This is a genomic window from Myxococcales bacterium, from assembly GCA_016703425.1.
Taxonomy (GTDB): Bacteria; Myxococcota_A; Polyangia; order Polyangiales; family Polyangiaceae; genus JADJCA01.
This window is the reverse complement of sequence record JADJCA010000008.1, coordinates 530,373-611,236: the sequence shown is the minus strand read 5'-3', so window position 1 is coordinate 611,236 and position 80,864 is coordinate 530,373. Positions and strand designations below refer to the sequence as shown.

68 protein-coding genes, 2 tRNA genes and 3 pseudogenes (1 of these 73 only partly in view) are annotated in these 80,864 nt (G+C 68.7%); 42 read left to right on the top strand and 31 right to left on the bottom strand.

Going from position 1 to position 80,864, the window contains the following annotated elements; all coding sequences use genetic code 11:
- The first annotated feature begins 139 nt into the window (after positions 1–139).
- From IPG50_17670 to IPG50_17660, 3 genes and pseudogenes are all read left to right on the top strand, one after another.
- Positions 140–1,849 carry a hypothetical protein gene (locus tag IPG50_17670; protein ID MBK6694011.1) on the top strand — a complete coding sequence of 570 codons (1,710 nt, stop codon included), beginning with the start codon at positions 140–142 and terminating at the stop codon, positions 1,847–1,849.
- 165 nt (positions 1,850–2,014) lie between these two features.
- Positions 2,015–2,833 (top strand): hypothetical protein, encoded by an 819-nt coding sequence (locus IPG50_17665; protein MBK6694010.1) that lies wholly within the window; start codon positions 2,015–2,017, stop codon positions 2,831–2,833.
- A gap of 6 nt (positions 2,834–2,839) precedes the next feature.
- Positions 2,840–4,045 (top strand): annotated as a pseudogene (locus IPG50_17660) (AAA family ATPase).
- 740 nt (positions 4,046–4,785) lie between these two features.
- Here the strand turns inward: IPG50_17660 and dnaA are convergent.
- The gene (gene dnaA / locus IPG50_17655; protein MBK6694009.1) at positions 4,786–6,195 is read right to left on the bottom strand and encodes a chromosomal replication initiator protein DnaA; all 1,410 of its coding nucleotides are present in this window, start codon (positions 6,193–6,195) and stop codon (positions 4,786–4,788) included.
- 802 nt (positions 6,196–6,997) lie between these two features.
- On the opposite strand from dnaA, the gene IPG50_17650 reads away from it, so the two are divergent.
- Positions 6,998–8,005 carry a hypothetical protein gene (locus tag IPG50_17650; GenBank protein ID MBK6694008.1) on the top strand — a complete coding sequence of 336 codons (1,008 nt, stop codon included), beginning with the start codon at positions 6,998–7,000 and terminating at the stop codon, positions 8,003–8,005.
- Between the two features lie 32 nt (positions 8,006–8,037).
- Here the strand turns inward: IPG50_17650 and IPG50_17645 are convergent, their stop codons facing one another.
- The 3 genes from IPG50_17645 to IPG50_17635 form a co-directional block, all read right to left on the bottom strand.
- A complete protein-coding gene (locus tag IPG50_17645) occupies positions 8,038–8,616 on the bottom strand; it encodes a hypothetical protein (GenBank protein ID MBK6694007.1) in 579 nt (192 codons plus the stop codon).
- 760 nt (positions 8,617–9,376) lie between these two features.
- Positions 9,377–9,997 carry a tRNA-(ms[2]io[6]A)-hydroxylase gene (locus IPG50_17640; protein ID MBK6694006.1) on the bottom strand — a complete coding sequence of 207 codons (621 nt, stop codon included), beginning with the start codon at positions 9,995–9,997 and terminating at the stop codon, positions 9,377–9,379.
- A 70-nt stretch (positions 9,998–10,067) separates the two neighbouring features.
- Entirely contained in the window at positions 10,068–10,556 is a 489-nt protein-coding gene (locus IPG50_17635) for a hypothetical protein (GenBank protein MBK6694005.1), read from the bottom strand.
- Between the two features lie 190 nt (positions 10,557–10,746).
- Here IPG50_17635 and IPG50_17630 point away from each other — a divergent pair, with 190 nt between their 5' ends.
- Entirely contained in the window at positions 10,747–11,136 is a 390-nt protein-coding gene (locus IPG50_17630; GenBank protein ID MBK6694004.1) for an acyl-CoA thioesterase, read from the top strand.
- A 74-nt stretch (positions 11,137–11,210) separates the two neighbouring features.
- A complete protein-coding gene (locus IPG50_17625) occupies positions 11,211–11,672 on the top strand; it encodes a hypothetical protein (protein ID MBK6694003.1) in 462 nt (153 codons plus the stop codon).
- Here the strand turns inward: IPG50_17625 and IPG50_17620 are convergent.
- The 3 genes and pseudogenes from IPG50_17620 to IPG50_17610 all read right to left on the bottom strand — a co-directional run bounded on the left by IPG50_17620 (position 11,661) and on the right by IPG50_17610 (position 14,650).
- A complete protein-coding gene (locus IPG50_17620) occupies positions 11,661–12,074 on the bottom strand; it encodes a PDZ domain-containing protein (GenBank protein MBK6694002.1) in 414 nt (137 codons plus the stop codon). The two genes, IPG50_17625 and IPG50_17620, sit on opposite strands and share 12 nt — an antisense overlap.
- Positions 12,075–12,272: 198 nt before the next feature.
- Positions 12,273–12,836 (bottom strand): annotated as a pseudogene (locus tag IPG50_17615) (carboxypeptidase regulatory-like domain-containing protein).
- 878 nt (positions 12,837–13,714) lie between these two features.
- Entirely contained in the window at positions 13,715–14,650 is a 936-nt protein-coding gene (locus IPG50_17610) for a carboxypeptidase regulatory-like domain-containing protein (protein MBK6694001.1), read from the bottom strand.
- Positions 14,651–14,713: 63 nt separating this feature from the next.
- On the opposite strand from IPG50_17610, the gene IPG50_17605 reads away from it, so the two are divergent.
- A complete protein-coding gene (locus IPG50_17605; GenBank protein ID MBK6694000.1) occupies positions 14,714–15,886 on the top strand; it encodes a VWA domain-containing protein in 1,173 nt (390 codons plus the stop codon).
- 33 nt (positions 15,887–15,919) lie between these two features.
- Here IPG50_17605 and IPG50_17600 read toward each other — a convergent pair whose 3' ends face one another.
- The 3 genes from IPG50_17600 to IPG50_17590 all read right to left on the bottom strand — a co-directional run bounded on the left by IPG50_17600 (position 15,920) and on the right by IPG50_17590 (position 19,368).
- Complete coding sequence (locus IPG50_17600; GenBank protein ID MBK6693999.1) at positions 15,920–17,101, bottom strand: hypothetical protein; 1,182 nt, start codon at positions 17,099–17,101, stop codon at positions 15,920–15,922.
- A 305-nt stretch (positions 17,102–17,406) separates the two neighbouring features.
- Positions 17,407–18,168, bottom strand: a complete 762-nt coding sequence (locus IPG50_17595; protein MBK6693998.1) for a hypothetical protein — start codon at positions 18,166–18,168, stop codon at positions 17,407–17,409.
- 12 nt (positions 18,169–18,180) lie between these two features.
- Complete coding sequence (locus IPG50_17590; protein MBK6693997.1) at positions 18,181–19,368, bottom strand: GNAT family N-acetyltransferase; 1,188 nt, start codon at positions 19,366–19,368, stop codon at positions 18,181–18,183.
- Between the two features lie 76 nt (positions 19,369–19,444).
- Here IPG50_17590 and IPG50_17585 point away from each other — a divergent pair.
- From IPG50_17585 to IPG50_17555, 7 genes and pseudogenes are all read left to right on the top strand, one after another.
- A pseudogene (locus tag IPG50_17585) lies at positions 19,445–20,830 on the top strand (response regulator).
- Positions 20,831–21,976: 1,146 nt separating this feature from the next.
- Complete coding sequence (locus IPG50_17580) at positions 21,977–24,244, top strand: sulfatase-like hydrolase/transferase (protein ID MBK6693996.1); 2,268 nt, start codon at positions 21,977–21,979, stop codon at positions 24,242–24,244.
- A 99-nt stretch (positions 24,245–24,343) separates the two neighbouring features.
- On the top strand, positions 24,344–24,781 hold the full coding sequence (locus tag IPG50_17575) for a hypothetical protein (protein MBK6693995.1): 438 nt from the start codon (positions 24,344–24,346) through the stop codon (positions 24,779–24,781).
- 77 nt (positions 24,782–24,858) lie between these two features.
- Positions 24,859–24,945: transfer RNA gene (locus tag IPG50_17570), tRNA-Ser, on the top strand.
- A gap of 130 nt (positions 24,946–25,075) precedes the next feature.
- Positions 25,076–25,162, top strand: a tRNA-Ser gene (locus tag IPG50_17565).
- 251 nt (positions 25,163–25,413) lie between these two features.
- A complete protein-coding gene (locus IPG50_17560; protein ID MBK6693994.1) occupies positions 25,414–26,460 on the top strand; it encodes a hypothetical protein in 1,047 nt (348 codons plus the stop codon).
- Positions 26,461–26,627: 167 nt separating this feature from the next.
- Positions 26,628–27,311, top strand: coding sequence for a hypothetical protein (locus tag IPG50_17555; protein MBK6693993.1), 684 nt, complete (start codon positions 26,628–26,630; stop codon positions 27,309–27,311).
- A 49-nt stretch (positions 27,312–27,360) separates the two neighbouring features.
- Here the strand turns inward: IPG50_17555 and IPG50_17550 are convergent, their stop codons facing one another.
- Positions 27,361–28,884 (bottom strand): metallophosphoesterase, encoded by a 1,524-nt coding sequence (locus tag IPG50_17550; GenBank protein MBK6693992.1) that lies wholly within the window; start codon positions 28,882–28,884, stop codon positions 27,361–27,363.
- Between the two features lie 133 nt (positions 28,885–29,017).
- Between IPG50_17550 and IPG50_17545 the strand changes: the two genes are divergently transcribed.
- The 7 genes from IPG50_17545 to IPG50_17515 are packed head-to-tail and all read left to right on the top strand — an operon-like array spanning position 29,018 to position 34,842.
- The gene (locus IPG50_17545) at positions 29,018–30,451 is read left to right on the top strand and encodes a serine/threonine protein kinase (GenBank protein ID MBK6693991.1); all 1,434 of its coding nucleotides are present in this window, start codon (positions 29,018–29,020) and stop codon (positions 30,449–30,451) included.
- A gap of 43 nt (positions 30,452–30,494) precedes the next feature.
- Entirely contained in the window at positions 30,495–31,352 is an 858-nt protein-coding gene (locus IPG50_17540; GenBank protein ID MBK6693990.1) for a hypothetical protein, read from the top strand.
- Positions 31,349–31,891 carry a hypothetical protein gene (locus tag IPG50_17535; protein ID MBK6693989.1) on the top strand — a complete coding sequence of 181 codons (543 nt, stop codon included), beginning with the start codon at positions 31,349–31,351 and terminating at the stop codon, positions 31,889–31,891. Before IPG50_17540 ends, IPG50_17535 begins: the two co-directional genes overlap by 4 nt.
- A gap of 6 nt (positions 31,892–31,897) precedes the next feature.
- Positions 31,898–32,269 (top strand): hypothetical protein, encoded by a 372-nt coding sequence (locus tag IPG50_17530; protein ID MBK6693988.1) that lies wholly within the window; start codon positions 31,898–31,900, stop codon positions 32,267–32,269.
- Positions 32,244–32,831, top strand: a complete 588-nt coding sequence (locus IPG50_17525) for a hypothetical protein (GenBank protein MBK6693987.1) — start codon at positions 32,244–32,246, stop codon at positions 32,829–32,831. Before IPG50_17530 ends, IPG50_17525 begins: the two co-directional genes overlap by 26 nt.
- A 14-nt stretch (positions 32,832–32,845) precedes the next feature.
- On the top strand, positions 32,846–33,304 hold the full coding sequence (locus IPG50_17520; GenBank protein ID MBK6693986.1) for a hypothetical protein: 459 nt from the start codon (positions 32,846–32,848) through the stop codon (positions 33,302–33,304).
- Positions 33,301–34,842 carry a GMC family oxidoreductase gene (locus IPG50_17515; protein MBK6693985.1) on the top strand — a complete coding sequence of 514 codons (1,542 nt, stop codon included), beginning with the start codon at positions 33,301–33,303 and terminating at the stop codon, positions 34,840–34,842. The genes IPG50_17520 and IPG50_17515 overlap by 4 nt, the downstream gene beginning before the upstream one ends.
- A 67-nt stretch (positions 34,843–34,909) precedes the next feature.
- On the opposite strand, the gene IPG50_17510 is transcribed toward IPG50_17515, so the two are convergent.
- The 5 genes from IPG50_17510 to IPG50_17490 form a co-directional block, all read right to left on the bottom strand.
- A complete protein-coding gene (locus tag IPG50_17510) occupies positions 34,910–37,120 on the bottom strand; it encodes a hypothetical protein (protein MBK6693984.1) in 2,211 nt (736 codons plus the stop codon).
- Between the two features lie 121 nt (positions 37,121–37,241).
- Positions 37,242–37,922, bottom strand: coding sequence for a hypothetical protein (locus IPG50_17505; GenBank protein MBK6693983.1), 681 nt, complete (start codon positions 37,920–37,922; stop codon positions 37,242–37,244).
- 95 nt (positions 37,923–38,017) lie between these two features.
- Positions 38,018–38,857 (bottom strand): hypothetical protein, encoded by an 840-nt coding sequence (locus tag IPG50_17500; GenBank protein MBK6693982.1) that lies wholly within the window; start codon positions 38,855–38,857, stop codon positions 38,018–38,020.
- A 63-nt stretch (positions 38,858–38,920) separates the two neighbouring features.
- Entirely contained in the window at positions 38,921–39,352 is a 432-nt protein-coding gene (locus IPG50_17495) for a hypothetical protein (protein ID MBK6693981.1), read from the bottom strand.
- On the bottom strand, positions 39,336–40,001 hold the full coding sequence (locus IPG50_17490) for a universal stress protein (protein ID MBK6693980.1): 666 nt from the start codon (positions 39,999–40,001) through the stop codon (positions 39,336–39,338). The genes IPG50_17495 and IPG50_17490 overlap by 17 nt, the downstream gene beginning before the upstream one ends.
- Before the next feature lie 105 nt (positions 40,002–40,106).
- Between IPG50_17490 and nhaR the strand changes: the two genes are divergently transcribed.
- On the top strand, positions 40,107–41,021 hold the full coding sequence (gene nhaR / locus IPG50_17485; protein ID MBK6693979.1) for a transcriptional activator NhaR: 915 nt from the start codon (positions 40,107–40,109) through the stop codon (positions 41,019–41,021).
- A 134-nt stretch (positions 41,022–41,155) separates the two neighbouring features.
- Positions 41,156–41,713, top strand: a complete 558-nt coding sequence (locus tag IPG50_17480; protein ID MBK6693978.1) for a hypothetical protein — start codon at positions 41,156–41,158, stop codon at positions 41,711–41,713.
- Between the two features lie 28 nt (positions 41,714–41,741).
- Here IPG50_17480 and IPG50_17475 read toward each other — a convergent pair whose 3' ends face one another.
- Entirely contained in the window at positions 41,742–43,277 is a 1,536-nt protein-coding gene (locus IPG50_17475; protein ID MBK6693977.1) for a glycosyltransferase family 39 protein, read from the bottom strand.
- 81 nt (positions 43,278–43,358) lie between these two features.
- On the opposite strand from IPG50_17475, the gene IPG50_17470 reads away from it, so the two are divergent.
- Genes IPG50_17470 through IPG50_17445 form a run of 6 tightly spaced genes read left to right on the top strand, consistent with a single transcriptional unit; the run spans position 43,359 to position 50,119 of the window.
- Entirely contained in the window at positions 43,359–43,952 is a 594-nt protein-coding gene (locus IPG50_17470) for a hypothetical protein (GenBank protein ID MBK6693976.1), read from the top strand.
- Positions 43,928–46,141, top strand: coding sequence for a hypothetical protein (locus IPG50_17465; GenBank protein MBK6693975.1), 2,214 nt, complete (start codon positions 43,928–43,930; stop codon positions 46,139–46,141). Before IPG50_17470 ends, IPG50_17465 begins: the two co-directional genes overlap by 25 nt.
- Positions 46,138–46,818, top strand: a complete 681-nt coding sequence (locus IPG50_17460; GenBank protein MBK6693974.1) for an HAD-IA family hydrolase — start codon at positions 46,138–46,140, stop codon at positions 46,816–46,818. Before IPG50_17465 ends, IPG50_17460 begins: the two co-directional genes overlap by 4 nt.
- A complete protein-coding gene (locus tag IPG50_17455) occupies positions 46,815–47,780 on the top strand; it encodes a class II aldolase/adducin family protein (GenBank protein MBK6693973.1) in 966 nt (321 codons plus the stop codon). Before IPG50_17460 ends, IPG50_17455 begins: the two co-directional genes overlap by 4 nt.
- On the top strand, positions 47,780–49,369 hold the full coding sequence (locus IPG50_17450) for an NTP transferase domain-containing protein (GenBank protein MBK6693972.1): 1,590 nt from the start codon (positions 47,780–47,782) through the stop codon (positions 49,367–49,369). Before IPG50_17455 ends, IPG50_17450 begins: the two co-directional genes overlap by 1 nt.
- Before the next feature lie 12 nt (positions 49,370–49,381).
- The gene (locus tag IPG50_17445) at positions 49,382–50,119 is read left to right on the top strand and encodes a glycosyltransferase family 2 protein (protein MBK6693971.1); all 738 of its coding nucleotides are present in this window, start codon (positions 49,382–49,384) and stop codon (positions 50,117–50,119) included.
- Positions 50,120–50,135: 16 nt separating this feature from the next.
- Here IPG50_17445 and IPG50_17440 read toward each other — a convergent pair whose 3' ends face one another.
- Together IPG50_17440 and IPG50_17435 are read right to left on the bottom strand one after the other, a co-directional pair.
- Positions 50,136–51,587 (bottom strand): hypothetical protein, encoded by a 1,452-nt coding sequence (locus tag IPG50_17440; GenBank protein MBK6693970.1) that lies wholly within the window; start codon positions 51,585–51,587, stop codon positions 50,136–50,138.
- 126 nt (positions 51,588–51,713) lie between these two features.
- Entirely contained in the window at positions 51,714–52,808 is a 1,095-nt protein-coding gene (locus tag IPG50_17435) for a hypothetical protein (GenBank protein ID MBK6693969.1), read from the bottom strand.
- 333 nt (positions 52,809–53,141) lie between these two features.
- Here IPG50_17435 and IPG50_17430 point away from each other — a divergent pair, with 333 nt between their 5' ends.
- From IPG50_17430 to IPG50_17420, 3 genes are read left to right on the top strand one after another with little or no spacing between them, the layout of a single operon-like run.
- On the top strand, positions 53,142–53,657 hold the full coding sequence (locus IPG50_17430; GenBank protein MBK6693968.1) for a PAS domain-containing protein: 516 nt from the start codon (positions 53,142–53,144) through the stop codon (positions 53,655–53,657).
- A 31-nt stretch (positions 53,658–53,688) separates the two neighbouring features.
- Positions 53,689–54,897 (top strand): methyl-accepting chemotaxis protein, encoded by a 1,209-nt coding sequence (locus IPG50_17425; protein ID MBK6693967.1) that lies wholly within the window; start codon positions 53,689–53,691, stop codon positions 54,895–54,897.
- Between the two features lie 27 nt (positions 54,898–54,924).
- Positions 54,925–55,683, top strand: a complete 759-nt coding sequence (locus IPG50_17420; GenBank protein MBK6693966.1) for an endonuclease/exonuclease/phosphatase family protein — start codon at positions 54,925–54,927, stop codon at positions 55,681–55,683.
- A 52-nt stretch (positions 55,684–55,735) separates the two neighbouring features.
- Here the strand turns inward: IPG50_17420 and IPG50_17415 are convergent, their stop codons facing one another.
- Genes IPG50_17415 through IPG50_17380 form a run of 8 tightly spaced genes read right to left on the bottom strand, consistent with a single transcriptional unit; the run spans position 55,736 to position 66,144 of the window.
- Positions 55,736–59,047 (bottom strand): serine/threonine protein kinase, encoded by a 3,312-nt coding sequence (locus IPG50_17415; protein ID MBK6693965.1) that lies wholly within the window; start codon positions 59,045–59,047, stop codon positions 55,736–55,738.
- Positions 59,048–59,088: 41 nt separating this feature from the next.
- On the bottom strand, positions 59,089–60,060 hold the full coding sequence (locus IPG50_17410) for a glycosyltransferase (protein ID MBK6693964.1): 972 nt from the start codon (positions 60,058–60,060) through the stop codon (positions 59,089–59,091).
- Positions 60,057–60,815 carry a hypothetical protein gene (locus tag IPG50_17405; protein ID MBK6693963.1) on the bottom strand — a complete coding sequence of 253 codons (759 nt, stop codon included), beginning with the start codon at positions 60,813–60,815 and terminating at the stop codon, positions 60,057–60,059. The genes IPG50_17410 and IPG50_17405 overlap by 4 nt, the downstream gene beginning before the upstream one ends.
- Entirely contained in the window at positions 60,812–63,082 is a 2,271-nt protein-coding gene (locus IPG50_17400; protein ID MBK6693962.1) for a hypothetical protein, read from the bottom strand. The genes IPG50_17405 and IPG50_17400 overlap by 4 nt, the downstream gene beginning before the upstream one ends.
- Complete coding sequence (locus tag IPG50_17395; GenBank protein MBK6693961.1) at positions 63,079–64,005, bottom strand: iron-containing alcohol dehydrogenase; 927 nt, start codon at positions 64,003–64,005, stop codon at positions 63,079–63,081. Before IPG50_17395 ends, IPG50_17400 begins: the two co-directional genes overlap by 4 nt.
- Entirely contained in the window at positions 63,998–64,243 is a 246-nt protein-coding gene (locus IPG50_17390; protein MBK6693960.1) for an acyl carrier protein, read from the bottom strand. The genes IPG50_17395 and IPG50_17390 overlap by 8 nt, the downstream gene beginning before the upstream one ends.
- Positions 64,244–65,374: an acyl--CoA ligase gene (locus IPG50_17385; GenBank protein ID MBK6693959.1), complete on the bottom strand. Its 1,131-nt coding sequence runs from the start codon at positions 65,372–65,374 to the stop codon at positions 64,244–64,246.
- Positions 65,375–65,421: 47 nt separating this feature from the next.
- Positions 65,422–66,144, bottom strand: coding sequence for a hypothetical protein (locus IPG50_17380; protein ID MBK6693958.1), 723 nt, complete (start codon positions 66,142–66,144; stop codon positions 65,422–65,424).
- A gap of 218 nt (positions 66,145–66,362) precedes the next feature.
- On the opposite strand from IPG50_17380, the gene IPG50_17375 reads away from it, so the two are divergent.
- The gene (locus IPG50_17375) at positions 66,363–66,914 is read left to right on the top strand and encodes a hypothetical protein (protein MBK6693957.1); all 552 of its coding nucleotides are present in this window, start codon (positions 66,363–66,365) and stop codon (positions 66,912–66,914) included.
- A 28-nt stretch (positions 66,915–66,942) separates the two neighbouring features.
- Here IPG50_17375 and IPG50_17370 read toward each other — a convergent pair whose 3' ends face one another.
- On the bottom strand, positions 66,943–68,154 hold the full coding sequence (locus tag IPG50_17370) for a hypothetical protein (GenBank protein ID MBK6693956.1): 1,212 nt from the start codon (positions 68,152–68,154) through the stop codon (positions 66,943–66,945).
- A 171-nt stretch (positions 68,155–68,325) separates the two neighbouring features.
- Here IPG50_17370 and IPG50_17365 point away from each other — a divergent pair, with 171 nt between their 5' ends.
- The 4 genes from IPG50_17365 (at position 68,326) to IPG50_17350 (ending at position 71,782) form a co-directional block, all read left to right on the top strand.
- Positions 68,326–69,819, top strand: a complete 1,494-nt coding sequence (locus tag IPG50_17365) for a hypothetical protein (GenBank protein MBK6693955.1) — start codon at positions 68,326–68,328, stop codon at positions 69,817–69,819.
- A gap of 65 nt (positions 69,820–69,884) precedes the next feature.
- Positions 69,885–70,385, top strand: a complete 501-nt coding sequence (locus tag IPG50_17360; protein ID MBK6693954.1) for a hypothetical protein — start codon at positions 69,885–69,887, stop codon at positions 70,383–70,385.
- 82 nt (positions 70,386–70,467) lie between these two features.
- Positions 70,468–71,361, top strand: a complete 894-nt coding sequence (locus IPG50_17355) for a hypothetical protein (GenBank protein MBK6693953.1) — start codon at positions 70,468–70,470, stop codon at positions 71,359–71,361.
- 13 nt (positions 71,362–71,374) lie between these two features.
- The gene (locus IPG50_17350; protein MBK6693952.1) at positions 71,375–71,782 is read left to right on the top strand and encodes a group II truncated hemoglobin; all 408 of its coding nucleotides are present in this window, start codon (positions 71,375–71,377) and stop codon (positions 71,780–71,782) included.
- Positions 71,783–71,804: 22 nt separating this feature from the next.
- On the opposite strand, the gene IPG50_17345 is transcribed toward IPG50_17350, so the two are convergent.
- Together IPG50_17345 and IPG50_17340 are read right to left on the bottom strand one after the other, a co-directional pair.
- Positions 71,805–73,040, bottom strand: coding sequence for a sigma 54-interacting transcriptional regulator (locus IPG50_17345; GenBank protein MBK6693951.1), 1,236 nt, complete (start codon positions 73,038–73,040; stop codon positions 71,805–71,807).
- A gap of 193 nt (positions 73,041–73,233) precedes the next feature.
- A complete protein-coding gene (locus IPG50_17340; GenBank protein ID MBK6693950.1) occupies positions 73,234–74,163 on the bottom strand; it encodes a LamG domain-containing protein in 930 nt (309 codons plus the stop codon).
- Between the two features lie 39 nt (positions 74,164–74,202).
- Here IPG50_17340 and IPG50_17335 point away from each other — a divergent pair, with 39 nt between their 5' ends.
- The 5 genes from IPG50_17335 to IPG50_17315 all read left to right on the top strand — a co-directional run bounded on the left by IPG50_17335 (position 74,203) and on the right by IPG50_17315 (position 79,950).
- On the top strand, positions 74,203–75,093 hold the full coding sequence (locus IPG50_17335) for a hypothetical protein (GenBank protein MBK6693949.1): 891 nt from the start codon (positions 74,203–74,205) through the stop codon (positions 75,091–75,093).
- Between the two features lie 68 nt (positions 75,094–75,161).
- Positions 75,162–76,508, top strand: a complete 1,347-nt coding sequence (locus IPG50_17330; GenBank protein ID MBK6693948.1) for a sigma 54-dependent Fis family transcriptional regulator — start codon at positions 75,162–75,164, stop codon at positions 76,506–76,508.
- A gap of 21 nt (positions 76,509–76,529) precedes the next feature.
- Positions 76,530–77,924, top strand: coding sequence for a serine/threonine protein kinase (locus IPG50_17325; protein MBK6693947.1), 1,395 nt, complete (start codon positions 76,530–76,532; stop codon positions 77,922–77,924).
- A gap of 129 nt (positions 77,925–78,053) precedes the next feature.
- Positions 78,054–78,914: a hypothetical protein gene (locus tag IPG50_17320; protein ID MBK6693946.1), complete on the top strand. Its 861-nt coding sequence runs from the start codon at positions 78,054–78,056 to the stop codon at positions 78,912–78,914.
- Entirely contained in the window at positions 78,895–79,950 is a 1,056-nt protein-coding gene (locus tag IPG50_17315; protein ID MBK6693945.1) for a hypothetical protein, read from the top strand. Before IPG50_17320 ends, IPG50_17315 begins: the two co-directional genes overlap by 20 nt.
- A 31-nt stretch (positions 79,951–79,981) precedes the next feature.
- On the opposite strand, the gene IPG50_17310 is transcribed toward IPG50_17315, so the two are convergent.
- On the bottom strand, positions 79,982–80,864 hold the 3' portion of the coding sequence (locus IPG50_17310) for an SDR family NAD(P)-dependent oxidoreductase (GenBank protein ID MBK6693944.1). Its footprint extends 50 nt past the window's final position; the window shows 883 of its 933 coding nt (coding positions 51–933); its start codon lies beyond the right edge, outside the window; the stop codon is at positions 79,982–79,984.

The following is an 80,864-nucleotide window of genomic DNA, read 5'->3' as shown; positions in this document are numbered from 1 at the left end:
ACCGCAGGCAACGCCGACGGCGCGAAGGTGAACGGAGGGCGACGGCGCCGCCGAGCCGGACGACGCGGCGGCTCCGAACGGCGCGAGCACGACGTTCCATGTTGGAGGTTTCGTCACGGGGCTGACGGGCGTCGGCCTCGTGCTCAGCATCGGCAACGAAGACGTCGTCGTGGCGGCGGCGAACGGGGCCATCGTGCCTTTCACGTTTCCAACGGCCTTGGCGAGCGGCGCGAGCTACGCCGTCGCCGTGAAGTTTCAACCCACGGGCCCGGTCCAGTCGTGTGCCGTCACCGGTGGCAACGGCGTCGTGGCCGGTCGCGACATCAACGACATCGAAGTGGCCTGCGAGACTGTCGCGTACGCGGTCGGCGGCAACGTCCTCGGGCTCGAAGGCTCGGGGCTCGTTCTCAAGAACACGGCGCAAGGCGCGGCTGACCTGTTGCCCATCACCCCCGTCGCGGGAGACGCCGGCGCGCCGGCCGTCAGCTTTCGCTTCAACAAGAAGGTCGAGAGCGGCGCATCCTTCGTCGTCACGGTCGCCACGCAGCCGTCTCAGCCCACGCAGAATTGCGTCCTCTCGGGCGATCAGGGGACCGTCGTGGCCGGTGAGGTCACCACGGTGACCGTGAGCTGCAACACGAACTCGTACACCGTCGGCGGGACCGTGGAAGGGCTGAGCGGCTCGGGGCTTGTCTTGAAGCTCGGGGCCACGGGACCAGAAATCGCCGTCAACACCCTCGAGTTTTCCTTTCCCTCGGTCCTGAAGAGCGGCACGGGGTATTCGGTCCTCGTGGCCGCGAACCCCACGGGGCCGTGGCAGACGTGCGATGTGAGCCAAGGGAGCGGCGTCATCGGTGGTGCGAACGTGACCGATGTGCACGTCAAGTGCTCGACGAATCCGTATTCCGTCGGCGGAGCCGTCTCGGGCCTCGCGGGCACCGGCCTCAAGCTCAAGAACGGCGTCGATGAAATATCCGTCGCGAGCCCGGGAGGCACCTTCACGTTTCCCACGAAGGTCGAGAGCGGGCAGGGGTATGCCCTCTCCGTCACGGGGCAGCCCACGAGCCCATGGCAGAGTTGCGACGTCACCGGCACCGGCAGCGGCGTCGTCCAAGGCGGCGACGTGAAGGACCTGGCGGTGTCGTGCAACACTTCATCGTTCAAGGTCGCGGCCAACGTGACCGGGCCCGTTGGCACCGGGTTGAAGCTGAAGAGCGGCACCGACGAGGTGTCCGTCGCCAGCGCTTCGAGCAGCGTGCCCTTTCCAACCCTCGTGGCCAGCGGGCAGACCTACGGCGTCACCATTTCGTCGCCGCCGCTGGGCGCCATTTGCAGCATCGCCGGCGGCACCGGCACCATGCAGGGCGCCGATGTCTCGGTCCCCGTTTCTTGCTCCGTCGGGACGGTGGCCGGCGGCTCGTCGACCACGAGCTCTCAGCCGGTGCCCCCCAACACGCTGCTCGCTCGTCGGGTGACGTTGCCGGTTGGGCTCAAGGTCGCGTCGCTCGGAGGCTACTGGAGCAACTCGTCGTGCAGTGTAAAGTATGCACTCTACAGTGATTCCGCCGGGGCTCCGGGCGCGCTCGTGGCGTCGACGGGGGTCGTCATCACGACGGGGTCGGGACCGAGCGAAGCGCTGCTCGCATCGGCCACCAACGTGACGGCCGGCGACTATTGGATCGCGCTGGTGCTGCAAACGGCCTGCAACGGCTACTTCGCCCCGACCGGCGGCAGCGGTTACGTGGCGAACGCTCTGCCCTTCGCCAACGGGTTCCCGGTCACGTTCGGAGCGGCGTCGCCGGGCGGAACGGGCCTCGACCTGGCCATGTTCCTTCGCGGGGCCCCGTAAGGGGCGCGCATCGAGCGCGGGGTGCTTTCGTAAAACGCAGTAAAATTCGGGACCTAGAAGGGGCAAGCCGATGTCAGGTCGGGCAAGGTTCCCTCACGGCCGCGCTCCCGCGCGACGAACAATCAACGACTTGCCGATGGCCTGCACCTTGCGTGGCCCCGGGGCATGACCTCGTCGGCGAAAGAGACCGAGCCCCGTGGCGAGAGGGATCCGGTCTTCCAGAGCGGGGTCCAACAGCGCGCTCCCCTCGTCATCGGAGAAGACGCGGACGCCTCGATCCTTGGGCGCCTCCATTCGGCCAAGAGCATCGACGTCGATCTCGGTGGCCTCGCTCGCATCGCGTCGCTCGCCTCGCGCACGATGACGCCTCAGCCGTGGACCGTGGATGGCGATCTCTTCGTCTCGTTTCGCGGCGGCATGAAGCCGCTCTTGCATCACGGCGACTTGCGCGTCCGTGGAAGCTTGCTCATCGACGACCACGCGTGGCTCATCTGCACCGGGAACCTCATCGTTGACGAGATCCTCTCCGACTATCGTCCCAGCGCGCTTGCGGTCGGGGGAAACCTCTCGGTCCCGCGCCTCGTCATGACGGGCGCGGTGACGGCGCTCGGCTCCGTCAAGGTCAAGGACGTCGCCTTCCTCCGTGAGGGGGCGCCGCCGCTGTCGACGGCCGGCGAGTTCGAGACGCGAACGCTGTTGCACTACGGGCCGGGCGCCGTCGACGCGCGCTCGCTCATCGTCTCTCGCTCCATCGACCTCCTGGATCGCGATCAGACGTTGCTTGGCGCCCCGCACCTCTCGGCCGATGCGATGGCGCCGAACGGCGTGCCGAGCGCTGGACCGGTCGCTGGCCTGCCCTTGGCGCTGTGCTTCGTTGCCATTGCCAAGGGGAGCCCTCCGCGCCTGCCGCCCCTGGGGCGGGAGTCGAAGCGCACCGAGACCAAAAAGATGGCTGCTCCTGAAGCCGCGCCCGAGCGACAATAGGCGCCGATGGCACGACTGCTAGGTATTCGCATCAAGAACTACCGCGCCCTGGCGATTTTCGCCCGGGTCAGGCGAGCACAGCAGGGCACCCGCCGCCGCGGCTCGCTGTCCATCGGTCCGAACGGCCCGGGAAGTCGACGGTGCTGGACGCGTTCGGCTTTGTCGCCGACTGCCTACTCGAAGGAGTTGAGGTCGCCTGCGACAAGCCCGCGCGCGGTGGCTTCGATCGGCTTCGAACCCAAGGTGCGAGCGGGCCTCTCGAGTTCGAGCTCTTCTTCGAAGATGACGACCCCGAGCGCCCCATCGTCTACGAACTGCATGTCGACGCCGTGAAGGGCGTCCCAGCGGTTGTCAAAGAGACCCTTCGTCAACGACAACAAGGGCAAGCCGACCACTTCCCTCGAGCTCGAGAGGCAGGGGTAAGGTTTGGGCGGGTCAGTCCGTCCAGTTCAAGGCCCAGAGCAAAGACTCCCTGAAGGTCGAACTGGCGGAACTCGACAAGCTCGGCATCGCGACGCTGGGCAACCTTGCCGAGCATCCACGCATCGTGCGCCTTCGAAGCTACATCGAGCAGTGGTACCTCTCGTACTTCGTGCCAGATGCGGCTCGGATCCTTCCCGCCGCCGGCGCGCAACGCTGGCTCGACCGGACCGGTTCGAACATCGGCAACGTGCTCCAGTACTACCAGCGACAGCACGCCGGCGAGTTCAAGAGCATCTTGCGGAGACTCGCCAAGGCCATCCCTGATTGAAGAAGATCACCCGGAGATCAGGCATAGACAAGCGGCTCCTTCTGAGGTTTGACGAGCGCGGATACCAAGACCCCTTTTACCAACAGAGCATGTCCGACGGCACACTCAAGATGCTCGCGTACGCCGTGCTCCTCGAAGACCCATCGCCACGGCCTTTCATTGGTATCGAGGAGCCCGAGAACGGCCTCTACGTGCGGCTCGTGGAGCGCCTCGCCAGTCAGTTTTCGACACGTGCAAACCGCGACACGCTCGCGACACAAATTCTCGTTACGACCCACTCTCCGTACTTCGTCGACGCGCTCAAGCCCGAGCAAGTGTGGCTGATTCGGAAAGGCGTCGACGGGCGCGCTAGCGCGGTCCGCGCCGCGGACGTGGGGACCATCCAGGCGATGACCGACCAGGGAATCCCGCTTGGCTCGCTCTGGTACAGCAACCACCTCGACGACGGTTCTCCAGAATGACGCTTCACGTGCTTGTGGAGGGCCCTTCGGAGCGTGCATTCATCGAGCGCTGGGGGCCGCGGCTTGTGAGGGACTGGACATCCGAGTGCATCCACCAGGGAAAGGGAACGCTGCCAAGATTCCGGCCCGCGCCCGACCCGAAGCCGTGGGCTGCCCGACCAACTACCGGCGAAGCTAGGGGTTTGCGTCGTCGCTCGAGCGTCCACCGATGCCGTGCTCGTCCTTGTAGACGCCGACAACGATGATCCAGCCGAACTTGTCGAAGCCATTGTCGCGACCGCCGGGAAGTTGCGCCTGAACTCAAGATCGCCGTTCAGCTCGCCATCGAGGAGACGGAGGCGTTCTACCTGGGCGACCTGAATGCCCTTGCCCGCGCATTCCCCGAGGCCGATCTGAGCAAGGCGCGCCGATACCAACCGGATTCGATTTGTGGGACGTGGGAGCTGTTCGGCAGAGTGGTTCGCGACGGTGGCGGGAACAAAGTCGCGTGGGCCGAGGCCATGGGCCCCGTGCTCACGACGCAAGCATCGAAGAGCCGATCGCCATCGTTGCGCGCTCTCATAGCGGCGATCTTGATGCTCGCGCGTCCGCCCCCGAAGAAAAGAGAGCACAGGCGCGGGCATCGCCACTCGCCGAAAGATCGCCGAGATTCAGGGCGGCGACGCTCGCTATGAGCTGACCGCCAGCGTGTCCAATGACCCGTTGACCACGCCAGCAGCTCGTCGTCGTCTGTGGCGACCCTATTCGGAGCCGAGCTTGCGCTCGAGGGCTTCGATGTGGGCGCGCACTTCCGGATCGGCTTGCCGCAGCGACGCCACCTTGCGGACGGCGCTCATGACGGTGGTGTGATCGCGGTTCCCGAAGGCGCGGCCCAACTCCGGCAAGCTGCACTTGAGGCGCTCGCGGCAGAGGTACATCGCCACGTGCCTCGCGAAGGCGATGCTCTTGTGTCGATCTTTCGACAAGAGGTCGCCGCTCTTCAGCTTGAAGTGGTGGCACACGACGCGTTGGACGTCTTCGACGCTGGTCTCGCTGACGCGCGCTGCGCCGCTGGCGGCGAGCTCGGCGCGCGCGAAATCAATGTCGATGGGGTGTTCGACGAGCGCGGCGCGCGCCGCCAAGCGAATGAGCGTGCCCTCGAGCTCGCGGACGTTGCTTCGCACCATTTGCGCGATGAACGACAGGACCTCGTCGCTGACCTCGAGGTTCTCCGTCTGCGCCTTCTTGCGCACGATGGCGACGCGCGTCTCGAGCTCGGGGGCCTGAACGTCGGCCACGAGACCCCACGTGAAGCGCGAGATAAGGCGCTCCTCCATCCGCTCAAGTTGCTGCGGGTATTTGTCGCTCGTGACGATGATCTGCTTGTCGGCCTGATGAAGCGCGTTGAACGCGTGGAAGAACTCTTCTTGCGTCTGCGTCTTGGAGGCGAGGAACTGGATGTCGTCGACGAGGAGGAGATCGCAGCGATCGCGATAACGCGCGCGGAACTCGCTCATGCCGTGGTCTTGAAGCGCTTGCACGAACTCGTTGACGAACTTCTCCGCGGACACGTAGACGATGCGCGCCGAAGGGCGCTCGGCGCGCACGCGGTGGGCGACGGCGTGAACCAGGTGCGTCTTGCCGAGACCGGTTCCGCCGCACAAAAAGAGCGGGTTGTGACGCCGCCCGCCGCCGCCGGCGGCGGCGACCGACGCCGCATGGGCGAGCTGATTCGACGGCCCAATGACGAAGTTCGAGAAGGTGTATTTGGGGTTCAGGCCTTCAATGGGCGGCGGCACGCTCGAGAGCGGCGATTCTTCGCGCTCGCGAACCGCCGGAGCCGCGCCGCTCGGGGCGCGCACCGAGAGAGGCCGCGGACGCACGGGCGATTGTGGTCCAAGCGCGGTGTGGGCGACGACCGGCAAGGGCAAGCTCTCGTCGATGGTCCACGCGATCTGAACGCTCCAGCCGGTCTGGGCGCGAATGTGATCCGTGAGCACCGGCAAGAAGTGATCGTCGACCCACTCGCGCACGAACTCGTCGCGCGCGCGCAGCGACAGCACGCCGTCGCTGAGGCCGTCGAACTGCACGCCGGAGAACCACTGGTCGAAACTCGCCGGCGACTTTGTGCGCGTGAACGCGACCGCGTCGTCCCAGAGCTTCTCATTCATGCTCGGCGTCTGCGTCACGTTCGTCGGCCCGCACTCATCTGATTGAAGCGAAATGAATCCCACCACAGCCCATCCGTGGACCTGCCATCGCCCCGAACGCTGGAGCGATGGGGCGGCGATCCGTTATTGAGTTTGCAGAATGCGTGTCGTCTGCGGCTCTCCCGAGAGCCACGGACATGAAAGCCACAAGTTATCCACAGCCTGTGGACAGCACGCGCCGAGGCTTGATGCTCGGCCCAACACATGGCTGAAGTTGTTCAGAAAAGTCATGCTGGCTGGGCTTCGAACAAAAGCGACCCCGCTCCTCGCCCTGCGAAACAGGGAGGATGGAAAACGCCCCTCGCCAGCCGCGCTTGGTACCGCGGGTCAACCCGGATGTTCGGAAAGCGAACACCATCCAGCAAAGGCGGCTGGCCGGTCGACACCACCAAGAGCGGCGAGGCGAGAAAAGGAGGTAGCACCCCTTTTCCAGACCCGTCACGTCCATAGTTGAGAAAGTGTCTAAAGTTGTGAAATGACGAGGTATTATTGGTTGTAGTCCGCCACTGAATGGTGCCCGGCCGCCCTGCAGCGGTGACGCTTGTGTGACAACTCCGCGACTCCCCTTGTGATTGTGAGCATGGTGCATCCTTCACGCATTCGCGGGGCTGGTTTTGACGCTGGTCGGGGTGTCAAGTCTCGCGATTGCCCTTTTTTTTAGCCGGAATCGTCGTGTCGGGCGGCCGCGCCGTGACGCACCGCGCCTCGATGGGGCCTTGCCGAAAACTGGTCCTTCTCACCGCCTCGTGGCTAGGAGTGGCGGATGCTGGTTGGCGGTCACGTCGTTCCGAAGGCGCGGGGCGAGGTCAGAAGGCTCGGACGGGGACTGCTCGTCCTGGGCGCGTGCCTCTCGCTCTCGCGCGTTGCCGGCGCCGAGCCGAGCACGACGACGCCGGAGCAGGGCTACGATCTCGGCGAAACCCAGGGAAGTCGCGGGCTCGCGCTCGGCGGCGCCCACTACGCGCTCGGGACGTCGACCTCGGCGATCTACGGCAATCCAGCCAATTTGCCCTTGGCGCGCGTCTATCACATCGAAGGCATGGGGGCCCTCTCGCCGGAGGCGCGGCTCCAGAGCGTGGGCGGGGCCATCGCCGATTCGTCAACGTCGAGGCTCGCCGGCGGCCTCGCCGCGAACCTCAACATGCTCGACCCCGACCGGCTTCGCCGCTCCTGGACGGACGTGCGCCTCGCCCTTGGCTTTCCCCTCGCCGACGCGATCTCCGTGGGCGCCACAGGACGCTACCTGCGCGCCACGCAAGCGACGACGCGGGGGCCTTTCGGCCCCAGCTTGGCCTCCGACGGCACCAAGGGCGAGCCGGTCTTCAGCGAGCTGACGTTCGACGCCGGCATCACGGTCGCCGCGACATCAGGCCTCCGTATCGGCGCCGTGGGGAAGAACCTCTCGGCGCCGGGCACGGCCTTCGCGCCGACGACCGTCGGCGGGGGCATCGGCTACCTCGGTCGCAACTTCGCCATCGAGGGAGGTGGGCTCGCGGACTTCACGACCTTCGCGAGCACCACCGGGCGCGTCATGGCGGGCGGCGAATATTTTCTCCTCGATCGTATCCCGCTGCGCGTGGGCTACCGCTTCGATCAGGGCACCAAGACCCACGCGGTCTCGGGCGGCGTCGGCTACGTCGATCGCCGATGGAGCGTCGAGTTTGCCGCGCGCCGCGACGTCGTGGCCGATCAGCCCATGACGAAGCTCCTGCTCGCGCTTCGGTTCTTCTACGACTCCGGCGGCGCGCCGGCCGGTGATCCGGAGCTCTGAGGGCGTTCCCCCTCGCTCCGCCCATCGGCTCGTCAGCCGAAGAGCGCGCGCTCGAAGAACTTCGCGAGCGACCCGGCGCGCCTTTCGCTTCGTCGAAGGTGTCGGCCGCCGACGTGGCTCGCGCGCGTGATCCACTCGAAGGCGCGCGGGTTCTTGAACCAGTCGTCACCGAAGAGCTCGACGAGCTCTTGGTCCAATGGGGGACCGTCGAGGTAGGCCAAGAAGCGCGACTCGTCGCCCGGGCGAGCGAGCGGCCACGCGCCGCGGAGGGCTTCGGGCATGGGCCGCTGAAAGAGGCGACGCGTCACGTCTTCGAGCGCCTCGGGCTCGTGCGCCAAGACAAGCCGCGCCGCCGAGAGGCGCGCCTCGCAGAGAAGCGCGCGCATGACGCATCGCGCGTCGCTTCGGGCGCGGTCGGGGCTCGTGCCCAAGACGCGGCGGTGAAAGGCGGCGCTCGCAGCCAGTGCGCCGAAGAGCGCCGCGAAGCGTTCGCCGTCGAGGTCTTTCGGGCTGCGGCGAACGACGAACGGCAACGTCCGCGGTGCAAGCGCGCGCCGCAGCGCGCGGCCGAAGTTGGCGAGCAAGAGGGCGAACGACGAGGCGCCAGCCACAGCGCGCGGGAGCGCGAAGCGCAGCGTCAGGCCTTTCGTGTGGACTTGAAAGAGCTCCTCGAGCCAGCGATTCGTGAGCCGCGAAGGGAAGCTCGGCGTTGCCTCGCGCGCGAAGCCGTGGACGATGCCCTCTCCAAGGGTCGGCTCGCCGCCCTTGACGAGGCCGCCCCGGCGCGAAGGCTTCGCGGTGCATGCCGTCGGTGCGAGCGAGGAAGTCTTGCGCGAGGGCCCGTGAGCCCGGCGACGGGCGCTCGGTGAAGGTTGGCAGCTTCTCCCGGATTCGGCTCTCGACCTCTCCGAGCCGGCTCTCCACCTCGCGCACGCGATCGGCGAACGGTCGCGCCGCCATGGCGAGGTGATCGAACCACTCGCCCACGCGAGGCGCCGGTTCGGTGAGGGCCGCGTGAAAGGTCTCCTCCCACGAGCAGAGGCGCGCCTCGCCGCCGAGGGGGCGCACGAGCGGGGCCCGCTTCGCCTCGTTGAGGGTGCGCCGCGCCGGATACGAGAGCCGCAGATAGAGCAGCCGCACGAGCCACGGGCTCATGCCGCGCACGAGATCGGCGTCGAGGAGCGAGGCGGGCAGCGTCGCGACGAGCTCGATGGCCCGGAGGCCGCTTACCGTGCGATGCGCCTCGAGGGGCGACTCGGCGTCTTCGAAGGTGCGAGCGGCGCGCTCCTCGGCCACGACGGCCTGCTCCACCATGCGATCGAGCGAGGTGAGGTCGGTGGGGGCGCTCATGAGAGGGGGCAGGGTCGCGCGTTAGCCGTGGATCGTCGCACGAGCCTCGGCGGCAAGCTCTCGTACGATACGACCTTCTTGCACGCTGAGCAGCTCGAGTCGCTCAACCACGCGGCTTCGTTCATGGGTGCCGCCGGCGGCGCGCACCGCCAGGTCGACCATGTCGGTGTAGTGGCGCGCCTCCACGGCGAAGAGCTCTTCGTAGAACGCCGCGAGCGCGGCCTCCCGGGTGCGGTCGAGGCGGTCGAGCAGCAAGCGGAAGCGCTCGCAAGAGCGCGCCTCGATGAGGGCCGCCACGAGCAGTCGGTCGACGAGCCCAGCGTTTCTTGGGAACGGCGAGGGAGGCAGCTTGCCGATCTCGGCACGAAGCTTCGCCGCGTAGGTGTCGACGTCGGGCGGGCCGAGCACGATGCCGCGCGCTTCCAAGAAATCGACGACGCGTGAGAAGTGGTCGAGCTCCTCGCGCGCCAAGTCGACCAGCGCACGCACGATGCCAAGATCTTGCGGGTGCCGCGCCGCGAGCGACAGGGCGTTGGTCGCCGCCTTCATCTCGCAGTGGGCGTGATCGGCCAGGATCGCCGCCAAAGAGCCTTCCGCAAAGGACGCCCAAGTGGGATCGCTCGGCACCTTGAGGCAGAACATGGTGCTCGTGCGATACCACATCCGAGGCGCCCCTCGGTTGGCTCCCCGCGGCGGCGATGCCGGGCCGCGTTCACCGCTTTCTCAGACCTCTGCGTCCGCCAAGGAACGCCGCGCCGGCAAGCAGCGCGACGGCGACGAACGCCCCCAGCGAGAAGCCGTCCTTCTGCCAGGTGAGGCCCGCCGCCAAGACGCCCGCGAGCGCGCCTGCGAGCGCCGCTTCGCGGGCCCTGGCCTCGCCGCCGTATCGGCCCACGAGGAATCCTCCAGCGAATCCTCCGGCTGCCATGGTCAAGAGCGGCAGCGCGACGGTGACGAAAACCACCACGGCGCGCTCGCCGCCGGCGAGCTTCGAGAGGGCCTCGCCGAGCGGCGCTTCGTCGGTCACGGCGCCGACGATGCGGGTGAACGCGGCGCGTTTCAGGGCCTCCGCGAGCCAGGCCAGCGGGAGCCACGCCAAGAAGACGGCGAAGGCGCCGAAGCCGATCCATTGCCACCGGGGGCGTAATTCCGCCTCGTCGGCCTCCTTGAGCACGACAAGGCGTCGCTTCTTGTCGGCCATCTCGTGAGGGAAGAGTACACGCGGCAGACCCGAGGGCGGGCGCCTAGAGTCGCCTGCGCCGCGCGCGGCAGACGTGCAGGAAAGCTCGCGCCCAAAGCGCCTCGAGCGCTATAAGGACGCCGTGTCCGGTGAGGCCGATGCTTCCCTCAGCAAGGTCGAGATTCGCGTCCGCTTTTGCGAGACCGACCTCATGGGCATCGTGCATCACGCAAACCACCTCGTTTACTTCGAGGCGGGGCGGGTCGAGTGGCTTCGGCGTCGCGGCGTCACGTACGCCGAGTGGGCGACGCGAGGGGTCCACTTGCCGGTCGTCGACGCGGGCGTTCGCTACCGCGCGCCGGCCTTCTTCGACGACGTGCTGGTCGTTGAGACACGACTGACGGAGCTCCGCTCGGTCTCGCTTCGCTTCGACTACCGTCTGCTCCGCAACGGTCGGCCAGGAGACGTAGGGCCCTCGGCGCCGGTGCTCCTGGCGGAGGGGTTTACGAAGCTCGCCTCCATCGACCAGTCCCACGCGTTGCGCAAGATCCCCGACGATGTGGCCGCGATTTTGCGCGCCGGCGAGCAAGACAGCTCATGACGCGGTCGGCGCGACGGCCACGAAAAACCAGAGAGTGGCGCGCTTTCTCGGGGGTTGTTAGGATGGGCACCTCCATGCGGAGCGCCCCGCAACCGTCCCGTCGCCCCGAGGCGTTCGCCTTCGCGCTCTTTTGCGCGCTCGCGTTCGCGTGCGGGTGCCAAAAAACCGCGTCGGAGCGCCTCGTCGGAAAATGGCACGGCATCAAAGCCGAGGGCGTCGTGCCGGAGGCGCAGCAAGCGGCCAACGAGGCCGCCACGGGCATCGACGTCGAGTTCAAGAAAGACGTCGTCCTGATCAAGCCGGCGCGCGATCGCGACCCGATGACGTCGCCCTACGTTGTTCTCAAAGAAGACCGACGCTCGGTGATCGTCGTGACCGAGCACGACGGCGCCCGCGACGAGCAGACGCTGACGCTCGACACCGACGACCTCATGCGCTGGCAAGTCCTCCCGGGGAAGACCGTCACCTTCGAGCGCGTCGGTGGCGACAAGGCCAAGGGCGCGGCCTCGGCCTCGGCGTCCGCGTCAACGCCGTGAGGCTTCGCGCGACACGCGGAGCGTGAGCGTTCGGTCGCCACGCGTGACCACCATCACCACGTCGTCCTGCACCGGGCCGGCGAGTCGTGCTCGCGCGTCCTCCATGTTCTTCACTTTGACGCCGTCGATGTCTCTGAGCTGATCACCGGCAAGAAGTCCGGCGCGCTCGGCGGCGCTCCCGTCGGCCACCGAGACGAGGGACACGGCGCCGTCGTCGGTGGTGCCCAGCGTGACGGCGACGTTGCCGCTGGCGTTCGCCTCGGGCGCTTGCGTCCCGTGCTCCTTGGCGAGCACGATGCGGACACCGCTCGTGGGACGACCCGGCGACACGCGGATCGCGGAGGCGCGCCCTCGACCGAGCTCCGCCGCGAAGGCCTCGAGGTCGACGGAGCCTTCGGGCAACTCGCCGAGGCGAAAGGCTCCCCGCGCGTCGCTCACGGCGACCCCGCTGGCCGGCGCGAGCGCACCCGCCGGAACCCAGGTCGGCGCGTGATCGCGCGCGACGCGGGCCCCCGCCACGGGGCGCCCGTTCTCATCGACGACCTCGCCTTCCACGACGCTCTCGGGCTCGAGGACAAGGCGTCCCACGTCGAAGCCCGTGTCGTTCTTTCGTGCGTCGACGTCGAAGGACTGCTCGAGCTTGGCGTGGCCCCGCGCGCGCACCAGAAGCCGCACGCGACCCGGCTTCACGCCGTCGACGCGAAACTCGCCGCGCGCGTTGGTCGCGGTCCTGACGCGCGTCATGTCGGAGAAGGCGACGACCTCCGCGCCGCTGAGCGGACCCTCGCGGCGGCCGCGCACCTCGCCGACCACGGCCTCGCCGCGGGCCATCGTGATGGCCAGGGTGGCGGTGGCAGCCTCGACGCTGAAGGCGTGGGGAGCGAAGCGAGGGTGAGTGGCGGTGACGCGGAGCGGTAGGCCTCGCGTCGCCCCGGCGCGCGCCTCGCCGCGTGCATCGGTGAAGACGGTGGTGCGAAGGGGCGTGGCCGGGTCGAGCGACGCGAGCGTGAGCTCGACGCCATCGACGGGGTAGCCGCGATCGTCCTTCACGCGAAGCTCCACGCCGTCGCGCGGCTCCGGAAGCACGATGCGGACGTTCTTCTTCGCGCCGCTCTCTACATCGACGTTCATGCGTGTCGAGAGGCCCCCTTCGACCTCCGCCATCAACGTGAGGGCGCGAGGCAACGCTGCGAAGGCAAAGCGGCCGTCGTCGCCGGTCCGGACGATGCGCTCGAGCGACCCTTCGCGCGCGAGCGCTGTCACCCGCGCGCGCGGCGCCGGCTGCCCGCTCGCAAAGACAACGGTGCCTTCAAGGAGTCCGCCTTCGCCAAGGACGAGGTCGGCCGTGATCCGCGCGCCGGGCTCCAAGAGCAAGACGAGGCTCGCGGCCTCCACGTATTGCGGGTGCTTCGCCACGACGCGGACGCGGCCCGGCGACACGGGTCTGAGACGGAACGTGCCGTCTTCACGCGTCGTCCACGGCTCCGTTGCCCCGGGGTCCGTTGCACGGGCGCCGGCCGCGGCCACAGGTGTGACGCTCGCGATGATGGCCCGCGGGATCGGAGGGACCGGGCCCGGAACGACGCCCAGCTCGCCGCGCGGAACGAGGGCCCGTGGGCCTGGCAGCGCCGCAGAGAAGAGCGCGTTTCGAAAGTCGGCGCGTCGCGGGTCGTCGTCGATGGGCAGGCCCGCGAGATCGCTTCCAACGACCGTGAGCGATGCGCCGCCAACGGGAAACCCGCGCGCGTCGACGACACGTCCTTCGAGGGTGCCAGCGCGGGGCAGCACCACGCGGACGGGCCCTTTCGCGCCGCTTGGCGCCGGTACACCGGAGCGACTCACGAAGCCGGCAGCGCTCGCGGAGACCGTGGCGACCTCCGCCGCGATGGGGCCAAGCCGGGCGAGCCCGCCTGGTCCCGTGAGCTGCTCCAGCGGGAACGGCGAGAGACCGTCTTCCGCGAGGACGACGTTGGCTCCGCGCACCGGAGGGGCGCCGCGCTCGTCTTCCGCAACGACGAGCACATCGACGTGTCGGCCCGGCGCTAGCCGCAAGAGCACGGTGCGCTCCTCACCGGCGACCAGTCGCACGTCGAGCTCCGTGGGCGCGACGAGGCTTCCCTTGAACGCGCGGAGCGCGTAGCTGCCCGCGGGGAGCGAGCCGATCTCGACGTCACCGCTCGACGTCGTGACGGCGGAGCGCGCTTCGCCGAGGCCCGCTCCGGCGATCTCGACGCGCGCCTCGCCGACCGGCTTGCCGCCTTCGTCGACGGTCCGGATGCGGGCGCGTCCGAGTCGCCGCAACACGATCTCGCAAGGCTTGCCCTCCGAGGGAAGGTGCGGGAGCGCTCCTCGTAGCCGTTGGCCCGTGCGACGACCACGAAGGGGCCACGGCCGAGCTTGCCGACGCGCGCAGCGCCTTCTTCGTCGGTCAACGCGCCCACGGGGACCGGGCTGCCCGCTTGAACCTCGACCTCAGCACCCTTGATGGGTCGGCCCCCTTCGTCCTTCACGCGAACATCGACGGTGTGCTCGGCGTAGAGCACGAGCGTTACCTCGCGAGGGTCGCCGGCGATGGCGAGCATCGTGGCCTCGCGCGCCCGCGAGGCGGCTTCCGCGAGGAGCCAATAGGATCCCTCGGGCAGCTTCGGCAGCGAAAGACGGCCGCTCGCGTCGGTGACGCCCGAGGCGGTCGGCAGGAGGCCTCGCTCACCGTCGCGGAGCGCCCGGACACTCGCACCGGCCAGGCCCTTGCCTTGCTCGTCGGTCACCGTGAGACGAAGCTCCGCGGCACCACGCGCGGCGGGCGCCATGGCGGCGCTTGCCTTTGCCGGGCGCGGCGCGACGCGAAGACGCTCGCCTGGGACTAGCGCGACGGCAAAGAGCGCGAGCCACAAGAGCAGCTTCGCGAGAGCGCGCCGCGCGCTCTCGGGGCCTGCGCCAGGGGTGGCCGCGGCCGGGGATCGGGGAGCGCGCTCCACGAGGCCGATGCTACGCTTACCGGCGGCGAGTCGGTGAGCCTCGCAGCGCCGAAGCCATCCATCATGACTCCCACGCCAAACCGCGCCCCGAGACGACCGACGCGCAGCGCCGTCACCTTGGGCCTCTTCGTGGCGGCGTGTTTTGCCGCCTGTGGGCCCAAGAAGCCATCGCTCGCCGACGAGGACAGCCGGCGGCCGGGTAGCGACGCGGGACCGCAGTTCGTGGTCGACGACAGTGCCCCGCAGTGCGGGGTCTTGGAAGACGGCGGGCCATGCGGCTGCCTTGAGCTTTCCATCTTGACCGATCTACCGAACCTCTACTTCGTCCTCGATCGCTCGGGCAGCATGAGCGAAAACAACAAGTGGCAGACGGTGCGCACGGTTGTCGCGCAGACGCTTGTGAAGCTCGGTCCGCGCGTGAGTTTTGGCGTGACCACTTACCCACGCGCGACCTCCAGTTGCGACGCCGGCGTTGAGGTCATGCCCGTCACGCAGGGGGACGCGCCCGCGGGGCGCTCCGGTCCCGCGGTCCTAAGGTTTCTCAGCGCCACGAGCGGCGCCGCCAACGGCGGCACGCCGACCGCGGGCACGCTGCGCGGCGTCATGCCGTCGCTCGCCGCGCTCTCGGGGCGCACCTACGTCGTTCTCGCCACCGATGGCGGACCCAACTGCAATGACGCGGCGGCCTGTGACGAGTCGACGTGCATTCCGAACATCGAGGCGGCGGCACCCGAGTGTCAGCCGAACAAGGCACCCAACTGCTGCACCGCCGCGCTCCTGGGAGCGACCAACTGCCTCGACGACGCAGAGACTGAGTCGGCCGTGGCGGCCCTCAAGGCCGCCGGCATCGACACCTACGTCATCGGTGTGCCCGGCAGCGGGCCCTACGCGGCGCTCCTCGACAAGCTCGCCGTCGCCGGCGGCGCGGCGCGGCCTACTTCGCCGAGGTACTACCGCGTCGACTCCACCGACGCCGCCGCGCTCGAGGTGGCGCTCCGGGCCATTGCCGCGAAGGTGACGGCGAGCTGCGAACTACCCATCAATCCGCCGCCGGCCGATCCCACGAGGCTCAACGTCTTCTTCGACGACGTCGTCTTGCCCGCCGATCCGGTCAACGGTTGGCGCTACGAGGCCGGCAAGGTGACGCTGCTCGGCGAGGCGTGCCAACGCCTGACGGCTGGCGAGGTCCTTGGGCTGCGGGTCGTTGCCGGGTGCCCGACGGTGGCCCCGCGCTGAGCGCAGGGCGCCGCCAACCATGGCCTCGTCCGTTCAGTGGAGCGTGTACCAGCGACCTTGATGTTCGACCATCGGCAGCGAGGCCTTCGCGATGGCCGCCTCGCCCGCCTCCTCCAAGAGCCGTTGCTCGAGTTGGCCTTCGCGGAGGAGCGCGCGGCGCTCTTCCAGCTCGTCGGCTTCTTCACGCTCCCAGCGCGCCAGCGTGGCCTTCGAACGACGTCGTCGTTTGATGTAGCTTGCACCCAAGAGGCCAATGACAAAGATCCAGAGGAGTGAGCCCCCGGCGAGCACCGGCAGCACGGTGTAGCGTTTCGAGAGCCCCTCGCGCCATTGGAACTCAAGCTTGCGCAAGTCGCTCCCGTAAGCGTCGCCGAGAGCGGCCTCGAAGGCCTGCCCGCCACGAACGCGCTCCACGAGGGCCATGAAGCGCTGCTTGTCGCCTTCACGCAGCAAGAAGCGGACGAAGTCGGCCGATTGCGCGTACGCCGTCTGCACCTCTTGCCGCGACCGCTCTGCGCCGAACTTCTTGTCGACTTCGCTGAGCGGCGCGAGCGTGCCGCCAATGACGCCCGTCCACAACGAGTGGAGTCGCTTGAAGCGATCCTCGCCCGACACGTTGATGGCCAGCCCCTCGTGGAACCAGCGCGGCACGGAGCGCGCATTGAGCGTGGCGTCGTCGAGGGCCACATGGGCCAGCTCATGGCGAAAGACTTCGCTCAGATCTTCTACCTCGCCGGCCGGTTCCGGCGGCTTCAGCGTGAGGAGCACCAGCCCTGCGCCGCGGTAGGCGAGTCCTGATGCGTAGGGCGGCGGCGGCAGCCCCTCGGGCGCCAGTTGAGACATCTCTTCGAAGGTCGGCGCGACGCGGACTTCGACGCGCTCCAAGACCTTGTGACCAAAGGTCGCCGTGAGGTGGGCCTTGACCTCCTCGGCCTCGCGCACCAGCGGTTTGACCAGCTCGCGGGCGCGCGGCGAGTAGCGAAGCTTCATCCACCCGAGGTCTTCCTCGAGGTAGTCCGCCGGTACGGGAGGCACGCGGGCGCTCGCGACGTGGGTGACGAGCGGTGCATCGCCGGGGCTCGGCTCTGCCGGAGCGTCTGCCCTCGCGGGTGCAGCGCCGAAGAGCAGGGCGACCAAGAGCAGCACGCGGAGGAGCACGGCTCGCGCGCGTGCGCCAAAGAAGATCTCGTTCGCTTGTGCGGGTGAGCTTGCCATGCGTCCGTCAGCCGTGAGCGAGCGAGGGGCGAGCGGTCCGCGTGAGGGGCCGGCTCGGGACCGCGAGGTCCGTCCTAACGACCAGGAGGGAGCGTAGCTCGATTGATGTGTCGCGTCGCGGTGCCAGGCGCGCTTGGGCTCGGGTGGGGCATTTCCCCCCAAGGCAGTCAGGCGACGCGTCGGGCATGGGCCTGAAGGTAAGGAGGCGTCGGGCGACGTCAACGGGGCAGGAGCACGTTCACGTCGGCCAAGGCGCGCGCGAGGGCGCTCGGGAGTTCGCTGCCGGGGGCCGGTGGGTCAGGGGCTCAGGGGACTAGTCCGAGCAGCGGAGCGAAGGTGGGCGAGCGGGCGGTCACCAAGGTCCGGGTGTCGCGTGGCGTGGCCACGAGCAGGACGGCGATGACGACCAGGAGCGGCGGCGACAGAACCGCGAGCCGACGCGAGCGGCTGAGCTCGTGACGCGCACCCAAGGCCGATGCGAGCGTAAGCGCCGTCACGTCGATGAACAACGACGCGGCGGTCGCCGAGAGCTTGTCGTGCAGGAGGCGCACGCCTGCGAAGAGGAGCACGAGCGCGACCGCGTGGAGGACCGCGCCGGCGGCGTTGTGGAGCGCGCGAGAGGTGTCGTGCAGTGCAACATGAAATGCAACGAGGCGCCTCGCGACGAGGGCCGCGAACGCGAAGAGCGCCAGGGCCGCGAGCGCGAAGGTAACCCCGCCGAGAGGCCTGTGATGCGTCGTCGCCCCCAAGGTCGCCGCCAAGGCGAAGGCCGCGGGCGCCCAGATCACGAAGACGGCGCTCACGAAGGCGCGCACGCTGGACCAGTTCCCGCCGGTCATCGCGCGCAGGCCTTCGTGGGCTTCGCGCAGGATCAGAATGGCGAGGACTGTGATGGGCGTTGCGATGGCGGCCATGAGCCACCAACCGAGGCGGGCACCCTCGAGGCGAAGCGCGGCGGGGCCGGCGCCGAGGAGCGCCGCGAAGAACCCGCAAGTCAGGGCCGTGCCCAGCTCGATCAGGGGCGCCCGGGCCACTCGCCGCTCTGCGCCGCTGTCTTGCCGGTCCACGGCAGAACGGTATCAGAAAGGATCGAGCACTTCGAAGGAGCGCTTGAGCGTGACCTCCTCGAGGAGCTCGGAGGCGCCGTGCGAGCCCTCGAGCCATCCGAGCCGCGTCGCGGCGCTCGCGTCGAGCCCACCGAAAAGGAGCGACGCGAGCCGCGGCAGCGTGGTGGTCAGGCGAGTCGGCTTCTCGACGCCGTCGGCTCCCCAGCGGTGCGGAGCGCCGACCCCTACGTCGAGCTCGAGGATGCCTGCCGTCGGCGCTCCGGCGGCGTCCAACGCCCGTGGGAGATCCAAGATCTTGATCATCGGGCCGGCGGCGAGCGTTCCGATGGGATGTTCGACGAGCGCCGTGCCCTCGGCGCCCTGGTCGGCATCGACGAGGGCCCAAGCCGTTGGATCGTCGGCGGCGACGGGGAGTGTCATGAGGCGCACCTGATCACGCTGAGACCCGAGGGCGCCCAAGAGCAGCCGCTTGCATTCGTCGTCGATGGCGACGAGCTCTTCGACGTCGAGCCGAACGGCCGCGTGGGGCTCCCTTTGCTCGTGCGTGAAGGCCGCATAACCCCGCACGCCCTCGCCCCCTGGCAGCACCACCACATGCCGGCGCTCGCAGAGGTGCTTCTGCTCCCAGAGGCGCTCCGGTCTCTCGAAGAGCCCTGAGCTTTGATGTGCATACTGCACGTAACACGCCTCGACGGAGGCGCGGTCTCGGCCCGTCGCGGCCCGCAGCGGCGCGCTTCGCGCCGCCGACACCCAGTCTTCGGGGATCGCCGCCGGCGACGTCTCAAGGCGCACCGTCGGCGCGACGGGCGCGTAGCCGAGGCGCCGGTAGAAGCCCTGCCGGAAGGGGTGGAGCAGCGCGAGGACATCGCCCCGCTGACGCGCTTCGTCTTCAAGGGCGCTCATCAAATAGGCTGCCAGGCCGCGCCCGCGGGCGTGCGGCGCGACGCCCAACGAGGCGATGCCGGCGGTCGCGACGGCGCGCCCGCGGAAGAAGGTGACAAGCGAGAAGAGGAACGCGTGGGCCAGCGCCTCGCCCCCAACGTCTAGGACGCGGAGTGACGCCAGCGGACCGAGCGGGTTCTGCTCGAAGTTGCGCTGTCGGGCAGCGACGCTCCGACCGTCGGGAAAAGCGCCGACGTGAATCGCCAGCAGATTGTCGAGGTCGCCTAGGGTTGCGGGGCGGACGCGGGGGGAGATCATTCGTGCGCGAGGCTGCGGGACGCGGGCCCTGCAGAGTAGCCGCCCCGAAGCGGCTCTGGTAGGTCACGTGCTAGCGATGACTGGGGAAAGCACCGAAGGGAAGGGGACCGCCTCGACCGACGCCGTCGGAACGACGGACTCGACGGACGCGATACGGGCCCATGGCAAAAGTGGCCGACTGGGTGGGGCGCGCGCTGATTTCGTCGCGAGCCTCGGTCGAAAGGTCGCCGACGCACGCGTCGTCTTGAGCGGCGTCGAACGGGACCCGGCGGCGCGCGCGCCTCGCGATGACCTTCGGCGCAAGCTCCACGCGCTCGGCGCTGGCTCGCGGCTCCTGCGCTTCGAAGCCCTCGCCAACGCGCTCAGCGAAGCGGAGTCGATTTTGGAGCGGGCCGGGACCGCGGGGCGGGCCACGGCGCCCGACGTCGAAGCACTGGCGAAGCTCTTGGACGACCTCCCGGCGCTGGCATGGGCCGACCCAGCGTCGCGCATGGGTTCGGCGAGCGAGCCGCCGCGCGCCGCGCGCCATACGGCCCTCGTGATAGGCGACGAAGACCTCGCCGCGGCGCTCGCGGAACTGCCGGAAGAGAGCGCCCAGTTCGACTGCGAACGCACCGACGACGAGCAGCTCGCCTTCGAGCTCGCGCGCTCGATCTTGCCCGACGTCATCGTTCTCGATGGTGACAAGGCGGCCGGCGCTGAGCTCGTCGAGGCGCTGCTCGACGATCCGGTGACCGAACCGATTCCTATCGTGGTCCTCGTTGCCCCGGCGAGCGAGCACGCGGGCCGCTACGTCGCCCTCGGCGTCACGCGCGTGTTGTCGAAGCCCGTCGCTCCCTCGGCGGTTGTGCAGGCGTGCACCGAAATCGCCGAGCAACGTAGCGGCGCCCCACCGCGCGTGACGCTCGGGAGCCTCAGCCTGGAGGAGCTCAGTGAGCGCCTCGGCAACGACCTGCGTCGTGCCCTCTTAGATGGCGTCGATGCGGCATCGCTCAAGCGCTCCGTGGCCTTCGGCGATGGCGCCGAGATCTACGGCGCCATGTGGGGCGCCATCGCGAGGATTCGCGAGATCGTTGCCACACGAAGCGACGGCGCCGTGCGGATGACTGCGACGGGGCCCGAAGGCGCGTTGACCTTGGCGCCCTGGCTTCACGCCGAGGTCCCAGCGGCGGAGCGCTCGCGCGGACGCGGCGCCGCCGTCGACGTCCAGCTCGAAGGTCGCAAGGTCATCGTCGCCGACGACGACCCCGGCGTGACCTGGTTCATCTCCGATCTGCTTCGGACGAACGGGTGCATTGTGCATGAAGCTCTCGACGGCCAAACGGCCCTCGACATGGCGTTTCGCATCGCGCCCGATCTCGTCGTGAGCGACATCCTCATGCCTGGCCTCGACGGCTTTGCCCTCTCGCGCGCCTTGAAGCGCGACGTCGCGCTCCGCGACGTGCCGATCATCCTCCTTTCGTGGAAAGAGGATCTGCTCCAGCGTGTGCGCGAGCTCGGCGTGAGCGCCTCCGCCTACCTACGCAAGGAGAGCGACGCGCGAGCTGTCATCGCGCGCGTGCGCGAGGCGCTCTGGGCCAAGTCGCGCGTCGAGCAACGTCTTCGCGGCGGGGCCGAGGTTCGCGGTCGCCTCGACGGCATCACCGTCCGTTCGCTCCTCGAGATCGTCTGCCAGCAGCGACCTCGCTCCCGCGTATCCATACGCGACGCTTGCTTCCTCTACGAGGTCGACATCCACGACGGCGCGCCGCGCCGGGTGACGCGCACCGGCGGCGACGGCAGCTTCGAACGCGGCGAACGCGTCATCGCGTCGATGCTCGGCGCGTCGGCTGGTTGGTTCGTCGTCGCGCCGCATGAGGGGCCGGCCACCGGTGAACTTCAAGGGACGCTCGCGTCGCTCCTGGCGAAGCCCGTCGCGACGGCGCGCGGGGCGGCTCACGCACTCGCCGGCGCGCGGACCATCTTCGTCGATCGGGTGCAGCTCGACCTCACCATGATGGAGGGGTACCTGAGGGTCACGCCGGCCCCAGCCCGTTTGCTCATCGAACGCATCGCGGCCGGTGAGTCACCGCGGGAGCTCTTGTTGGCGGGCGAGATCGACCCGTGGCTCCTCGAGGACGTGCTCGTCGATCTCGCCGTGAGGGGCGTCGTCAAGGGCGTTCGAGGCGTCGAGGGCGAAGACCTCCTCGGGCCGTCGGTGGAGGCCGTTCACGCCGCGTTGCAGGGGCTCCCTCGCCGCTCGCTCGCGCCCAAGGCGCCCTCCATGGCGCCGCCCCGCGCCTCCGTGAGGCCCGAACTCAGGCGGCCCGTCGTCGACGCCGACGACGAGCTGCCGCCGTCACTCGCCGACGCCGTGATGCGCGAGCTTCGCGAGCCCGGTGACCCTGCTGTCTTGCATCGCAAGGAGCCGGCGACCGAGCTTGATACCGTCTACGAGGCGCGCGTCGTGACGCCATCATCGCCAGCGGCCGACGTGCTCCGCGCGAAGCTCGAAGAGGAATCGCGCTCCTTGCCGCTGCCCCTCATCAAACGGAGCGAGCCCCCGGGCGGGGCCGGCAACGCCTCGTAGCGTCTCCGGTCGCGGCCGAATGCTCCCCGTGCCACGCCGATGATGAAGCCCACGAACGCGGCTCTACCGAGCCTCCTCACGGCGTGCGCGCTCGTGGCCTGTCGTGGCGACGCGTTGCCCGACGCGGGCCCCGCTCGTCGCGACGCGGCCGCAAACGTCGGCGCGTCGCCCGCCGAGGCGCCGCGCGTCATCTACGCCGACCTCGTGCGCACGACCGATTGCTCGTTCGGCGATCGCGGTCCCTTGCTGGACTTCGGTGAGCCGGGGCTCACCTTGCGCGGCGCCTTCCTTGAAGACCTTGCGCCGGAGCGCATTGAGCGGGAGGGCGCGACCTTCGCGCGCATCCGCGACAAAGTCATCGTGGCGCAGTTCTTCGTGAGCGCCGACGAAGAGCGCGCGCTCGTGGAGCCGAGCGCCGTGGCGATTCGGTGGCGAGGCGCCGCCGCAAAGAGCGCGAGCGTCTACCTGAACGGCAAGCCGCTCGGTTCCGCAAAGCTGGAGCGCGGAGCGATTCAGGTCGCCGACGTGCGGGGAACATCGACGCTGCTCAACGCCGGTCTCAACGACCTCACCGTGCGCTTTGCCACGCCGCCGAAAGCGGAGCGTGACGCGATGGCGGAGGTCGATTGGATTCACGTGACCGCTGGAGAGGTGGACAAGCACTTCGCTGCCCCTACGGCGCGCGACGTGATCGTGGATCGCTCCTTCGCAGGCACCATGCGAAAGGCCATGGCGCTCAAGAACGGCGGCTACGCCCGGTGCACGGGCTTCCTCCCGGCGGCGAGCCAGATCGAAGTCGAGGTCGCGGCGGAAGGCGGCGGCGACGTAGAGGTCGAGGTTCGTCTCCAGCGCGACCGCGCGTCGCCGGTACTCCTGGGCAAGGTGCAAGGGTCGGCGACCCATCCGAGCCGACAAGCGTTTTCCCTCGACCCTCACGTCGCCGGCGGCACGCTCGGCGCCATCGAGCTCGCCGTCGTCAAGGCGGCCAAGGGCGCGCGCGCTCTCCTCGGCGAGCCGCGCATCACGCTCCGCCCGCGAGAGGCGACGCCGCCGCGCGCCGCTCTGCAAACGGCCGTGCTTGTGGTCTTCGGCACCGTCGACCCCAGAAGCCTCGCGGCCTTTGGCGGCACCCTCGGCACCGAGGGGTTTTCTCAGTTGGCGCGCGAAGGGACGTCCTTCGCGTCGCATCGCGTGGGGAGCACGCTTGCTTCGGCCACGGTGGCGGCGATGCTGACGGGCCGCGGCCCTCGCTCGATTCGCATGGAGGATGGTGATGCGAGATTGCCGGCGTCCGTCACCACGGTGGCCGACGCGGCGCGCCAGGCTGGGGTCGTCACGGCCTTGTTCTCCGGCAACCCGATGACCTCGGCGCCGTTTGGCTTCGACCGCTCCTGGGAGACGTACTCGCCGAGTGCGCCGGAAGCCGACGCCAGCGGCGTCAAGCCCTTCGACGACGCGATTCAGTGGCTGAAGGCTCGAAAGGGAGAGCGAGCGCTCCTCGTCATTCACGCGCGCGGTGGTCATCCTCCTTGGGGCGCGACCGCCGACGAACAGAAGCGCATGCCGCCGGAGGTGTACACCGGCGGTCTCGACCCGAAACACGCGGCCGAGCTCATGTCGAAAGCGCGGCGTGTGCCGCCGCAGCTTCGGTTCAGCGACGCCGATCGCACGCGCGCCTTCGCGCTCCATGCGGCGGCCGTGGTGGAGCAAGATCGCGCCCTCGCCCGGCTTCTCGTGGCCCTTAGAGACACGGGTCGAGGCGATCGCTCGCTCGTGATGGTGACCAGCGACGTGGGCGTCAACAGCGCGGCGCCGGTCCCCTTCGGTGACGGCGAAGCCCCGACCGAGATGCTTCTCACGACGCCGCTCATCGTGCGAGCCCCTGGCCAATTTGCCGCCGGCCAAACCGTGGCGAGCGCGACGGCCGACGTCGACGTGGCCAAGACGCTCTTGGGGGCGCTTGGACTCGCGGCGCCGCGTGCCTTCGAGGGCCACGACCTTTGGGACGTGGCGCAGACACCGCTCACGACGCTCGGGCGCGCGCGGCTCGCGACGGTCTTGGGTCGCCACTCGCTGCGGTGGGGGAGCTTCCTGCTCGACGCAACCGATCGACGGCAGTCGCTATGCGACATCTCGCTCGAACCCCTGTGCACGACCGACGTCCGTCCCACGCATCCGCTGGCGCTCTCGATGATGGAAAAGCGGCTCGCGGCCCTTAAACATTCGGAGAGCGCCGCGGGTGCTCAGCGCGAGCCGGTGGCCGTTGACGCGACGCTCCAAGCGGCCTTGCGGGCGTGGGGGCGATGAGCCGAGACGTCGCCATGTCACGCACATGAGCGGAGCAACCGTCGGGGGCTCGCGGTTTTCGCGGCGGCGCGACGGGCGTTCCCCGCTAACCTGAGGCCCATGACGCTTCCCCTCGTTCCTTGCCCCGCTTGCGCGCGCCACGTGGCCATCGCTGAAACCGCATGTCCGTTTTGCGCGAGCGCCCTCCCCGCCGACCTCGCGAAGCGCGTGATCCCCGGCGCGACGGGCCGCTTGAGTCGCGCGGCCGCCTACGCCTTCACGGCTTCGCTGGCTGTGGCCGCGTGCTCGTCAGACGACACGTCATCTTCCGCCTCGGATGCGGGGAAGACCGACGCAGGCGTCGCCGATGGCGGAAATGCCGTTCCCCTCTACGGCGCTCCGGTGACGGACGCCGGGGGCGGCGGCGACAGCGGCAACGGCGATGGCGGCATCGCGCCGCTCTACGGCGCCCCGGTCGATGCAGGGTCGGACGCGCCCGACTCGGGCGCGAGCGGCGTGCTCTACGGACTGCCGCCGGCCGACGCCGGCAACGGCTGAGCGGTTGAAGTCAGCGCGATCGCGGCGAAAAGATGTGATAAGACCCTCGTCGGCACGCGCGGTTTAGGCCGCGCGTTGGAGAGATGACCGAGTGGCCGAAGGTGCATGATTGGAAATCATGTGTACTCGCAAGGGTACCGAGAGTTCGAATCTCTCTCTCTCCGCTAGACAGGCTCTGCGACCAAGCCTTCGCCCCACGCGCCGAATCGGTCCGTGGGGCGATTCACGTTTGGCGTCCTCCGTTCGCGTCGTAGGCGCTTGACACCGCGACAAAAACTCGGTCAATTCCGCGGCGGAGAGATGACCGAGCGGCCGAAGGTGCCTGATTCGAAATCAGGTGTACCCGCAAGGGTACCAGGGGTTCGAATCCCCTTCTCTCCGCTAGGGCGCCGCTAATGCCTCCGCACTTCGTGCGGACGCGCTCCAAAGGAGCGGCGCCGCGTTCGAGGGGAGCCCGGACGCTCCCCTCGAGCACCCCAGCCAGGCTGGGCCGCTCGACATAGGTCGTTGCCCAAGGCTACGTAGGTTTCGTAGCAAGCAAGGGCGCGCATCGCGAAAAGGCCAGGCGGCCTCCGCGTGCCCAGGCCGCGCGATCTCGACGGTCGCCGGAGCTTGTGCCAAACCTTCGTGCAGTGCGAGGCACAACCCTGCTTTGGTTCACGCTGGTTCTTGCGTGTGGGCGCACCGACGGCGCCTCTCGTGTCGAAGCCAAGTGCCCCGCGTGTTCGCCGAGCCCAAGCGCATCGCCGTGCGATCGCATCGATCAACGTCAGCGCATCGGGGAGCGTCTCTATCGGCGATGCGTCTGGACGGAGGGGGGCGCCGTTGGCGTCGTGCCAGACAAGGACGCGGCGCTGTTTCGCGTCGTGTTTGAGCCGGGCGCTGGCGCTGCCGTTATCTCTGATCCGCTCGCGTTGATGAATGCGCAGCCCGAGGAGCTGTTGGTTTTACCGCCAGCGCCAGGAAAGTCTGTTCCCCTCACGTTCGCCAAGTACGGCGACCGCCTAGAGCCGGCTCCACTTGCAGAGCCAGCGCCCCTTCAGGGGCGTCAGTTCTTCGCCGCCCTCGTCGACCCGACCAAAGAGTCGTGCTCATGGAAGAGTGTCGAGGCGGCTGGCCCGAATCGATACCGGCTCTCGTTTCGTCTCCCGGACCTTCGCTGGCAGGAACAACTTCCCTACGGTGGTCATGGCGCGCGCACGCTGACGGGGCTCGAAGCATCCGTGTTTCTAGACGCACGCTATGAGCTCGAAAGAGGTGCGTCGCTCACCCAAGCGATCGTGGAAGCCTGTTCCGGGGCCCCTACGCTCGAGTGGGCGAAGCCCCACGAGCTGTGGGCCGCGGCCCAGTGTCATCGCGCGCGAGGCGAGGCGGTGTCTGCGGTGCTTGCGCGTGTCGCGGCTCGTTGTGGGGGGCTCGCAGCGCAGGCGTTACCGGCCGTGAAGGCGCTCTCAGAGATTTCCGGGCGCCAGCGGGACGGGCTGCCCGTCCCACGGCGCGACCTTGATAGCGCTCACGAGAAGCTTCGCGCCGTAGATCCCCCGAGCGCTTGCTTCGCGACCGATCCGCTTTGGAGCGTCGATTACACCGCACGCTCGCGCCCCTTCGCCTTGCCCAAGGTCGCCCTCGAGGCCGCGTGGGAGGAGCGGCTCTCGGCCATGGGCTCTTGGCCCCGGTGACCGCGCGCAGCCAAGCCGCCGGGCGCCCCTCGACGGTTGTCTGCGGCTAGCAAGTCAGTCGCCGGTCGTGCCTCGTTCCCCATTGCGCGCCCGAGCGCGCAGCGCATCGCCGAACCCGCCATTGGCTGCCGTTGACGTTGTCCCCAGCGGCCCCGTAGGCTCGCCGCATGCATTCGAAGTTGCGCGCCGCCCTCGCCACGTTCGAGCGTTCGGAGCTCGCGTGGGTTGCGGATGGTTTCGCTGCTGAACGCTACGTTAGTGACCCGTCGGCGCTTGAGAATCTCGTGTCCGAGGTCGAAAAAGCGCAGGCAGGGGATCTCGATGCCGTGCTCCGGGTGGGCGGCGGCAAGGGCCCCTTCGAGTGCTTCGCGCTCGCGTGCCTCGCCCGTCATGCCGGCATTGGCAAAGACCTCATCATCGACGGAATCGCCACAGAGCTTCCCGCGGCGATCGCCGGGAACCTCGTCGTGCGCGGCCCACTCGTCTGCACGATCGAAAACTGGCTCCTTGTGGCCGGTGACGTCCAGGCCGACATGTTGCTCGCGTCGGCCGACGTGATCGTTGGCGGCAACGTGCGCGTTCGCGACGGCGTCTTAGGGGTGAACAACTGGTGCCAATCGATGTGGATCCACGGTTCGCTCGAAACACCGTGTGTCGTCGTCAGCGACTACGCGGCGGAATTCGGCGACGGCCCTGAGCCGGTCGAACTCTCTGACGACGCCGCAAGCGAAGCGCTCGCCGAAGGCTTCTCCGACGAGTTGCGTAAGTGGAGCGAGGACGGCCCCGACGAAACGATCGCTCAGCTGCTCCAGCGCGTCGAACGGGGCCAGCCGCTCTTTCGGAAGACCTGAGGCCGGGCCCGATCTGCGCCTGCTCTCGGGATGGCGGCTCTCGTGCACCTCAGCGTAGGACCGCTTCGACGGTGGCCTCGAAGTACACATCCGGGCTCGCGACGTTCACCTGATGAAGCTCGATGGCCATGACGTTCTCGCCGACGCGAAGTAGCGACGCCGGTGCGGCTACCGGCTCCCAAGCCGTCTCCGCGGCCGCATCGACGCGGTACCGCGCGAGGGTCTGCGGTCCCAGCGCGCCCGATGGGAGATTCGTTCGGTAGATCTCGGTTCCGTTGAGGTAGAGCGCCGCGCCGTCGTCCTTCTTCATCATGATGCGGAGCCACGCGACATCGTCGACGCTCGCGACGTCGAAGGTGCGACGAAGCCACGTGGTGACGTGCTTCTGGCTCGCGTTGCCTCCAAACGAGAGCGTCGTCTTGAGCCCCGGACGGCCGTAGCCGAAGGGCCCCGCTCCCGCCTTCCACGCGCTCGCGTCGAAGCCAACGTTGGTCCATCCGGCGCTTGGCAGCGCGCCATCGTCCTTGAAAGACCAAGACGCGCCTGCCTCCACGAGGGTGCGACGCACCGCGCTCTTGTCCTTCTGCGAGGGGACGAAGAAGAGATCGTCGATGTCCTTACCCGTCGTGATCGATTCGAAGACCACGAAGTGGTCATCGGCCCGGCCGAAGGTGGCGCCGTGCGTCAGATCGTTGGCGTAGACGCTTTGGGGAATCGTCGTAACGATGTCGTAGTTGGCGGCGCCGCCGGTGCCTTGCACGAGGTACGGAATCCCGTCGTGCGACAGTCGCTCGTAGGTGTGATCGTGCCCCGCGAAGACGGCGTCGGCGCCGTAGGATGCGTAGGGCCACTGCATCGTGGTGGTGGAGCCGTGCTCTCCCGAGGAGTAAGGGGGGTGATGCATCACCACGAACTTGAATGGCGCCGTCGACTTCGCCATCTCGCCGGTGAGCCAAGTGCCCTGGACCGACGCGGGCGTCCGACCATCGGGCTCGTGGGGGTCGCTGTCGAGGCAGAAGAAGTGAACCGTGCCGCGCACCAGGTCCCAGTACCGCTCGTTGCCCGGCAGCGCGAAGTAGTCCGCGTAGGGCTGCATCGAGTCGGTGCCCCAGTCGTGGTTGCCGAGGCATGGCCAGAATCGATTCACGGTCGCGCCGGGGCCATAGATGCCCGTGTAGGGTGCAATGAACGAGTGGTAGTACTTGCCGATGTGGGCATCGATGGTCGACGCCTCACCGAGCGGGTAGTTGTTGTCGCCGAGCGTGACGATGAAGTCGGGCGCCTCGGCGATGACCAGCTCCGCGACCGCCTGCTCGTTGGCCGTGTCGACGCCGTAGTCGCCAATCAGCGCGAAGCGCAGGGCCGGCGGGAGCGTCGCCGGGGCAGCGGCCTCGGGCGAAGTGGCTCCGTCAGCCGAGGGGCCCGCGCCGGCGTCGCCCGGCGCATCGCCCACGGGCGTCGCTGTCCCGGCTTCCGCAGCGGTGAGCATCGGCTCGGCCGAGCCGTCGGCGCCGCAAGCCACCACAAGGAACGGTCCGACGACCGAAACTACCGCAACACATAGCGACCGCATGGATGCGGGGTAGCACCCGGCGCGCGGGGCGACAATCGGGGCGCCGGTTCGGCCTGATCCGTGCTCTCCGCGCTTTGAGAACGGTTCGCCGGAGTGCCAGCGCCACGCCTCTTTGGTAGCATCGGCGCTGGCGATGACCGATCCCTCCGCGGAAGCGCGCGTGCCGCTCGGCGTCGGCGACCGCGTGGGCAAATACGTCCTCGAGAGGGAGCTTGGCCGCGGCGGCATGGGAGCTGTCTTTGCGGCGCGGCACGACGTGCTCGGCGAGTTGGTGGCCATCAAGGTGCTCTACGCGGGACACGCGAAAGACCCCGAGATCGTACGCCGCTTCGTGAACGAGGCGCGGGCGGCGGCCAAGATCAAGAGCGAGCACGTCGCTCGAATGATCGACACCGGCGACGTGAACGGCGCGCCCTACATCGTGCTCGAGCTGCTCGAAGGGACCGACCTCGCGACGCTCGTCGAAAGGGGCGGTCCGCTCACGGTGGGGCGTGCCGCTGACTATGTCCTTCAGGCCCTCGATGCGCTTGGCCAAGCACACGCCCTCGGCATCGTTCATCGCGACATCAAGCCGTCGAATGTCTTTCTGGCGAAACGGCCCAGTGGCGCTGAGCAAATCAAGCTCCTCGATTTTGGCATCGCAAAGTTCTCCGAAGAGTCGAGCGGCTCCGGTTCCAGCACCTCCACAGCGGCGGCCTTTGGCTCGCCCGACTACATGTCCCCGGAGCAGATCAAGAGCTCCAAGAACGTCGATGCTCGGGCCGACCTCTGGTCCATCGGCGTCGTCTTGTTTGAGCTGCTCACCGGCGACCGACCTTTTCTTGGCGAGACCCCCGGCGCGACGTTCGCGGCGATCCTCACCGAGCCGCCGCGCTCCCTTCGAAGCCTCAGGCCCGACATCCCGAAGGACTTCGAGGCCATCGTCGAACGATGCCTTCGGCGCGACCTCGACGCGCGAATGCCGGACGTCGCCACGCTGGCGGCGGCACTCCGGCCGTTCGCCATCGACAGCGGGCCCGCCTCGGGGCCCATTTCGAACGCCGGCAGCTCGCCGCGAGGTTTGGGCCACGAGGCCACCTTGGCCGCGTCGTCGTCGTCGTCGTCGTCGTCGTCGTCGTCGGGGCGCGCACACACCGCGTCGCCAACGACGGTGCCGTCGCGTGGCGTCGATGTCGCAAAGCCGCGGGGGCCCGCGGTGCTCGTGGCGGCGTTCGCCGTGGCGACATTGGTCACTGGGGGAACGCTCATGGCCCGACGCACGACGACTGGCGTCGCGGCTCCCTCGCCCAGCGCTCCCTCGTCGCTGCCGCCCGTCGAATCTGCGACACCGCCGTCAACACCGAGCCAAGTCATCGCGCCGCCGAGCGCGACGGAGGTGCAGGCCGCGCCGTCGGCTCCGGCGTCGACGGCTTCGCTCGTGGGGAGGGCTCCATCGCGCACGCGCCCCCAATCGACCGCGTCATCGGCGGCCTCGCCCAGCGCGAAGTCGCCGCCCTTGGCAGCGGCGCCGTCGGGGCCCATCGCGCCTCCATCCGCAAGCGCACCCGCCTTCGATCGCATGCGTTGACGCGCAACTTCTCTCGCCACCACGGCCCGAGTACACTGGCGGGATGGTGAAGATGGGAGCCATCGCGTTCGCGGCGCGCACCGCGCGTCGCGTCGCGGCCCCCGCTGCGGTCGCGGCCGCCATAACGACGTTGCTCCTGGCGAACAGCTGCATCGGGGAAAACCCGCCCTACAGCGACGTTGTTTCGGACGCGCAGGTCTCTGATTCACAGGTCTCCGAAGGAGACGGCAGCAGCGACGGGGGTAGCGCCGTCGACGGCAGCTCAGACAGTGCCGCCCCTGCGAATCCGCGGACGCTGTTTGGTGGGTTCTCCTCCAGCTTCTGCGCCATCAAGAAGGACAAGCGGCTGCGTTGCTGGGGGAGCCGCCTCGGGCTCCACTTGATGCGAGCCGACGGCGGCACGAGCGCCATCCCCGTGGATCTGCCCTTCGATGCGCCGATTGAATCGGTGTCGATGGGCATCCTCCACGCATGCGCGATCTCGGCCGCGGACAAGGGGCTGTATTGCTGGGGGGTCAACGCTGGCTGGGCGGCGCCTCCCGAAGCGGTGCGCGATCGAGCGGAAAGGGTCGCCAGTCCGGAGCAGTTTTCGGCCGTCGCAGCCGGATTTGGCTTCACGTGCGCCATCACGACGCCCAAGCGGAGCGTCCGGTGTTTTGGCACCGACGAGTTTGGCAGGCTCGGACCGGGGCCTGGCCTCGAGGTCGGTGGCTTCGACGACGTGGTCTCCATCGGGGTCGGTCTTCGTCACGCGTGCGCCGTGCGCGCCACGGGCGAGGTGACTTGTTGGGGGGCAACCATCTGGGGCAGCTTGGCCGTGGCAACGCCGATAACGACGCGTCGAGCCCAACGCCGGTGCCCGTCGGGTTTGCAGGCGCCCATGGTGACATCGACCTTGTGACCTCGAGCTACGGCCAAAATTTTGCGCGCGACAAGACCGGGGCGTGGTTCGCCTGGGGCAACAACTTCGCCACGAACTTGGCGATCGCGACCCCGGGCGGCGTGCCGCGCGCGACGCCCACATTCGTGGAGCCCGCCGGCGGGGCCGGTTCGCGAATCGTCGCTGTGGCGCCCTCTGCGTTTACGACATGCGTCCTCACGGCCGCGGGCGGTGTGAAGTGCGTTGGCGCAAACCAGAGCTGGGACAGCTTGCCGATGGGCGCGGGCATGCTCGGGAGCGGCTCGACCGACCCGGCTCTCCAAGTCGCCACGCTCGTCGACGTCGTCGGTCTCGAACGAGGCGTCACGGAGCTGGTTGCTGGGTCCGAGTCCTTCTGCGCGAAGAAGGCCGACGGCGCGATCCTCTGTTGGGGCCAAAACCTTTGGGAGCAAGGCGACGGCGGGGTCGAGTCCGACCTCTTCATCGGCGAGCTCGGTGCCGGCTTGCTGGCCACAACGGGCCTCGCCGTTCCGGTGCCGGTCGTCGGTTTTCCGGAGTAGCGCGCCATGCGGCCTCGCTTTCTCGTTGGCGCCGTTGCGATTGCAGCGCTCACCCTCAGCGCGGAGGCGGCGGCCCAGTCGCCTGCGGCAGAGGCGCTCTTTCGCGAAGGAGTCGCGCTCCTCGACAGCGGCGACTTGAAGGGCGCGTGCGCACGCTTCGCCGAGAGCCACAAGCTCGAACCTTCCGTCGGCGCCGCGATGAACCTCGGTCGCTGCCTCGAGCGTGACGGAAAGAACGCCTCCGCGTGGGCCTCGTATTTGGCGGCCGCCTCAAGCCCACGCCCGCGGCGATCAGGCGCGCGAGACGGAAGCCAACGCCCGCGCGTCCGCGCTCGAGCCCAAGCTCCGCCGCGTGCGATTCGTCACGGAAGAGCCTGACGTAACTGTGACCGTCGACGGTGTCGTCATTCCTTCCGGGGACCGCTCGTTGCCGTTCGATCCGGGAGAGCATCGCATCGAGGCGAGCGCTCCCTCGCGGCAGACGTGGGCGTCGACCTTCGACGTGAAGAGCGAGCCCGGCCAGGGCAGCGTGACCGTTCCGCGGCTTCTGGCGGTCTCGGCGCCGCTTGTCAGCACCACGACCGCGGGCGTCGCCGCGCCGCCGCCTATCTTGGCGTACACGCTCTTCGGTGCCTCCGCCGTAGCGGCCGGTTTCTCCGTCTACTACTGGGTGACGACCGGCGCAAAAGAGTCGAGCCGTGAAGAGGCCGTCGCGTCCAGCAATCCGTCGCACCGCGCGACGGCCGACGAACTGCGCGACCAAGGCCTGAAGGCGCAGACCTTCGCGATCGTCACGACGAGCGTCGCTGCGGCGGCTGCTCTTGGAGGCGTTGCACTCGTCCTCCTCGTTCGGCCCGGCGCTGAGCGAAGCGCCCCCAAGAGCGCAGCGTTCGTTCCCTACGTGGGCCTCACCGGCGGCGGACTCCGCGGTCAGTTCTGACGCTGGCGCTCGTCATGGCTGAGCCTCCCCTCGTGGCCTTCCGCGACGCCCAGTGGCCGGCCCTTCGCGCGCTCACCGAAGGGCTCGTCGGCGCCGAAGCCACGTCGCCCGCTACCGTCCAAAGGACCGTCGTTAACGTCGACGCTCACGTCGCAGCGGCCGCGCCGCTCACACGTCTCGGCCTCGTGCTCCTCGTCGACGTGCTCCGCGTCTTGCCCCTCTTCGTGGTCGGTACCTTCGCGCTCGTCGAGTCGCTGTCGGCGGAGGAGCGCGCGCGCTTCTTGGAGAAGACGGAGCGCTCACCGCGCTGGTCGTTGCTCATCGTCGCCATCAAGACGCTCGTCATCATCACGTTCTATGAGCTCCCCGGCGAGCTCGAGCGCATCGGCTATCGCTCGAGCCGCCTTCGCTACTTGGCGCTCGGCGCAAAGGCGGCACCGCCCGCACCTTCGCGCAAAGAAGGCTCGCCATGAGCTCGGTGGTCCAAGGCCGCCACGTGGGCAAGGCCATCTACGATCACTGCGATGTCCTCGTCATCGGCTCCGGCGCCGGCGGCGCAGTGGCGGCCGCTGAGCTCGCGAAAGCGGGCCTCGACGTCGTCATTCTCGAAGAGGGACCTCACGTGCCAGCGTCCGAATACGGTCGCCTTCCGCCGCTCCAATCCTTTCGGCGCATCGCTCGCGACGCCGGCTTAGCCATCGCCAAGGGCCTCGGCGAGACGCCGCTCATCTCGACGCTCTCGGGGCGCTGCGTCGGCGGCTCGAGCCTCATGACCGGCGGCGTCTGCTTTCGCATCCCCGATGAGGTGACGCACGACTGGCGCACCCGACTCGGGCTGACGGAGCTCACCGAGGCGTCCTTCGACGAGCACTTCTCGTCGGTGGAAGCACGCATTCACGTCGACGAGGTGCCGGCTCACATGAGGCCCCGAGGCACGGAGCTCTTCGTCGAAGGCGCGCGAAGCCTCGGCGTTTTCATGAAGCCGCTTCGCCGCAACACCAGCGGCTGTCGCGGCGAGTCCCGCTGCAACTTTGGTTGCCCGCACGGCGCGAAGCTGAGCGTCGACCTCACCTACCTGCCCGACGCCTTCGAACGCGGCGCGCGCCTCTACGCCGATGCGCTCGTCGACAAGGTGGAGGTCGCCGGTGGCCGCGCCATCGGCGCGCGCGGCCGCTTTCAGAGCGGCGAGCCAGGCCACCCGGCGGTGCCCTTCGTCGTGCGCGCGAAGGTCGTGGTGGTCGCCGCCGGCGCGATGCACACGCCGCCGCTCCTTCGAAACAGCGGCGTCGACTCGAAGCACGTGGGTCGTCACATGACGCTCCACCCCGCGTTTCGCGTGGGCGCGCTTTGGGACGAGCGCATCGAGCACTGGGACGGGGCGCTGCAGAGCGTTTACAGCGATCACTTCGCTAGCGATGGCCTCACCTTCGTCTCGGCGGCGAGCGCGCCGAACATCCTCGCGGCGGCTTTTCCTGGCGTCGGCGCGTCGCATCGCCGCCTCGCGGAGCGTCTTCCGCATCTTGGTGTCTTCGGCGGCATGGTGCACGACGATCCGGGCGGCGCCGTGTTTCGCTTCCTCGGGCGCGAGCCTCTCGTGACCTACCGCATGTCGGCACGCGATCGGGCCCGCCTCTTTCGGGGCATTCGCTTGCTTGCAGAGATCGCTTTCGCCGGCGGCGCCAAGGAGGTGCTGCTCCCGATCTTCGGCATCGAGCCGGTCCGGGATCCGAGGGAGCTGGAGCGTCTCGAGACCCATCCGCCTTCGGCGCGGCTCGTCGAGTGCATGTCGTTTCATCCGCTCGGCTCGGCCAAGATGAGCGCCACCGAGGACCACGGCGTCGTTCGCCCGAGCGGCGAGGCCTGGCAAGTGGACAACCTCTTCGTCGCCGACGGCAGCGTCCTCCCAACAAGCATAGGCGTGAACTCGCAGCTACCGATCATGGCGATGGCCCGGCGCATCGCGCGCGGGATCGGCGCCGACTGGCGAAGGCTTGCGCGGCGGGCGAACTAGGGCTGAGAAAGGGACCGTCTGCCACGAGCCGGCGGGGGCGGTGGCTGCCCGTCGCTGGCCAGCTCGCTCAGCGAGGCACAAGCCCGCACGCGACGCCGCGGTAGATCGCGCTGTTGTTGTTCTCGTGACACTCGCTCGCCAAGCCCTTCGGGTCGACCAGCACGAAGACGTCGACGGTGCGACCGCCGAGGTCGGCCTTGCACGAGACGACCTGGCACTCACCTACGCCCAAGACGCGCGGCACGGGGGTGGTGCAGAGGACCGCGCCTTGGACGCTGCCCTCGTAGAAAGCGACCTCCGTTCCGCTCACCATGGGTAGCGTTCCCCGGTTGCAGACGCGCGCTTCCATCGACGCCACGGTTCCTTCGCAGCGCACCGCGCCCACGTCGCCGCCGGCGGTAAGATCGGGCTGACCGAAAGCGTCGAGCCCGCCCTGCACGTTTTGACGGAAGTTGTTCAGCGAAGGCTCGCGCCAATTGACCTTGACCTGGCTGGTCCTGGGCGTCTCGCCGCGATCGCCGACGTGCGTGACGGCGTAGGCGTGCTGGTTCCACACGGGGCGCGACGGGGCCCATCGGTCCTTCTCATCGCGGAGGACGACGATGCCGTGGCCCGCCGTGAACGTGGCGCTCGGGAAGAGCGGGTCTGTCGCAGGGCAGCTGCGGTCGTTGTAGTCGTTGACGGCGGCGACGATCTCGGTGCGGTAGTCGCCGTCGGCGTCCACGATAACGGGGTTTTCGTAAGTGGTGCCGCTTGAGCGCGCTGCGCTGTAGAGCACCTTGCCGGTCGCACCCTCGTAGATGCGGAGGAAACACTCGTCGGCATAGACGGCCTCAGCAGAGCCGTTCGCGTCGAAGTCGAAGACGCTCGAGCCGGTCACGTTCGAGCTCAGATCCTGCGACGGCTGGGCGAACAGGATTCCGTCGGTCTTCGCCTTGCCGCCGCACTTCGCGGGATCGCCGCCGGCGAGGCAGTCAAAGTCGAAGACCACGTATTGGGCCCCACCGGCCGTGGCAAACTCCCGTCGGCCGTCGCCGTCGAAATCCGCGATGGTCGGCGCGCCGCCGGTGCCGCCACCGGGGATGGCGATGGGGCCGAACACGATCGTGCCCTCGAGCGTTTGGACGCGCATCGCGCCGGAAGACACCACGACGATCTCCGCGCGGTCCTTGCCGCCCTGCGACGCCAGAGGGAAGTTGCCCAGGTCTGCGACAGCCACCTGACCGGCGGGAGGGCTCGCGGTGAAGTAGCTCTCGGCGACCCACGCGCCGCCAACCCACTCGTGGATCGAGCCTCCTTGGACGAGCTCCATCTTCCCGTCTTCGTCGATGTCGGCGATGACCGGCACGTAGCCGGCGCTGTAAGCGGGGAAGCCGAGGGCGTTCGAGCGAATGCATCCGTTGGCGCCGTAGACCGTGGCGCCGAGGATGAGCTCGGGCGTGCCGTCGTCGTCGAGATCGTGGATCGAAGGCCCGCTCCACTTGTTGTCGCCGCCGGTTTGATCGGGCGTCGCCGGGGGCACGCCTCCCGCGCACGTGCCCGAGCGCCAGAGGCGGCGGAACTTCTTCGTGGCGACATCGAGCTTGAAGGCGATGAGGCCTCCGCCGTGAGCCATGGCGACGACCTCCGCGCGGCCGTCGCCGTCGAGGTCGCCGACGGCAACCGAGGAGGGCGCCATCACCGCATCGGCGGGGTCGTCGAGGCTGTCCTGTTGCACGCAGTCGGCGCCGCGCACGATCCGCAAGACGCCGGGACCGTGGTAGGTGCCGGCCGTTGGGAAGGTTGGGAAAGCGATCGACGGGGAGAGGGTCTCGGGGTCGCCGTCGAAGTCGAAGTCGACGACGACCGGCGTCGCCATGGCGTGCACGTGATCGGGATGGGCGTCGCCGGGCGGAGGGCCCGTCCATCGGCACTGCACCGCTGGCACGATGGCCTTGACGTCGATGGTGACCTTGCAGCTTTCATCGTGCGTCTTTGCGGGAGGGAGCTCGTACGGCGTGCAAATGCCACCGGCGCAGTAGCTGTCGAACCAGCAGTCGTCGGCCGTTGAGCACGGCTTCTGGACCGGTGCGCATCGCGCTCCCAGCGCGCAAAACTCATCCTTCGTGCAGCACTCGCCGCCGCAGGTTGCGGCGCAGCTCGAAGCGTCGGCGAACGACGTGCTGGCGTCGCGGTCGGCCGCCGGGTCTGCTTCGGTGCCGCCGTCGGCGCCGCACGCGGCGAAGCACAAGGTCAGCAGCAGTCCAGTGACGCCAAGGCGAACGAGAGGCAGCCGCATAGTCGGACGATAACCGACCGACGCGGGAACGCTAGGAGTTCGCCGGACTGATCAGGTGCGCGCGTGGGTCACATCGCGTGTCGGCCGCGGGACGTGCTGCATGCCCTCGCGAAGGGCGTCGCTACTTCTTGCACATCGCGACGTCGGGGAACGGGCACCCCAAGTCAAACGTGCCGGCCACTTTGATTTTGCCAGGCGTACCCAACTGGCCCGCGGCCTCGAAGCGGAACGAGCCCTTCGCGCCGGTCTTGTCGAACTTCGTAAACTCGAACTCGCCGGTCGTGATCTTGAAGAACGACTTGTCAGCGGTGAGCAGGGCCGTCACCTTGCCGCGCTCGTTGCCCATCTTGTACTTTCCCGGTTTGAAGGGGATGTCCTTGTACGTAGAGCCAGCGCCAGCGCCGAAGTTGATGCTCAAGGGCCCTGCTTTGCAATTCAGGATGAAGATGTAGATGCGCGGGTCCCGCTTCGCGGCAGCGGCGCCCCCCGTGAGCGGCAGGGCTTTGGAGAGCTCTTCTTCGCTCATGAAGTAATCGCTCCCAAAAGTGAAGCGACCGCCCGGCACCTTGCTCGTGCCCGTCAGGCTGCCCTCGACGGTCGCTTCGCAGAAGCCGTCGCGGGCGATGGCGACCGTGTCAACCACGGGCGTTGGCTGGGTGAGCGTCGGCGTGGGCCCCGTGGCAACCGCGGCATCGGCTGCCGCGCCGGCATCGGCGGCGGAAGCGAGGCTCCGGAGCCGGTCGCACCCCGTCGAGATCAGGGCAAGGAGGGCAGACCCAATGAGCAGCGGCGTCCGCGTCATTCGGACGGAAGGTAGCTCAGCTCGCGGCACCGCGCAGCAGCGAAGCGGCCGCGGCGCGTCTCCCGGCGCGCCTTCGTACGCCGCCTCGCCTTCGCTTAGCGCGCCACGGATTCGGCCACGGCGCGAAGCGCGCTCGCATCGGCGGGCGCGACACCAAGAGGAACGGCCGCCGCCCTCGGCACGTCACGTCCCGTGAGCGCCGTGTAGAACGTGTAAACCGCAAGCAACGTCCCCGCCGCGCTCGGGTGCGAGCCGTCGCTTTGGTGGAGCGCGATGCTCGGGTGATCGCGCAGCGCCACGCGCCAGGCCTCGCCGACCTTGACCAAGACGCCTTTGGAGGCCGAGGCCATCTTTTGGTACTCGGATGACAGTCCGTCTTGCATCGCGGAGGGGGTGCCGCCGGACCACTTCTCGGCGTAGACCGCGTCGCCGGGGGCCCGGGCCCAAGTCTGAAAGTAGGCCGGCGCGGCCCCCGCGGCGGTCGCCGCGGCTCCAAACTTGAGCGCGTAGTCCTCGAAGACCGTCGGTTGAAGCAGCGGCTCGACGCTCTGACCTTGCATGACCACGTGAGAGAATCCGCCCTTGGCGATGGCGGCTTGCGCCTCGGCGCCGTTCCAATGGCTGGCGAGCGTGGCGCCGCCCGGCGCGATCATTTGAGTCGTGATGCGGGGTGCCGCGCCGGGCGTAGCCGCCAGAGCAGAGAGCTCCTTCGGCAGGTCGTTCACGAAGGTGTAACTGTTGCCGATGAACAGAACGCGGAGGTCGGGCGGCGGCGGGTTTGCGTCAACGGCTCCGCCCACGTCAGCGCCCCCCTCGGCGCTCGCGCTCGCGCCACCGCCGTCGTCGCTGCCGCCCGCCGCGTTCGGAGACGGCGCCTCGGCGACGCTGGCGGCGCCGCAGCCAAGGCAGAACAACCCGAGGAGCGCCGAGCGCATCCCGGAAGCGTAGTCCGAGGCCTGACCTGCGTCGACCTCGCGGGATCGCGAGGACTCTCCCGCTCAGCCGCTGGATTGGTCGACGAGGACCAAGTCGTCGTGAAGCAAGGCCTCTCTCAGGTTGCCCTCTTCGCCTTGCCGAAAGAGCCCGAGCATGAGCCGATCCGTCTCGACGGTGAGCGCGTGTGCGCTTCCCATGTTCGCGGCCCTGACGAGGATCGACTCCACAAGCCCGCGCTGGACCTCGTGCTGCTCGTGCAGCTCGAGGACCCGCAAAGGGCCCCAATCGTCCAGCCCAAGGAGCACCGGCGCGAGCAGCTCTTCCTCGGCGTCGAGGACGACGCGGAAGTCGAGGAGAAGGGCGCGCAAGCGAGCGCGGAGCTCCGGGACCTCTGCCGGAGCAACGGCCGCGCCCCGCGCCCAACGTTGGACCTCTGCCAACTCGCACCGGAGCTCGCGATGCATGGCGAGGACGCGGTCACGGACCTCGCCCATCGTCGGCAAAGGCGGCGGGCCCGCCTGAGACGAGCTCGCCTCGCACAGGCCCGTCGTGGGCGAGGGGAGAAAGGGCGGCAGCGTCGCCTCGAGAGGGACGGTCTCTTTGTCCAGCGGTTCCATAGAGGGCCTCCTTCGTCGGGCCGTAGCCCACAGCAAGCTCGGTCCAAGGAGCGAAGGGCGCTTCACGAGGCATTGGCCCCGCGAGGTCCCCGCGTACGGTGATGACGGGGCATGTCGCGATGCGCGCCACCTCCCGTGCAACGTCGCCGCCAAAGAAGTGCGCCAGGCGCCCGTTTTCGTGCAGGCCCATGACGATCAGGTCGAAGGCGCCGCTCTCGGCGACGCTTCCGATGGTCGGTGACAGCTCGCCGAACTCGAAGCGACCGCGGAGCTTGACGCCCGCGCGCGCCCCGTCGCGAACGCACGCGGCCATGGCGCGACCGGAGACCGAGTCGCCGGAGAAGATCGCGCGCGCGCCGCGTACGCTCTCGGCGCGCGCGTTCCATACGTAGAGGACGTCGACGGAGGCCCCGAAACGCTCCGCCAGAAACGTCGCGTAGTCGACGGCCGCGTCCGACGACGGGGAGAAGTCCGTCGGGACCAGGATCTTCGAGAGCTGCCGTGGCGTTTTCGGTGCGGGGCTCATGATCGACAATTCCCCTTCATGACCCAAACCGTAGCGACCTGATAAGACGTCGAACAGAAGGAAGAATGCTCGCAACACGTCGAAAAAACCGACATGTTGATGGCCATGGAATGGCTGAACTACCACCACCTGCTCTACTTCTGGGTCGTCGCGAAAGAAGGCAGCGTGACGAAGGCGAGCGTTCGCTTGCGGCTCGCGCACCCGACCGTCAGCGGGCAGATCCATCGACTCGAGGCCACGCTCGGCAAGAAGCTCTTCGCGCGGAAGGGAAGGAACCTCGTCCTCACCGACGACGGGCGCACGGCGTTCCGCTACGCCGAGGAGATCTTCTCGCTCGGCGGGGAGCTCATGGACGAGCTCCAAGGCCGGTCGACGGGCCAGCCGCTGAGGCTCGTCGTCGGCGTGTCGGACGTCCTCGCGAAGTCGCTGGTCCATCGGATCCTCGAGCCAGCCTTTGGTTTGGGCGAGCCGGTGCGCGTCGTCTGCCGTGAGAACCGCCCGACGGCCGCGTTCATCCGCGAACTCGCAGCCCACACAGTCGACGTGGTGCTCGCCGACGCGCCGGCCGGTTCGAGCACGCCGGTACGAACCTTCAGCCACCCGCTCGGCGACTGCGGCGTCGTGTTCCTCGCGTCGCCGAGCGTCGCGAAGGCGCACCGCGCGAGGTTCCCTCGTTCCCTCGATGCGGCGCCGTTCCTCTTGCCCAGCGGGCACTCGACCCTGCGGCGCTCCCTCGACGAGTGGTTCGACACGCAGGCGGTGCGGCCGCGCGTGGTCGCCGAGCTCGACGACGCGGCCTTGGCGATGGTCTTCGCGGAGGCGGGCCTCGGCATTTGCGCGGCGCCCGACGTGGTGGAGCGGGAGTTTCGGCGCCGCTACAACCTCGCCGTCGTGGGACGGACCAAGGCGATTCGTCAGAGCTTCTTCGCGATCTCCATCGAGCGGAAGATCAAGCACCCGGCCGTGGCGGCGATCTGCGAGGTGGCCCGCAACAAAATCTTCGCGGGCCGGCCTGGCTAGGCGGGAGCCTTCGGCGGCGCGCCGCGAAAAGCAGCCTTTTGGGCCTCGGAGTCATTTTCTTTGCGACGGTCGCCGGGGCCAGCCGTCTTCGCGCCAAACCGAAGTCGAAAAACTTCCGCCTCAAGGAGCTTCCTATGCGCGCCATTGTCCCCGCCGTTTTTGCCCTCTCGTCTGCGATCCTCATTGCTTGCAGCGGTGGCGGAGGCGGTACCGGCACCACGACGCAATCGAACACCGGCTGCTCCGACGACACGTCGAACGACAAGAAGCCGGGCACGGCGACTGGCACTGGAACCGGCAAGACGGGGTCCGGGACTGGAACGGGAACCGGCACTGGAACCGGCACCGGGAAGCCCGGCACGGGCACCGGCAACCCGCCCGACGACGACCTCGATACGAGCTCCCTTTCGCCGCTCGCGTCGCCGTGCGGAACGGCAGCGTCGCCCTCCGCGTCGTCGTCGAGCTCGTCCTCCAGCTCGTCGTCGTCTCAGCCGCCCGCGGGGAGCAAGAAGCTTGGCGAGGACTGCTCTTCGAGCGACGAGTGCGTCGACGGCAAGTGCCTCAAGCTCACCGCCAGCAACGGGACGAAGATTGCGTTCTGCACGCGTCAGTGCACCAAGGCCGCCGACTGCCCCGAGAGCGGCTGGGAGTGCAACCTCTCGCCGTACACCGCGTGCGTCCCGGCGCGCTGAGCGTGTAAGGAGGGGGCGATTGAAGCCGCTACTGGCCTCGCCGTCGGAGCAGCGTGAACTCCCCCATCACGACCTCGACGGCGTAGCCAAGGGGAAGGAAATACCCCGGCGAGTCGGGGCCTTCCTTGATCTCCGTGAGCGCGACCACGTATTTGGGCGGGCGTGCTTCGAGCGCTTGCAGGTCTTCCGCGAGCCACTCGGCGCGACGGTAAGCGCGTGCCGGATTGACAAGGAAGGTCGTCCAAAAGAATCGGCCGCCGTGCCGGCGTTGCGCCACGGCGTAGATCTCCGGCTGAAAGCCGCGCACGGCCACGAAGTCGTCGGCGCTTGTGTGCTCTCGCAAATAGTCGCCGACGCGTTGGCTGTGGTCGAACCAGAAGCCGACGGCGGGGCTGGCGAAGGCCGCGCCAAACTCCAGCGCCGTCGACTGGCCGCGGTAACGCTTCAAGGCGGCTTCCGCGCCAGCTCGCCACATGCCGAAGCCGCCGGCCGTGAACGTGCTCCCCCAGTGGAGGATGACCACGGCGGCGAGGCAGGCAGCATGCACCTTGAGCGATGATGGGCGCCTCGCGTCCAGCGCCCATCGGAGCGCCAGCGCGAAGGTGGCCGTGAGTGGGCCGAGGAGGACCGTCCAGTGAAGGAGGTAGAACTTCTTCTGCATCCACACGGCCAAGAGGCCCGCGAGCAGCATGAAGAGCACAAGGCGCAGTTCGTCGCGCTTGGCTGCGTCGCCCCGCGGCCGCTGCGCGACCAGCGCCAGCGCGAGTCCTGCGAAGATCGGGAGGTATACCCACGAGTACTCCGCGATCTTGACGAACACTTCGAGCGGCGAGCGGATCCCCACCTCGTGCGTGACGTAGTAGTTGTTTGCGCCCACCACGATGTCGAGCATCGGGCCGATGGCCGCCTTCGAGGCGAAATAGGCGAGCACCGGCGCTGGCACGAGCATCGCACCGGCGCCAACGCGCAGCGCCCCCATCACGATGCGCTTCGAACGAGCCTCGCGCGTCGCGAGAACATCCCGAAGGAGAACGCCCATGGCAACGACCACGAGCCACATCGCCGGCGGCTTCATCAAGAGGGCCGCGCCAGCGAACGCTCCCGTCAGGAACTGTCCGAGGCCGGCGCGCCGAACGTGGAGGGCGGCCCAGACGGCGCCCACGCCGAGCATCGAATACCAGAGCTCGCTCTGCGCCGTGTTCCAGTAGTCGAGGTGTCCGTAGTAGAGGACGCTGAGGAAGAAGATCGAGGCTCCCACCAGCCCCGGCCGTGTCGCCACGCCGCGCCTCGTCGCCACTCGCGCGGCGAAGAAGCCGAGCAGCGCCACGCACACCAGGTCGAAGACGCGAATCGGCCACATCACCTCGCCAAAGAGGCGAACGCCGAGCGCGTAGAGGAGGTAGATGCCCGGCGTCTTGTGATCGAGGACGTCGCGGTAAGGAATGGAGCCTCGGAGCATCCACTCGCGCGCCACGTAGTAGTAGAGGCCCTGGTCTCGGCCGAAGGGATACAGCAAGGACGCGCACCCCAACGCGACGCCGAGGACGCACCAAATTGCGTCCAAATACCGAGCCTTTAGCCGCGCTAACACCGGACCATCGCTTCGTTGCGCCGCCTACGCGCCGCGGCTATACCACCGGCCCGCATGCTCCGCATTTACAAGCATCGCGTCAACGACGTGGCCGCCTTGGGGGCGCTCGACGCGGACTGGGGCATCGAGTTTGACCTCCGCTCCGACGGCGACCGGGTCATCGTGACCCACGATCCTTTCACCGACGGACCCACGATCGAGGAATTTTTCCCGCGCATCGGTCGCCGGCCGTGCATCTTCAACGTGAAATGCGAAGGCGTCGAAGAGCGCGTGTCACGCCTCGCCGCGGAAAGCGGCATCGACGACTACTTCTTCCTCGACTGCTCGGTGCCGGCCGCCATGAAGCTCGCGCGCGCCGGTGAGCGACGCCTCGCGGTTCGGTACTCGGAGGTGGAGCCGGTCGAAGCCGTGCTCGCGTGGCGCGGCAAGGCCAATTGGGTCTGGGTCGATTGCTTCACGCAATTTCCCACCGCCGCAGGCCCATGGCGCGAGCTCGAAGCTCACTTCCGCATTTGCCTCGTAAGCCCCGAGCTTCAGGGCCACGACGCCGCCACCCACGCTCGCTTGAAGGGCTCGCTCACGGGCCTGCGCTACGACGCCGCGTGCACGAAGAAGCCTGAGCTTTGGACCGGGGACCCGGCGCGCTGATGGTGGCCGCCGACCTCGCTCCTCAGACCGCGGACTCGGCGGCACCGACGTTCGAGCTTGGTGACGTTCCTGGCGTCGACCCGCGAACCGGCGAGATCGGCGGCGCCCTTCGCATGTTGGGCGAGCTGCGCATCTTCTGGGTTGGCGTCGCTCTCAAGGTCTGCCTCGCGACCCTCTTTGGCTCCCACTTCGCGACGCGCTGGTTCGGCCCCTTCGTCTACCACTTCGTGCACGGCCGCTTCGCCAACCCGTGGGAGGCGTCGCTGGCGCGCGGCGAGCCGCTCGCGTTTCCCTACGGCCCAGCCATGTTGGGGATCCTGTCGGTGCCTTACCTGCCGGCCGCGGTCGTTTCCTTCGACCCGAGCGGCCACCTCTCGCTCCTCTTGTTGCGACTGCCGCTCTTGGCCGCCGACGTGGCCATCTGCGTCTTGCTCGTTCGGTGGCTCCGCATCCACGCGCGCGACGTCGTGGTTCTCTACTGGCTGAACCCCATCGTCCTGTACGCGACCTACGTTCACGGCCAGCTCGACCTCATCCCCACGGCGCTGCTCTGCATCGCGCTGTATTTCGCCTTCTCCCTGCGCGTCGTCTGGGCCGGCGTGGTCTTCGGTCTCGCCTTGGCGACGAAGGGACACCTCCTCATCGCGCTGCCGTTCGCGGTCGTCTACCTCTACCGCCAGCGCCACGCGCCAGGAAAGTGGGTGACCTTCGCCGCGCTCACGGTCGTCACGACGGCGCTCCTGTACGCCGCGCCGCTGGCGTCACCGGCGTTTCGAACCATGGTCTTGGGGGGCACCGAGGCGAAGAAGATTTGGGCCGTCTCCGTCGCCTACGGCGTGCCGGGGCTGTCGTTGTATCTTGCACCCAGTGCGATCATGGTCGCGCTCTTTCGGTTCGCGAGCTACCGCAAGGTCAACCGCGAGCTGACCCTGATGTTCGTCGGCGCCCTGTACGTGGCGCTCGTCGCGATGGTGCCGCCGCAGCCCGGCTGGTTCATCTGGTCGATCCCGTTCATCGCCTACTTGGCCGCGCGCTTTGCCCGCACCGGGCGCTACGCGCTCTTGGTGCTCGCCGCGACTTACCTGGTGTACTTCTTCGTCGCCGACACGGCGACGTTCCTTGAGGCCATCGATCCCGTCGCCGGCGAGGGCTTTGGCGGGCGTGCGGCCGCGAGGCTCGCGTCGGCGATGCCGATGCTCGCGACGGGGCATGCGGCGAGCATCGCGTGGACCGGTCTGTTCTCTGCGACGGCGTTGACGGGCCTCGAGATGTACCGAAAAGGCGTGCGCTCGAACGCGATTTACAGCTTCCGCGAAGAGAGCTTCATGATCGGCATTGGTGGCGACAGCGGCGCCGGCAAGCACACGATCGGTGCCGACGTGGTCGCCGTGATGGGACCCCAACTGTCCATCGTCAATGGCGACGACGATCATCGCTGGGAGCGCGGCCACGCGATGTGGCGTCAATACACGCACCTCGACCCGCGAGGAAACCGCCTGCTCCAACAGCGCGAAGCGCTCGCGGCGCTCCGGCGCGGCCACGCCGTTCGCAAGCCGCACTACGACCACGACGCGGGGAAATTTACGGCGCCGATCCTCCTTCATCCGACGGAGTTCGTGGGCATCGTGGGCTTGCACCCGTTCTACCTCGCGTCGCAACGACAGCTCTTGCACCTCAAGATCTTCGTCGACACGGACGAGGCCTTGCGCCGTAGCTGGAAGACGGCGCGGGATGTCGAGAAGCGCGGCTACACCGCGGAGCAGGTGGCCGAGCAGATCGAGCGCCGCATGTCGGACTCGGTGAAATACGTGCAACCGCAGAAGCGCTACGCCGACCTGACCTTGCGACACAAAGGCGCCGCCGCCGACGTCGCCGCCGTCAACCTCGAGATCGAGCTTCAAAACACCCTCGACCCGATGTCGCTCCTCGACGCGCTGTCGGCGGTCCCGACGCTCTCGGTGAAGTGGTCCGCCGACGACGCCCTCCTCCGCGACACCCTCTCCGTCGAAGGAACCGTGTCGGAGGCGGCGCTTGTCCTCCTGGCGACCTCGCTCATTCCCAACCTAGACGAGCTCGTCGCCAACCCCTCGGCGTGGCAACCGGGCGGGCGCGGCGTGGCCCAGCTCGTCGTGCTCCACGCCATCAGCGTTCGCGCGCGTAGCCACGAGTCGCGCGCGGAGGCGGCGTGATCTCACCGGCTCACCTCCTCGTCGATCTCGACGACACGCTGTACGCGTACGCGCCGTCGGCCGAGGCGGCGGAGGCGGCTGCCTTTGCAGAGGCCGCCCGTGAGCTTGATTGGACTCCTTCGAGCGTCGCCAGGGCCTACGCGGACGCGCGCGATGCTGTGAAGGGGCGCCTGGGCCAAAGGGCCGCGGCCCACGCGCGGCTCCTCTACTTCCACGAGCTCGTTCATCGGGCCGGTCGCGTCGACCTTCTGGCGTCGGTGCGCCGCTGGGACCGACGCTATTGGAGCGCGTTTCTCGCCGGGGCGACGCTGCGGCCCTTCGCCCTCGAGCTCTTGTCGGGCGTAGCGAAGCGTGGCGGCAAGGTCGCCGTCGTCACCGACCTGGTGCTCGAGGTGCAGCTTTGGAAGCTCGAGCACTTCGGCCTGATGCCGTACGTGCACGCGCTCGTCGCCAGCGAAGAGGTCCCGGAAGACAAGCCGCGGCCAGAGATCTTTCAGCTCGCGTTGCATCGCATCGGCGACGTGCCCCCGGCGTCGTGCGTCATGGTCGGTGACCACGAGGAGAAGGACGGCGGCGGTGCACGCGCGCTTGGCATTCGATACTTTCGGGTCGATACCGGCAACGGCCAGGGCGAGAGCCTGGAAGCCATCGCCCATCAACTTGGAGTCGCGCCATGAGCGTGGAGCGTGAACTCCACGCGCTAGGGTCTGGCCTCGGCGCCATGCGTTGGGTGCAAGGACCCGGTGGCAACGTTTCCATCAAGGACACGGACACGCTCTTCGTGAAAGCGAGCGGGGTGCGGCTCTGCACCGTCAGGGAGCACCACGCGGCCGTGCCGCTCCCGCTGGCGCGGCGCGCACTCGCCGGCGACGCCGCCGCCGACGCGCTCGTGTTTGGCCTGAGCCCGCGGCCGTCGCTCGAGACGTATTTTCACGTCCTCGGGCCCCGGGTCGTGGCCCACACGCACGCGCTGGGGGCGCTGCTCCTCGCGTGCGCCACGGCTCCGTTCGGGGGCCTCGAAGTCCCGACAATCGCTTACGAGAGGCCGGGTCGAGGCATCGCTTTGGCCGTCGAGCGAACTTTCGGTGAAGAGCCGCCGCGAGGCCTCGTGCTGCTCGCCTCGCACGGTCTCATTGCCTTTGCCGACACCGTCGATGAAGCCATTGAGGCCACCCAGACGTTCGACGAACAGGTGCGACGGGCCATCGGCGGCACACTTCCGGACATCGACGCGCTCCTCGGCGAGAGCCTCGCCATCGGCGAAGTGGCGCCGCTCGCCGGTGGCTTCTCGCGGCGCATCGCTCCAAGGCAACATGACGGACGCGCGCTCTTTCCCGACGCCGTCGTCTACGCGGGGCACCTGCGCACCAGCGACATCGGCGCGGCGACCGCCGAGCGGGCGCTCCGCGAGGTCGCGCGGCCCGTCGTTCTCGTGAGCGACGAGGGCCACCGCCTCGTCGTGGCGCGGCGGCGTGAGCAACTCGACTACGCCGTGGAGGTTGCCGTCGCCCACGATTGGCTCGACGACGCCCTCTCCGCGCGCGGTCTCGCCCATTACCTGCCGGACGACGAGCCGGCGCGCATCCTCGACCTCCCCGCGGAGAAGTACCGCCTGAGTCATTCGTTCAAGGAGAGGTGATGTTGATCTTCGTTCCCATGGCGGGCTTCGGCGACCGCTATCTAAGGGCCGGCTTCAAGGAGCCCAAGCCGCTCATCCCCGTTGACGGTCGCGCGATGATTGAACGGGTCGTCGACTGCTTCCCCGGCGAAGAGCGATTCCTCTTTTGCGTGAACGCCACGCACGCGAAGACGACGAACGTGCTGGATGTGCTCCGGCACCTCAAGCCTAGCGCGCCGGTCGTGATCACCGAGCCGCACAAGGATGGTCCCATTCGCACCCTGCTCGCGTGCGAGGAGCACATCGATCCCGAGGAGGAGGTCGTCCTCAACTACTGCGACTTCGGCGTCGATTGGGACTACCAGGCGTGGAAGAGCTGGCTCGCTAAGGGGTGGGACGGCGCCATGAGCGGGTACCGAGGCTTCCACCCGCACTCGCTGGGGCCCACGCTCTACGCCTACATGCGAAGCGACGGCGACAACGTCCTCGAGATCCGCGAGAAGCACCACTTCACCGACAACAAATTCAACGAATACGCGTCGTCGGGGCTGTACTACTTTCGCCGCGGCCGCGCGCTCCTCGAAGCAGCGAAGAAGCTCGTCCTTCGTGGCGAGCGCGTCAACGACGAGTTCTACGTGAGCATGGCCATGCAGCTGCTCCTCGAGGAGGGTGGCAAGGTCGGCGTGTATCCGCTGAAGCACTTCTACCAGTGGGGGACGCCAGAAGATCTTCGCGACTACGAGGGCTGGGCGCGCGCGATGCGAAGGCTCGACGGCTTCTACGACGCCATGCGCAAGACGCGCTCACCGGCGCTCCACGTGATCCCGATGGCGGGGCGCGGTCAGCGCTTCGCCGAGCGCGGCTACCCCGATCCGAAGCCGCTCATCCCGACCGCCGGCGCGCCGATGATCGCCCAGTCGCTTGCGTGCCTGCCGACCCCTTCGAGGAGGATCCTCGTAGCGCTTCGCGAGCACGCGGAGGACGCGCGCTTCAAGGCCGTCGTCGAGCGGCTTCACGGCGACACCCGCGTCATTCCGTTGGACGGCGTCACGGAAGGGCAGGCGTGCACCGCGGAGCTCGGCCTCGCCGGCGTCGCCGACGACCAGCCGGTGCTCTTCGCACCCTGCGACACAGGCTACGTCTTCGATGAGCAGCGCCTCGCCGCCATGGAGCGAGACTTCGACCTCGTCGTGTTTGCGGCGAAGGGCCACCTGCCGGCGCTGTGGCGCCCGCACATGTACGGCTGGCTAACGGCGGGAGCCGACGGTCGCGTGGAACGCGTCGCGGTGAAGAAGCTTGTCGACGGCGTGCCCGCCATGGAGCAGCAGGTCGTGACGGGCACGTTTTGGTTCAAAGACGTCGCGACGTTCCGCCGCGAGTTCGCGGCCCTCATCGCGGACAACGACCGCGTCAACGGCGAGTTCTACATCGACACCATCGCCCGCCGGATGGTCGAGGCTGGCAAACGCGTCGCCGCCTTCACCGTCGATAAGTACGTGCCTTGGGGCACACCAGAGGAGCTTCAGACCTTTGACTACTGGAACGAGGTCTTCCGGCAGGGGCGCCCCCTGACGTTTGCCGGCGCGGACGCGTCGTCGACCCCGGCGTGAGGAGCGTCGCTCATGAGTGCCTCGATCAACAAATCGATCATCGTGCCTTGCTACAACGAGGCTCCGAACCTCGCCAATCTCATCGCCCGCTTCGAGGCGCTCCATGAGCGAGACGCCGACTGGGAGCTTGTGCTCGTCGACAACGGCAGCACGGACGACAGCGCACAAGTCTTCGAGCGCGAGCTCTCCTCCAAAGACCGCGCCTTTGCCCGCGTCGTGACCGTGCCGTCACCAAACGTCGGCTACGGTCACGGCATCATGACGGGGCTCCGCGCCGCCAAGGGTGAATACCTGGCGTGGACGCACGCAGACGGTCAGACGCCGCCGAGTGACGTGTTTCGAGCCTTCGACCTCCTGCTGGCAGCCAAGGAGCCTCGCCGAACGCTCGTCAAGGGGCGCCGCAAGAGTCGCCCCCTCAAGGACGAGCTGTTCACCCTCGGGATGGAGGTCGTGGCGACGACTGTCCTCGGGCAGCACCTCGCGGACATCAACGGTCAGCCCAAGGCGTTCCACCGGCAGCTGCTCACGCTGGCCACCGCGCCGCCGGTGGACTTGTCGCTCGACCTCTACTTCTTGTTCGTGGCCAAGCAAGCGCGCTTCGACGTTCGCACCTTCGACGTCCACTTTGGCGAGCGCGAGCACGGGGAGTCGAAGTGGGCCTTCAACTGGAGGTCGAAGATGAAGAACATCCGCCGCAGCGTGACCTTCATGAACGCGCTCCGCAGTGGACGCGACTACCCGCGCGCGTGACGCGCCAGCGCGCCCCTCACGGCGCCACGGCCTTCTTCTTGAACACGAGCACGCGGTCGCCCACGAGCGTGGCCGGATCCGGCGCCGTCTTTGACGACGGCTCCAAGTACGTGCGGAAGGTGATGTTGCCGAGGGCGCCGTTTTCGATGCCCGTGGGGCACGCGCCTTTCGGGATCTCCATGCAGAAGGCCTCGCCGTTGCACTTTCGCGCGATCTTCCAGGCGTAGAGCTTGCCCACCTGCGCATCGCTTGGGACGTATTTGGCTGCGCTGCCCGGGTACTCGTTGCTCGCGACGCTCTTGATGCCCACGAGCTTCTCCAAAGCGTAGACGCTGACGTTCGAATAGGCCGTCTTGCCGGTGACTTGGTGATTGGCGCCGAAGACCACGTAGAAGTCGTCGTCGTCCTTGAAGAGGACGCGCGGAGGCGTGCCCGGATAGGTCGTGTCGCGGTTGTCTCCGGCGCACACCGCCGTGCCGTTGATGCACGCGTCGGGGTCGGGGACGCCTTCGTCGACGCGCACGGTCTGCGCGTCGTAGCCCGGGTACGCGGCCTTGATGGCGTCGCCGAGGCGGCTGACGGCAGGGCGGAGCGGCGCCTCGTTCGGGCTCGACGCCTTGGCGCGCGCCGCGGGGCTCGGCAAAGGCGAGCTGCCGGCGTCGGCCGCGTTGGGCGTGATGCGATAGACCGAGCCCGGCGGATGGGCGATGTAAGCGTCCTTCTTCGCGGCGTCTTTCACGACGGCCATGCGAAAGAGCACGCCAAAGGTGTCGCTCGTTTCGTCGAGGCCGAAGTGACCCTTGGTGGGATCGAAGGTCAGCACGTTGATGGCAGCCGCGGGGACGCCGCTCTGCAAGAGCGCTGCGCGGGCGCGATCCGTCGTCGCCGCGTCGGCGGCGGCAATGACCGCTGTGGTCCGCTCAAACGGTCCCCCCGCGTCGGTGCCGATGACGAGGTTGTTCAACGTCTCCGAGAGGCTCGCGAAGGGCGTGCGCACTGCGCCCGACGGATCGGTGCGTTCCATGAGGTACGGCGTGAAGCCGAAGTAGCTGGCTTGCGGCGGCGTCGTGCCGACGTACACAATCGCTTCATCGCTGCGCAATCGGTAGGCCGCCGACATTCCATCGGCGCGCACCTTGGAGTTTGGCGCGCTCTGGCCCGGCCCCGGCGGAACGTAGAACGTCGCGTAGGGACTCGAAGGGTTGTTCCCGGAGCACGAGGTCTGGCAGCACGCCGTCATGTCCATGAACTCGAAGGTCCCGGCTTGCACCGTGAAGCCCGCTTGCGCGAGGGCACTCTCGAGGCCCGTCGCCCCAGCGCCGCCGTCCGCGTTCGCCCCGTCGACGCCGTATTGCCCGGTCTGGGCAGGCAGCCCGTCGCTCGGCGATTCGGCTCCGGCGCCGCAGGCGAGAGCGGTGAGCGTGAGGGTGACGAAGGCGGAGGTGCGGAGGGTCCGTGCGAGGTTCATGAGGTCGTCCCACTGCATCGCGCAGGCCGACCCGGGGACCCCCAAATACTGCGGAAAATATCGCTGTCGAGGCTGGACGCCGCGTCGTTCACCCCGGACGTCTGCGAAGGAAACTGTGAACGTGCGTCAGCGAAGGACGTCGACGCGCACGCTATCGACGCGCAGCCGAACGGTCGACGGCGCTTCCACGAGCGAGCCGATGGTGGCCGCGACACGCTGCTTTGGAAGGTCCACGAAGCTCGCCGAGTTTGCGATGCAGGTGGCCTGGCCTGGCGGCAACGACGCCCACGCGGCGGCGACCGCCGGGGTGTCGGGGCAGGTGACGACTTGGTCGTTCTTCTTCGCGAAAGCCCGCACCGCATCGGGCGTCCCGGCGACCAGAAACACGCGCACCCAGGCGAGGTCGGCGGCTCGCAGGTAGTTCAGCGTCGTGACCCGCACCCGGCGCACAGTGGCGTTGTCGTTGCCCGTCACCAAGTAGAGGCCGGCGCCCGTCGGTGGGTTGGTGAGCGTGAGCTGGGCGCCGCCGACGCCGCTGCCGGGCCCGCCGACGGCGAGGAGTCCCGCCACCGAGACGTGCGGCATGGGGAGCTGCGGATCCTCGGCCACCGCCGCATCGCTCGCCGTTTGCGTCGCGTCGGTGGGCGCATCGTTCGGCGCGTCCGTGGGCGCGTCGCGTGCCGCGTCTTTGCTTGCATCGCTCGCGCTGGCGTCGCCTTGCGCGTCGCCTTGCGCGTCGGCGACCGCGGCGTCGGCGCTGGCGTCACCGAGCTCGGTGAGCTCTTCGAGCAAGAGATCCGCCGAGAGCACCACGGCGCCGCCGTTGACCTCTCCGACCTCGAAGGCTCGCGAGAATGCGACGAGAGGCCTTGGCTCACCCGGCTCGTAGCGCGCGAAGAACGACACCGCGTGTGGCGCGGAGCTGGCGGGGACTCGCCCCACGGAGGCCGAGACGCGCTCGAAGCCGGCGGCGCCTGCCACAGACGGGCTCGGCAGAATCCCCGGCAAGCCCGGCCAGAGGTCGCCCGGTTGCCTCTCCGGCTCGTCGAAGTCGTCGCAGAACAGGGCCCCCGCATCGGGGCCGCAGAAGCGCTCGGCGGCGCCGCCCGCGTCCTTCGGTCGCTCGCCGCCGCTGCCCAGCGCGTCGAGGTCCACGCAAGCGAGGATGGTGACCGCCACCACGGCACCCAAGGTCGCAAGTGTGGCGCGGCGCCGGAGCATCGAGGGGGGCAGACTACACCGTGTGGTCGAGCCACGGAAACGCGGCCCCCCGGCCATGTTTTTGGCTCGTGCCGGCTAACGCTACGCTTCGGTGCGGTCGGCGGCGCACATCTTGAAGGAGTCGGAGCGCAAGGTTTTCGCGAATCGGAGAAAGTCGCAACGAGACGCCGTCGTCGCCGTCAGCGCCCCGACAGAGCGTCAAGTTCCCGTCGCGCGATCGGCCCGACCTCTGACGCGTCGGGCTGCAAGTCTCGAACGCCGCGTGCTCATCGCACTCGGCACGCGAGGTGCTCTCAAAGCCCGAGGAGGCGGGCCCCGCCTCCAAGGAGAACCATGAGAAACGCCCCCACCGGCGTCGAGCGCCGCTTCGGCCCCGACGAGCTCATTGTCAGCAAGACCGACATCGCGGGCCGCATCACCTACGCCAACGAAGTCTTCATGCGCGTCTCCGGCTTCACGGAAGACGAACTCATCGGCGCTCCCCACAGTCTGATTCGTCACCCCGACATGCCGCGATCGGTCTTCCACTTCTTGTGGCAGCGCATTCAAAGCGGAAAGGAGATCTTCGCCTATGTCATCAACCTGGCAAAAGGTGGCGATCACTACTGGGTCTTCGCCCATGTCACGCCGAGCTTCGACGAGCACGCCAAGATCATCGGCTTCCATTCCAACCGGCGCGTCCCTCGCGAAAAGCCGCTCGCCGTCATGAGCGACCTCTACGGCGCGCTCCGTCGAGAAGAGGCGCGCCACAGCGACAAGGCGTCGGCCGTCGCGGCCGGCACCAAGCTCCTCGTGAAGTCGCTCGAGTCGCTCGGCAAGAGCTACGACGAGCTGATGTTCGCCCTCTGAACTCAACCGCCAGCAAGCTCCCGAGGTCTCCATGTCGAACGTGATTTCTCTCCCCTCCCAGCCGCCGCCGCCCACGAGCGCGGCGCTTCGCGCCGTGGTGCGCGACATCTCCGCCGTGTGCCGCCGCGCGGCGGCGGGCGACCTCGAGGCGCGCGTCATCGGTCTGCCCGAGGACCAGGATCTTCTCGAACTCTCGCATGCGGTCAACGGCTTGCTCGACGTGTCCGACGCCTTCGTTCGTGAGGCGACGGCCTCGTTGGAGCACGTCGCCGAGGACAAGTTCTATCGACGCATCATCGAAGGTGGCATGCGCGGAGCCTACCGGCACGCGGCGAAGGTCATGACCGAGGCGACGGAGCGCATGGGGCGCCGCAGCGAAGAGCTCGCAGCGCTCAAAGCGCGCAACCTCATGCTCGCGAAGAGCTTCGAGGATAAGGTGAAACATGTCGCCGAATCGGTCGCCGCGGCGGCCACCGAGATGCGCGCCTCCGTGGGCACCCTCACGGAGACCGCGTCGGTGGGAGAGAGGGCTGCGCGCTCGAGCGCCACGGCAGCGGCAGAGGCGAGCACGAACGTGCAGACCGTGGCCTCCGCCGCCGAAGAGCTGAGCGCGTCGTTTCGCGGCGTGGCGCAGCAAGTGGTCTCGGCCACCGAGAAGACGACCGCCGCCGTGGGACGCGCCGCCGAGGCGTGTCGCAGCATCTCGTTTCTCGCGGAGGCCGCTCGCGGCATCGGGGAAGTGACGAAGCTCATTCAAGACGTAGCGAACCAGACGAAGCTCCTCGCGCTCAACGCCACCATCGAGGCGGCGCACGCCGGTGAAGCAGGCAAGGGGTTCGGCGTCGTGGCGTCGGAGGTGAAGAGCCTAGCCCTCGAGACGGCGCGGGCCACCGAAACGATCGAGGCGAAGATCGCCGAGATTCGCCGTGGCACGGACGACAGCGTTCGCACCATGGAAACCATGACCGGCGCCATCCGTGACATCGATACGTTGGTCGCCACCATTGCAACGTCCGTCAGTGAGCAAAGCGCTGCCACGAAGGAGATTGCCCAGAGCGTAGAGTTCGCCGCCCGCGGGACCTCGACGGTGACCCGCGACGTCGACCACATCTGCCAAGCGGCAGCGCAAACCGGTGAGGCGGCACACGAGCTCGAGTCAGCGGCCCTCGATCTCTCGCGTCAGTCGGAGTCGCTCCAGAACTCCGTCGACGAGTTCTTGCGGAGCTTCCGCGAGGGATGAGCCGCGTCATGGCGTACCATGGTCCCAATGGCCTCTTTCGACGTGCTCACGTGGAATGTGCTCCACCACACTCACGCGCTCAACTGGGGTGAGGAGCCGGTCAAGGCGTTTCCCGTCGAGCGCGAGCGCAACGTCGCCATCGCCGCGCGCGTGGCTCGCTGGCTGCGCGATGGCGTCTCGGTCGTGTGCCTGCAGGAGGTTAGCGGCGATCAACTGGCCCGCCTCGCCGACGCCTTGGGCGACGACGCCACGCTCTTCTCGCATCGCCACGCTCGTGTGCCGCGCCTTCGCGTGGAGGGGGCGTCGCCGCTCGAAGACCCCGGGGAGCTCCTCGTCACCGCGGTTCGAGGGCCGTCGGCTGGCTCTGGTGGATGCGAAGGCGCGAGCTTCGCCGAAGATCCGGGCAAGGGGTTCCTTGCGGTTGAGCTCAAGGGCGGCTTGCTCGTGATCAACACCCACGTCTCTTATGGGCCGCGCCGTGGCGAGCAGCTCGCCGCACTCGCGACCCTCATTCGCAAGAAGGGCGGCACGTCCGTGCTCATGGGCGACTTCAACGCGCCGTCGGCGATCGTTTGCGAGGCCCTCGGCGAAGGCATCCGGCTCGCGACGCTCGACGGAGCGCGTCCCACTCGCCGGGCCATCGGGGATCACCCCGGCTCGGTCATCGATCACATCCTCACCCTTGGCGGAAGCGCGGTCAGCGCCGAGTTGGCCGACGGCGCCGATCTCTCCGATCACGAACCGGTCTTGGGCCACCTCCTTCTGCCGGACGGCTGCGGGCTCTGAATCGCTGAGCTGGCCCGGCGCGACTCGTGACGCTCGGCCGATCGGCTTTGCCCTACAACGACGCCGCGAAGGCGCGGCCGAACTCGAGGGGCGACGGGCGATCGCGCGGGTCCATCGCCGTCGCCGCCCGCAGGAGCTTCGCGATGGCCGCCGGGTAGGTGCGGAGTCGCTCCGCGCTCTCGAAGGGCTCGCGCTTCATGTGCGCGATGATGCGATCGCGCGGACTCTCGATCTCGTCGAAGAAGGCGCGGCCCGTGGTCACGTTGTAGATGGTACCGGCGAGGGCGTAGACGTCGGACCGGACATCGAGCTCGACGGGATCGAGCACCTGCTCCGGCGCGATGTACCCGGCGGTGCCAGCGACGAAGCGCCCACCGACCGACGCCGGTACGCGGATGGCGCGCACCATTCCGAAGTCGATGACGACCGTCGAGAGGGGCGGCGTGTGCGCAGGATCTCGGTGCTTCTCCGCCACGAAGCGCTCACCGCCGGCGAGCGGGAGCCGCAGCCAGATGTTGGCTGGCTTGATGTCCCGATGCACGAGTCCGGCCTGGTGCAGCGCCGCGAGGCCCGCGCAGGCTTCGGAGACGACTTGCCGCAGCTCAAAGAGCGTCATGGGGCGGGCCGCGGCGTATTGCTTGAGGTCTGCACCAATCAAGTACTCAAGCACCAAGAACGGCACGTTGCCCGAGACGCCTCGGTCGATGATGTTGGCGACGTGCGGGTGATACAGGCCCGCCAGCGCCTTCGCTTCTTCTACGAACGAGGCGAGGATACCGTCGCGCTCCACGTCGTTGGCGTTCTCGAGGGCGTCGGCCTTGGGGATCTTGAGGACGAAGAGACGGTCGGCGCCGGGCTTGCGAACGAGCCACACGGTGCCGATGCCTCCCTCGCCGAGCGGCTTGATGAGCTCGTAGCCCTCGATGATCTTGGGCTCCTTCTTCTTCATGTTGGGGGGCGGCGGCGGCGTGCGCCGAATGGCCGCGCTCACCGACGCTTCGAGGAGCGCCGACGTCACGGGCCCCAAGGAGGCGAGCCACACGTCGAGCATCGAGAGGTCCCGCCCGCGGACCGCCCGCGCCACGAGGGCGGCGACGCGCGGCGCGTTCTCCGTCTCCCGTCGCGCCAGCGAATCGTCCACCGGCTCGGCGGAGGCGCCGTGGAGTCCCTTGACGGGATTGGCCAGCGCGCCGTGGAGGCGATCGGCGGCGAGCACCAGCTCGAGGCACATGGCCTCGAGGTTGGGCTTGGGGCCGGCGGCCGCGGCGAATGACGCGAGCGCCCGAGAGAAGGCCGCCAGCGCGTGAGCCAGCTCGGTGCCGCCGGCGTGAAGTGACTCGAGGGCCTTCGCTGCGGCGGCGCCCCAAGCGCCGTCGGCGGCGCCGGCCGAGAGCGCTGTGCGGAGCGCCTCGGCCTGCTCGCAGCACTGCGTGAGCGCGCTTTGCTCCATCATCGGCAGCGCCGTCGCGAGCTGGAGGAGCATGGCCGGTCGGTCGATGACCAGCGCCCACCAGGCGGCGAAGGGGCCGAGCCACTGGACGTCGTCGACCTCGCCGAGCGAGGTGCCCCGGGTGGTGTCGACGAGACGCCAGAAAAGCGTGGACAGTGCACCCTTAAGCGGGCCCGGGAGCTCGCGCGAGCCGTCGGCGAGGCCCTCGAGCTTGCGCAGCCAGAGGCACGTGTCGTGCGCCGTTGGTCCGCGGCCCGGGCCGAGGTCGGCGTCCTCCCCGCAAGCGTCGAGGGCGTAGCCGCCGAGGCGAATGGCGAGCACCTCCAGGAGGTCGATCTCGCTGTGGCCACCCTCGTGTCGCTGCTCTTTGACGAGGTCCAAGAGCTCGGCCGGCGCTCGCGCGATGAGCTGCCACGTCTCTTCGAGCTCCGGCTCTTCGATGGGCTCGCCGGAGGGACGCGTCGTCAAGAGCGGCGCCCACAGGCGCAGGGCGAAGGCGCGGGCACAACCTTCGAGAGCATTCATCGCCGCGGCGCGCTGGCGCATGCGGCGCGACTTGATGGTGATGCGCCGCGCCTCCTCGAAGGTCGCCGCGAGCGACACGGCGAAGTGTGCGGCCCGCGCGTCGGCGGCCTCGTCGTCGTATTGCGCAGCGAGGCGCACGAGGTTCTCGATGCCAAGCTCGACGTCGAGCGGATCACGCTCGGCGGCGTCGACGGGATCGGTGACCGCGATGACCTCGGTCCAGCGGCGCGCTTCATCGAGGGTCTCAGGGGTCGCGCTGCGTCCGAGCTCTCGCAGGGCCCGCAGCGGGACTTCGATGTCCGCGGTGTGGGACCCGCGTCGCCACAAAGTCGCGAGGCCTCGCGCGAGGCCGCGCGCTGCGACGGCGCCGCCGTCGCCGGCGAGGATCCGCGCCGCGAGCTTGTCCCAAAGATCACGTCGCTCGAAGAAGAGGTAAGGCGTCGCGGCGGCCACCGCCGCGAGGACGAAGGGCTCCTCGTCGGGGGCGTTGATGATGGCCTGGAGCTGGCTCGCGAGGAACGTGAGGCGCGCCGCCGGGAGCGACGCGAAGGCCGTCATGGCCCGCTGCCTCAACAGCCGTGACTCTCCGAGGACCCAATCGAGGAGCGTCCCCTCCATCTGCTCGAGCGAGCCGGTGAGGCGCCCCAAGGCGCGCGCCGCGTGGACCCAGACGAGCGGCTCCGGGTGCAAGAGCAGCGGTTGGAGCACCTGGAGTGTGCGACCCACAAGCTCCGGGTCGGTCGTGGGCGGCATGCCGCCGACGCTAATCTCGAGGCAACGTGCGGCGAGCACGCGCCCGCGAAGCGTGCCGCGCGCAGGACCGCGGATCATGGTCTCGAAGGTCTCCGCCGAACCCCAGAGCCACGGGCCCAGGTCGGGGACCTCGCGAGCGCTCGCGCCGGCCTCCCAAATGAGGATCTGGAGTCGCGCACGCGCCTCCTCGTTGATGCCTAGCGCCAGCTCGGAGCCGTCGCCCAAGAGCGGCCCGCAGGCCAACGCGTCGCCGAGCGGACCTTCGACGACGCGTGAGCGCGCGATGTCCTTCACGTGCTCTTTGTGCTCCGCGACCGTGGCGAGGTGGCGGAGCAAAGGCGCGATCACCGCGTCGCGGCGCCACGTGCTGGCGGCGCACCACACCACGAGGACCTTCGCCGCTCCCGCGTCGAAGACCTTCGCCAAGGCCTTGGCGTCGTCGCGCGAGGCTTGGGCGAAGGCGGGCCCGACGGCATCGGCGAGCGCTTCAGCCTCCTCCGAGAGGGCCGCGGCCCGCTCGTCGTGGTGGCGCCCGCCGGCGTGCCAGTGCGCGCGGAGGGCCACCTCGAGGTCGGGCGCCATGACGATGAGCGCGGTTAGCTTCTCGAGCGCTTCTTCTGCTTGGGGGGAGAGCATGGCGGACCGAGCAGGGTATCGCAAGACGGCGCCAAAAGGCGCTATCGGTCGGCAGCGTCTGGCGCCTCTCCTTCGCGCCTGTCGCCGACCACCTTTCGAATCGCGTAGGCCGGCCGCTGCATGCTGCGAAAGTGCATCCGCCCGAGGTATTCGCCGAGCACGCCCAACGCGAAGAGCTGAGCGCCGGCGAAGAGCGCCACGATGGACGCCAGGAAGGGAAACCCGGGAATGGTGCTGCCGGAGACGAAGTACCGGATGAGCACGAAGGCCAAGACGATCACGCCAAAGAGCGCGAGGCCGAAGCCCATCGTCGTGACGAGGCGCAGCGGAACGAGGCTGTAGCCGGTCAACATGTTGAGGGCGTGCCGCACCAAAGCGCGGAAGGTGTAGCCGCTCCGCCCGTGTTTGCGCGGAGCCATCGCCGTCTCTCGAACGGCGATGCGCGTTGTGGCCCACGACAGGAGCACGTCGAGCGACACGAAGGGGTCGCTCGCGCCCTCGAAGGCGGCGCGGAGCTCGCGCCGAAAGGCGCGGAAGGCGGTCGCTGCGCGCGCCATGTCTTGGCCGACGGCCGACGCCATCGACGCCTTGGTGATGCGCGACGCGACGTTGCGAAAGAGGCCGTGCTCGTCGTTCTTGGAGACGCCGTAGACGAGATCGACGTCGTCGTCGTCGAGGGCTTGGATGAGCGCGGGGACGTCTTCTGGCCGATGCTGGAGGTCGTCGTCCATCGTTACGACGATCTCGTAGCGAGCGTGCCGCACACCGGCGAGGAGCGCCGCGTGTTGTCCGTAGTTGCGCAAGAGCGAGATGCCGCGCACCGTGCCGTGGTCCCGCGCGAGGGTCTCGATGAGGGCGAAGCTCCCGTCGACGCTGCCGTCGTCGACGAAGAGAAGCTCGTAGGCTGCGGTGCTCGCGTCGAGCGCCTTCGCGAGCCTCGCTCGGAGCTCGGGCAGAGACTCCTTGCCGTTCCACACCGGGATCACGACGGACACGCGCGGCCGTTGCGTCATGACGGCCTCCCTCGTGGGGGCCCGGGCGGCGCGTAGCTGCGGCCAAGCCGCGCCCAGCAGCCGATGGTCTTCGTGAAGCGGGCGCCGAGGGCCGCGTAGACGTTGAGGACCGGCGTGTTTCGTACGCTGAAGCGCGCCGAGCCGAGGCGAGCGCCGCGCGACGCGAAGGCGCGAAGGGCGCGCTCGTAGAGGACGAGACCCGATGACGTGCTGCTCTTGGTCGCCATGGCGAGCGTCAGCGCCACCGTGTCACTTGCGCCGGCGCGCGGCTCGGCGAGGAACCACCCTTCTACGTCGTCGCCGCGACGCAGCTCCAAAGCGTGCGCCGGGTGCGCGCTCTTGAGCGACGTGGCCCACGCGTGAAAGCGAGCGTCGAGGGTCGCCTGATCAACGCCGGGCAACGCGAGGTAGCGCTCGCACGTGAAGGGCGCCGCGTCGTCAAAGGATCTTCGAAAGGGCGCCTCGTCGGCGAAGACGGCCGAGAGCGCATCGACGCTGCGTTCTGCTGGCACCGTCGCCGTCCGGCCCTTGAGCGCGATACGAAACTCGACCTGCGTATCAATCCAAAAGAAGCCCGCCGCCGCCAAGAGCGCCGGCGACGGCGCGTCGTCCAGCGCACAACGCAGCTCCACCCACGCGAATGGCCCGAAGAGCCGCTCGCGCTCGTCCCCTCCGAGCTCTAGCCATGACGCGTCATGCGTGATGCCGACCGGTGCGCCCCACCAGGTCGAGTTGGCCGCGTGCTCGCGGATCATGCGTCGACGGTGCTCACGTCGAAGAGCGACCGCAAGACCTCGATGCCATCCCACTCGGCAGCGAAGTCGTGCATGCGTGCCAAGGGAACGATGCGGGCCGCGCCCCGTTCGATGAGCTTTCGGATGAGGCTCTCGTCCATGCGAGCGTTTCCGTACGCTACACCGATTGTTTGAAGGTTCGGCGGCGTCGTCGCGAGGGCCTCCTCCTCGGTCGCGAAGGTGACGTGGAGCACCGCTCGGCCTCGCACCAGCGGCAGGCGCGGCGGGCCGTGCAAGACGACCAGGCCGCCGGTCGAGTCGACGACGGAAAAACCGTGGGCGCGCGCCTCCTCTACGGCGAGGACTCGCTCGCTCGCGTCGGCCAACGCGGCCGCGCGTTCGTTGGGGCGCTCCGCCAGGCCTCGCGCCAACTGCGCCGCCGCCGCCGCGTCGCCGCCTACGAGGACGACTCGGCGCGGGGCCGTGCACGCCGCCTGGCCAAAGACGGAGAAGACTCGAAGCAGGGCGTCTTGCACGTCGGCGGTGAGCGCCGCACTTGGCGTGAGCCACGCCTCCGAGGCGCGATCGGTGAACGCGACTGTGAGGCTGCCCACGGGATGCGGGAGCGCATCCACGGAGCGCGCCGTTCCGTCTTCTCCGAAGATGACGCGAACCTGCGCCCGCGCTGCGAGCTCGCGATTGCGCGCGTCGTCGCGGTCCATTCGCACGACCGAGATTCGAGACGAGAGGTAGCCACCGAGCTCCGAGCCGCCGAGCTCACTCTTCGCGAAGGCGACGAAACGACTCGTGAGGTCCGCGCCGCGTGAACTCACCTTGAGCGTGGCGGTGGCGCCGCCCAGGCTGAGGAGGATCACCAACAAGGGGCCCAAGAGCGTCACGTTGCTCGGGAGCCAAACGCCGACGGGCGAACGTGGCTTGAAGTAGCGACGCGTCTCGCCTTCGGGCAGAGGGAAAGTCTCCTTGAGGAGCACGGTCAGGTGGGCCTCGCGAAGGAAGCGGAGCAAGTAGGCCCAGTCGTCGCGGCTAAAGTCGTCGGCCTTGTAGCGAGCCATTCGCTTGGCCAAGCGCTCCCAATCGGCGAGGACGCGTCCGACGTCGTGAGGCGAGAGGAGCGAGAGCGGTGTGCCGGCGCCGTGCGGCTGAAACGACGACGACGCGCCGAGGCGCTCCCGCGTCGTGGCCCGCGCCGTTTCGCGCGGACCGCTGGCGGTCGTGCTGGCGCGCGCTGCCGTCGCCACGTCGGAGCAGCCGCGAACCTCGGCTGACGTTCGCCGACCGAGAAGCTCGAAGGCGGGTGCCTTTCGTCCACACGCGCAGGGGCCTAGGACGAGGCGACCCAGGTCTTCCGTCAACACGTTGTGGTACGGGGCGCCGAGCGCCAAAGGATTCATGAGCTGCAAGAGCCCCGCTTCGCGCGTCGGCGCGAGGGTGCGGAGGTCGCGAACGATGGCGTGCGCAAAGCGCGGTACGTGCCTCACGCCACCTTCGCATAAAGGAAACACGACGCCGTTTTGCTCCACGAGGCCGTAGAAGTCGACGACCGACGAGCCGGCGCCAGCGGCCCCGCGAAGGGTCTCGTCGAAGGTGTCGCGCGCGACCGCGGCGCGCTCGAGCCGCTTCCAGCCGCCGCTGTGAACGAAGGTCACTTGGCGCTGCTTGAGGAGCGCCGCGACGTCGGGCGGAGGCTTTCCCTCTGCCCAGCGCTGCCAAAGGACCGCGCTCGTCGCGTAGACGAGCACGCTCGCGTGCCCCTCGAGGACGCTCCTAACCTTGTCCCAACGAATCTCGTTCGACGCGCTATCGAGAACGAAATGAAGATCCGACGCGATGGCGCGGAGCCCCAAGGCCGCGGCCGTCCTCGCCGCCACGTGGGGGCCGCGCAAGCTCCGGCGGTCGTCCACGATCAAAAGGGGCCGCTTCGCGGCGCCGACGAACTCGCCCAGGATCGCCGCGACGCTGCGCCCCTGAAGCGCCGCGCTCGCGTCGTCGAGGGCGATGGCGCTCGGCGCTGCTCCCGTCGTCGACGACGACAGCAGCGTGCGCCCTCGCGAAACGCCTGGACGCGTCGTCGAGAGCGACAGCCGCTTGAAGAGCCCAACGTGCAAGTACGGCAGGTCGTCGAAGCTCTCGATCGTGGTCTCGGGACCCACGATGCGGGCGTACTCGGAGCAGCCCGCCCGGTGCTGTCGCGTGAGCTCCGTGAGCTCGGCGAGGAGCGCGGCATCGTCGCGCGGCCCGTAGGGCGCGCCCATCAGGAGTGCGCTCACGACGAACCCCACTGCTCGAAATGCGCGAGGTCGCCGGCCCGGAGCAGGACTGCGTTGGTGCGCGTCGCGGGGTCGCGCAAGATGCGTCCCCACGCGGCGGCAACCTCGGGGACGAGCGCCGCGTAGTCGTCTTTGACGAAGAGCTTCTGGGCGACCGACTCGACGGCTCCGAGGTCCACGCCGTGGTGTGCGAAGCGCGCGGCCCATGACGGGCTACGTCGGTTGAGGAAGAGCACGGGCGCGAAGAACGCGCGCACGAGCCGGGCGTGATGCCATTCGGTGCGCCCCGCGAGGAGGAGCGCGTCCTCGAGAGCATGCGCCATGCCGTGAACGAGGCCCACGCTCGCGTGCGCTTGGGCCACGCACGCCGTGGCGGAACATTCGAACCACTCGACATCGACGCCGAGCGGCAAGCGGAGCATGCGCGCCATGAGCTCCGCGGTGTCGCCTCGAGCGTCGTCGTTCGCGAGCGGCGATGCGAACCCTTCCACGGCGTGCACCCACGCGTCTGCGCAGGCAGAGAGCGCTCTTTGAGCGTCGACGCTCTGGAGAAACTCGGCCACGTAGACGACGGCGCGAGGCACGAGGCCGTCGTCCACGACGACCTGTCGGGCTCCGGCGGCGCGCTCGATGGCGATCGGCGAGGCTTCCGCGCCGCTGCCCCAGAGCGTTGGCACCGCGACGACGCGTCGTCGGCTTTCCATGCGCCACGCGCGGAGCTTCGCGGCGTCGAGGAACGCGCCGCCGCCGATGGCGACAATGGTGTCGACGTCGGCGTTGAGCGGCGCATCCATCGGCACGACGGGGAAGGGGAGCGCCTTGGCCGCAAAGGCCGCGCCGCGCGCGCCGGCCCAAACAACGGCACCGGCTCCGGCGCGCTCGCGCAGCTCCGGGAGCGTCCACCGCGGCGGGAGCTCAATCATCGAACGCGATGCCCTTCGTGGCGAGGAGGGTCACAAGCTCCGGGACGCTACCGATGGCCGTGATTTCCGCGGGCGTCATGTGGTAGCCGAAGGTCTCTTCGACGCCGACCCCGAGCGACACGAGGCCGAGCGAGTCCCACGTGGGAACGTCGCTCCGCGTGAGCTCGAAGGAGAACTCGCTGGCCTCGAGCAAGAAGACGTCGAGCAAGAGGGCGCGCAGCTTTTCCTTGTTGGTCATTCAGATCCTCTGCCGAAAGACTTCTCGTCGGCCGCACGCGAGGAGCGCCGCTCCGTCGACTTTGCCATGGTCCAAGAGCGGAATCGACGCTGTCGCTTCAATGCGAAGAGGCCACGTGGCGCGGGGGCGTTCACGGAACAGCGCGAGGATGGCAGAAAGCTCCGACGGTTCCGGTGCGGGCGCCACGACGAGGACGTAGCCCGGCTCGCCGGCGGCGTCGATCTCGCGAAGGCACGCCGCCTGGCCCGGAAAAACGCGTGCGACGGCGGCCGTGATTTCGGCGAGGGAGACCTTCTCGCCGTGGCGCTTCCACACCTCGTGGCTCCTTCCCGTGAGGCGCAGCGTGCCGTCCGTTTCCATCTCCCCCACGTCGCCGGTCGGCAGCCACTCGTCATCGGGAACGGCGCGGAGCGCGCCGTCGTCGACGAGCGCGACGCACCGGTAGGGGCTCCGAAAGCGAAGCGCGCCCGCGTCGTCGGCGCGAAGCTCGACGCCTGGAAGGGGTCGACCCACGTTGTCCACGTCGCCTGCGTCTTCGACGCTTTGCACCGTGAGGCGCGGACCGGCCTCCGTGCAGCCGTAGTTGTTGGTGAGGAGCGCTCGCGGAAAGAAGCGGCGCAGCTCGGCGAGCGAGGCTGCCGGGAAGGGACCTCCGGCGAAATGGAGCCTCGCCACCCGCGGGAACGAGTCCGTCGCGAACAGTCGTCGGAGCATGGGAACCTGGCCCCCCACGAGGCAGAGCATCGATTGGGGCGCCTCGGCCAGCGCGCGCCTGAGCGAATCGGGCTCCCCAAGTCCCTCTGTGACAAAGAGCGGTCTTCGCTCGACGCGGGCCCAAAGCCACTGGTTAACAAGCGCGAAAGCGTGGTGAAGCGGCAGCGCGAGCACGACCGCCTCCACCGCGTCGCCGCCCTGCGCGGCCGTCAGCGTTCGAGCGAGCGCCTCGGCGCGGGTCTTCGCGAGAACGACCTGGCGCGGCTGCCCCGTCGAGCCCGACGTGTTGAGCAGGAAGTGCTCCGTCCCGTAGGCCGGTAGGCCCGTGGTCTCCGTGAGAGCGTCTTGCCCAACGGCGAAGGTTGCGCGGCCGGTCCAGGCTCGATCGAGCGCTCTGACAAGCTCCTCGCGACTCACGTCCCGAGGTTACAACCGAACGCGGCGCAACGTGGTGCGTCCGCGAGCTACCGCGACGCCAGCGTCGAGGCGCCCAGGCCGCCCGGCTCCGTCGCCCTCGTAGCCGGCGTCACTCGGAACTGCACCGAGGAGCCTTCCTGATGCGTGGGGCGATCGAGAAAGAACATCGTCAAGCCGACGCCGAGGCCCAGGCCACCGGCGATGGCCATGGTCTGCCCCGTGCCGCGCAGGCTCGAGTTCGGCTCCGTCGACGGCGCGACGGCCAAGAGCAACGCACCGGTGCCGAGCGACGCCGCACCCAAAGCCGAGAGCCAGAAGCCCGTGGTGCCCACTGTGCCGAGGCCCCGCGCTTGGCCCATCGTGTGATTGAGCGCGACCGGATCGCGCCCGACCTTCACCACGGCCACGCCGGCGCGGCCCTGGTCTGAAACGCCGCGGAAGGTGAGCCTGTGTTCGCCTTGCGGCAGGACTACAGCGCAGGGCGTCGATTCGCACACGGACTTTGTCGCCACGCCGTAGGCCGAGACGTACACCCCGCGCGCGAAGCCGCTCGCCGCGTAGGTCCCTTGCACGACGTCCACGCGTGCCTTCGCGTCGGGGCTTCCGATGACGACCACACCTTGTCCGCGCGTCGCCTCGGGGAGGTCATCGTCGAGCCTCGGGGTCACCTTCGGCGGTGCGGCCGGCGGCGCGAGGTTCTGCACGCAGGCGACGCTCTGAAGGGCGAGGAAAGCGACGGAAGCGGTGAGGATGGATTTCTGCGTGGTCATCTTTGGCTCCGTTCCGAGGAGCCGTGAGGCGCAGCGCCGTCGCAGAAATATCGATGCGAGGCTTCAATCGACGACGTGGTGATCCCCCGCGGATCGCCCGCGAACCGGCCGAATTGGGCCGCATTGCGGCCGTTCGCGGGGGAGCGACGCGTTCCGGGCCGATTCACCGCACCAGGGTGCGGGCTCCCGTCGGCACGATCCCTGAAGGAGGCGACGCGATGTTCGTACGCGCCGCGCTCAACCTGTCCGTCTTGGTCTCCGTCGGCATCCTCGCGAGCGCTTGCGCTGGCAAGGACGAGCTGCCGCCGTGGCAGGGCTCCGGAGACGACGACCGTCAGAGCCAGTCGTCCTCGCAGAGCACGTACACGGGCAGCGAAGCGGGGACCGGGCCGGGGACGGGAGGTGCCAGTGGCACCGACGCCGGACCTGGCAACGGCGCCGCGAACGACCCGAACGGCAACGGACCGAATGGCAACGCTGGCAACGGAGACGGCGGCAGCGGCAACGGCAACGGCAACGGTACCGGTGCGCCGCCGAGGCACGATCCCGCCACCGTGTGCACGAAGCTCTCGATCTGTTGCTCGTTTCCGAAAGCATGCACAGCCGAGACCTACGCCTGCCAAGGCGTCTCGTTGCTGGGCGATCCGGCCGTGTGCAGCACCGTCTTGACGCTCTACGAAGGCATCGGCTGCGACAACAAGTTGAACCTCGGCGCGGCCATCATCCCCGGCTTCCCGGGTTGTCCGAAGCCGCGCGGTGGCTTCTTCTGAGCGCGTGCCCTCCGTCAGAGAAGGACGGTCAGCGCACGACCGGCACGGGAGGAAGCTCGGCGATGCCAGCGGCGGCGAAGGTGACGTGCTCCCATTGCGACACTGGCGCCGAGTCGGCCGTGAGCGGGATCAACTGAGCCACGACGTTGGTGCCGTCCCACTTGAGGCGGAAGAGGCCTGACGTCCCAGCCGCGGGAAACTCCTGCGTGAGGATCACGTCGCCGACCATCGTGCCCCACTGCGAAGGATCGGCGCCGAGCAGCTTCGCGGCGGCGTAGTCGACGCCGAAGAAGTTCTCCTTTCCGGTGTTGAGGTCGATGTCCTCCACGTTGACGCCGAGCGTGTAGGTCACGTACTGGCCATCGGTTCCGAAGGCGTAGAGAAGACCTTGCGCCTCGGCGCCCACGAGCGCTTTGCCGGCGAGGGGCCCGAAGCGGGCGGGCTTGTTGGGCGCTACCACGAGTCCTTCGAAATGCACGCCGTCGACGCGCGCGACGCGAGTCGCCACGCCCGCGGCGGTGATGCGCCACAGCTCGCCCAGCGTCGTGGCTGCCAGTAGATCGCCGCCGAAGACGCCCGTCCGGTCAACGTAGAGCGAGCCACGCATCAGCCCGTTGTTGTCGCCGGCGAGGGTGACCCAGGGGTTCACGACCGACGCGCCGCCCGCTGTGATGCGGGCGATCTCGCCGTCGTTGCCGTTGCCAACGAACAGATCGCCGACAGTGAACCCGCCGGGGTTGCCGGAGCGGGCCGTCGCGATCTTCACCTCCTCCGTGAGGCCGCTCAGGGTCGAGAACGGGTAGTGCTTTCCGTCGAACTCGATGCGCTCGAAGCCGACCGGCGAGCCGGTGCTGTAGTTCACCGAGAGGACCACCGAGTTGGTGGGCTCGTGGTAGTCGATGCCTACGGGGTTGGTGAAGTTGGTGCTGATGGGAATCAGCTTGATGGCCGCCGGCAAGCCGTCGTTGATGGGATCGTCGAAATTCGGCTTGCCGTCGCCGTCGTCGTCGCCGGTGCCCTCGACGGCGTCGGGCACGCCGTCTTGATCTGTGTCCTTGGTGAGGTCCGCGCCGCTGTCGCCGCGCACGATGCCGCCGGCGTCGCGGTCGACGGGCGGTGCGACGATCACGGGACCTGCGTCGGGCGTCTCACCGGTCGTCGGGGCAAGCGAGTCGGAGGCCGTGGAGCCGCAGGCGAGGAGGCCCACGAGCAAGGCCCGAGCGAGGGAGACACGGCGCATGCACGAACCTTAGCAGCGTTGGCCTCGCGGTTCTCTTGGCGGAAAAAGTTTTGGTCACGGCGGATGCGGCCCCTCGCCGTGGATCGAGGTGACACCGATCCCTGTCGAGCAAGGAAAAACCCGCAGCGGCGCGCGCTCGTCGTCCGGCACGTTCGTTGCTGCCAGGGGGACATGCGACGTCTCAAGAGCGGCCTCTTTGGCTCGATGTTGGTGGTGGCCCTCGGTTCCGGCTGCAGCGTGGAGCCGGAGACCGACGACCTCGCCGACGCCCTCACGGAAGGGACGCGCCCTTGGGATGCGGCCGCCGAGCGGGCGTTCTCCAACTGGATCGCCAGGCTCGGAACGGCGCGCGCGGAGGGGCGCTGCACCAAGCTCAACGAGTGCATCAACGATCCGTCGATCAACTCGCTCAAAGCCGCGACCGACGCGCCGCTCGATCTGTTCGCCGATTGCGCTGACGTCCCCATGGAGCTCCGCGCCTACTTCGCGGTGAAGACGCGGCGTCCGTTTCGCTACGTCGCGAGCATCGAAGGAACAGGAGCCGACCAACGCTACTCGGCGGGCAACCACCCCCTGACCTTCGCCAGCGCCGGCGGCTCGCGCACGATGCAGAGCCTCATGACGCGCATCTCCGGCTCGGTCCACAGCGGGTTCTTTCGAATGGCTCCCGAGGTTGAGGAGTCGGACACCTATCCCATCAAGCCGAGCCGCGCATCGTTGCGGCCTGGCACCGTCTACTACGACCCCAACGGGCACGTCCTCATCGTCTACCGCGTCGACGCCGACGGGAGCATCTGGACCATCGACGGTCACCCCGACAACTCGCTCACCTTCGGTCGCTTCGCCGAAGGTGCCTACGCCGTCGGGGGCCGCGCCCAGGGAGGAGGCTTCCGGAACTTCCGGCCGCAGGCCGTCGACTTCTTCGGGAGCGTGTCCGCGTCGCGCAACGACGAGCTCGCGGACTACGGCGAGGAGCAATACGGCCACGGCAACGCCTACTTCGACTGGCTCACGACGGCGCTCGGCGGCACCGCGAAGAGCGCCGACAAGAAGTTCAGCGAAAAACTCGATCAGCTCTGCGTCGACTTGAACGCACGCATCGCATCGGTGGACGCGGCGCGCGCCACGGCAGCGCTCCCGCTCGGCCCGCTGCCGCCGAACATCTATGCGGCGGAAGGCGACTGGGAGGCCTTTTCGACGCCCAGTCGCGATGCCCGTCTGCGCGCGAGCTTTCGTGCGCTGTACACCTTTGTGACCACTGCGCTCGCGCCCCTCCGCGGCCCCGCCAAAGAGGCGATGCTCCAAGCGCTCGGCGCCGCGTGGCGTGCCCACCAGGCTTCGGCGGCCTGTCACGTGAGCTACACCAACAGCGCGGGCGCTCCCGTGAGTTTGTCGCTCGAGGCCATCGCCCAACGTGTCTACGATCTCTCCTTCGACCCGTACCACTGCGTGGAGATGCGTTGGGGCGCGCATCCCTCGGCGAGCGCCGAGCTCGCGTCGTGCCCCACGGCCGATCGAGAGCACCTCGAGCGCTTCGACCTCGAGCGTCGCAATCGAAACGTCATCGATCGCGAGCCCGTGACGGCGACGGGGGCGGACTATGGCCCGGAGACGCCGGCCGACATCGACGTGGCGGCGCTCCTTCGTCGCGCGGGAGCCCTCTGAGCGCCGCGAGCCGGCGACGAGGAAAAGCATCGACCGTAGGCGCCGTTGGCAGGTAGAACGCGGTCATGAAGACGCGTTTCATGGCTCGGACAGCCGGCCTCTCGCTTTCGTTCGCTTTGGCGTTTTCGCTGGCTTGCAGCAAGGAGCCCACGCGCTGGGACCAGGCCGGACAGGCGGCGAAGTCGGCTGCCGCTGCCGAGACGCCCGCTCCCGCAAAAACCGAAGGCGGGAAGTTCAACAAGTTCTTTCCGGCCGACGGGGAAGGCGGGGCCTCGCGGGTCTTCACGCAGGAAAAGGACGGCTTCGCACAGGCAGACCTCAAGAAGGACGGCGCGACGCTCGCCACGCTGTCGATCTCCGATACGGAGGGCGACGTTGCAGCCAAGAAGAAGTTCGAAGAGGCCAAAGAGAAGGTTGGCGAGTACCCCCTGGTGACGGTCGGGGCGAAGCAGTCGGCGCTCCTGGTCGGACGATACCAAGCGAAGGTGAGCTCGCCATCGCTCGACGCGGCGGCTCGCAAGGCGCTCCTCGAGAAGTTCGACCTCAAGGGCTTGGCCAAGCTCTGACCCGCAACGCACACGCACGATCAGCCCGCACCAGCCAGCCCCGCACCAGCCAGCCCCTCAGCCAGCATCGGAAAAGACGACCATGAGCGATGACATGATGATTCACGAGGTCCTTGAGGCGTTGCCGTCGTCGAGCATGACGACCCGCGTCTTGTCGCTCTTGGACTACGTGGTTCCCGGTGAGTGGCAGAACATCACGCGCATGGACGACATGATCCGTGACGTGACCGGCGAGAGCGACGAGGGCCTGATCCAGCAGGTCGGCGAGCGAGCCATCGCCCTCTACGCGAACCCCGACAACGGCTACCAACGGGCCGTCCAGATCTACCGCCTCATCGACGACACGGGCACGCTCGCCGGCGCGGCGGCGCTCGCCAACAAGACCGGCGAGGCCTTCGAGTGGCTCTCGTTTTTGACCGACATCACGCCGAAGCCCGACACGACGCAGGCCATCGACGCGGCCCTCAAGCTCGTCGGGGAGCTTGCGGCGTTCTGCTATTCGGCGGGAATCCCCGGCGACAGCATCGGGGACTTCGCCTCGTCTCTGGGAAACGCGGCCAAGGAAGACGCCATTCGCATCGCCGCCTGGGTGTGCTTCGACGGCCTCCTGCCGCTGGGCCCCGACTTTCTCTCGCGCAGCATCGACATGGTGCAGTCTGCCAGCGACGACCTCTTCGGTGAAAACGGTCGGTTCTCGCGCATCGTGAGCCTCTTGCCGGGCTCGTCCATCGCCGAGCAGCGCGCCTTGGCCGTGTCGAACCTCGATGCCGCCAAGGGCACGCTCGAAGGTTTTGTCGCGAACAAGGGCCTCACTCGCGAGAGTGTCTGGGATCGCGTGAAGAGCGGCCTCGAGGTCGCCGACGACAAGCTCGACACCATCGCCGCGGCGCTCGACCTCACGACGAGTCCCTTCGAGCACACGGGCATCCAGAGCGTGGCTCGGCGGGTCATCTCGCGCGCCTACGGCGAACTCTGAGCGGGAGGCCCTCGTGTGGGTTCCTACGGAGAGCGATTCCCCGTTCACGCGCCTCGGCGGACGTGACGCCGTCGTTCGGCTCGCCGAGACGTTTTACGACGTGATGGAGGAGGGCGAGCCGGGTCTCGCGAAGCTCCACCCGCTCACGGCCGAGGGCCACATCGACCGCGGCGCCCGCGAGCGCTTCGCGCTCTTCCTGGTGGGGTGGCTCGGCGGACCGCAGGACTACGTCGCGGCTCACGGACACCCGCGCCTTCGCATGCGCCACGGACGCGTCCTCGTCGACCTCGCGATGCGTGACGCGTGGCTTCGGTGCATGGGGCGCGCGATGGACGCGCACGGCGTGACCGGCGAGGTCCGCGAGTTCCTGGACGCGCGCTTCGCTCAGGTCGCCGACTTCATGCGCAACACCGAAGGCTGAGTCGATCCAAGGGATCTCTGCCTTACTTGCGGAAGCTCTCGAGGTCGACGCCGAAGCGTTTCGCCCACCGATGAATCTGCATGCGCGTCTTGCCCATGAGCCGTGACACTTCGCTCACGTTCCCGCTCGTCTTTTCGAGCATCGCCACGAGCTCGGCTTTCGTCTTCTCTTCCGCCTCCGAGAGCGGGCGGCTTACGTCGCCGTCCTCGTCGTCGTCGCTCTGGCTCTTGGGCGGGCCTTTGGGCGTTCCTGAGGGAGCCTTGGCGGCGTCTGGGTCGCGCTTCACGCTCTTGGTGAGCGCGGCGCCAACGTGCTCCATCCGAAGGAGCGCCGTGGTCGCCGTCACCGTGGCCACCGACAAGACGTGCTCCAGCTCTCGGACGTTGAGCGGCCAGTCGTGAGCCACAAGGGCGGAGACGAGCTCGGGCGCGAAGCGCGTCACCTCCGCTTGCTCCGGCGCCACGCGAGGCAAGAGGTCGGCGACAAGGATACCGAGATCGGCCTTTCGCTCGCAGAGCGGCGGAATGCGGTGCACGAAGGCTGAAATGCGCGCGTAGAGATCGGGGCGAAAGTTCGGGCTCTCGTCGATGGACCGCAACGTCGCCGAGAGGATGCGCACGTCGACCGGTACGGGCTTGGTCGCTCCAACGGGGAGGACCTCGCGCTCCTGGAGCACGCGCAGGAGCGTGGCCTGCGCGGCCGCGGGCAATTCGCCGATCTCGTCGAGCAGCAACGTGCCCTGATGGGCTGAGCGGATGAGGCCCGGTTCGTCCTTGAGGGCGCCCGAGAACGCGCCTTTCACGTGGCCGAAGAGCAAACCCTCGACGAGTGCCGGCGCAAGCGCTCCGCAGTTGATCGCGACGAACGGGCCGGCGCGGCCGGAGATCTCGTGGATCGTTCGAGCGAGCACCTCCTTTCCGGAGCCGCTCGGCCCGAGCAGCAGAATTGGCAACGTCGACAGTGCGACGCGGAGGAGGCGCGGCATCGCCTCGTCTTGATGGGGCACCAGCGTCGCCATGCCGCGCGGCCGCGACTTGCGCGATGCCGAGTCGATGACGACGGCCGTGCCTGCGCCCGTCTCTTCCTCGGCGTAGAGAAACGCGGTGGCTCCCAGCAAAAACGCCTGCTCGCCGCCGCCGGCGAAGGCGAAGCTCTCGACGCGCTGCTGCGCGACGAACGAGCCGTTCGTCGAGCCCAGGTCTTCCAGCAGGAACGTGCCGTCGGGGAGCCGCCGGAGACGCGCGTGTTTTCCCGACATGCGCGGGTCGGGGATGAGCAGCTCGGCCGTGCGTCCGGTCGTCGTGAAGGCTCGTTCGCGCCCGCGCCCGAAGCGCAGTTCGTCGAGCTCGCCGAGGGCGACGCGCAGGTCATGGGAGACTCGCGTGAAGCATGCCCGGGCGCGCGGGAGTATACGCCCGCGTCGGGGCCCGGGGCTCGCGAAGCGATGGCACCTACCGCGCCCGTGCGTCGAAGTGCGCCTTGAGCCGGGTCGCCGAGAGGGCCTTGTCGTAGATCGCGAACTCGTCGAGGACGCCGCCGAAATAGCTCAGGCCGACGTCGTCGTAGCCGATGGAGAGCTTCGTGCCGACCTTCGCCGCTTGACTGCGAGTGTCGGGCGTCGACGCGAGCAGTTCTCCGTCCTTGAAGAGCCTGAGCTCGCTTCCGTCGTAGACACAGGCCACGTGCACGAAGGTTCCGCTCTCGATCCCCACGCCACCGGGGCCGACGGAGCGCGCGAAGACGCCGTTACCCGCCACCCAGCGCTCGCAGACCAGCCCCTCAGTCGAGTTGATGTACGCGCCGAACTGCTGGCGCCCGCCCGAGGACAGGTCCCGCTGAAAGAGCATCTGGTTGGTGCTCTTGATCGTCTGCACGTTGAGCCATGTCTCGAAGGTGAACGGGGCGCGATCCGTGAAATCGATGTTGGCGGCGTCTACGCCCCCGCTGGTGCCATTGAGCAACACCGCGGCGTTTCCCGCGATGGCGCCTGCCGCGCCGAGCGTCACGCCCGCGTTGTAAGCGCCCGGTCGAAGCCCTCCTTCGTCCAATGCGGTGGTCCCGGAGGCTTCCGCAAAGCGGTAGTACGCGAGGGGCGCATCGCTTGTGACGGTCTGCGGGTAGGTCGCTTGCGCGCCGTCTTGCGTCGCGTCACCCCCGCTCCCCGCGTCGCCACCTCCGGCGCCATCCAGCAAGGCTGCATCGCCCGCCGCGTCGTCACCGGTGGCGCCGTCGCGACCGGGTTGGCCGGTGATGCCGTGCGAGAGGTCAGGGATCGTTTCGAGCAACGTGCAGCCGCCTGCGGCGAGCGCCAATGCGAGCGCCCACGTCGCGGTTCGAGCGCGAATTCGCAGTGCTTCGGTTGCAACCGATCTCAGCCGCATCGAGCGCATCATGCTATCACGCTCTTCGTGCTCCACGCCGTGCGCCGGCCCACTTACGCCCCCGCGCGACGCGCCGCCCGCTTGGCCGCGTCACTGTCATTCTTGCTCGTCGCCTCAGAAGCCCTCGCCGCCCCTCCATCGCTCGACCAGTGCCTCGCGGCCTCTGACGGCGCGCAGGCGCGGCGCGACGAAGGCCGCTACACGGAGGCGCGCGCCCTGACTCTCACCTGTGCGAGCGAGGCGTGCCCAGCCATCGTGCGCCGAAATTGCGAGAAGTGGCGGGCCGAAATCGAGGCCTCGATGCCTACCGTGGTCCTCGTCGCGCGCCGCGCCGATGGGACCACGGACGCCTCGGCCTCGGTCTTCGTGGATGGAGCGGCCCTGCTGTCGCGGTTGACCGGGACCCCGGTGGCTGTCGACCCGGGCGAGCGTCGATTCACGTTCCGCCTTGGGGATGCGGTCGCAGAGGTGAAGACCCTCGTGGCCGCTGGCGCGAAGAACCAGCTCGTCGAAGCCCGCTTCGGGGTTGGGTCTCCGTCGCCCTCCCAAGCGGCGTCGCCCGCAGCCGTCGTCGATGCGCCGCCGTCTGAGCCGCCTTCGCCCCGACGTGGCCCTCCGGTGGCGAGCCTGGCGCTTGGGGCGTTGGGCGTCGCGGGAGTCGGGGCGTTCGCCTATTTCGCCGCCACGGCCAAGGGCGATCTCAACGCCATCGAACGCGCGCCCTGCGCCGCCACCAAGACCTGCCCCGAATCGGAGACCGATTCGATCCGGACGCGCTTCCTCGTCGGTGACATCGCCCTCGGCACGGGCCTCGTGTCGCTGGGCCTCGCCACGTGGCTTTGGCTCGACGCCTCCCCGAAGAAGGCCTCGGCGACTGTAACCGTCGTTCCCGGCCTGGTTGCCGCCGCCTTTTCGGCTCCGCTCCCCTGACCGCGTGCGCAGCGGCGCGCCGGTGTGTTGTGCCGGAGAGTTCGTTCCCGGCGCGCCATAAGATACGCTTGGCGACCATGTCGGAATCCCAAGATGGGTCGACGGAGCTGCTCCCGATGGCGCGCTCCGTGTTGCGTCATCGGCCTCGCCTCGCCTGGAGCGACGCCGCCGGCGAGCACGGCCTCGATGTCGTTGACCGAATGCTCGTTGGCTCTTCGCCGGACGTGGCCGCCGTCCTTGTCGATCGCGCCGTCTCCCGCCTCCACGCGCAACTCGAGCTGCACACCGACGGAGTGTGGATTCGTGACCTCGGGTCGCGCAATGGCACCTTCGTCGAAGGTCTCCGCGTCACCCAAGCGCTCGTCCCCGAGGGAGGACGGATCGTCGTCGGCAAGACGACGCTCACGGTCCAACGCGGCGGCGAACCGGCGCGTGTGCCCTTGTGGCCCCACGATCGCTTTGGTCCCCTCGTGGGACGTTCCGAGCTCATGCGCGAGCTCTTCATGCGCCTCTCCGAGTACGCCGCGAGTGATGCGACGGTCCTCGTCCAGGGCGAGACGGGCACCGGCAAAGAGCTTGTTGCGGAGGCGCTCCACGGCGCCTCGGAGCGCTCCGAGCAACCGTTCGTGGTGGTGGACTGCGGTGCGCTCCCGGAGTCGCTCCTCGAAAGCGAGCTCTTCGGTCACGCGCGCGGAGCGTTTACGGGAGCCATCCACGCCCGCGCCGGCGCCATCGAGAGCGCGCACGGTGGAACGCTCTTCCTGGATGAGATCGGCGAGCTGCCTCTCGCGATGCAGCCCAAGCTGCTTCGCGCCATCGAAGCGAAGAGCGTTCGCCGCATCGGCGAGTCGGACTATCGACCGGTGGACGTGCGCGTCGTGGCGGCGACGCACCGCGATCTGCAGGGGATGGTCGCCGCCGGCGCGTTCCGCGAGGACTTGTACTTCCGGCTCTCGGTGTTGCCCGTGACCGTGCCTCCGCTGCGAGCGCGTCCCGAGGACGTCGCGATCCTCTTCGAGCACTTCGTCGGGGCACCGGCGCCAGCCGCCATCGTGACTCGCCTCGCGGAGCATCCCTTTATTGGCAACGTCCGCGAGCTGCGCAACCTCGCGGAGCGCGTGCGCGTGCTTGGCGTCGAGCGCGCCATGGCCCTGTCGCTTGGCGGCGATCCGGCCTTGGCCAGCAGCCTCTTGCCTCCACCGCCTCCAACGGGGCTCGCAACGCCCACCGACCTTCCGGCGGTTCGCACGGACGTTCCCTTCAAGGAGCTCCGCGAGCAGTGGCTCGACCACCTGGAGCGCGGCTACATGGTGGCCCTCATCGCGACTCACTCTCGCAACGTCACGGCGATCGCCGAGGCCGCGGGGCTCGACCGGACGTACGTGCATCGGCTGCTGCGCAAACACGACCTCTGAGCCCTCCGCGCAAGCGAACCCATGTCCGTCGGTCGCTACACCTTGCTCGGGGAGATCGGTGCCGGTGGGATGGCGACGGTCCACCTGGCTCGGCTCCGCGGCCCCATGGGCTTCGTCAAGACGGTCGCCGTCAAGCGCCTCCGCCAAACGCTCGCCAGCGAGAAGGGCTTCGTCGAAATGCTCGTCGACGAAGCGCGGCTTGGCGCCCGCATCCAGCATCCGAACGTCGTGTCGACGCTCGACGTCGTGATTCGACCCGACGAAGTCTTGCTCGTGCTCGACTACGTTCACGGCGAGTCGCTGGCCCGACTGTTGGCGGTGGCACGCGAAGAGAATCGAGACGTGCCGATCCCGATCGTGGCGGCCATCGTCGTCGATGGCCTCCACGGGCTGCACGCGGCGCACAGCACCCGCGACGAGACCGGGACCCCGCTCGACATCGTTCACCGCGACCTGTCACCGCAGAACCTCCTCGTCGGCGTCGACGGCGTCGCGCGAGTCGCCGACTTCGGCGTCGCCAAGGCTCGAGGCCGCGTGCAAGAGACCGAGAGCGGCGTCATCAAAGGGAAGGCCGCGTACATGGCGCCGGAGCAAGCCCACGGCGCGACGGTCCAGGCGTCGGACATCTTCTCGATGGCGGTCGTGGCTTGGGAGATGATCGCCGGCGAGAGGCTCTTCAAGGGCACCACGCCGGGCGAGACGCTCGCCAACGTGCTCGTCGGCAAAGTTCGTCCGTTGTCGATGCGGGCCGATGTCCCGAAGTGGCTCGAAGACACGATTCGGAAGGGGTTGCAGCGCGATCTAACGAAGCGCTTCTCGACGGCCCTCGAGATGGCTCAAGCCATCGAAGCCGGCGGGAAGCTCGCGAGCCGCGATGAGGTCGGCGCGTGGGTGCGTTCGCTCGTCGGCAAGTCGCTCGATGAGCGCGACAGCCTCATCTCCTCGACGGGGAACTCGGCGCCCATCGCCGCCGGCGAGCTCTTGGCGCTCACCCTGACGAGCGAACCCCGACCCTTCCCTCGCCGGCGGCCGTGGATCGCAGTGGCGCTCGTGGCGTGTGTGGCCGGTGGCGCCTTCGCGGCGGCCATGTTGCGACCGACCACGACGGCCGATCCCGCCGATGCCGACGTCACGGCCTTGGACGCGGCGGCGCGCGTTGGCGTCGCTAGCTCCACGTTCGACGCCGCGCTGGAGTTGGACGCGGCGCTCGCCCTCGACGCGGCTCCGGACGCTGATGCCACCGACGCGGCCAAGGTGACGGTGAGCGCGAGTTCAGCCTCGGCGCGAGAGAATCCAACGAGAGCTCCCGCGAAGGGACGGCCGGGCCCAAAGCCCAGGGGGAGAGACTGCGACCCGCCCTACATCGTCGACGCCAACGGTCGCATTCAATACAAGCGCGACTGCCTCAAGCGCTGACCGCGGGACCGCGCGCCACAGCTGTAGACGCTCGTCCATCGCCTCGGCCGCTCGCGTGGGAAAAACGTCGATGTGAGCGGCGTAGGGCGCCGGCCGCCGCGCGGCACGACGAGTGCTTCTCCAGCCAGCATGCAAAGCGTGAGGGTGATGCTCGCTGCCTTGAGCCTGCTCGCTCCGTCGACCGTCGCCCTGGCGGCGCCGGTGGCACCGACGCGAGACAAGCCGGCCACGGAGCAACGGGCCAGTGACAAGCCGGTCGCCGCGCCTGTCGAAGCCAAGCCCGGCGAGCGAAGTGAAGAGGCGACGCTCCTCGTCCGACCCTCGGCCGGCGTGGCGGGGCGTCACTTCGGGTACGCCGACGGTCTCTCGCGCGGCCTGCGCTCCTACGACGTGCCCGTTACACCGACGCTCGGCCTCGGGGCTGAGCTCTATCCGGCGCGCACGCTGGCGGGCCTCGGCGGGCTGGGGTTGTTTGCGGATTACATGGAAGCCGTGGGGCTCGTCTCCGAGCGCGGCGGCGAGCCGGCGAACGCCGTCTGGCGTCGCTTCGACGTGGGCGTCCGCTACCGTCTGAACGTCGGGCGCGGCTGGCTCCTGGGGGGCCGCGTCGCTTACGGCGGAAGCGACTTTCACCACGACGGAGCGACGCGGCTCGACACGGCGCCCGTCGACGCGTCGTACCGGATGCTCCGCGGCGGCCTCGACGCCCGCGTGCAAGTCGGTGCGTTCGCGGTCGTGGCTGGCGTAGACGGCCTCAAGCCCGATGACCTAGGACCGCTCGCGGTGCGCTTTCCGCGCGCCGAAGGCCTCGGCCTCGCGGCGCGCGCGGGCGTCGCCACGCGGCCCTTCCGTCACATCGAGCTCGGCGCGCAAGCGGCCTACGAGCGCTTGGCGTTCCAGCTGAACCCCGAACCGGGCGACAAGAACGTGGCCGGCGGTGCCCTCGATGAGCACTGGCGTTTGGAGGCGAATGCGACCTTCTTCTATTGAGGGGCGTGCGGCCGCCGCCGCCGCCGCCGCGACGACGCTGACGCGGCTCGCGCGGCGCAGCTCGACGCAGGCGATTTTGGCGCTCTCGTTGTGCGCGAGCATGGCGTGCGTCGGCGGCATCGACGATCCGGCGCGCTTCCTCGCCGCCATGGGCGACGCCGCAGCGCCGCCGCCGCGACTCGCGTGCGTCGACGCCGTCCCCGCGATGTTTGCTTCGAGCTGCGCCGGCGCTGCATGCCACTCGGCGGGGGGGCCGTCGGTCGATCTCCTCAGCCCCGATGTTGCAGCCCGCGTCGTGGGCGTTGCAGCTCGTTCTGGCGGCGGAGTCTTGGCGGACGTTCAGCGCCCCACCGAAAGCGTGCTCTTGCGCCGACTCTTGGGGACGAGCGCCGGTCCCGTCATGCCGCCGGGGGCGCCGCAGGTGTCTGCCGAAGTCGCGCGTTGCGTCGAGGCGTGGATCGGCGACCAGAAGGCGCCGGGCGTGCTTTCGCCGGAGCCGCCGCCGGCCGTCGTGCCCACGACCCCGGGCGCCGCTGATGCGGGCGTCGACGTCGCGGCGCCGCCAGTGACAGGGACGACGGTGCGGGTCGCGGCCGGCAGCGATGCACCCTACACGGATCCCGGAGGCCGTGTTTGGTCGGCTGATGTGGGCTCGAGCGGGGGCATGACGGTCAAGTTCGACCCGCCGCCGACCATCCTGGGCACCACGACGCCGGCTCTTTATCAAGCGGAGCGCTACGGACCGGGGGCAGCGTTTCGGTATTCGTTCGACGCAAAGAAGGGGAAGTACAAAGTCACGCTCAAGTTCTCCGAGAACTACTACACCGGGCCCGGGCAACGGACGTTCGACGTCGACGTGGCAGGACAGCGCGCGCTTTCGGCCTTCGACATCTTTCAGGCGGCGGGGGGCAAGGACAAGGCCGTCGATCGCGACGTCACCATCACGCTTGCGGCCGATGGCCCCCTCGAGCTCGTGTTCTCGCCAGTCGTCGAGAACCCAAAGGTGAGCGCGATTGAGATCGTGCCGGCGCCGTGACGTGCTCGCCTGCGGCACAGGTGAGGCTCGATCAGTCGAGGACGCTCACCTTCGTGAGCGCTTCTGAGGTCGCCCACAAGGCCGCCGCCGCTGCTTCATCGCGGGCGGCGCGCGTTGCCTCGACGCGGATGGCAGGCCCTCGGAGTTCGAGCAAGCCGCTCGGCCCGTAGTAGTCGCCGCCCTTTGCGGCCGGATCCGTCGCGGCTCGCAGTTGTGGCCACGCGCCCGCCTCCACGGACTGCGCGAAGAGCGCGTTGCCGATGGCCATGCCCAGGCCTTCCCACTTCGGCGTACCGAGCTGCACGCCGCGCCCTTGAAGCTCGGTGGCGGCGTACCCCGGGTGTGCGCCCGCAGCGACCATCGTGAGCTTGTGCCTCTCGGCGCGACGAGCAAGCTCGAACATGAAGAGCAGGTTGGCGAGCTTGCTTTGCTTGTAGACGGTCCACCGATCGTACGGGCGCCGCTCGCACAGGAGATCGTCCATGAGCTCGAGCTTGCCCATCTTGTGGTAGTTGCTCGAGACCGCCACGACGCGAGCCGCGTGAAGCTTCGGCAAGAGCAGGCCGACGAGCGCGAAGTGACCGAGATGGTTGACGCCCATTTGTGTCTCGAAGCCATCGGCCGTCTTGCTCTCGGGGATCGCCATGAGGCCCGCGTTGCAGATCAAGGCCGCGATGGGCTGGGACGCGGAGAGTTCGCGCTCGCTGAAAGTTCGAATCGACGTGAGCGAGCCAAGATCGAGCAGCTCGAGCGTGACGCGTTCCGGTTCGCTCGTAGCTTCGCGGAGCTCCTTCTGGGCGGCTTCGCCGCGAGCCCGGTCGCGGCACAAGAGCACCACCTCGCCGCCCTTGGCCAGAAGGACGCGCGCCGTCTCGCGGCCGAGTCCTGTGTTTGCGCCGGTGACAAGGAAACGT

Excerpts from the sequence above, each read along its gene's own strand:
- IPG50_17490 (MBK6693980.1), bottom strand. The coding sequence starts at position 40,001 with ATGAGCCCCGCACCGAAAACGCCACGGCAGCTCTCGAAGATCCTGGTC.
- IPG50_17320 (MBK6693946.1), top strand. The coding sequence starts at position 78,054 with ATGCAAAGCGTGAGGGTGATGCTCGCTGCCTTGAGCCTGCTCGCTCCG.
- IPG50_17315 (MBK6693945.1), top strand. The coding sequence starts at position 78,895 with ATGCGACCTTCTTCTATTGAGGGGCGTGCGGCCGCCGCCGCCGCCGCC.
- IPG50_17470 (MBK6693976.1), top strand. The coding sequence starts at position 43,359 with ATGCTCCGCATTTACAAGCATCGCGTCAACGACGTGGCCGCCTTGGGG.
- IPG50_17605 (MBK6694000.1), top strand. The coding sequence starts at position 14,714 with ATGACTCCCACGCCAAACCGCGCCCCGAGACGACCGACGCGCAGCGCC.
- dnaA (MBK6694009.1), bottom strand. The coding sequence starts at position 6,195 with ATGAATGAGAAGCTCTGGGACGACGCGGTCGCGTTCACGCGCACAAAG.
- IPG50_17545 (MBK6693991.1), top strand. The coding sequence starts at position 29,018 with ATGACCGATCCCTCCGCGGAAGCGCGCGTGCCGCTCGGCGTCGGCGAC.
- IPG50_17340 (MBK6693950.1), bottom strand. The coding sequence starts at position 74,163 with ATGCGGCTGAGATCGGTTGCAACCGAAGCACTGCGAATTCGCGCTCGA.
- IPG50_17575 (MBK6693995.1), top strand. The coding sequence starts at position 24,344 with ATGACGCTTCCCCTCGTTCCTTGCCCCGCTTGCGCGCGCCACGTGGCC.
- IPG50_17345 (MBK6693951.1), bottom strand. The coding sequence starts at position 73,040 with ATGTCGGGAAAACACGCGCGTCTCCGGCGGCTCCCCGACGGCACGTTC.
- IPG50_17505 (MBK6693983.1), bottom strand. The coding sequence starts at position 37,922 with ATGACGCGGACGCCGCTGCTCATTGGGTCTGCCCTCCTTGCCCTGATC.
- IPG50_17580 (MBK6693996.1), top strand. The coding sequence starts at position 21,977 with ATGATGAAGCCCACGAACGCGGCTCTACCGAGCCTCCTCACGGCGTGC.
- IPG50_17410 (MBK6693964.1), bottom strand. The coding sequence starts at position 60,060 with ATGACGCAACGGCCGCGCGTGTCCGTCGTGATCCCGGTGTGGAACGGC.
- IPG50_17520 (MBK6693986.1), top strand. The coding sequence starts at position 32,846 with ATGGCTGAGCCTCCCCTCGTGGCCTTCCGCGACGCCCAGTGGCCGGCC.
- IPG50_17555 (MBK6693993.1), top strand. The coding sequence starts at position 26,628 with ATGCATTCGAAGTTGCGCGCCGCCCTCGCCACGTTCGAGCGTTCGGAG.
- nhaR (MBK6693979.1), top strand. The coding sequence starts at position 40,107 with ATGGAATGGCTGAACTACCACCACCTGCTCTACTTCTGGGTCGTCGCG.
- IPG50_17455 (MBK6693973.1), top strand. The coding sequence starts at position 46,815 with ATGAGCGTGGAGCGTGAACTCCACGCGCTAGGGTCTGGCCTCGGCGCC.
- IPG50_17640 (MBK6694006.1), bottom strand. The coding sequence starts at position 9,997 with ATGTTCTGCCTCAAGGTGCCGAGCGATCCCACTTGGGCGTCCTTTGCG.
- IPG50_17415 (MBK6693965.1), bottom strand. The coding sequence starts at position 59,047 with ATGCTCTCCCCCCAAGCAGAAGAAGCGCTCGAGAAGCTAACCGCGCTC.
- IPG50_17510 (MBK6693984.1), bottom strand. The coding sequence starts at position 37,120 with ATGCGGCTGCCTCTCGTTCGCCTTGGCGTCACTGGACTGCTGCTGACC.
- IPG50_17430 (MBK6693968.1), top strand. The coding sequence starts at position 53,142 with ATGAGAAACGCCCCCACCGGCGTCGAGCGCCGCTTCGGCCCCGACGAG.
- IPG50_17530 (MBK6693988.1), top strand. The coding sequence starts at position 31,898 with ATGCGGCCTCGCTTTCTCGTTGGCGCCGTTGCGATTGCAGCGCTCACC.
- IPG50_17630 (MBK6694004.1), top strand. The coding sequence starts at position 10,747 with ATGGGCATCGTGCATCACGCAAACCACCTCGTTTACTTCGAGGCGGGG.
- IPG50_17370 (MBK6693956.1), bottom strand. The coding sequence starts at position 68,154 with ATGCGCCGTGTCTCCCTCGCTCGGGCCTTGCTCGTGGGCCTCCTCGCC.
- IPG50_17375 (MBK6693957.1), top strand. The coding sequence starts at position 66,363 with ATGTTCGTACGCGCCGCGCTCAACCTGTCCGTCTTGGTCTCCGTCGGC.
- IPG50_17325 (MBK6693947.1), top strand. The coding sequence starts at position 76,530 with ATGTCCGTCGGTCGCTACACCTTGCTCGGGGAGATCGGTGCCGGTGGG.
- IPG50_17550 (MBK6693992.1), bottom strand. The coding sequence starts at position 28,884 with ATGCGGTCGCTATGTGTTGCGGTAGTTTCGGTCGTCGGACCGTTCCTT.
- IPG50_17495 (MBK6693981.1), bottom strand. The coding sequence starts at position 39,352 with ATGGGCGAGGTCCGTGACCGCGTCCTCGCCATGCATCGCGAGCTCCGG.
- IPG50_17515 (MBK6693985.1), top strand. The coding sequence starts at position 33,301 with ATGAGCTCGGTGGTCCAAGGCCGCCACGTGGGCAAGGCCATCTACGAT.
- IPG50_17390 (MBK6693960.1), bottom strand. The coding sequence starts at position 64,243 with ATGACCAACAAGGAAAAGCTGCGCGCCCTCTTGCTCGACGTCTTCTTG.
- IPG50_17405 (MBK6693963.1), bottom strand. The coding sequence starts at position 60,815 with ATGATCCGCGAGCACGCGGCCAACTCGACCTGGTGGGGCGCACCGGTC.
- IPG50_17395 (MBK6693961.1), bottom strand. The coding sequence starts at position 64,005 with ATGATTGAGCTCCCGCCGCGGTGGACGCTCCCGGAGCTGCGCGAGCGC.
- IPG50_17500 (MBK6693982.1), bottom strand. The coding sequence starts at position 38,857 with ATGCGCTCGGCGCTCCTCGGGTTGTTCTGCCTTGGCTGCGGCGCCGCC.
- IPG50_17590 (MBK6693997.1), bottom strand. The coding sequence starts at position 19,368 with ATGATCTCCCCCCGCGTCCGCCCCGCAACCCTAGGCGACCTCGACAAT.
- IPG50_17650 (MBK6694008.1), top strand. The coding sequence starts at position 6,998 with ATGCTGGTTGGCGGTCACGTCGTTCCGAAGGCGCGGGGCGAGGTCAGA.
- IPG50_17450 (MBK6693972.1), top strand. The coding sequence starts at position 47,780 with ATGTTGATCTTCGTTCCCATGGCGGGCTTCGGCGACCGCTATCTAAGG.
- IPG50_17420 (MBK6693966.1), top strand. The coding sequence starts at position 54,925 with ATGGCCTCTTTCGACGTGCTCACGTGGAATGTGCTCCACCACACTCAC.
- IPG50_17440 (MBK6693970.1), bottom strand. The coding sequence starts at position 51,587 with ATGAACCTCGCACGGACCCTCCGCACCTCCGCCTTCGTCACCCTCACG.
- IPG50_17635 (MBK6694005.1), bottom strand. The coding sequence starts at position 10,556 with ATGGCCGACAAGAAGCGACGCCTTGTCGTGCTCAAGGAGGCCGACGAG.
- IPG50_17425 (MBK6693967.1), top strand. The coding sequence starts at position 53,689 with ATGTCGAACGTGATTTCTCTCCCCTCCCAGCCGCCGCCGCCCACGAGC.
- IPG50_17600 (MBK6693999.1), bottom strand. The coding sequence starts at position 17,101 with ATGGCAAGCTCACCCGCACAAGCGAACGAGATCTTCTTTGGCGCACGC.
- IPG50_17435 (MBK6693969.1), bottom strand. The coding sequence starts at position 52,808 with ATGCTCCGGCGCCGCGCCACACTTGCGACCTTGGGTGCCGTGGTGGCG.
- IPG50_17625 (MBK6694003.1), top strand. The coding sequence starts at position 11,211 with ATGCGGAGCGCCCCGCAACCGTCCCGTCGCCCCGAGGCGTTCGCCTTC.
- IPG50_17360 (MBK6693954.1), top strand. The coding sequence starts at position 69,885 with ATGAAGACGCGTTTCATGGCTCGGACAGCCGGCCTCTCGCTTTCGTTC.
- IPG50_17445 (MBK6693971.1), top strand. The coding sequence starts at position 49,382 with ATGAGTGCCTCGATCAACAAATCGATCATCGTGCCTTGCTACAACGAG.
- IPG50_17355 (MBK6693953.1), top strand. The coding sequence starts at position 70,468 with ATGAGCGATGACATGATGATTCACGAGGTCCTTGAGGCGTTGCCGTCG.
- IPG50_17380 (MBK6693958.1), bottom strand. The coding sequence starts at position 66,144 with ATGACCACGCAGAAATCCATCCTCACCGCTTCCGTCGCTTTCCTCGCC.
- IPG50_17480 (MBK6693978.1), top strand. The coding sequence starts at position 41,156 with ATGCGCGCCATTGTCCCCGCCGTTTTTGCCCTCTCGTCTGCGATCCTC.
- IPG50_17365 (MBK6693955.1), top strand. The coding sequence starts at position 68,326 with ATGCGACGTCTCAAGAGCGGCCTCTTTGGCTCGATGTTGGTGGTGGCC.
- IPG50_17665 (MBK6694010.1), top strand. The coding sequence starts at position 2,015 with ATGACCTCGTCGGCGAAAGAGACCGAGCCCCGTGGCGAGAGGGATCCG.
- IPG50_17540 (MBK6693990.1), top strand. The coding sequence starts at position 30,495 with ATGGTGAAGATGGGAGCCATCGCGTTCGCGGCGCGCACCGCGCGTCGC.